At 68.6% G+C, this 111086-nt stretch carries 116 protein-coding genes and 4 pseudogenes (2 of these 120 cut by a window edge); 54 read left to right on the top strand and 66 right to left on the bottom strand.

Going from position 1 to position 111086, the window contains the following annotated elements; all coding sequences use genetic code 11:
• From F1D61_RS31500 to F1D61_RS31470, 7 genes are all read right to left on the bottom strand, one after another.
• Positions 1-4: the 5' portion of a DUF2852 domain-containing protein gene (locus F1D61_RS31500; protein WP_203155830.1), read on the bottom strand. It extends 422 nt beyond the left edge of the window; 4 of the gene's 426 nt are visible here — the first part of the coding sequence; its start codon is at positions 2-4; its stop codon lies off the left edge, out of view.
• 117 nt (positions 5-121) lie between these two features.
• Entirely contained in the window at positions 122-910 is a 789-nt protein-coding gene (locus F1D61_RS31495; RefSeq protein WP_203155829.1) for a substrate-binding domain-containing protein, read from the bottom strand.
• A gap of 63 nt (positions 911-973) precedes the next feature.
• Positions 974-1834 (bottom strand): hopanoid biosynthesis-associated protein HpnK, encoded by an 861-nt coding sequence (gene hpnK, locus F1D61_RS31490; protein WP_203155828.1) that lies wholly within the window; start codon positions 1832-1834, stop codon positions 974-976.
• An 84-nt stretch (positions 1835-1918) separates the two neighbouring features.
• Positions 1919-3355, bottom strand: coding sequence for a hopanoid biosynthesis associated radical SAM protein HpnJ (gene hpnJ, locus F1D61_RS31485; RefSeq protein ID WP_203159372.1), 1437 nt, complete (start codon positions 3353-3355; stop codon positions 1919-1921).
• Positions 3356-3435: 80 nt separating this feature from the next.
• Entirely contained in the window at positions 3436-4617 is a 1182-nt protein-coding gene (gene hpnI / locus F1D61_RS31480; RefSeq protein ID WP_203155827.1) for a bacteriohopanetetrol glucosamine biosynthesis glycosyltransferase HpnI, read from the bottom strand.
• Between the two features lie 188 nt (positions 4618-4805).
• Entirely contained in the window at positions 4806-5444 is a 639-nt protein-coding gene (locus F1D61_RS31475; RefSeq protein WP_246775635.1) for an MlaC/ttg2D family ABC transporter substrate-binding protein, read from the bottom strand.
• 4 nt (positions 5445-5448) lie between these two features.
• Entirely contained in the window at positions 5449-6537 is a 1089-nt protein-coding gene (locus F1D61_RS31470; protein WP_203155825.1) for a lysylphosphatidylglycerol synthase domain-containing protein, read from the bottom strand.
• 323 nt (positions 6538-6860) lie between these two features.
• Between F1D61_RS31470 and F1D61_RS31465 the strand changes: the two genes are divergently transcribed.
• A complete protein-coding gene (locus F1D61_RS31465) occupies positions 6861-8045 on the top strand; it encodes an amidinotransferase (RefSeq protein ID WP_203155824.1) in 1185 nt (394 codons plus the stop codon).
• 466 nt (positions 8046-8511) lie between these two features.
• Here the strand turns inward: F1D61_RS31465 and F1D61_RS31460 are convergent, their stop codons facing one another.
• From F1D61_RS31460 to acnA, 10 genes are all read right to left on the bottom strand, one after another.
• Complete coding sequence (locus tag F1D61_RS31460) at positions 8512-9399, bottom strand: DUF3313 domain-containing protein (protein WP_203155823.1); 888 nt, start codon at positions 9397-9399, stop codon at positions 8512-8514.
• Positions 9400-9637: 238 nt separating this feature from the next.
• Positions 9638-10426 carry an SDR family NAD(P)-dependent oxidoreductase gene (locus tag F1D61_RS31455; protein ID WP_203155822.1) on the bottom strand — a complete coding sequence of 263 codons (789 nt, stop codon included), beginning with the start codon at positions 10424-10426 and terminating at the stop codon, positions 9638-9640.
• 101 nt (positions 10427-10527) lie between these two features.
• On the bottom strand, positions 10528-10734 hold the full coding sequence (locus tag F1D61_RS31450; RefSeq protein ID WP_203155821.1) for a hypothetical protein: 207 nt from the start codon (positions 10732-10734) through the stop codon (positions 10528-10530).
• 138 nt (positions 10735-10872) lie between these two features.
• Positions 10873-11478 (bottom strand): glutathione S-transferase family protein, encoded by a 606-nt coding sequence (locus F1D61_RS31445; protein ID WP_203155820.1) that lies wholly within the window; start codon positions 11476-11478, stop codon positions 10873-10875.
• A gap of 154 nt (positions 11479-11632) precedes the next feature.
• Positions 11633-12844 (bottom strand): alpha/beta hydrolase, encoded by a 1212-nt coding sequence (locus tag F1D61_RS31440; protein WP_203155819.1) that lies wholly within the window; start codon positions 12842-12844, stop codon positions 11633-11635.
• A gap of 171 nt (positions 12845-13015) precedes the next feature.
• The gene (locus F1D61_RS31435) at positions 13016-13228 is read right to left on the bottom strand and encodes a NepR family anti-sigma factor (RefSeq protein ID WP_203155818.1); all 213 of its coding nucleotides are present in this window, start codon (positions 13226-13228) and stop codon (positions 13016-13018) included.
• A gap of 302 nt (positions 13229-13530) precedes the next feature.
• Positions 13531-14211, bottom strand: a complete 681-nt coding sequence (locus F1D61_RS31430; RefSeq protein ID WP_246775634.1) for a metal ABC transporter permease — start codon at positions 14209-14211, stop codon at positions 13531-13533.
• Between the two features lie 105 nt (positions 14212-14316).
• The gene (locus tag F1D61_RS31425) at positions 14317-15519 is read right to left on the bottom strand and encodes a glycosyltransferase (RefSeq protein ID WP_203155817.1); all 1203 of its coding nucleotides are present in this window, start codon (positions 15517-15519) and stop codon (positions 14317-14319) included.
• Between the two features lie 325 nt (positions 15520-15844).
• On the bottom strand, positions 15845-16150 hold the full coding sequence (locus F1D61_RS31420; RefSeq protein ID WP_048437003.1) for a hypothetical protein: 306 nt from the start codon (positions 16148-16150) through the stop codon (positions 15845-15847).
• Between the two features lie 142 nt (positions 16151-16292).
• Positions 16293-18992 carry an aconitate hydratase AcnA gene (gene acnA, locus F1D61_RS31415; RefSeq protein ID WP_203155816.1) on the bottom strand — a complete coding sequence of 900 codons (2700 nt, stop codon included), beginning with the start codon at positions 18990-18992 and terminating at the stop codon, positions 16293-16295.
• A 395-nt stretch (positions 18993-19387) separates the two neighbouring features.
• Here acnA and ccmA point away from each other — a divergent pair, with 395 nt between their 5' ends.
• The 3 genes from ccmA to ccmB are packed head-to-tail and all read left to right on the top strand — an operon-like array spanning position 19388 to position 21263.
• Positions 19388-20035, top strand: coding sequence for a heme ABC exporter ATP-binding protein CcmA (gene ccmA / locus F1D61_RS31410; protein ID WP_203155815.1), 648 nt, complete (start codon positions 19388-19390; stop codon positions 20033-20035).
• Positions 20035-20595 carry a heme exporter protein CcmB gene (locus F1D61_RS34615; protein WP_246775633.1) on the top strand — a complete coding sequence of 187 codons (561 nt, stop codon included), beginning with the start codon at positions 20035-20037 and terminating at the stop codon, positions 20593-20595. Before ccmA ends, F1D61_RS34615 begins: the two co-directional genes overlap by 1 nt.
• On the top strand, positions 20595-21263 hold the full coding sequence (gene ccmB / locus F1D61_RS31400) for a heme exporter protein CcmB (protein WP_203155814.1): 669 nt from the start codon (positions 20595-20597) through the stop codon (positions 21261-21263). The genes F1D61_RS34615 and ccmB overlap by 1 nt, the downstream gene beginning before the upstream one ends.
• A gap of 3 nt (positions 21264-21266) precedes the next feature.
• On the opposite strand, the gene F1D61_RS35510 is transcribed toward ccmB, so the two are convergent.
• The 4 genes from F1D61_RS35510 to F1D61_RS31380 are packed head-to-tail and all read right to left on the bottom strand — an operon-like array spanning position 21267 to position 22440.
• Positions 21267-21587 carry a BrnA antitoxin family protein gene (locus F1D61_RS35510; RefSeq protein ID WP_203155813.1) on the bottom strand — a complete coding sequence of 107 codons (321 nt, stop codon included), beginning with the start codon at positions 21585-21587 and terminating at the stop codon, positions 21267-21269.
• On the bottom strand, positions 21574-21840 hold the full coding sequence (locus F1D61_RS31390; protein ID WP_348649407.1) for a BrnT family toxin: 267 nt from the start codon (positions 21838-21840) through the stop codon (positions 21574-21576). Before F1D61_RS31390 ends, F1D61_RS35510 begins: the two co-directional genes overlap by 14 nt.
• Before the next feature lie 26 nt (positions 21841-21866).
• Positions 21867-22220, bottom strand: coding sequence for a GNAT family N-acetyltransferase (locus F1D61_RS31385; RefSeq protein ID WP_203155811.1), 354 nt, complete (start codon positions 22218-22220; stop codon positions 21867-21869).
• A gap of 46 nt (positions 22221-22266) precedes the next feature.
• Positions 22267-22440 carry a DUF1328 domain-containing protein gene (locus F1D61_RS31380; protein WP_093564380.1) on the bottom strand — a complete coding sequence of 58 codons (174 nt, stop codon included), beginning with the start codon at positions 22438-22440 and terminating at the stop codon, positions 22267-22269.
• Between the two features lie 149 nt (positions 22441-22589).
• Here F1D61_RS31380 and F1D61_RS31375 point away from each other — a divergent pair, with 149 nt between their 5' ends.
• From F1D61_RS31375 to F1D61_RS31365, 3 genes are read left to right on the top strand one after another with little or no spacing between them, the layout of a single operon-like run.
• On the top strand, positions 22590-23357 hold the full coding sequence (locus F1D61_RS31375; protein ID WP_203159370.1) for a heme ABC transporter permease: 768 nt from the start codon (positions 22590-22592) through the stop codon (positions 23355-23357).
• Between the two features lie 2 nt (positions 23358-23359).
• A complete protein-coding gene (ccmD, locus tag F1D61_RS31370) occupies positions 23360-23530 on the top strand; it encodes a heme exporter protein CcmD (RefSeq protein ID WP_203155810.1) in 171 nt (56 codons plus the stop codon).
• Positions 23527-24141, top strand: a complete 615-nt coding sequence (locus F1D61_RS31365; protein WP_432443189.1) for a DsbE family thiol:disulfide interchange protein — start codon at positions 23527-23529, stop codon at positions 24139-24141. The genes ccmD and F1D61_RS31365 overlap by 4 nt, the downstream gene beginning before the upstream one ends.
• 294 nt (positions 24142-24435) lie before the next feature.
• On the opposite strand, the gene F1D61_RS31360 is transcribed toward F1D61_RS31365, so the two are convergent.
• Positions 24436-25215: a GyrI-like domain-containing protein gene (locus F1D61_RS31360; RefSeq protein ID WP_203155809.1), complete on the bottom strand. Its 780-nt coding sequence runs from the start codon at positions 25213-25215 to the stop codon at positions 24436-24438.
• A gap of 193 nt (positions 25216-25408) precedes the next feature.
• Here F1D61_RS31360 and dapF point away from each other — a divergent pair, with 193 nt between their 5' ends.
• The 3 genes from dapF (at position 25409) to F1D61_RS31345 (ending at position 28661) form a co-directional block, all read left to right on the top strand.
• Positions 25409-26293, top strand: a complete 885-nt coding sequence (gene dapF / locus F1D61_RS31355; protein WP_203155808.1) for a diaminopimelate epimerase — start codon at positions 25409-25411, stop codon at positions 26291-26293.
• Positions 26293-27525, top strand: coding sequence for a tRNA (N(6)-L-threonylcarbamoyladenosine(37)-C(2))-methylthiotransferase MtaB (gene mtaB / locus F1D61_RS31350; protein WP_203155807.1), 1233 nt, complete (start codon positions 26293-26295; stop codon positions 27523-27525). The genes dapF and mtaB overlap by 1 nt, the downstream gene beginning before the upstream one ends.
• Positions 27526-27710: 185 nt before the next feature.
• On the top strand, positions 27711-28661 hold the full coding sequence (locus tag F1D61_RS31345; RefSeq protein WP_246775631.1) for a diguanylate cyclase: 951 nt from the start codon (positions 27711-27713) through the stop codon (positions 28659-28661).
• On the opposite strand, the gene F1D61_RS31340 is transcribed toward F1D61_RS31345, so the two are convergent.
• Positions 28658-29350: an RluA family pseudouridine synthase gene (locus F1D61_RS31340; protein ID WP_203155806.1), complete on the bottom strand. Its 693-nt coding sequence runs from the start codon at positions 29348-29350 to the stop codon at positions 28658-28660. The two genes, F1D61_RS31345 and F1D61_RS31340, sit on opposite strands and share 4 nt — an antisense overlap.
• An 83-nt stretch (positions 29351-29433) precedes the next feature.
• Here F1D61_RS31340 and ftsY point away from each other — a divergent pair, with 83 nt between their 5' ends.
• Complete coding sequence (gene ftsY, locus F1D61_RS31335; RefSeq protein ID WP_203155805.1) at positions 29434-30840, top strand: signal recognition particle-docking protein FtsY; 1407 nt, start codon at positions 29434-29436, stop codon at positions 30838-30840.
• A gap of 23 nt (positions 30841-30863) precedes the next feature.
• Here ftsY and F1D61_RS31330 read toward each other — a convergent pair whose 3' ends face one another.
• Together F1D61_RS31330 and F1D61_RS31325 are read right to left on the bottom strand one after the other, a co-directional pair.
• Positions 30864-31712: a collagen-like protein gene (locus F1D61_RS31330; protein WP_203155804.1), complete on the bottom strand. Its 849-nt coding sequence runs from the start codon at positions 31710-31712 to the stop codon at positions 30864-30866.
• 133 nt (positions 31713-31845) lie between these two features.
• Positions 31846-33054, bottom strand: coding sequence for a citrate/2-methylcitrate synthase (locus F1D61_RS31325; protein ID WP_432443188.1), 1209 nt, complete (start codon positions 33052-33054; stop codon positions 31846-31848).
• Between the two features lie 30 nt (positions 33055-33084).
• On the opposite strand from F1D61_RS31325, the gene F1D61_RS31320 reads away from it, so the two are divergent.
• Both F1D61_RS31320 and F1D61_RS31315 read left to right on the top strand, forming a co-directional pair.
• Positions 33085-34464, top strand: coding sequence for a CoA transferase (locus F1D61_RS31320; protein ID WP_246775629.1), 1380 nt, complete (start codon positions 33085-33087; stop codon positions 34462-34464).
• Positions 34461-34631, top strand: a complete 171-nt coding sequence (locus F1D61_RS31315) for a hypothetical protein (RefSeq protein ID WP_203155803.1) — start codon at positions 34461-34463, stop codon at positions 34629-34631. The genes F1D61_RS31320 and F1D61_RS31315 overlap by 4 nt, the downstream gene beginning before the upstream one ends.
• A 257-nt stretch (positions 34632-34888) precedes the next feature.
• Here F1D61_RS31315 and F1D61_RS31310 read toward each other — a convergent pair whose 3' ends face one another.
• Positions 34889-35872, bottom strand: coding sequence for a LacI family DNA-binding transcriptional regulator (locus tag F1D61_RS31310; RefSeq protein ID WP_203155802.1), 984 nt, complete (start codon positions 35870-35872; stop codon positions 34889-34891).
• Between the two features lie 175 nt (positions 35873-36047).
• Here F1D61_RS31310 and ptsP point away from each other — a divergent pair, with 175 nt between their 5' ends.
• The 5 genes from ptsP to F1D61_RS31285 all read left to right on the top strand — a co-directional run bounded on the left by ptsP (position 36048) and on the right by F1D61_RS31285 (position 43405).
• Positions 36048-38591 (top strand): phosphoenolpyruvate--protein phosphotransferase, encoded by a 2544-nt coding sequence (gene ptsP / locus F1D61_RS31305; RefSeq protein WP_203155801.1) that lies wholly within the window; start codon positions 36048-36050, stop codon positions 38589-38591.
• Entirely contained in the window at positions 38588-39529 is a 942-nt protein-coding gene (gene pfkB, locus F1D61_RS31300; RefSeq protein ID WP_203155800.1) for a 1-phosphofructokinase, read from the top strand. The genes ptsP and pfkB overlap by 4 nt, the downstream gene beginning before the upstream one ends.
• A 231-nt stretch (positions 39530-39760) precedes the next feature.
• Positions 39761-41482, top strand: a complete 1722-nt coding sequence (locus tag F1D61_RS31295; RefSeq protein WP_203155799.1) for a PTS fructose transporter subunit IIC — start codon at positions 39761-39763, stop codon at positions 41480-41482.
• A gap of 177 nt (positions 41483-41659) precedes the next feature.
• Positions 41660-42400: a LuxR family transcriptional regulator gene (locus F1D61_RS31290; RefSeq protein ID WP_203155798.1), complete on the top strand. Its 741-nt coding sequence runs from the start codon at positions 41660-41662 to the stop codon at positions 42398-42400.
• 345 nt (positions 42401-42745) lie between these two features.
• The gene (locus F1D61_RS31285; RefSeq protein WP_203155797.1) at positions 42746-43405 is read left to right on the top strand and encodes an acyl-homoserine-lactone synthase; all 660 of its coding nucleotides are present in this window, start codon (positions 42746-42748) and stop codon (positions 43403-43405) included.
• A 3-nt stretch (positions 43406-43408) separates the two neighbouring features.
• On the opposite strand, the gene F1D61_RS31280 is transcribed toward F1D61_RS31285, so the two are convergent.
• From F1D61_RS31280 to F1D61_RS31260, 5 genes are all read right to left on the bottom strand, one after another.
• Positions 43409-44074: a response regulator gene (locus tag F1D61_RS31280; RefSeq protein ID WP_203159365.1), complete on the bottom strand. Its 666-nt coding sequence runs from the start codon at positions 44072-44074 to the stop codon at positions 43409-43411.
• 184 nt (positions 44075-44258) lie between these two features.
• A complete protein-coding gene (locus F1D61_RS31275) occupies positions 44259-44516 on the bottom strand; it encodes a hypothetical protein (protein WP_203155796.1) in 258 nt (85 codons plus the stop codon).
• A gap of 504 nt (positions 44517-45020) precedes the next feature.
• Positions 45021-45473: a secondary thiamine-phosphate synthase enzyme YjbQ gene (locus F1D61_RS31270; protein ID WP_203155795.1), complete on the bottom strand. Its 453-nt coding sequence runs from the start codon at positions 45471-45473 to the stop codon at positions 45021-45023.
• Positions 45470-47164 carry a cisplatin damage response ATP-dependent DNA ligase gene (locus F1D61_RS31265; RefSeq protein ID WP_203155794.1) on the bottom strand — a complete coding sequence of 565 codons (1695 nt, stop codon included), beginning with the start codon at positions 47162-47164 and terminating at the stop codon, positions 45470-45472. The genes F1D61_RS31270 and F1D61_RS31265 overlap by 4 nt, the downstream gene beginning before the upstream one ends.
• A complete protein-coding gene (locus tag F1D61_RS31260; RefSeq protein ID WP_203155793.1) occupies positions 47161-48219 on the bottom strand; it encodes a ligase-associated DNA damage response exonuclease in 1059 nt (352 codons plus the stop codon). The genes F1D61_RS31265 and F1D61_RS31260 overlap by 4 nt, the downstream gene beginning before the upstream one ends.
• 101 nt (positions 48220-48320) lie before the next feature.
• Here F1D61_RS31260 and F1D61_RS31255 point away from each other — a divergent pair, with 101 nt between their 5' ends.
• The gene (locus F1D61_RS31255) at positions 48321-49238 is read left to right on the top strand and encodes a class I SAM-dependent DNA methyltransferase (RefSeq protein WP_203155792.1); all 918 of its coding nucleotides are present in this window, start codon (positions 48321-48323) and stop codon (positions 49236-49238) included.
• A gap of 247 nt (positions 49239-49485) precedes the next feature.
• On the opposite strand, the gene F1D61_RS31250 is transcribed toward F1D61_RS31255, so the two are convergent.
• Positions 49486-50142, bottom strand: a complete 657-nt coding sequence (locus tag F1D61_RS31250; RefSeq protein WP_203155791.1) for a DUF2155 domain-containing protein — start codon at positions 50140-50142, stop codon at positions 49486-49488.
• 136 nt (positions 50143-50278) lie between these two features.
• Positions 50279-50695 (bottom strand): NADH:ubiquinone oxidoreductase subunit NDUFA12, encoded by a 417-nt coding sequence (locus tag F1D61_RS31245; RefSeq protein ID WP_203155790.1) that lies wholly within the window; start codon positions 50693-50695, stop codon positions 50279-50281.
• 503 nt (positions 50696-51198) lie between these two features.
• Between F1D61_RS31245 and F1D61_RS31240 the strand changes: the two genes are divergently transcribed.
• Complete coding sequence (locus F1D61_RS31240) at positions 51199-54936, top strand: vitamin B12-dependent ribonucleotide reductase (protein ID WP_203155789.1); 3738 nt, start codon at positions 51199-51201, stop codon at positions 54934-54936.
• Positions 54937-56072: 1136 nt separating this feature from the next.
• Here the strand turns inward: F1D61_RS31240 and istB are convergent.
• The 6 genes and pseudogenes from istB to F1D61_RS31210 form a co-directional block, all read right to left on the bottom strand.
• Positions 56073-56804: an IS21-like element helper ATPase IstB gene (gene istB / locus F1D61_RS31235; protein ID WP_203158950.1), complete on the bottom strand. Its 732-nt coding sequence runs from the start codon at positions 56802-56804 to the stop codon at positions 56073-56075.
• A gap of 5 nt (positions 56805-56809) precedes the next feature.
• Positions 56810-58303 (bottom strand): annotated as a pseudogene (istA, locus tag F1D61_RS31230) (IS21 family transposase); the annotation flags it as partial.
• Positions 58304-58547: 244 nt separating this feature from the next.
• Positions 58548-59060 (bottom strand): hypothetical protein, encoded by a 513-nt coding sequence (locus F1D61_RS31225; protein ID WP_203155788.1) that lies wholly within the window; start codon positions 59058-59060, stop codon positions 58548-58550.
• A 64-nt stretch (positions 59061-59124) separates the two neighbouring features.
• On the bottom strand, positions 59125-59730 hold the full coding sequence (locus F1D61_RS31220) for a hypothetical protein (protein ID WP_203155787.1): 606 nt from the start codon (positions 59728-59730) through the stop codon (positions 59125-59127).
• Between the two features lie 103 nt (positions 59731-59833).
• Positions 59834-61918, bottom strand: coding sequence for a hypothetical protein (locus tag F1D61_RS31215; protein WP_203155786.1), 2085 nt, complete (start codon positions 61916-61918; stop codon positions 59834-59836).
• Between the two features lies 1 nt (position 61919).
• Entirely contained in the window at positions 61920-62759 is an 840-nt protein-coding gene (locus F1D61_RS31210; protein WP_203155785.1) for an outer membrane protein, read from the bottom strand.
• A 666-nt stretch (positions 62760-63425) separates the two neighbouring features.
• On the opposite strand from F1D61_RS31210, the gene F1D61_RS31205 reads away from it, so the two are divergent.
• A complete protein-coding gene (locus F1D61_RS31205) occupies positions 63426-64016 on the top strand; it encodes a tyrosine-type recombinase/integrase (RefSeq protein WP_203155784.1) in 591 nt (196 codons plus the stop codon).
• Positions 64017-64254: 238 nt separating this feature from the next.
• On the top strand, positions 64255-65241 hold the full coding sequence (locus F1D61_RS31200) for a helix-turn-helix transcriptional regulator (protein ID WP_246776021.1): 987 nt from the start codon (positions 64255-64257) through the stop codon (positions 65239-65241).
• 118 nt (positions 65242-65359) lie between these two features.
• Here F1D61_RS31200 and F1D61_RS31195 read toward each other — a convergent pair.
• Positions 65360-65549: pseudogene (locus tag F1D61_RS31195) on the bottom strand (IS3 family transposase); the annotation flags it as partial.
• A 248-nt stretch (positions 65550-65797) separates the two neighbouring features.
• Between F1D61_RS31195 and F1D61_RS31190 the strand changes: the two are divergent.
• From F1D61_RS31190 to F1D61_RS31170, 5 genes and pseudogenes are all read left to right on the top strand, one after another.
• Positions 65798-67105 carry a DUF4365 domain-containing protein gene (locus F1D61_RS31190; protein ID WP_203155782.1) on the top strand — a complete coding sequence of 436 codons (1308 nt, stop codon included), beginning with the start codon at positions 65798-65800 and terminating at the stop codon, positions 67103-67105.
• A gap of 12 nt (positions 67106-67117) precedes the next feature.
• Complete coding sequence (locus tag F1D61_RS31185; RefSeq protein WP_203155781.1) at positions 67118-68122, top strand: hypothetical protein; 1005 nt, start codon at positions 67118-67120, stop codon at positions 68120-68122.
• A 7-nt stretch (positions 68123-68129) separates the two neighbouring features.
• Positions 68130-68603 carry a hypothetical protein gene (locus F1D61_RS31180; protein WP_203155780.1) on the top strand — a complete coding sequence of 158 codons (474 nt, stop codon included), beginning with the start codon at positions 68130-68132 and terminating at the stop codon, positions 68601-68603.
• 433 nt (positions 68604-69036) lie between these two features.
• Positions 69037-69201 (top strand): annotated as a pseudogene (locus tag F1D61_RS35505) (helix-turn-helix domain-containing protein); the annotation flags it as partial.
• Positions 69198-69719, top strand: a complete 522-nt coding sequence (locus F1D61_RS31170) for a transposase (protein ID WP_203155778.1) — start codon at positions 69198-69200, stop codon at positions 69717-69719. The pseudogene F1D61_RS35505 and the gene F1D61_RS31170, both read left to right, overlap by 4 nt.
• A 43-nt stretch (positions 69720-69762) precedes the next feature.
• On the opposite strand, the gene F1D61_RS35500 is transcribed toward F1D61_RS31170, so the two are convergent.
• Positions 69763-70002, bottom strand: coding sequence for a helix-turn-helix domain-containing protein (locus tag F1D61_RS35500; RefSeq protein WP_203155777.1), 240 nt, complete (start codon positions 70000-70002; stop codon positions 69763-69765).
• Between the two features lie 112 nt (positions 70003-70114).
• On the opposite strand from F1D61_RS35500, the gene F1D61_RS31160 reads away from it, so the two are divergent.
• The 5 genes from F1D61_RS31160 (at position 70115) to F1D61_RS31140 (ending at position 76946) form a co-directional block, all read left to right on the top strand.
• Positions 70115-71005, top strand: a complete 891-nt coding sequence (locus F1D61_RS31160; protein ID WP_203155776.1) for a 3'-5' exonuclease — start codon at positions 70115-70117, stop codon at positions 71003-71005.
• 863 nt (positions 71006-71868) lie between these two features.
• The gene (locus tag F1D61_RS31155) at positions 71869-73713 is read left to right on the top strand and encodes a TniQ family protein (protein WP_203155775.1); all 1845 of its coding nucleotides are present in this window, start codon (positions 71869-71871) and stop codon (positions 73711-73713) included.
• A gap of 525 nt (positions 73714-74238) precedes the next feature.
• Positions 74239-74946 (top strand): GntR family transcriptional regulator, encoded by a 708-nt coding sequence (locus F1D61_RS31150; protein ID WP_203155774.1) that lies wholly within the window; start codon positions 74239-74241, stop codon positions 74944-74946.
• On the top strand, positions 74943-75635 hold the full coding sequence (locus F1D61_RS31145; protein ID WP_203155773.1) for an Asp/Glu/hydantoin racemase: 693 nt from the start codon (positions 74943-74945) through the stop codon (positions 75633-75635). The genes F1D61_RS31150 and F1D61_RS31145 overlap by 4 nt, the downstream gene beginning before the upstream one ends.
• 165 nt (positions 75636-75800) lie before the next feature.
• On the top strand, positions 75801-76946 hold the full coding sequence (locus tag F1D61_RS31140) for an iron-containing alcohol dehydrogenase (protein ID WP_203155772.1): 1146 nt from the start codon (positions 75801-75803) through the stop codon (positions 76944-76946).
• 709 nt (positions 76947-77655) lie between these two features.
• Here the strand turns inward: F1D61_RS31140 and F1D61_RS31135 are convergent.
• Entirely contained in the window at positions 77656-78564 is a 909-nt protein-coding gene (locus F1D61_RS31135; RefSeq protein ID WP_203155771.1) for a LysR family transcriptional regulator, read from the bottom strand.
• Positions 78565-78680: 116 nt separating this feature from the next.
• Here F1D61_RS31135 and F1D61_RS31130 point away from each other — a divergent pair, with 116 nt between their 5' ends.
• From F1D61_RS31130 to F1D61_RS31115, 4 genes are all read left to right on the top strand, one after another.
• Positions 78681-79991, top strand: coding sequence for a CitMHS family transporter (locus F1D61_RS31130; protein WP_203155770.1), 1311 nt, complete (start codon positions 78681-78683; stop codon positions 79989-79991).
• A 275-nt stretch (positions 79992-80266) separates the two neighbouring features.
• Positions 80267-81604, top strand: a complete 1338-nt coding sequence (locus F1D61_RS31125; RefSeq protein WP_203155769.1) for an acyclic terpene utilization AtuA family protein — start codon at positions 80267-80269, stop codon at positions 81602-81604.
• Between the two features lie 11 nt (positions 81605-81615).
• Positions 81616-81927 carry an AtuA-related protein gene (locus F1D61_RS31120; RefSeq protein ID WP_203155768.1) on the top strand — a complete coding sequence of 104 codons (312 nt, stop codon included), beginning with the start codon at positions 81616-81618 and terminating at the stop codon, positions 81925-81927.
• A 230-nt stretch (positions 81928-82157) separates the two neighbouring features.
• The gene (locus F1D61_RS31115) at positions 82158-82985 is read left to right on the top strand and encodes an SGNH/GDSL hydrolase family protein (protein WP_203155767.1); all 828 of its coding nucleotides are present in this window, start codon (positions 82158-82160) and stop codon (positions 82983-82985) included.
• Positions 82986-83247: 262 nt separating this feature from the next.
• Here the strand turns inward: F1D61_RS31115 and F1D61_RS31110 are convergent, their stop codons facing one another.
• The 23 genes and pseudogenes from F1D61_RS31110 to F1D61_RS31000 all read right to left on the bottom strand — a co-directional run bounded on the left by F1D61_RS31110 (position 83248) and on the right by F1D61_RS31000 (position 99659).
• Positions 83248-84633, bottom strand: a complete 1386-nt coding sequence (locus tag F1D61_RS31110; protein WP_246775628.1) for an amidase — start codon at positions 84631-84633, stop codon at positions 83248-83250.
• An 11-nt stretch (positions 84634-84644) separates the two neighbouring features.
• Entirely contained in the window at positions 84645-86258 is a 1614-nt protein-coding gene (locus F1D61_RS31105; RefSeq protein WP_203155766.1) for an ABC transporter substrate-binding protein, read from the bottom strand.
• Between the two features lie 85 nt (positions 86259-86343).
• Entirely contained in the window at positions 86344-87105 is a 762-nt protein-coding gene (locus tag F1D61_RS31100; protein ID WP_203155765.1) for an ABC transporter permease, read from the bottom strand.
• A complete protein-coding gene (locus F1D61_RS31095; RefSeq protein WP_203155764.1) occupies positions 87102-88028 on the bottom strand; it encodes an ABC transporter ATP-binding protein in 927 nt (308 codons plus the stop codon). The genes F1D61_RS31100 and F1D61_RS31095 overlap by 4 nt, the downstream gene beginning before the upstream one ends.
• Positions 88029-88275: 247 nt before the next feature.
• Positions 88276-88806, bottom strand: a complete 531-nt coding sequence (locus tag F1D61_RS31090; protein ID WP_246775627.1) for a hypothetical protein — start codon at positions 88804-88806, stop codon at positions 88276-88278.
• A 399-nt stretch (positions 88807-89205) separates the two neighbouring features.
• Positions 89206-90462, bottom strand: a complete 1257-nt coding sequence (locus tag F1D61_RS31085) for an integrase (RefSeq protein ID WP_203155762.1) — start codon at positions 90460-90462, stop codon at positions 89206-89208.
• Positions 90455-90811, bottom strand: a complete 357-nt coding sequence (locus F1D61_RS31080; protein WP_203155761.1) for a hypothetical protein — start codon at positions 90809-90811, stop codon at positions 90455-90457. The genes F1D61_RS31085 and F1D61_RS31080 overlap by 8 nt, the downstream gene beginning before the upstream one ends.
• Complete coding sequence (locus F1D61_RS31075; RefSeq protein WP_203155760.1) at positions 90812-91207, bottom strand: hypothetical protein; 396 nt, start codon at positions 91205-91207, stop codon at positions 90812-90814.
• Positions 91200-91526: a helix-turn-helix domain-containing protein gene (locus tag F1D61_RS31070; RefSeq protein WP_203155759.1), complete on the bottom strand. Its 327-nt coding sequence runs from the start codon at positions 91524-91526 to the stop codon at positions 91200-91202. The genes F1D61_RS31075 and F1D61_RS31070 overlap by 8 nt, the downstream gene beginning before the upstream one ends.
• Positions 91526-91999, bottom strand: coding sequence for a hypothetical protein (locus F1D61_RS31065; RefSeq protein ID WP_203155758.1), 474 nt, complete (start codon positions 91997-91999; stop codon positions 91526-91528). The genes F1D61_RS31070 and F1D61_RS31065 overlap by 1 nt, the downstream gene beginning before the upstream one ends.
• The gene (locus F1D61_RS31060) at positions 91996-92217 is read right to left on the bottom strand and encodes a hypothetical protein (RefSeq protein WP_203155757.1); all 222 of its coding nucleotides are present in this window, start codon (positions 92215-92217) and stop codon (positions 91996-91998) included. Before F1D61_RS31060 ends, F1D61_RS31065 begins: the two co-directional genes overlap by 4 nt.
• Positions 92218-92493: 276 nt before the next feature.
• On the bottom strand, positions 92494-92853 hold the full coding sequence (locus tag F1D61_RS31055; RefSeq protein WP_203155756.1) for a hypothetical protein: 360 nt from the start codon (positions 92851-92853) through the stop codon (positions 92494-92496).
• Complete coding sequence (locus tag F1D61_RS31050; protein WP_203155755.1) at positions 92843-93364, bottom strand: hypothetical protein; 522 nt, start codon at positions 93362-93364, stop codon at positions 92843-92845. The genes F1D61_RS31055 and F1D61_RS31050 overlap by 11 nt, the downstream gene beginning before the upstream one ends.
• Entirely contained in the window at positions 93351-93551 is a 201-nt protein-coding gene (locus F1D61_RS31045) for a hypothetical protein (protein WP_203155754.1), read from the bottom strand. The genes F1D61_RS31050 and F1D61_RS31045 overlap by 14 nt, the downstream gene beginning before the upstream one ends.
• A 508-nt stretch (positions 93552-94059) precedes the next feature.
• A complete protein-coding gene (locus tag F1D61_RS31040; RefSeq protein WP_203155753.1) occupies positions 94060-94785 on the bottom strand; it encodes a hypothetical protein in 726 nt (241 codons plus the stop codon).
• A gap of 3 nt (positions 94786-94788) precedes the next feature.
• Positions 94789-95529: a hypothetical protein gene (locus F1D61_RS31035; RefSeq protein ID WP_203155752.1), complete on the bottom strand. Its 741-nt coding sequence runs from the start codon at positions 95527-95529 to the stop codon at positions 94789-94791.
• Between the two features lie 2 nt (positions 95530-95531).
• A complete protein-coding gene (locus tag F1D61_RS31030; protein WP_203155751.1) occupies positions 95532-96428 on the bottom strand; it encodes a hypothetical protein in 897 nt (298 codons plus the stop codon).
• A 253-nt stretch (positions 96429-96681) separates the two neighbouring features.
• Positions 96682-96909 carry a hypothetical protein gene (locus F1D61_RS31025; RefSeq protein ID WP_203155750.1) on the bottom strand — a complete coding sequence of 76 codons (228 nt, stop codon included), beginning with the start codon at positions 96907-96909 and terminating at the stop codon, positions 96682-96684.
• Positions 96902-97102, bottom strand: a complete 201-nt coding sequence (locus tag F1D61_RS31020) for a hypothetical protein (protein ID WP_203155749.1) — start codon at positions 97100-97102, stop codon at positions 96902-96904. Before F1D61_RS31020 ends, F1D61_RS31025 begins: the two co-directional genes overlap by 8 nt.
• Positions 97103-97740: 638 nt before the next feature.
• Positions 97741-98162: pseudogene (locus F1D61_RS34605) on the bottom strand (AAA family ATPase); the annotation flags it as partial.
• Positions 98159-98422 (bottom strand): hypothetical protein, encoded by a 264-nt coding sequence (locus F1D61_RS31010; protein ID WP_203155748.1) that lies wholly within the window; start codon positions 98420-98422, stop codon positions 98159-98161. The gene F1D61_RS31010 and the pseudogene F1D61_RS34605, both read right to left, overlap by 4 nt.
• Positions 98423-98594: 172 nt before the next feature.
• A complete protein-coding gene (locus tag F1D61_RS31005) occupies positions 98595-99020 on the bottom strand; it encodes a hypothetical protein (protein WP_203155747.1) in 426 nt (141 codons plus the stop codon).
• Between the two features lie 3 nt (positions 99021-99023).
• Positions 99024-99659, bottom strand: coding sequence for a hypothetical protein (locus F1D61_RS31000; protein WP_203155746.1), 636 nt, complete (start codon positions 99657-99659; stop codon positions 99024-99026).
• Here F1D61_RS31000 and F1D61_RS30995 point away from each other — a divergent pair.
• The 8 genes from F1D61_RS30995 to F1D61_RS30960 all read left to right on the top strand — a co-directional run bounded on the left by F1D61_RS30995 (position 99618) and on the right by F1D61_RS30960 (position 103665).
• Positions 99618-100508: a hypothetical protein gene (locus F1D61_RS30995; protein ID WP_203155745.1), complete on the top strand. Its 891-nt coding sequence runs from the start codon at positions 99618-99620 to the stop codon at positions 100506-100508. The two genes, F1D61_RS31000 and F1D61_RS30995, sit on opposite strands and share 42 nt — an antisense overlap.
• Positions 100505-100831, top strand: a complete 327-nt coding sequence (locus tag F1D61_RS30990; RefSeq protein WP_203155744.1) for a hypothetical protein — start codon at positions 100505-100507, stop codon at positions 100829-100831. Before F1D61_RS30995 ends, F1D61_RS30990 begins: the two co-directional genes overlap by 4 nt.
• A complete protein-coding gene (locus tag F1D61_RS30985) occupies positions 100831-101523 on the top strand; it encodes a hypothetical protein (protein WP_246775626.1) in 693 nt (230 codons plus the stop codon). The genes F1D61_RS30990 and F1D61_RS30985 overlap by 1 nt, the downstream gene beginning before the upstream one ends.
• Positions 101524-101525: 2 nt before the next feature.
• A complete protein-coding gene (locus tag F1D61_RS30980; RefSeq protein ID WP_203155743.1) occupies positions 101526-101996 on the top strand; it encodes a phage tail terminator-like protein in 471 nt (156 codons plus the stop codon).
• Between the two features lie 11 nt (positions 101997-102007).
• Positions 102008-102229, top strand: a complete 222-nt coding sequence (locus tag F1D61_RS30975; protein WP_203155742.1) for a hypothetical protein — start codon at positions 102008-102010, stop codon at positions 102227-102229.
• A 63-nt stretch (positions 102230-102292) separates the two neighbouring features.
• The gene (locus tag F1D61_RS30970) at positions 102293-102772 is read left to right on the top strand and encodes a phage tail tube protein (protein ID WP_203155741.1); all 480 of its coding nucleotides are present in this window, start codon (positions 102293-102295) and stop codon (positions 102770-102772) included.
• Positions 102773-102802: 30 nt separating this feature from the next.
• A complete protein-coding gene (locus F1D61_RS30965; protein ID WP_203155740.1) occupies positions 102803-103240 on the top strand; it encodes a hypothetical protein in 438 nt (145 codons plus the stop codon).
• An 8-nt stretch (positions 103241-103248) separates the two neighbouring features.
• Positions 103249-103665, top strand: coding sequence for a phage tail assembly chaperone (locus F1D61_RS30960; protein WP_203155739.1), 417 nt, complete (start codon positions 103249-103251; stop codon positions 103663-103665).
• Here the strand turns inward: F1D61_RS30960 and F1D61_RS30955 are convergent.
• Complete coding sequence (locus F1D61_RS30955; protein WP_203155738.1) at positions 103625-103897, bottom strand: hypothetical protein; 273 nt, start codon at positions 103895-103897, stop codon at positions 103625-103627. The two genes, F1D61_RS30960 and F1D61_RS30955, sit on opposite strands and share 41 nt — an antisense overlap.
• A 38-nt stretch (positions 103898-103935) precedes the next feature.
• Between F1D61_RS30955 and F1D61_RS30950 the strand changes: the two genes are divergently transcribed.
• The 10 genes from F1D61_RS30950 to F1D61_RS30905 form a co-directional block, all read left to right on the top strand.
• A complete protein-coding gene (locus tag F1D61_RS30950) occupies positions 103936-104889 on the top strand; it encodes a phage tail length tape measure family protein (RefSeq protein ID WP_246775625.1) in 954 nt (317 codons plus the stop codon).
• A complete protein-coding gene (locus F1D61_RS30945; protein WP_203155737.1) occupies positions 104889-106304 on the top strand; it encodes an SGNH/GDSL hydrolase family protein in 1416 nt (471 codons plus the stop codon). Before F1D61_RS30950 ends, F1D61_RS30945 begins: the two co-directional genes overlap by 1 nt.
• Before the next feature lie 2 nt (positions 106305-106306).
• Positions 106307-106846, top strand: coding sequence for a hypothetical protein (locus F1D61_RS30940; RefSeq protein WP_203155736.1), 540 nt, complete (start codon positions 106307-106309; stop codon positions 106844-106846).
• An 11-nt stretch (positions 106847-106857) separates the two neighbouring features.
• Positions 106858-108345 carry a hypothetical protein gene (locus F1D61_RS30935; protein WP_203155735.1) on the top strand — a complete coding sequence of 496 codons (1488 nt, stop codon included), beginning with the start codon at positions 106858-106860 and terminating at the stop codon, positions 108343-108345.
• A 781-nt stretch (positions 108346-109126) separates the two neighbouring features.
• Positions 109127-109714 (top strand): glycoside hydrolase family 108 protein, encoded by a 588-nt coding sequence (locus tag F1D61_RS30930; RefSeq protein ID WP_203155734.1) that lies wholly within the window; start codon positions 109127-109129, stop codon positions 109712-109714.
• An 81-nt stretch (positions 109715-109795) separates the two neighbouring features.
• A complete protein-coding gene (locus F1D61_RS30925) occupies positions 109796-110062 on the top strand; it encodes a DUF7681 family protein (RefSeq protein ID WP_203155733.1) in 267 nt (88 codons plus the stop codon).
• A 56-nt stretch (positions 110063-110118) separates the two neighbouring features.
• Positions 110119-110385, top strand: a complete 267-nt coding sequence (locus F1D61_RS30920) for a hypothetical protein (protein WP_203155732.1) — start codon at positions 110119-110121, stop codon at positions 110383-110385.
• Positions 110382-110615 (top strand): peptidoglycan-binding protein, encoded by a 234-nt coding sequence (locus tag F1D61_RS30915; protein ID WP_203155731.1) that lies wholly within the window; start codon positions 110382-110384, stop codon positions 110613-110615. The genes F1D61_RS30920 and F1D61_RS30915 overlap by 4 nt, the downstream gene beginning before the upstream one ends.
• 4 nt (positions 110616-110619) lie before the next feature.
• The gene (locus F1D61_RS30910; RefSeq protein ID WP_203155730.1) at positions 110620-110814 is read left to right on the top strand and encodes a hypothetical protein; all 195 of its coding nucleotides are present in this window, start codon (positions 110620-110622) and stop codon (positions 110812-110814) included.
• A protein-coding gene (locus tag F1D61_RS30905) for a hypothetical protein (protein WP_246775624.1) crosses the window boundary here: on the top strand, positions 110814-111086 show its 5' portion. The gene runs 291 nt beyond the window's last position; only the first 273 of its 564 coding nucleotides appear in the window; it begins with the start codon at positions 110814-110816; the stop codon falls past the right edge of the window. Before F1D61_RS30910 ends, F1D61_RS30905 begins: the two co-directional genes overlap by 1 nt.

Raw genomic sequence — 111086 nt, 5'->3', positions numbered from 1 at the left:
ACACGTCACGATCTCCCGCAGGATGTAAATGTGAACGACATTTACATGCGGGGTCGGCGGGGCGGTTTCAAGGAGGGCCGCGGGGAAATCGGCAGCGGCCCTGACGATCGGTGCGGCCTCCTCAGGGGCTCGGGCTCGCCATGCCCTTCTGTCCTAGGACCTCAGTGGATCCAGGGCCGGCGAGGTCCCGCAGGAGCAGGGAGGCCGCCTCGGGCTCGCTGGCGCCCGCCGGGACCATTCCGGCATAGACCGTGAAGCTCTGGATCTCCGCCGGGATCGGACCGACGAGGTGCGCGCCCGCCACCGCCAGCAGCTCGCTCGTCTGCTGGAGGGCGATGTCCGCCTCGCCGGAGACGAGGCGCGCCGCCGCCAGGCCGCCGCGCACCAGGACGAGCTTGTCCCTCATCCGATCGGCGATGCCGAGGCGTTCGAAGAGCTGCGCAAGGTAGATCCCGCTCGACCCGCCGGAAGCCGGATCGACCATCGCGACGGCCCGCGCCCGCAGCAGCGCCTCGCGAAAGCCCGCCAGGGTGGTGATGTCGGGGATCGGCGCCCCGTCGCGGATCGCCACGCCGATCCCGACCCTCGCGAGCGGCACCGGCGGCGCACCGGCCAAGCGGCCGTCGCGGATCAGGGCGTCGAACCCGCCGGGGGTGAGCACCACGAGGTCGGCCCGGCCTCCGTCGCGGATCGCCTGCGCCACCGCCCCGGCCGTCTCGTTGCGGATGGTGACATGGTGGCCGGTGCGCCGCTCGAAAGCCGGCACCAGGGCCGCCGCCACGGGTTTGTAGGCGCCGGTGGTCAGGAGCGCGATCTCGGCCGCCTGCACCGGCACGGCCAGGGCGAGGGCGAGGCAGGCGGCTCCGCCGGCACGCGTCAGGGCGTAGAGCAGCGGCTTGGTGCGGCGCATGGATGGAGGCTCCCACGGACCGTTGTCCGGCCCTGCCTCATCGGTAGCCGAGCCGGAGGCGCCTCAGCGAGCAAAATCCGAGAAGCCGCCGCTCACCGCCCCCGAGGCTGCCAGCGCCGCCCGGCTCCCGGGGGAGAGCAACGCCGCGAGTTCCGCCGCATAGGCGTAGCCCGGCGCCTCGCCCGGAAAGCCGCCCGCGGTCGCGGGATGCAGGTAGAGTTCGGTCAGCCCGTCCGGCAGGTGGCGCAGCAGACCCTCCACGCGGGCGGGCGTCATCGCCCCCGACCAGGCGAGGCCGAGCACGCCGTCGGGCGTGAGGAGGCCGGCGCGCCGGGCGCGGGCCCGCAGCAGGGCCGCCCAGGGCGCGGTGTCGAGGGCACGCCCGGGCCTCGCCCCCGGCTCGGCGCGGCGCAACGCTTCGCGCGATTCCCGCGGCACCCGGATCGCCCGCATCCCGAACTCACGCCCGATGCGGAGCACCATCCCGGCGATGATCGGGTGGACGTGGAAGTGCTTGTGCGCGTTGACGTGGTCGAGGGGCAGCCCGGTGGCGCGGAACGCCTCGAACTGTGCCCGGATCTCGGCGGCGAGCTGGCGGCGGGCGCTCCGTTTCAGCGCCAGGTCGAGCCCGAGCCGCCCCTGGTCGGACCGGATCAGCCCGGCCTCGTCCACGAGGTCCGGCAGGTCGGCGGCCGGCAAGGTCGGCCAGGCCTCGACCATCACGAGATGCAGGCCCACCCGCAGGGACGGCATCGCGCGGGCGCGCGCCACCGCGTCGGCGGCGCCGGGCGCCGACACCATCAGGCTCGCCGCGGTGAGGATGCCGTCGCGGTGCGCCCGCTCCACCGCCTCGTTGACCTGGAGCGAGAGGCCGAAATCGTCGGAGGTGACGACGAGGCGCTTGCGCGGCGCAGGGTGGGTCATGGGCGTCGTGTCTCGTAATGCAAGAAAGCCTCCCCGTCCGGCCGGACGGGGAGGCTCGCACCCGCTTCGGGTGGGACTAAGGGCTTACGCCGCCTTCTTGGACACGCCCTGGCGCTCGCGCAGGAAGTGCCAGAACTCGACGCCCTCGCGCAGGCGGCGCTTCATCATGTCGGGCGAGCGCACCATCTCGCTGACGATCGAGGCGATCTTCGGGGCGCGGAAGTAGAACTTCTTGTAGAATGCTTCGACCGAGTTGAAGATCTCGGTGTGCGACAGGTGCGGGTAGTGCAGCGGCGCGATCTGCACGCCGTTCTCGTCGACGAGCTCGGCATTGTCCTTGTCGAGCCAGCCGTTCTCCACCGCCTGCTTGTACAGGAAGGTGCCCGGATAGGGCGCCGCGAGCGAGACCTGGATGGTGTGCGGGTTGATCCGCTTGGCGAAGGCGATCGTCTCCTGGATCGTCTCGCGGGTCTCCCCCGGCAGGCCGAGGATGAAGGTGCCGTGGATGGCGATGCCGAGCTCGTGGCAATCCTGGGTGAACCGCTCGGCGACCTCGACCCGCATGCCCTTCTTGATGTTGTTGAGGATCTGCTGGTTGCCCGACTCGTAGCCGACGAGCAGCAGGCGCAGGCCGTTGGCCTTGAGCACCTCGAGGGTCTTGCGCGGGACGTTCGCCTTGGCGTTGCACGACCAGGTCACGCCGAGCTTGCCGAGCTCGCGGGCGATTTCCTCGGCGCGCGGCAGGTTGTCGGTGAAGGTGTCGTCGTCGAAGAAGAACTCCTTGGTCTGCGGGAACTCCTTCAGGCAGTACTTGATCTCCTCGATCACGTGCGCGACCGAGCGGGTGCGGTAGGTGTGGCCGCCGACCGTCTGCGGCCACAGGCAGAACGTGCAGCGCGACTTGCAGCCCCGGCCCGAATAGAACGAGATGTAGGGGTGCTTGAGGTAGCCGATGAAGTACTTCTCCATCTCCAGGTCGCGCTTGTAGACCGAGGTCACGAACGGCAGCTGGTCCATGTCGGTCATGATCTCGCGGTCCTCGTTATGGACCACGACGCCGTCGGCGTTGCGGTACGAGAGACCCTTGATCTCCGCCATCGGCACGCCCTCAGCGACCTCCTTGACGGTGAAGTCGAACTCGTTGCGGGCGCAGAAATCGACCGCCGGAGCCTGGGCCATCGAGCCGGCGGCGTCGACCGCGACCTTGGCGCCGATCAGGCCGGCGATCAGCTTCGGGTTGGCGGCCTTCAGCGCCTCGATCGTCTTCACGTCCGACTTGAACGACGGCACCGAGGTGTGCAGCACCACGAGGTCGAAGTCCTTGGCCTGGGCCACGATCTCCGGCAGCTTGATGTCGTGCGGCGGCGCGTCGATCAGCTTGGAGTTCGGCACGAGCGCGGCCGGCTGGGCGAGCCAGGTCGGGTACCAGAACGACTTGATCTCGCGCTTGGCCTGGTAGCGCGAGCCGGCGCCGCCGTCGAAGCCGTCGAAGGTGGGGGCCTGGAGGAAGAGGGTCCGCATCATCGGGAGGATCGTCTCTTGAGAAGAAGAGGCCGCATCCGCGGCCGGTGAGGCCGCCGGGCGGCCCGATGAGATGTCGTTCAAGTCGAGGGAGCGCCGGACTCGCGGGCGAGGCCGGAATCCGGGATCAGCGTACCGTCCGCAACGACCCGATAATCATGACCTTTCCAAGTCACGGCGCCGGACATGAAGCACCAGGCGAAGCCGGCGAAGGACAGGAGGTCGCGGATCGGCAGCAGCCAGTAGGGATGCGGCTCGAGGCCGAAGGCCCGCTCGATCCGCGTGCACAGGACGATCCGGCAGGCGAGCGCGAGCGCGGCGGCGGCCAGCGTCCAGGCGCCCGAATCGGGCAGGAGCGCGGCGATCAGCGCCAGCGGGAAGGCGTGGGTGACGAGGGTGCCGGCATACCCGACCGGATCGACGTTGCGGATCGTGCGGTTCCAGCGGGTCTCGTGCCGCCACAGGCCGGCGAGCGAGGTATCGACGCAGGTATGCCCGATGGTGAAGTTCGGGATCGCCACGATGCCGCCTTGAGCGCGGAGCGCCGCCCCGAGGGTGTAATCGTCGGCGAGATCGTTGCGGATCGCCTCGAAGCCGCCGATGCGGGCGAGGATCTCGGTCCGGAACGCGATGGTGGAGCCGAAGCAGGGATCGGCCAGGCCCAAGCCCGTCCCCATGAGGACGTTGGGCAGGAACTGGGTGTCGATGGCGAGCGCCGAGAGATGCGCCCACACGCCCCGGTTCGCCGGCACGCCGTGATAGAGGCAGGTGACGCCCGACACGCCCGGCCGGGCCAGCTCGGCGACGATGCGCTCGAGGTAGTCGGGCGCCACCACCATGTCGCTGTCGGCCAGCACCACGATCTCGTTGGCGATGAGCCCTGCCATGTTGATGAGGTTCGAGACCTTGCGGTTCGAGCCGTGCTGGCGGGCATCGATGACGAGGTCGATGCGAAGATCGGGATGCTCGGCCTTGAGCCGGTGCACCACGGCGATGGCCGGGTCGGCGGCGTTCTGGACCCCGAAGATCACCTGCACGGCACCCGCATAGGCCTGGGCGCAGAAGGTGGTGAGGTTGGCGTGAAGGTTCGGCTCGTCGCCGCAGAGCGGCTTGAGCAGGGTCACGGAGGGGCGATCGCCGGCGGGCAGCCGCGGCACCGGGCGGCGGGCGAGGCGCCCGGCGAGCCACGCGGTGGTCAGGCCGTACACGCATCCGGCGAGCGCCAGGACGAGCAGGGGGGCGGAGATCCAGGTCCATTCCATGGCGCGGGGCGATCCCTGGGAGGAGTTGGCCGCGTGGGGCGCGGCAGGCCGTGTTGTTGAAGGTGCGGTCGTGAGGGTTGACGGCCGGTGTTCGTCGGTCGTCAACCACAGGCCGATGCAATCTGGCCGACGCAGCTTGGGCGAAGCTGTTTGGCCGAGGCTACTCGCCCGCGGCTACTCGCCCGAGGCTACTTGGCCTTGGGCGCCGGAGCCGCGAGCATCGTCTCGGTCGACTTCTTCAGGTGGGCGAGCAGGGCATCGGCCCCGCCCTCCTGCAACGGCTCCGAGAAGCCGGTGCGCAGGGTGCCGGCCTCGCTCACCGTGCCCTGCAGGAAGACGTCGGTGATCCTGTTGTCGGCGTTCAGCACGTAATCGACCGGGGAGGTGTCGCCGCTGCCGTCGGTCACCGTGACGTGGACGATGCGGCCCTTGCCGCGCGCCTCGCTCTTCGGGTCGATGGCGAATGTGCTGCCGGTCGCGGCCCCCAGCCGGGTGGCGTAGGTGGTGGCGAGGTAGGGCTCGAAGGCGGCGACCAGCGCCTGCTGCTTGTCGGCCGGGATCTCTTTCCAGCGGGTGCCGACGCCGAGGCGCAGCATCTCCGGCAGGTCGAAGGTCTCCTTCATCGGGCCGGCCAGGATCTCGGCGCGGGCGCGCACGTCGCCGGCCTTCAGCGCCGCTTCCAGGGCATCGGTCATGCGCCGCACGGCGGCGACCGCGGGATCGCCCTCTCCGGCCGGGGCGGGGGCGGTCTGCGCCAGGGCCGGCGATGCGGCCACCAGGAGGCCGGCGATCGCCAGGTTGCGCAGGGTCTCGCGTCGGGTCTGCACCAGGTTACTCTCCTTTGCCGTCGGCGGGGGCCGCGGCGTAGCCGTAGGCAGGCACATGGGATTGGCGCAAGTGTGCGCGGCCCGGACGCAGCCATGTCCGCAGGGCCGCGCCGATCCCGGCCGCAGGCGTGCGGCCCTGATCGGCTTCCCGCTCCATCGCGTGCCAGAGCATCAGGCTCGGCAGACCGACCGCGAGGTCGGCGAGCCGCTTGATCAGCGACAGGGCCAGCGCCGCCTCGGCCGGGATGCCGAACACCGCGCAGAGCGCGATCAGGCCGCCCTCCTGGGCGCCCAGCGCCCCCGGCACCGCGAAGGCGGCGCCGCGCACGGCCTGGGCCAGGCTCTCGATCACGATCGCCTCGAGGAAGCCGACCTCGTAGCCCATGAAGCGCAGGGCGATCCAGACCTCGAGGGTGCCGATGATCCAGCCGAAGAGATGCGTGCCGATGGCGGCGACGATGCGGCCGCGGGCGGCGTAGAGGGCGCGCAGGCGCTCGAACAGCACGTCGACGGCGCCGAAGATCCGCCATTCGCGCCCGCCGGCGAACCGGTCGATCGCCGCCTGGAGCAGGCTCTGGCCGAAGCGGCGCTGCACCAGGTAGAAGGCGACGAGGGCCGGCGCCGCCACCACGAGGCCGAGGCCCACGTAATGCACGATCGGCCCGTCGCCCCCGAGCGCCACCAGGATGCCGAGGCCGGCCACGGTGAACAGGAACTGGGTGAGCGCCTGGACCATCAGGTCGACGAGGGTGCTGGCACCCGCCAGCGCCCCGGGCACCCGGTGCAGGGTCAGCAGCCGGGCGCCGATCAGGTCGCCGCCGACCTGCGCCACGGGAAGCAGGGTGTTCACCCCCTCGCGCACGAAGCGCACGCCGATGCAGGCGCGCAGCAGCGGCGTCTCGCCGCGGGGAAACACGATCCACCAGCCGAAGCCGGCCCAGGCGACGGCGACGAAGCGCGCGACCACGACCAGCACGGCGCCCCAGCCGGACGCCCACAGGGCCGCGGCGACCGCCTCCGGTCCCGAGGAGACGAACAGGCCGATCACGGTGCAGAGGCCGGCGATCAGGCCCAGTGTCGTCAGTCGCTTCATGACCCTCTTTCTGTCGCAGCGGCTGTGGCCTCAAGCGGCGCGCCATTCCGGCAACGGGGTCGAAACAAAGGGGCGCCGTTGCACCTCGGCACGTTGCAGCTTTGATGGGCGCTGTCTATCACCGCCCGGACACAGTGCCGGCGAAACCGGCACATCTCACCGGCGCGGCTTTTCGGCACAAGCAGGGCCGCGCAAGCCGAGCCTGCCCAAGCATCGCCGCAAGCTCACTTTACGGCGCATCGTCCTCCCCGCCCCGATTCGGCCGGCGGGGGCCGGATACGCGAAAGAAGGCCGCTCGTGACGGCCACCAGGGGACGAACATCATGGATCGGGAGACGACCTTCGAGGCCGAGCGCGGCGCGCTCGACGACACGACCGCGCACGACCTGACGTCGTTCGGGGGCGACGCCCCCGGCCGCGCGCCGGCGCCGCAATCGCCCGTGATGGCCTGGAACGAGTGGGACCCGCTGGAAGAGGTGATCGTCGGCTCGCTCGACGGCGCCACGATCCCGACCCACCACCTGACGGTGATCTTCAACCTGCCGCGGGCCGCCCAGCCGTTCTACCGGTTCGCCTCGGGCTGGAAGTACCCGAAATTCATGAAGAAGCTCGCCCAGCAGGAGCTGGACGGCTTCATCAAGATCCTGGCCGGCGAGGGCGTGAAGATCCGCCGTCCCGATTCCGTGGACTTCTCGAAGAAGTTCCGGGCGCCGCGCTGGTCGTCGCGCGGCTTCTGCGTCGCCTGCCCGCGCGATCCGTATCTGGTGATCGGCGACGAGATCATCGAGAGCCCGATGTGCTGGCGCTCGCGCTACTTCGAGGGCGACGCCTACCGCTCGCTGTTCAAGGAGTATTTCCGGGCCGGCGCGCGCTGGACCTCGGCGCCGCGGCCCCAGCTCACCGACGACCTCTACAACTACGATTACCGGGTGCCGAACCTGAAGGCCGGCGAGCCGATGCAGTTCACGGTGAACGAGTTCGAGCCGGTCTTCGACGCGGCCGACTTCGTGCGCTGCGGCCGCGACCTGTTCGTCACCCGCTCCAACGTGACCAACCTGATGGGCATCGAGTGGCTGCGCCGCCACCTCGGCCCGGGCTTCCGCATCCACGAGATCGAGAGCCGCTGCCCGCAGCCGATGCACATCGATTCGTCGTTCATGCCGCTCGCCCCCGGCAAGGTGCTGGTCAACCCCGACTACATCGACGTCGAGAAGCTGCCGGCGGTGCTCAAGAAGTGGGACGTGCTGATCGCCCCGCGCCCCGACCCCGTCGAGGGCTTCATGAGCAAGATCTCGATGTGCTCGCCCTGGACCTCGATCAACGTTCTTGCCATCGACGAGAAGAAGATCGTCGTCGATGCGAGCCAGCCGACGCTGATCAAGGCGCTCAAGGACTGGGGCTTCGACCCGATCCCGACGCCGTTCCTGTCCTACGGCCCGTTCGGCGGATCGTTCCACTGCGCCACGCTGGACGTGCGCCGCCGTGGGCCGCTTAAGTCGTATTTCTAGGCCGCTTGACGGCTCTTTCCCAGCTCCGGCCCGAGGCGGGGCCGCCTGAGGAAAAATGGTGCGCCTCCCCCTCCCGTTCGGGAGCGGGGAGGCCTCGTCTCATTCTCGAGCCGAGCCATTCCTCGGATACTCTATATATTTTTGGCGATAGTTTTCGCGGCGACGGTGTTTCCGCCGTAACGGGGGTCCGAGCGCCCTCGACGCTCCCCGCCCCGTTCGCATTGTCCCCGCCATCCGTCGGCCATGGCGCGCTCCAGCGCGTGACGCGGCGCAGGGCCGTCCGCCGTCGCCCGACGAGGATCCCGGCGCGCGGCGGCCACGGCCTGATCGACTCCGCGGTTCTCGCGCACCTGCTCGACGCCGGCGACGGGATGGTCGCTCTCGCGCGACGTCGCGGCCGCGTTTCCCCGTCCGGGCTCGCCCGTCGCCCGGTCGAGCCTTCACGCCGCCGAGGCGCCCTCCCCCGTCACCGCCCGGCGGTCGGTCCCTTGTCGGTCCAGTCCGGCGGCAGGCCGAAGGAGTCGCCGATCATGGCGTCGATGCCGGGCGCCCGGCCGAAAGCCTGGCAATCCGGATCACGGGGCATCTCGCCCAGCACGGTCACGCGGATGCGGTCGTAGGTCGGGATGGTAAGCTCGGATTCGAACGGGTCCTCGCCGGTGGCGAGGTAGGAGCCGAAATCCTGGCCGAAATCGCCGGCGAGGTCGTAGATGTCGGCGACGGGCGAGAAGCGGGCCTGGTTGGTGAAGGAGTTGGCGCCCCCGGCCCACACCATCGCGGCGCGCTGCTGGCGGCGGGCATCCAGCGCCTCGGCCTCGACCGTGAGGTCGCCGAGCCCGATCGGCAGGCGAGGCACCGGCACCTTGCCGATCGTATCGGCGAAGCCGACGCCGACCTGCGCGGCGATGGTGATCGCCGCCGAGGCGCCGACCGCGACGCCGGAGGCCGGCACGTTGGTGAGGCTCGCCCGGGTGACGTTCGACCGGATGGTCAGGTCGGCGGGGCCGGAGGACACCACGTCGTAGCGCAGGGACAGCTCGTAGCAGAGCGCCCGGTCGGCCGCGTTGGCGACGACCCGGCGCTCCTGCTCGGTCACGCCGGGGCCCGAGACCGCCGCCGAGAAGGTGGTGGGAATGATGCGGACGGTGCGCACCCGGGCCATCGCGGCCTTGTCGATGAAGATCCGCGACTTCGTCGCGGTGGCCTCGCTCGAGGTCAGGTGGTCGTAGCGCGTCAGCAGGCCGGTCTGGGTCAGAACCGGCGTGGCGCAGCCCGCGAGAAGGGCCAAGGTCGCCGCAGCCGCAACGCGGCGGGCGGCCCGCGTGGTCGAGGCAGCCTTGATGGTCGTCCGCATTCGGTCGCTTTCCCGGATCACGCGAAGCCGAACCTCCGGAACCCCTGATCGGATTCCCGGAGGCCGGCTCCAGGCGGCGCATGGGCGGGCCCGTCCGGGCTCGCCGCGCCGTTATGCCGGAAAGCCTAGCCGTCGCGGCGATCCCGGGAAAGGAGAGCTTGGCCGCCGTCGTCGCTTCGCCGCGCGCTGTAACGCCCGGGCCACATTGTTTCCGAAGGTCGGCCCCCTCCCGGGTCCATCAGGCGAGGGCCGCCATGCTGCAGCTCTGGCCGCCATCCACCGGCAGGCACACGCCGGTGATGAAGCGGGCCTCGTCGGAGGCGAGGAAGACCGCCGCGTGGGCGATGTCCCAGGCCTCGCCGAGGCGGCCGAGCGGGACCCGGCGGTCGCGGCCCGATTCGGGCGTGCCGGCGCCGCGGCATTCGTCGGCCAGCGTGGTGTCGAGGAGGCCCGGCAGGATCGCGTTCGCCCGGATGCCGTCGCGGGCATATTGCATCGCCACCGACACGGTGGCCTGGTTCACCGCCGCCTTGGCGGCGGCGTAGGCGAAGGCCGGCGTGCCGGTCCAGCGCCGGGAGGCGACCGACGAGATGTTGACCACCGCCCCCGAACGCCTGGCCCGCATGCCCGGCAGCACCGCCTTGCAGGTCCGCCAGACCCCGCCGACATTGACCTCGATCGCCCGCCGCCAGGTCTCCTCGTCAAGATCCTCGGGGCCTCCGGCTTCGGGCAGGCCGACATTGTTGTGCAGGATGTCGAGGCGGCCGAACCGCGCCTCGCCGGCGGCGACCGCACGCGCCACGGCGTCGTAATCGGTGACGTCGGCGCACAAGGCCTCGGCCTCGTTGCCCTCCTCGACGACGATCTGCGCCGTCTCCTCGGCGGCGGCGAGGCCGCGGTCGACGCAGATCACCCGGGCGCCCTCCCGGGCGAAGGCGACCGCCACCGCCTTGCCGTTGCCCCAGCCGGTGCCGGCGGAGCCCGCCCCGAACACGATCGCGACCTTCCGCAGCAGACGTGTCGACATGGCCCGACCTCCATCCCTCGACGGAGAGTCGCGAAAAAGGCGCGCATCGCGCAACGGGCGGCAAAGCAGGGCGGCCAGACGCCGCCCGCATGGATGGCGGATCAGGCCCGGGCGGGTGCAGGCCCCCTGGCGAGGCGCCAGGCCGCGACCGCGGCCGCCAGCGCGAGGCAGAGCTGGGCCATGCTCCCCTCCCCCAGATGGGCGTGGCCGAGATCGAACCGCACGGCGAGGCGCACGGCCCATCCCGCCGCCCAGTAGCCGAGGCAGAAGGTCAGGGCGGCGAGGAGGAGAGCGACGAAGTCGTTCATGAGCGAGGCCCCCTTGCGGGCGAGGATGCGACCGCCGCCGGCCCGCCGGCCGGTGGCACGACCATCAGACCCGGGCAATCTTGCCCGGAGCCTGTCTGCCCGGACGAGCAGCAAGAGCCGCGCCAGCAGCTCGGATCCTCACTCCGGCCGGGTCGCCTGCATCGACGGGCGCTCGCCGAACCGCGCGTACCACTCCGCCGCCGCAGGCGCGCGCTCGCGCCAGCCGAGATCGGGCAGGCGCAGGTCGAGATAGCCGAGGCCGCAGCCATAGGTGATGGTGGCGATGTCGACCCGCTCGCCGAATTCCGGCGCCGCCGCCTCGATCCGCGCCAGGGCATCGACGATCTTTTCGCGTTGGCCGGCGACCCAGGCCGGCGACCGCTCGGTCTCCTGGCGCACCCGGGTCTCGTAGACGCAGAGCAGCGCCGCATCGAGGAGGCCGTCGCCGGTCGATTGCGCGGCGAGCGCCGTCCAGCGCGCCGGGCCGGGTGCCGGGAAGAAACCACCGGCGCCGAGATGGTCGAGGTATTCGCAGATCACCCGGCTGTCGGCCAGCGCGGTGCCGTCGTCGAGGAGCAGGGTCGGCACCTGCCCGAGCGGGTTCTGCGCACGAATGTTGGCGTCGCGGTTGATCGGGTGCGCGGCCGCCGGGAGCAGCTCCAGCTTGTCGAACAGGCCGAGCTCGTGGGCGACGACCAGGACCTTGCGGACGAACGGGGATGCCTTGGCGTAGAAGAGCTTCATGGGGTTCCTCCTGTTGTTCTGGTTATCGATCGTCCACTCCGCGACCTCACCGTGACGTGTCAGTCGATCTCCGATCGCCGACACCTCAGGATGAGGCCGGGGGTGGGGAGAGGTTACGGCTGGGCGGCCTTCATCACCGATCCGCTCCGTCCGCTCACTGCCCCCGACCGGACGCCGTCGGCTTGGCGGCGGGCTTCGCCGGGGCCGGCGCGGCACCCGGCGCCGCGGGCTTGGGCGGGGCCGGCGGGCGCGGGGTCTCGAGGCTGAGGCGGCGCACCGGCCAGCCGTCGCTCCAGCGCTCCATGTCGATGAAGCGCGGGTTGCTCTTCAGGCTCGTGGCAGTCTGGCCCGAGAACGCGGCGGCCGCCGCCATGTCGAAAGTCTTCCAGAAGGCGAGGTAATCGAGGCTGTCGGTGCCGGCGGCGTTGATCTGGCCGACGAGCACGGTCTGCTCGCCGGTGAGCGTCATGTCGGCCGACCACTTGAACGGGGCCGGCTTCTGCTTCGGGTCGGGGGCCGGCAGCTTGATCTGGCCCAGGTCATAGGCCGCGTTGCCGCCGGCGGGCGCGGCCAGGGTGGCGGAGAGCGCCGGGAAGCCGTGATCGTCGGACAGCGCGCGGACCATCAGCTTGTGGTCGGTCGGCACGCCGGTGGTCTCCCGCATCACCCGGCGGGCGGCGATGTCGGCGGCGCGGGCGTCGCGGTCGCCGATCACCGTGACGATCAGCGTCGCGGGGTCGACGTCGTTGAGGTCGTGGAGCGCGATGCCGCGAGCCTTGTCGTCCCGGGCGATGCCGCCCGGCATCGCGCCGAAGATCAGCCGCGGCGCCGGCAGGCCGGTCGTCCTGGCATGGGCCGCGATGTTGGCCGCCAGCGGCACGCCGGCGAGGTGGCCGATCAGCGCGAGGCGGGTCGTGTCGGGCTTCGCCTCCTGGTCGCCGGTCAGTTCCGCGAGCGCGTCCTTCACCAGGGTCGCGGCGATGCCGCTCGCATCCACCGGGCGGGTCCGGCCCACCTCCTGGAAGCGGGGAAACAGCACCAGGTAGCCGGAGCGGGCCAGGTGCTCGATCCAGGACCCATAGGCCTGCGGGTTCACCGCGCCCCAGGCATGGAGCAGCACCGCCACCGGACGCCCCCCGGCCGGGGCGGCCCCGTTGCCGTAATAGGCGAGCGTGACCGCGCCGGCCCGGCCGAGCGCCCGCTTCACCACGCTCGCGGCGGCATAGGCCTGGCCGCCCGGCCCCTCCTTCGGCTGTGCGGGCGGCGTGGCGGCGCCGACGCCGGACGCGCTCCCGACGAGAGCGAGGGCCAGAACGAGCGGGAGGGCGAGCGGAAGGGCGAGGCGGAGGTGGGAGAGGGAAGGCATGAGGCTGGGGGGCTGACGGCTCGGGAGGCGCACCCCACACTGTTTCGCGCCCGCACTCAAGGCGTGATCGCGAATCGAACCGACCCTTCCCGGGTTTGTCACTTCCGCGGTACAGTCACGCCCCGTCCCGGAGAGCCCTCGTCGAAGTCCCGGCCCGGCCCGGAACCGGTTCTAGTCGCTCTTCCCCAGCTCGTTCCCCAGCACCGAGTGCAGCCGGCCGATCAGGGTATCGAGTTCCCGCGGCACCGGTTCGTCGGTGACGTCGGTGTACAGCGATCGCAAGTCCTGCCCGAGCTTGGCGAGCAGCAACGCATCGGCCAGGGACGACGCGGTCGCGTGCGTCTGTCCGTAGCTCGCGGCGTGATTGCTCGGGATCAGCTTCATGGCGCGATTACGGGAACAGGGGTCCCGGCTCCATCGAGGACAGGGGTGAGGTGGGCGGCGCCGATCGGCCCCCGACGGCGACGAGACTTGGTCGATGACTTGGGGTCGATCTCCGTCGCCGGAAGACCGGCTCGGGATGAACAACGCACGTCCGGGACGGCAGTTGCGCCTTATTTTCGGGCATTCCTCTCGGCCGGGCACGACTCGGTCTGTGATAGCGAGCGGTCGCGGCCGATTTGGTCGCGCGCCGCAGGAATTAAGCTTCGTTAACCGTGGCGGTGCCCGGTGGTTCGGGGTCCGGTCTACATCGGCGGCGTCAGCCCGTCCTTGCCGACCGAGATGCTGCGCGCGTCGAGCGTGTCCCCGTCCCGGACGGCCGCGGCGAAGACCTTGGCACCCGGCACCAGCACCGCCCGGTCGGCCGGTTCCAGCATCACGACCGGCGTGCCCGGCGGCACCGCGACCGCGAGGCTCTGGCCCTTGTACGACACCGTGAGGGTGCGGCCGCCGCTGGCGCCCGTGCCGCCGCCTCCGACGGTGCCGTTGGTCATGCTGGTCTCGACCTCCGGCGCCTTGACCGTGCCGTTCGTCATGCTGGTCTCGACCGGCCCGGCGCCGTCGGGCAGCCGGTCCCACGGATAATGCCCCTCCCCGGCGCCGCGCATCGCCTCGGGAAAGATCAGCACTTCGAGAGCGACCGGCGGGTCGCCGGGCTTGGCGCCGGCCTTGGCGGCGGTGCCGATGAAGCTGCCGTCCTTGACCTGATCGAGGCTCGCCGGCACCAGTTGCCCCACCCGCGTCCCGGAGCCGAGCCGGACGGTCTCGACCGTGCCGGCGCGGGTGCGGATGGTGACCGCGTCCGCCTCGACGCGCTCGATCGTGCCGCGCAGGCGCTCGACCTGCGGCGCGGCGAGCGCTGCGCCGAGGGAACCGCCAGCGGCCAGCATCAGGCCGGCGGCTGCGATCGTCCTGAGAAAGGGCATGAGGACACTCCGGGAACCAGGGCCCGGGGTTCGGGCCCCGCCCGTTATGGTTCGCCCGGCAGCGCCGGACATTCCTCTCGCGCAGACGTGAACGGACGCCGGGCTTCACCCCACGATCAGGCTGCAATGCGGCTCGACGACCGGGTTGGCCCGCGACCAGTCGGTGGCGTTGCGGCCGGCATCCCAGGTGAAATCGTCCACGCCGAGATCGACGAAGCGCTGGTGGATTCGCGCGTCGTACTTCTCGCTGACGGCGCGGGTGAGACGCTGGATATCCTTGTTGCGCAGCCTCTGCGTGTTCCCGATTTCATTGTAGTATTGAATATAGCAGAATTTCCGCAGCAGGATCATGCGGGTATGGAGGAACGTCCTCACGCACAACTCGTAATCGTCGGCCGCGGCCAGATCCGGGTTGTGCCCGCCGATGCTGTGATAGAAATCTTTGCGCCACGCCCTGATGTGATTCGGGGCCGAGACGATGTGCCGGATCGTCTTGGCGTTGATCTTCGGCGCCTCGTGGACGATGTAGTCCCGGCCGTTGTAGGTTTCGACCCGATCCCGGCCGTAGAAGAAGGCCCAGTCCTGGCCGTAGGTCGCGTTGCGCCCGTCCTCGAAGACCTCGGCCCAGTCGGTGTAGAGAAAACCCGCGTCGGGATGCCGGTCGAACGCCGCCACGACAGCATCCAGGCTGAACGACGTCAGTTCGTCGTCGTGATCGAGTTCGAGGAGGATGTCGCCGCCGGCCAGGCGGCAGGCCGTCTGCTTCACGTCGCCGATGCGGCCCGAGGGTCGGTGCGGGCGATAGACGCGGATGCGATGGTCCTGCGCGGCCAGGGCGTTCAATTCGGAGAAGGTCGCCCCGTCATCGTCCGAATCGTCGACGATGATCCACTCCCAATCGACGTAGGTCTGGGAGCGCAGAGACTGGAAGGGACGCAGGATCCGGTGGCCCGACCGATAGGCCGGCGTGAAGACGCTCACCAGGGGGCGCGAGCGACGGAACGCCGTCGCATTGTCGAGGAAACAATAGAAGATCTGCCGGCCGATCTCGTCGGCATCGGCATCGCTCGCGAAATTGATCCAGCGCTTGCGCACCTCGTAGGGCGCGCGCATCAGGTTCCGGAATGCCGCCTCCTCGCCGAAGGTCGCGATCACGTGCGGCCGTTTCGCGATGAGAATCTGTTCGAGATCGCGATCGTCCGGGTAAAACGAGCAGTTCAGTTGCCGCGTTTCGACGTCGATATCCGGCCCGGGACTTCTGATCTCGAATTCGCTGCGGCCGAAGACGACGATTTCGGGAAGACTCACGACAGGCCTCGCGAAGGATACATGACACGAACCGACATCTGCGACCGCAGGTGGCCAACCCGGCCGGGGCGCGGGCCTGCTCTCTCCGAGTGTGAGGCACGGATCGCCGGATTTCCATGCTGATCTTGCGCGAGCAGCGGCAGGCGGACCGGCGTGGACGTGTAGTCCGTCACCGGACCGGAGTGAAGGCTATCGCAAACGCTTCCCCCTCTGCGTCAGGGCTGTCCGGGGAAAGTAGGGCGCGCCTCCCCTCTCCCGTGTGGGAGAGGGGATCCCGCGCTGGATTTCGAAGGGGTTTTTCCTCGACCGCGATCGAGGCGCGGCTCTACTCCTCCTCCGCCTCTTCCGGCTCCAGCGTCGCCTTGACGGTGTCGAGCACCCGCCGGGCGAGGTCGGAATCCGGGTCTTCGCGGGTGAGCGCGTCCTCCAGCATGGCGAGGAAGCCGCCGAGCTGGTGGCGGTAATGGTCGGAATCGACGCCGCGCAGGATGCCGGCGACGAAGCGCACCGCCATCTGCAGCGCCACCTGCTTGGCGGCGACGTCGGACTGCGCCTCGGAGAGCCGGGCGATCATCTCGCCGTGGCGGGCCGAGAGCGTGGTCAGGCCGTTGATCTTGTCGTCCGGGCTCATCGCGGCTTTCCCCAGAACAGGACGGGGGCCTTCCCGCCGGAAAGGCCCCCGTTTTGATGGCGGTCCCGGAGAGCCTGTCACGGGCTCCCCGGTTTCCGAAAGCTCTCCCTTCCGGTGTCATCCGAGGGGAGAGGCCCGATCCTTACGCCGCGAGCTGGCGCAGGACGTAAGGCAGGATGCCGCCGTTGCGGAAGTACTCGAGCTCGTCGAGCGTATCGATGCGGCAGGTCAGCGGGACTTCCTTCACCGAGCCGTCGGCCGAGGTGATCTTGGCGGTGAGCGTCTGGCGCGGCTTCAGCTCGCCGGCCAGGCCCTCGATCGTCACGGTCTCGTCGCCCTTCAGGCCGAGCGAGGCCCAGGAGGTGTCGCCCTGGAACACCAGCGGCACCACGCCCATGCCGACGAGGTTCGAGCGGTGGATGCGCTCGAAGCTCTCGGCGATCACCGCACGGACGCCGAGCAGCTTGGTGCCCTTCGCCGCCCAGTCGCGCGACGAGCCGGTGCCGTATTCCTTGCCGGCGAACACCACCAGCGGGGTGCCCTCCTGCTCGTAGCGCATCGCGGCGTCGTAGATGAACATCCGCTCGCCCGACGGCTGGTAGAGGGTGTAGCCGCCCTCGACCACGCTGCCGGACTCGTCGCGCACCATCTGGTTCTTGATGCGGATGTTGGCGAAGGTGCCCCGCATCATGACTTCGTGGTTGCCGCGGCGGGTGCCGTACTGGTTGAAGTCCTGCACCCGGACCTGGTGCTCCTGCAGGTAATGGCCCGCCGGAGACGCCGCCCGGATGTTGCCGGCCGGGGAGATGTGGTCGGTGGTGATCGAGTCGAGGAACAGGCCGAGGATGCGGGCATTGACCACGTCCTCCACCGGCTTGGGGGCCTTCTCCATCCCGACGAAGTAGGGCGGGTTCTGGACGTAGGTCGAGCCGCCGTTCCACGCGAAGGTCTCGGCCTCGGTGACCTCGACGTCCTTCCAGTTCTGGTCACCGCCGAACACGTCGGCGTAGCGCGACTTGAACAGGGTCGAGGTGATGTTGGCCTCGATGAACTCCTGCACCTCGGCGGTCGAGGGCCAGATGTCCTTCAGGTAGACCGGCTTGCCGTCCGAGCCGGTGCCGAGGGGCTCGGTGGTGATGTCGACCTGCATCGAGCCGGCGAGCGCGTAGGCGACGACGAGCGGCGGCGAGGCGAGGTAGTTCGCCCGCACGTCGGGGTTCACCCGGCCCTCGAAGTTGCGGTTGCCCGAGAGCACCGCGGCGGCCACCACGTCGTTGTCGTTAATCGACTTCGAGATCGCCGCCGGCAGCGGGCCGGAATTGCCGATGCAGGTGGTGCAGCCGAAGCCGACGAGGTTGAAGCCGAGGGCGTCGAGGCTCGATTGCAGGCCGGCCTTCTCCAGGTACTCGGCGACCACCTGCGAACCGGGGGCGAGCGAGGTCTTCACCCAGGGCTTCGAGCGCAGGCCCTTAGCCACCGCATTGCGGGCGAGCAGGCCGGCACCGATCATCACGCTCGGGTTCGAGGTGTTGGTGCAGGAGGTGATCGCCGCGATCACCACGTCGCCGTGGCCGATGTCGAAGTTGGCGCCTTCCACCGGATAGCGCTTGGCGATGTCGGCGGCCTTCTTGAACTCGGTCTCCATCGACTGGGCGAAACCGGGCTTCGCGCCGTCGAGCAGCACCCGGTCCTGGGGACGCTTCGGGCCGGCGAGCGAGGGCTTCACGTCGCCCATGTCGAGGGCGAGCGTGTCGGTGAAGACCGGGTCCGGGGTGGTCGCGTCGCGCCACATGCCTTGCGCCTTGGCATAGGCCTCGACGAGGGCGATGCGGTCGTCGGCGCGGCCGGTGACCTTCAGGAAGTCGATGGTCTTCTGGTCGACGGGGAAGAAGCCGCAGGTCGCGCCGTATTCGGGCGCCATGTTGGAGATCGTGGCGCGGTCGGCGACCGACATGTCATCGAGGCCGGGACCGTAGAACTCCACGAACTTGCCGACCACGCCCTTCTTGCGCAGCATCTGGGTGACGGTGAGCACGAGGTCGGTGGCGGTGGTGCCCTCGGGCAGCTTGCCCGACAGCTTGAAGCCGACGACCTCGGGGATCAGCATCGACAGCGGCTGGCCGAGCATCGCGGCCTCGGCCTCGATGCCGCCGACGCCCCAGCCGAGGACGGCGAGGCCGTTGACCATCGTGGTGTGCGAATCGGTGCCGACGAGCGAATCCGGATAGGCGACCTCGTGGCCCTCGAAGGGCTTGGTCCACACGGTCTGCGACAGGTACTCGAGGTTGACCTGGTGGCAGATGCCGGTGCCCGGGGGCACGACCGAGAAGTTGTCGAAGGCCGACTGGCCCCACTTCAGGAAGGTGTAGCGCTCGCCGTTGCGCTCGTATTCGAGCGCGACGTTGTCGGCCAGGGCCTTCGGGGTGCCGAACTCGTCGACGATGACCGAGTGGTCGATGACGAGATCGACCGGCACCAGCGGGTTGATCTTCTGCGGGTCGCCGCCGAGCGCCACCATGGCGTCGCGCATCGCCGCGAGATCGACCACCGCCGGCACGCCGGTGAAGTCCTGCATCAGCACGCGGGAGGGACGGAAGGCGATCTCGACCTCGGTCTTGCCGCGGTTCTCGAGCCAGCCGACCACGGCCTCGATGTCGGCCTTCTTGACCGAGCGGTCGTCCTCGTAGCGCAGCAGGTTCTCGAGCAGCACCTTCATCGAGAAGGGCAGACGGCTCGCATCCGGCAGGCCGTTCTTCTCGGCCTGGGGGATCGCGTAGATCGTATAGGTCTTGGCGCCGGCCTCGATGGTCTGGCGGGCCTTGAAGCTGTCGATGGATGCCACGGCGTGGTCCTCGCGAGGGGTTGTCGAACACGGCACAGGCAGGGCCTGCGCCACTCAGAAGTGTTCGGCCGGATGCGCTGCGGGGTCGGTCCTGCTTGACGCAAGGAACGCGCCCGTCTGCCGCCCGCCCTCGCCTTGTCGGCCGAGAATCGAACGGTGCGCGCGCCGCCCCGGGGGTGCCCGGACTGGGATGCGCGAAGGACGGTTTGGACGCCTCTGAAGGTCGCGCGGCGCAGCCGGGGATGCGTATAGAACACTTCGAAACTGGCCGCTACGGGTCTGTCGGCCGCGCAATCGGTCATTCTCGCCGGGGCAGGCCATTCTCGCGGAGGCAGCCTTGGCGTAAACGCGGACCGCCCTCCCCGCTTCACCCCCCTCGCTGGAGCCCCCCGCCCTTGCGCCTGATCGCCGAGGATCTCGCCTGCCGTCGCTCCGGCCGCCGCATCTTTTCCGGGCTCTCCTTCACCCTGGGGGCCGGCGAGGCGCTGACCGTCACCGGCCGCAACGGCGCCGGCAAATCGTCGCTGCTCGCCATCCTCGCCGGGCGGCTGCGGCCCGAGGCCGGACGGCTCGTCGCCGAGGAGGCCGGGGAGCGCACGATTCCCGAATGCCTCCACGTCGTCGGCCACCGCGACGGGCTGAAGGGCGCGCTCACCGCCGAGGAGAACCTCGCCTTCGCCCGCGACCTTCTGGGCGATGCCGACCTCGAGCCCCGCGCGGCGCTCGCCCGGCTGGGCCTCGCCCACGCCGCGGGGCTGCCGGTGGCCTATCTCTCGGCCGGCCAGCGCCGGCGGGTGGCGCTCGCCCGGCTCCTCGTCTGCCGCCGGCCGCTCTGGCTCCTCGACGAGCCCACCGCCGCCCTCGACGTGGCCTCGCAAGCCGCGCTCGCCGGGCTGATGCGCGAGCACCTGGCGCGAGGCGGCCTCGTCATCGCCGCAACCCACCAGGCCCTCGGCCTGGACAAGGCCCGGGAGCTGTCCGTGGAAACCTTCCGCACCGGGCGCGCCGACCTCGCCGCCGATCCCTTCGCCGAGGTGATGTGATGGGTCGCGCCTTCCTGGCGGTGGTCGCCCGCGACCTGCGGCTCGCCGGCCGCATCGGCGGCTCGGGGGCCCTGTCCCTGGTGTTCTTCCTGATGATCGTCGCCCTGGTGCCGTTCGGCCTCGGGCCCGACCTCAACCTGCTCGCCCGGATCGGCCCCGGCATCCTGTGGATCGCCGCGGTGCTCGCCACGCTCATCGGGCTCGACCGGTTGTTCCAGGCCGACGAGGAGGACGGCTCGCTCGATCTCCTCACCGGCGCCCCCGCCCCGCTGGAAGTGCTGGTGCTTGCCAAGGTCACGGCGCACTGGCTCACCACCGGCCTGCCGCTGGCGCTGGCGACCCCGCTCTTCGGGCTCCTCGACGAGCCCACCGCCGCCCTCGACGTGGCCTCGCAAGCCGCGCTCGCCGGGCTGATGCGCGAGCACCTGGCGCGAGGCGGCCTCGTCATCGCCGCAACCCACCAGGCCCTCGGCCTGGACAAGGCCCGGGAGCTGTCCGTGGAAACCTTCCGCACCGGGCGCGCCGACCTCGCCGCCGATCCCTTCGCCGAGGTGATGTGATGGGTCGCGCCTTCCTGGCGGTGGTCGCCCGCGACCTGCGGCTCGCCGGCCGCATCGGCGGCTCGGGGGCCCTGTCCCTGGTGTTCTTCCTGATGATCGTCGCCCTGGTGCCGTTCGGCCTCGGGCCCGACCTCAACCTGCTCGCCCGGATCGGCCCCGGCATCCTGTGGATCGCCGCGGTGCTCGCCACGCTCATCGGGCTCGACCGGTTGTTCCAGGCCGACGAGGAGGACGGCTCGCTCGATCTCCTCACCGGCGCCCCCGCCCCGCTGGAAGTGCTGGTGCTTGCCAAGGTCACGGCGCACTGGCTCACCACCGGCCTGCCGCTGGCGCTGGCGACCCCGCTCTTCGGGCTCCTCGTCGCGCTCAGCCCCACCGGCATGGCGGCGACCAGCCTGACGCTGCTGGTCGGCACCCCGGCACTCACCTTCATCGGTGCGGTGGGGGCGGCGCTCACCGCCTCGATCCGCCGCGGCGGCCTGATCCTCGCCGTGGTGGTGCTGCCCCTGATGGTCCCGACCCTGATCTTCGGCGTCTCGGCGGCGGATGCGGCGCTGGCCGGAACCGTGCCGTTCGCGACGCCGCTGGCGATCCTGGGGGCGTTGAGCCTCGTCGCCGGGGTGGTCGGGACGCTGGCGGCGGCGGCGGCGCTGCGGTGGGGGGAGTAGGGCTCAGGCGGCCTTCAGCTTCCGCGCGGCCTCGGCCAGAGCATCGTGCATGCGCGTCTGCCAGCCGGGACCCGTCGCCTTGAAGGTTTCCAGAACGTCAGGGTCGATCCGCAGCGAGATCGGTATACGCTTGGCGTCCGCCTTCGGCCGTCCGGCGCGGCTCGTGAACGCGGCGGCCATCTCGGGGGGCATGTTCCCGGTTCCCGGACGCGCGCGAGCCAACTCCTCATCCGTCAGTGATGGGTTGTCGGATACCTCATCCCAATCCTCCTGAGAGTACAAAGGGTTCGGGACGTATCCGGGCGCATGTTTAGTGGATGTCATAGAGGGCCCTCTCGCTCTTGTTGGCGGGACGGACGCTGACGATGTCGATCGCCTCCGATCCAAGTGGGGACACGATCGCGACGACAACGACGTCATCGTACCAAGAGCCGATCAGCTTGAACCGGACTCGACCGGTCTTGCTCGGTTCGGCATCGAGGGTGAGGAACCGCTCGAAGCTGAATGCCTCCTCGAAAGCCGCCAAGTCGAAGCCATGCTTCTTCAGGTTCGCCTGCCGTTTCGGCTCACCCCACATGAACCTCATGCCTCAAGGCCCAATATTTATGTATATACGAAAATAGCAGAATTGCAATGAGCTGCAAACTCGCCTGGCAGACGAGCCTCGGCCGTAAGGGACGATTGCAGGGTCAGGACCGCGATGCCCGCGACCTCGGCCGCCCGCTCGATCTCCCCCATCAACGCCCGGCCGATGCCGCGCCCCTGCGCGTCGGGCGCGACGAAGACCTGCCGCGTCGCGATCTGCGCTGCGATCCCCTCCGGTACGAAGCTCCGTGCGACCCGCGCGACGGTCTCCTGACCGTGATCGCGCGCATTGCTCTCGTCCAATGCCGAGAGGACGACGCGGCTGATCTCCGTCGCATCGTCCCTCACGCCCAAGCGTATCGTGCAGGCCATCGCCGCCCTCCCCCGGCGCCGCGCACCGGGGGAGGGCCACTCGCCGTTAGAACACCGCCTGCCCCATCAGCACGGCTGCGATCACGATCACCACCGCGATCACCAGGAACAGGCCGAACAGCAGCCGCGCGATGCCGCGGGCGCCCGACGCCACGTTGGTGAAGCCGAGCGCACCGGCCACCAGCGAGATCACGAAGAAGATGATCGCCCATTTCAACATGGCGGGAACACTCCGATCGCCGCAAAAAAATCGCAGGGGTAACCGTCACCGCCACGCTTCGTTCCGCGGTCTCCACATCCCTCCGCCACGGCCCTCTGCGCCGTTCGTCCGCATTGCTCAACGAGGCGCCCGCGCGCTACACCCGCGCCATGGCGATGGGTCTCCTCACCCGGCTGGCGCAGCCCGGCCACTTCATGCGCTGGTCCGGGGCTCTCCTGCCCTGGGTTGCCGGCCTCGCGATCGTGCTGCTGGCCGTCGGCCAGTACCTGACCTGGTTCGTGGCCCCGCCCGACTACCAGCAGGGCGAGACGGTGCGGATCATGTACATCCACGTGCCGGCGGCCTGGATGGCGGTGTTCTTCTACGGCGCCATGGCGGTCTCGGCGCTCGGCACCCTGATCTGGCGCCATCCCTTGGCCGACGTGGCGCAGCGCGCCGCCGCCCCCATCGGCGCCGCCTTCACGCTGATCTGCCTCGTCACCGGCTCGCTCTGGGGCAAGCCGATGTGGGGCACCTACTGGGTCTGGGACGCGCGCCTGACCTCGATGCTGGTGCTGTTCCTGATCTATTGCGGGCTGCTCGCCCTGTGGCGCACCATCGAGGACCCGAACCGGGCCGCCCGGGCGGTGGCGATCCTGACGCTGGTCGGCGCCATCAACCTGCCGATCATCAAGTTCTCGGTGAACTGGTGGTCGACCCTGCACCAGCCGGCCTCGATCCTGCGGATGGGCGGGCCGACCATCTACGCGAGCATGCTCTATCCCCTCCTGGTGATGATCGCCGCCGCCTCGGTGCTGGGCATCGCGCTCCATCTCCAGGCGATGCGCACCGAGATCCTGCGCCGTCGCGTGCGCACCCTGACCATCCTCGAGGCCGAGCGGCTCGACGCCGCCCTCCTCGCCCCGCAGGCCGCCTGAGCATGGACCTCGGACCGCACGCCGCCTTCATCCTCGGCGCCTACGGCTTCACCGCCCTGGTGGTCGTCGGCCTCGTCGCCCACGCGATCCTCGACCGGCGGGCGCAGGAACGGGCGCTCGCCCGTCTGGCGCAGGAACCGCAGGGGCACGACGCACGGCGGAGCCGCCGGTGAGCGACGCCCCCGTGCAGCCGATCCCGGAACCCGTCGGAGACGAGGCCGAGGAGACGCCGCGGCGCTCCCGGCTGCTGTTCCTGCTGCCGCTGCTGGCCTTCGCCGCGCTCGCCGGCATCTTCCTCGGCAAGCTGCTGACCACCGGCTACGACCCCTCTGCCGTACCCTCGGCGCTGATCGGCCGGCCGGTGCCCGACTTCACCCTGCCGCCGGTTCCCGGCCTGACCCGGGACGGCGCCGCCGTGCCGGGCCTGACCGCCGCCGACCTCAAGGGCAAGGTGACGGTGCTGAACGTCTGGTCGTCGTGGTGCGCGCCCTGCCAGATCGAGCACCCGATGCTCGTGCGCCTCGCCCGCGACGGGGTGAACCTCGTCGGTATCGATTACAAGGACCAGCCCGAGAACGGCCGCCGCTACCTCGGGCGCCACGGCAACCCGTTCCGGGCCGTCGGCGCCGACGAGACCGGCCGGGTCGGCATCGATCTCGGGGTCTACGGCGTGCCGGAGACCTTCGTGATCGGGCCCGACGGGCGGATCCGCGAGAAGCTGGTCGGGATTCTCACGCCGGAGAACTACGACGCGTTCCTGGCGCGGGTCAGGGCGATGAAGTAGGGGGCGCTCGCGCCCCCCTGCCGGACCAGGCCTGGCCGAAGCCGGGACGCTGCGGCTCCTTCAGATTTTTTACCCGATCCGGCTCACATCCGCCGAAACCCTCCGCGCCATTCCGGGGCCCCGACGGCGGAGCCCGAAATCCGGACACTCAGGTCGTTCAGGAACGAGCGGTCGGCGTTCCATCCTCGTCTCCTCCATCCGCGGCTCTGAAGTCCGGGCTCCGCTACGCGGCCCCGGATTGACGCGGAGGGTGTGAAGACCGTCGGGATGATCACGCGGCCCCTCGCAAGCTCCTCACTTCGGCAATGCGTAGATGTTGACCTCGAGCGCCTCGTCGGACGGGCTGTTGAGGGCGGTCAGGTATTCTTCCACGAACGCGTCCTGGACCAGGATGCCCTTGGCATCGAGATAGGCCGTCACCGTCTCGTAGGTCTGGTCGATGCCCTCGTAGGGGCCCTTGTGGGTGAAGCGCAGGGCCTTGCCGCTCGGGGTCGAGCCGAAGCGCAGGTCGTCGGGCAGGCCGGCGGGGCGCGGGTTCGGGGCGGCCTCGACCGGCACCATCACCTCGTACTGGAAGCCGTCGTCGTCGGTGCGGGTGAAGACCGAGATCGGCTTGCCGGTCGCCTTGACGCCGGCTCCTGCCAGCGCCGCCTCGATCTTGGCGATCGCGTCCTTGAGGTTCGGGACCGCCTGGTCCCATTTCGCGGTGCCGGACAGGATCGCCGCGGGCTTGGCCGGCAGCGTCACCTCGTCCACGTCTGACGGGTCGCCCGGATTGGCGACGAGGGGCACCCGCCCCGCCGTCGGCGGCACCGGGGTCGAGGGCGGCAGGGCCTTGTCGGGGGCGGGCGGGGTCGGCGCCTGGTTGGTCCCCGGGCCGGGGCCCGGCGCCGTGGTAGTCGGCAGCGGCGTCGATTGCGCCGGCGACGGCGTCGAGGCCGGCGGCGCCGCGGGCGAGGGAGCCGGAGCCGGGCTCTGGGACGGAACTTGGGCCGGTTGCTGGGCCAGCACCGAAGCCCCGCAGGCCAGGGTGGCCACGAGGCCGATCGCGATCGTCGGGAGACGGGTCTTCATCACGGGCGCAGCTTTCCGCTTCGGGCGTGGGCCGGCATCGCCGGACCAATCGAACGCGTCAAGCGCAAAGCCGTTGCGGGTCGATCGCGGATGCGTGAGGAGGCCTCCTCCCGTCGGCTCGCCTGCGCGCCGGTTCTGGTCCATACACCCTCAGCCCCCCATCTGAGCGCTGCCGTTTCGGAGAGTCCCGCCCGTGTCCCCCCTCGCCCATCGCCGTTTCCTGAAGATGAACGGGCTCGGCAACGAGATCGTGGTGCTGGACCTGCGCGGGACCGACCTGCGGGTCCAGCCGGCGGAGGCCCGCGCCATCGCGGCCGATCCGGCCTCGCGCTTCGACCAGATGATGGTGCTGCACGATCCCGTGACCCCGGGCACCGACGCCCATGTCCGGATCTACAACACCGACGGCTCGGAGGCCGGCGCCTGCGGCAACGGCACCCGCTGCGTCGCCTGGGCGATGCTGGACGATCCGGTGATGGCCCGTCCGACGCTGGGCCAGAACCTCGTTCTCGAGACCCGGCCCGGGCTCCTCGAGGTCGTTCGCGTCTCGCCCGTCGATTTCACCGTCGACATGGGCGCGCCGCGCCTGGGATGGGACGAGATCCCGCTGGCCGAGCCGTTCCCGGATACCCGGCGCATCGAGTTGCAGATCGGGCCGATCGACGATCCGGTGCTGCATTCGCCGGGTGCCGTCAGCATGGGCAACCCGCACGCCGTGTTCTTCGTCGAGCGCGACCCGGACACCTACGATCTCGCCCGGATCGGCCCGCTGCTCGAATGCCACCCGATCTTTCCGGACCGGGCCAATATCTCGCTGGCGCAGGTGCTCGACCGCGGCCACATCCGCCTGCGGGTCTGGGAGCGCGGCGCCGGGCTGACCCGGGCCTGCGGCACCGCCGCCTGCGCGTCGCTGGTGGCGGCGGCGCGCCTGCGCCTGACCGATCGCGAGGCGACCGTGACCCTGCCGGGCGGCGATCTTCGCATCGCCTGGGGCGAGGACGACCACGTCCGCATGACCGGACCGACCGAACTGGAGCACGAGGGCACCTTCGCCCCGGCCTTGTTCGGGGCGGCCTGATGTCCGTCGAGGTCCTGAGCTTCGGCTGCCGCCTCAACGCCGCCGAATCGGAGACGATGCGCCGGCAGGCGGAGGCTGCGGGCCGCACCGACCTCCTCCTCGTCAATACCTGCGCGGTGACCGCGGAGGCCGGGCGCCAGGCCCGCAAGGCGATCCGTGCCGCGGCCCGGGCGAATCCGGCGGCGCGGGTGGTGGTGACCGGCTGCGGCGCCCAGGTCGAGACCGAGGCCTATGCCGCGATGCCGGAGGTGGCCGAGATCCTCGGCAACCGCCGCAAGCTGGATGCAGGGATCTGGGCCGATCCCGCGCCCGAGCGGGTGCGGATCGACGACGTGATGGCGCCGGGAGCCGATCCCCTCCCCGACGCGGTGCCGATGCGGGCCCGCACCCGCGCCTTCCTGCCGGTGCAGAACGGCTGCGACCACCGCTGCACCTTCTGCGTCATCCCGTTCGGCCGCGGCAATTCGCGCTCGGTGCCGGTGGCGAGCGCCGTGGCGCAGGTCCGCACCCTGGTGGCGGCCGGCACCCGCGAGGTGGTGCTCACCGGCGTCGACCTCACGGCCTATGGCCGCGATCTCGGCGGCGCCACCCTCGGCACCCTGGTGCGGGCGATCCTGCGCGGCGTGCCGGACCTCGACCGCCTGCGCCTGTCCTCGATCGATTCCGTCGAGGCCGATCCGGAACTGGTGGCGGCCTTCGCCGAGGAGGCGCGGCTGATGCCGCATCTCCACCTCTCGCTCCAGGCCGGCGACGACCTGATCCTCAAGCGCATGAAGCGCCGCCACGGCCGGGACGACGCGATCCGGTTCTGCGCCGAGATCCGGCGGTTGCGCCCCGACGCGGTGTTCGGCGCCGACCTGATCGCCGGCTTCCCGACCGAGACCGAGGCGCAGTTCACCCGCTCCCTCGACCTCGTCGAGGAATGCGGGCTTACCCAGCTCCACGTCTTCCCCTACTCGCCGCGTCCCGGCACGCCGGCCGCGCGGATGCCGCAGGTCGCGCCCTCCGAGATCCGCGAGCGCGCCGCCCGCCTGCGCGAGGCCGGGGCCGCCGCCTTCACGCGCCGCCTCGACCGCGAGGTCGGCGAGACCCGTCGGGTGCTCGCCGAGCGCGGCGGCATCGGGCGGACGGAAGGGTTTTTGCCGGTGCGGCTGCCGGTGGGGGTGGAGGCGGGCGCGCTGGTCGACCTGCTCGTCGCCGGGCATGACGGGCGGGTGCTCCACGCGGCCTGATCCCGGACCAGGGAACGGTGAGCCCTGCCCGAGACTTGTCCCTAGGGAAACTTATCCCAAGGGAAAACCGCATCCTCGCCGATCGCCTCCCGCCCGTCCCTTGGCGCCGTCACGCCGCGGCCATACGGAAGGATATCGACGACGTTCCGACTTCCCTGCCCCGGCCCATCGACGACTTGCCTGGCATGATTCCGCTCCGGACCACGCGCGACGACCGCCTCCTCGACGACGAGGACTGGTCCATGCTGATGCGGTATTCCCTCGACACGATCGCCGACATGATCATCTGGCTCGATCGCGACGCCCGGTACGTCTACGTCAACCGGGCGGCGACCAACCTGCTCGGCTATTCGGCGGACGAGTTCCGGCGCAAGCGGGTCTGGGACGTCGATCCGCATTTCGACGAAGCGCGCTGGCGCGCGCATTGGCGCGATCTGGAGGCGATGGGTTCGGTCAAGCTGGAGACCGTCAACACGTCGCGATCGGGGGAGCCGATTCCGATCGAGGTGACGGCGAACCTGGTCAGGTTCAAGGGCAAGGCCTTCAACTGCTCGATCGTGCGCGACATCTCTGCGCAGAAGCGGGCCGAGGCCGATCTGCGGTCCCTGAACGAGCGGATCTACGCGCTCAGCATCACCGATGCGCTGACCGGGCTCGCCAACCGGCGGCACCTCGATGCCGCGCTGGCGGAGGCGATCCGGCACCATGCCGGTACGGGCGAGCCGCTGTCGCTGATCCTGCTCGACGTCGATGCCTTCAAGGCCTTCAACGACCGTTACGGCCATATCGAGGGCGATGCCTGCCTGGCGCGGGTCGCATCGGCGCTGAGCGGGGCGTTGCACCGGAACGGCGACCTCGCGGCGCGCTACGGCGGCGAGGAATTCGCCTGCCTGCTCCCGAACACCCCGGAAAGCGAGGCCCTGGCGCTCGCCGAGAGGCTCCTTGCCACGATCGCGGATCTGGCGATCCCGCATGCCGCCTCGCCGGTGGCCGGGATGGTGACGGCGAGCTTCGGCGTCCTCACCGCCGCCTGCACGGCGGAGACCACGCCTCAGGCGCTGATCCGGGCGGTGGATCGATGCCTCTACCGGGCAAAGCGCGAGGGACGTAACCGCGTCGTCGGCACCGGCCGCTAAAGCGGGGCGAGGCCGCAGGCCGCGAGCCCCTCCCGCATGTGCCCCGGCGCCGGCGCCTCGACGGTGATCGTCGGCTTCTTCGGGTAGAGCGGCAGGCCGAGCGTCCGGGCATGGAGATGCAGGCCCGGCCCGCCGTGGCGCGGGGCGGTGCCGTAGATCGGATCGCCCAGGATCGGCCAGCCCATCGCGGCGCAATGCACCCGGAGCTGGTGGGTGCGCCCGGTCACCGGGTTCAGCGCCAGCCAGGTCCGGCCGGAGGCGGGATCGCGCCCCATCACCCGCCAGCGGGTGAGCGAGGGATCGCCCGCGGGGTCGGTCTTCATCCACCAGCTGCGCGGATCGTCGGAGCGGCGCATCAGCGGGAGATCGATCTCGCCGGTCTCCTCGGCGGGCCCGCCCTCGACGAGCGCCCAGTAGGTCTTCTCGGCGCGGCCCTGCGCGAACAGGGCGTTCAGCCGGGCCAGCGCCTTGGCGTGGCGGCCCAGCGCCAGGCAGCCGGAGGTGTCGCGGTCGAGGCGGTGGGCGGCCTCCGGCCGGCGCGGCAGGCCGAAGCGCAGGGCGTCGAGGTGCCGGGTCAGCGTCTCGCCGCCCTTCGGCCCCGGATGCACCGGCAATCCCGCCGGCTTGTCGATGACGAGCACGAGGGCATCGCGGTAGAGGAGCCGCGAGAGTATGTCGTCAACGATCATGAGCCTGTCGCAGTGGCGGCGGATGCGGGCGAAGTCCGGGGCAGACCGCCCTAGATCGTCGGCAGGGTCTGGAGCAAGTGCGGATGAGTGAGACGAAGCAGCCGGGCTGGCTCGGCCGACTGTTCGGCCGGAAGGCCGAGACGCCGACCGAGAAGCCGAGCGAGGCCCCCGCCGAAGCTCCCGTCGAGAGCGCCGCGCCCGATCCCGCCGAGGCGATGCCGACGGAGCCGACCGGCACCCTGTCGGAGGGCGTGCCCGACTTCGCCACCGCCGCCGACGACGTCCTGCCGGCCCCGCCCACGGTGACGGAAGCCTCGCCGGAGACCGAGCCGGAGCACGACCTGCCCGACGAGCTCGCCGGCGCCGACCTGGAGCCGGTCGAGGGGGTGACCCCAGAGGGCGAGGTGCCGGCGGCGCCCGGGCCCGAGCCTGTGGCCCCGGAGCCCGTCGTCTCCGAGCCGGTCCCTGCGGCCTCCGTCCCGGAGGAGCCCGTCGCGGAGGCCCCGGCGGAGGAAGCCCCGCTCGTCATCTACCAGCCCCCGCCCCAGGCCCCGGCGGGCGAGGAGAAGCGCGGCTGGTGGAGCCGGCTGACCGGCGGCCTCAAGCGCACCTCCTCGGCCCTGTCCGACCGGGTGACCGGGCTGTTCACCAAGCGCAAGCTCGACGCCGACACCCTGGAGGAGCTGGAGGACGCGCTGATCCAGGCCGATTTCGGCCTCGACACCGCGGCCCGCATCGCCGAGGCCGTCGGCAAGGGCCGCTACGAGAAGGGCATCGCCCCCGACGAGGTCCGGGCGATCCTGGCCTCCGAGGTCGAGCGCGCTCTCGATCCGGTGGCCCAGCCCCTCGTCATCGACACCACCAAGAAGCCGTTCGTGATCCTGATGATCGGCGTCAACGGCGCCGGCAAGACCACGACGATCGGCAAGCTGACGCAAAAATTCCGGGCGCAGGGCCACAGCGTGATGCTGGCCGCCGGCGACACCTTCCGGGCCGCGGCGATCGAGCAGCTGCGGGTCTGGGGCGAGCGCACCGGCGCCCCGGTGGTGGCCCGCCCGCAAGGATCGGACGCCGCCGGCCTCGCCTTCGACGCGCTCCAGGCCGCCCGCGACGCCGGCACCGACATCCTGATGATCGACACCGCCGGCCGGCTCCAGAACAAGGCCGGGCTGATGGCCGAGCTGGAGAAGGTGATCCGGGTGATCCGCAAGCTCGACGCGGAGGCGCCCCACGCCGTGCTCCTCGTCCTCGACGCGACGGTCGGCCAGAACGCGCTCAGCCAGGTCGAGATCTTCCAGAAGGCGGCCGGCGTCACCGGGCTGGTGATGACCAAGCTCGACGGGACGGCGCGGGGCGGCATCCTGGTGGCGCTCGCCGCCAAGTTCGGCCTGCCGGTCCACTTCATCGGCGTCGGCGAGGGCGTGGACGATCTCGAACCCTTCGCCGCCCGGGACTTCGCCCGGGCGATCGCCGGGCTCGACAAGAACTGAGGAGCACCGGGGAGCGGGCGGCGTCAGTACACGTCGCCCTCCGCCGGAGCGGCGGGCGCCGGCCGGCTCGCCGCCGGCGCCTGGGGCGCAGGGGATCTCGCGGCGGCGGCCGGGGTACGGGCGGCCGGCCCGGCCGGGCCCCGTGGACCGGGTGGCCCCGCCGGGCCCACGGGCCCGCGCGGACCGGTCTTGCCCGGCGCGCCGGCCTCCCCCCGCGCGCCGGACGGTCCGGGCGCCCCCGGCAGGCCGGCTTCGCCGCGAGGCCCCGCCTCGCCCTGGGGACCGGCCTCGCCGCGCGGACCGGGTTCGCCCGGCGCGCCGGCGTCTCCTCGCGCGCCCGATGCTCCGGGCGCACCCGCAAGCCCGGCTTCCCCTCGCAATCCTGCTTCGCCGCGCGCCCCGGCAGGACCGGGTGGACCGGCTTCGCCGCGAGGGCCGGTTTCACCTCGCGGTCCCGTCTCCCCGCGAGGGCCCGGGGGACCGGGCGGCCCGGTCACGGTCCTGATCTCGGCATGACCCGCCGGGCCTGCGGCGCCCGCCGGGCCCTCGCGGCCCGCGGGACCCTGCTGGCCGCACTCGCCCACCACCGCGCCGCGCTCCTGGGCGCCGGCGCGCAGGGTCACGATGCAGGTCGCCGGATGGTAGACGAGGCGGAACTCGAACTTGCCGCGGGAATCGGCCCGGGCGGTGAAGCGGCCGTCGAGGCCGATCTCGGTCTCCGGCGCGTCGACGGTGCCGAGCACCCAGAGTTCGCCCGCGGTGATCCGCGCCGCCAGGATCTGGATCTCGGCCCGGGCCGGCGCCGCGACCAGCCAGGCGGCGAGGGCCGCGCCCGATCGCCAGACGAGACGTCCGGTTCCGCCGCGTCCCATCGCCCGCCCCCGCCTGCTCGATCCCGCCGCACAAGTGTTTTTCCGGGCGACCGAAAGTCAAGCACCGCCGAATCGTCAGCACAGGCACGATGGTCGATGTTGTTCGCCGATGGTGGAGCTTGACCGTGCCTCGTCACGGTTCGGGCCCGACATAGACCGCCCGCGGCCGGATCAGCCCGCCGGCCTGGCGCTGCTCCAGGGCTTGCGCGATCCAGCCGACCGAGCGGCCGAGGGCGAAGAGCCCGAACGCGCTGCCCCGCGGCAGGCCGTGGTGACGGCGCAGGGCCACGAGGGCGAGGTCGAGGGAGGGCCTCGCCCCGGTCAGCTCCTCGCCCGCCGCCACGATCGCCCGCAGGCGCGGATCCTCGGCGAGCAGCGGCGCCAGCAGGGCGGCGGCCCGCGGATCACCGGCGGGATAGAGCGGGTGGCCGAAGCCCGGCAGGGGCTCGCGCCCGGCGAGCTGGCGGCGCAAGGCCGCGGCCGGATCGACCCCGTCGAGACCGTCCCACAGGGTCTCCACCCGGGCGGTCATGCCGCCGTGGCGGCTGCCGCTCAGCGCCGCGAGCCCGCCGATCACCGCCGCCCGCAGGCTCGCCCCCGCCGAGGCGATGCAGCGGGCGGTGAAGCCCGAGGCGTTCAGCTCGTGATCGGCGCACAGGACCAGGGCGCGGCGGATCGCCTCCGCGCCCGCCGGATCGAGCCCCCAGGCCTCGGCGCAGTGCCGGTGGAGCGGCGCAGTGCTTGCCGCGCGGCCGGTGACGCAGGCGCCGAGCGCGCGCACGAGGGCGCCGCTCCCCGCGGCCAACCGGGCCGGGTCCTGCTGCCAGGACGCCGTCGGCTCGTCCCCTATTGCCGTCGGCTCGTCCTCCGTCGCCGCCGCGAAGGCCCCGATGAGATCGCCGCCGCGCGGTTCCACGGCCGCCGCCGCCAGTCCGAAGGCGGCGGCGAGCGGCATGGCCCAGAGCGTCGCCGCCACCTCCTCCAGGGTCGCGGTCTCGGCGAGGGCGACGGCATCGCTGCCGCGGTAATACAGGGTCCCGTCGCGGATCAGCGTGACGGCGGTGTCCAGGACCGGCAGTCCCCAATCGAGGGCGGCCCGGGCGACCTCCCGCGGGCGCCTTCCGCGATGCCGGGCCTCGGCGAGCCGGGCGACCGCCTCGGCCGCGTAGGCCCGCACCCGCGGATCGGCGGTCGGATACGCCTCGATCAGCCCGCGGCTGACATAGGCGTAGAGGGTCTGGCGGCTCACCCCGAGACGGGCAGCGGCCTCGGCGGCGGTGATCCGAGGTTGATTCGGGTAATCAAGATTGACGATTGGGCCCGCTCGGCGCGCTCCTGTCACCGGGAGCCTTCGTGAACACGGAAGCAGGCGATGACATCCGAGACGGGCAATCCGGTCTTCGTGGCCATGCTGGACGCGATCCGGCGCACCCTCGGCGCCGGACCCACGCCGCCGGTGAGCGTGACCGGGGCCGGCGCCCTCCCGTCGATCTTCCCGGTCAGCGACCTCGCGGCGGCCTCGGTCGCGGCGGCTGGGTTGGCGCTGGCCGACCTCGTCGAGACCCGCTTCGGTCGGCGCCCGGACGTGAGCGTCGACCGGCGCCTCGCGGCGTTCTGGTTCGCCCGCTCCCTCCATCCGCAAGGGTGGGAGGTGCCGCCGCTCTGGGATCCGGTGGCCGGCGATTATCGGGCGGCCGACGGCTGGATCCGGCTCCACACCAACGCGCCGCATCACCGCGACGCCGCCCTGGCGGTGCTCGGCACCCCACCGGAGCGGGAGGCGGTGGCGGCGGCAGTCCGGCAATGGAGCGCGGACGATCTCGAAGGCGCGGTGGTCGCGGCCGGCGGCTGCGCCGCCGCGATGCGCTCGGCCGAGGCCTGGGGCATCCACCCGCAAGGAGCGGCGGTGGCTCACGAGCCCCTGGTCGCGTGGGAGGCGGGCGAGACAGGGCCGGACGGTCTCGCGGCGGCGCGAGCGGACAGGCCCCTGGCGGGATTGCGGGTCCTCGACCTCACGCGCGTGCTGGCCGGCCCCGTCGCGACCCGCTTCCTCGCCGGGTTCGGCGCGACGGTGTTGCGCCTCGACCCGCCGGCCTGGGACGAGCCCGGCGTGCTGCCGGACACGACGCTGGGCAAGGCCTGCGCCCGGCTCGACCTGAAGACGCCGGGCGGGCGGGCGCGGTTCGAGGAACTGCTGGCGTCGGCCGATGTGCTGGTCCACGGTTACCGGCCGGACGCGCTCACCCGGCTCGGGCTCGACGCGGCCACCCGCGCCCGCCTGCGGCCGGGCCTGGTCGATGTCGCTCTCGACGCCTATGGCTGGACCGGCCCGTGGCGGGAACGGCGCGGCTTCGACAGCCTGGTCCAGATGAGTTGCGGCATCGCCGCGGCCGGGATGGTCCGCGCCGGCGCCGACAAGCCGGTGCCGCTGCCGGTCCAGGCCCTCGACCACGCCACCGGCCATCTGATGGCCGCCGCCGTGCTGCACGGCCTGAGCCGGCGCCTGACGACCGGGCGGGGCGCGACGGCGCGTCTGTCCCTCGCCCGCACGGCCCTGCTCCTCACGGCCGCGCCGTCTCCCCTCCCCGAGGACGCGCCCGCCGCCCCGAGCCGGGGGGACTTTTCCGAGGCGCCGGAGCGCACCGGCTGGGGCCCCGCCTTGCGCCTGCACCCTCCCCTCACTCTCGCCGGCGTGCCGATGCGGTGGGACCGGCCTGCCGGCCCGCTCGGTGCCGATGCACCTGTCTGGTGAGGAACGGGGCCAGCCGGCGTAAGCTGGCCGGGCTCATCCGCACCAGCCCCGCTCCGACCCGGCCGCCTTCCACCCATCAGGAGAGCCGCGACCACCACACGCACAACCACCCGGGGCAGGACGGTCACGAGCCGCAGCGCCACAGCCCGGCGGAGGAGAAGTCGTGAAAGCTTGTTCGGGTTGACGGACTGAATTCAAACCCTCGGTGTCATCCCGGGGCCGCGCAGCGGAACCCGGGATCCATGACCGCTGGCGATGCAGGATGAAGCGGACTGACTTCCGCTTTTTCCATCGACCTCAGCGGTTATGGATCCCGGGTTCCCGGCTGCGCCGGGCCCCAGGATGACGTGGAGGGGTCTCGGCGTCTGTTGCAGATCGATCGGTGTACCTGCTCGGACAGGCTCCGAGTGGCTTCAGCCTACGGTCACCGCCGCCCCGTCGACCCCCGAGCGATGAGCCGCCCGCTCAGCACCACCTTGCGCACCGGCTGCCCCGGATTCTTCAACCGGTCGAACAGCAGCCCCATCGCCTGGGCGCCGATCTCGGCGACCGGCTGCTCGATCACCGTCAGGCCGGGCTCGACCAGCTCGGTCCAGGGCTCGTTGTCGAAGCCCGCCAGCGCGAGCCCGTCGGGCCAGGCCACGCCCGCCGCGCGAGCCGCCCGCACCGCCCCCATCAGGATCAGGCCGTTCGAGACGACCAGCGCCTCGGGCCGCGACGGCTCGGCGAGCCAGCGCGCCACCTCCCCTTGCGCCGGCTCGGCGTCGGGCGGCACATTGCGCATCTGCGGCTCCAGCCCGTGCCGGCGCATCGCCGCGAGATAGCCGTCGCGGCGCTCCTCGGCGGTCGAGCTCGTCGAGCCGAACAGCCCGGCGATGCGGGAATAGCCCTGTTCCACCAGGTGATCGACCAGGGCGGCGCCGGCCGCGACGTTGTCGAGCACCACGCCGTCATGGCCGCCGGGCGGCCCGGTACGGTCGATCAGCACCAGGGGGAACGGAAAATCCTCCGGCCGCAGCCGCTCGGCCGTGCGGCGGGTCGGCGCGAAGACGACGCCGGTGACCCGCTCCTCCTGCATCAGCCGCAGGTACAGGGCCTCGCGCTCGGCGTCCTCGCCGGTGTTGCACAGGATCAGCCGCATCCCAGCCTGGTAGGCCGCATCCTCGACCGCCCGGCTGACCGCGGTGAAGAACGGGTTCCGGATGTCGGCGACGATGAGCCCGATGGTCTGGGCCGATTGCGAGCGCAGGCGGCGGGCGGACAGGTTCGGCCGGTAGCCGGTCGCCCGGACCGCCGCCTCGACCTGCTCGCGCAGGGCGTCGCTGACCGGGCCTTTTCCCAAGGCCCGCGACACGGTCGCGGTGGATACGCCCGCGGCGCGGGCGACGTCACGGATGCCGACGGTCATCGCCTCGAAAACGTTTTCAGGATCGGTACCACCGTTGTGGCAGGCGTGGCCGCTCCGTGCAAGTCCTGACACTCATCCCCCCACTCTCCCTCGACGAAGAAGATTGACAGAGGTTGTGAAAACGTTTTCATAAGCGTCAAGGAAAACTCGATCGCCTCCTGGGAGGAAGCCCGCCATGCTCGCGCCGACACCGCCGCTGACGCCGCGCGTCCTGATCCGCACCGCCGCCGCGCCCGCGACCAAGGAGGCCGCGATCCGCGAGGCGGCCCAGCTCCTCGTCGCCGCCGGCTGCATCGATCCGGCCTACGAGGCCAGCATGCTGCGCCGCGAGGGGGTCGCGAACACCTATCTCGGCCACGGCGTGGTGATCCCGCACGGCATGGTCGACGATCGCGCCCTGGTGCGCGAGAGCGGGCTCGCCGTCCTCCAGGTGCCCGGCGGCGTCGCCTGGCACGACGGGCAGGACGCCCACCTCGTGGTGGCGATCGCCGCGCAATCCGACACCCACATCACGGTCCTGCGCCGCCTCACCCGCCTGATCCAGGACGAGGCCCGGCTGGAGCGCCTGCGCACCACGACCGACGCCGCCGAGATCGCCGCGGCTCTCGCCGAGGACGCTGCCGCGCCCGGCAGCGCCGGCCCCGCCGCCGACCTGCGCCAGAGCTTCACCTGGACCGTCGACTACCCGACCGGCCTGCATGCCCGCCCGGCCTCGGCCTGGGTCGAGGCGGCCCGGGCCAGCCCGGCCCGGATCCAGGTCCGCCACGGCGCCGAGGTGGCGGATGCCAAGAACCTGATCTCGCTGCTCCAGCTCGGCCTGCGCGCCGGCGACGAGGCGGTGATCTCCACGGACGGCGACGACGCCCCCGCCGTTCTGGCCCGGCTCAAGGCCGTGATCACCGGCCTGTCGGCCGGCGAGAAGGCGGCGGCGGCCCGCGCCGCGGAGGCCGCCGCGAAGGCCGCCGCCCCGGTGGCGGGCTGGAACCCGGCCGATCCCTGCCAGGTGATCCCCGGCATCGGCGCCAGCCCCGGCCTCGCCATCGGGCCGATTCACGTTCTCGGCCCGACCGAGGTCGCGGTGCCGGACGAGCCCGAGCCTCTGACCAGCGGCGGCGACCGGCTGCACGCGGCGCTCGAGAGCACGGCGGCGCAGCTGAAGGCGCTCGCCGACGATACCGGCCGACGCCTCGGCCAGGCCGATGCCGGGATCTTCAAGGCGCAGGCCGACCTCATCGCCGACACCGACCTGATCACGCTGGCCTGCCAGCTGATGGTCGAGGGTCACGGCGTCGCCTTCGCCTGGCACCGGGCGGTGGAGCGGATGGCCGGCCAGCTCTCGGCTTTGGGCAATCCGGTGCTCGCCGCCCGCGCGGCGGACCTGCGCGATGTCGGCCGCCGGGTGCTGGCGCAGATCGATCCCGCGCTCCAGGCCGGCCACGCCCTGCCGGACGCGCCCTGCATCCTGCTCAGCCCCGACCTCGCGCCTTCCGACACCGCCGGGCTCGACCCCGCCCGGGTGCTCGGGCTTGCCACCGCGCAAGGCGGGCCGACCTCCCACACGGCGATCCTGGCGCGGACGCTCGGCATCCCCTCGGTGGTGGCGGCCGGGCCCGGCCTTCTCGCTCTGCCTGCCGGCCGGACCGCGATCCTCGACGGCACGACAGGGCGGCTCTACCTCGATCCGAGCCAGCGCGACCTCGCCTCGGCGCACGCCTGGCGCGAATCCTTGCGGGCGACGCAAGAGGCGGAGGCACGCGAGCGCGGCCTGCCGGCCCGCACCCGCGACGGGCACGACCTCGCCATCGGCGCCAACGTCAACACGCCCGACCAGGTCCCCTTCGCCCTGTCGCAGGGCGCCGAGGGCGTCGGCCTGATGCGCACCGAGTTCCTGTTCCTGGAACGCGGCGACACCCCGGACGAGGACGACCAATACGCCACCTACCGGGCGATGCTGGAGGCGCTCCAGGGCCGTCCGCTGATCGTGCGCGCCCTCGACATCGGCGGCGACAAGCAGGTGCCCCATCTCGCCCTGCCGAAGGAGGAGAACCCCTTCCTCGGCGTGCGCGGCGCCCGCCTGCTGCTGCGCCGGCCCGACCTGATGGAGCCGCAGCTGCGCGCCCTCTACCGCGCCGCGAAGGATTGCGTGCCCGCCGGCGCCCCGACGGGGAAGGACGCGCCGCTCTCGATCATGTTCCCGATGATCACCTCGGTGCCCGAGGTGCTGGCCCTGCGCGCGGCCTGCGAGCGGATCCGGGCCGAGATCGGCGCGCCGGCCGTGCCCCTCGGCATCATGATCGAGGTGCCGGCCGCCGCGATCCAGGCCGATGCCCTGGCGGCGCATTGCGACTTCTTCTCGATCGGCACCAACGACCTGACGCAATACGCGCTCGCCATCGACCGCCAGAACACCGAGCTGGCGCCGGAGGCCGATTCGCTCCATCCGGCGGTCCTGCGCCTGGTGCGGATGACCTGCGAGGGAGCCGCCCGGCACGGGCGCTATGTCGGGGTCTGCGGCGGCATTGCCGGCGATCCGTTCGGGGCGGGGCTGCTCGCGGGACTCGGCGTCCACGAACTCTCGATGACGCCCCGCGACCTGCCGGCCGTGAAGGCCCGCCTGCGCGCCGCCTCGCTCGCCGAGCTGAAGGCGCTCGCCGACGACGCCTGCGCCCAGCCCGATGCCGCGTCGGTGCGGGCCCTCGACCGGGAGGCGCGGTCGTGACCCGAATCCTCACCCTCACCCTCAACCCGGCGATCGACCGGACCGTGACCCTCGACCGGCTGGCGCCGGGCGAGGTCCACCGCGCCCGCGCGGTGCGCGACGATGCCGGCGGCAAGGGCATCAACGTGGCGAGCTGCCTCGCCGATTGGGGCCTGCCCGTCACGGCGGCGGGCGTGCTCGGCGCCGGCAACGCCGCCGTCTTCGAGGCCCTGTTCTTAGCCAAGGGCATCGCGGATCGCTGCGTCTGCGTCGCCGGCGAGACCCGCATCAACCTGAAGCTCGTCGATCCCGCCGGCACCACCGACGTGAACCTGCCGGGCCTGACGCTCGACCCCGCGACCCTGCGGGCGGTGCGCGCCGTGCTGGCCGAGGCGGCCGGCCCGGATACCCTGGTGGTCCTCGCCGGCAGCCTGCCGGCAGGCGCCGGGACCGGCCTCTACGCCGAGCTGACGGCGGAGCTGAAGAGCCGCGGCGCCCGGGTTCTGCTCGACGCCTCCGGGCCGCCGCTCGCCGCAGGCCTCGCCGCCGCGACCCTGCCCGACGTGGTCAAGCCGAACCGGCACGAGCTGGAGGAATGGGCCGGCCATCCGTTGCCCACCCTCGTCGACGTGGTCGAGGCGGCCCGCGGCCTCGTGCGGCGCGGCATCCCCCTGGTGGCGGTCTCGCTCGGGGCCGAGGGCGCGGTGTTCGTGCGTGAGCGGGAGGCCCTGCACGCGCTCGCCCCGGCGATCGAGGTCGCCAGCACCGTCGGAGCCGGCGATGCCCTGGTGGCGGGGCTGGTCGCCGGGCTCGTGGCCGATCTCAGCCTCGCCGACACCGCCCGCCTGGCGCTGGCCTTCGCGGCCGGCAAGCTGACCCGGGCCGGCGCCAACCTGCCGGGGCGCGAGGAAGTCGAAGCGATCGCAGGGGCGATCGAGGTTCGCACCCTGACGGCGTGAAACAAACAAGGTCCATCCCACCCACGACCTCATCCTGAGGTGTCAGTCGATCGCAGATCGACTGACCTCGAAGGAGGGTTCCAGAAACTACTGCGATCCCTGGAGCCCTCCTTCGAGGCTCACTCCGTTCGCACCTCAGGATGAGGTCGCGGATAGGATTGTGGAATGACTTGCCATTGACTTGAGCGCCGCCGCAACCGGCACCCACGAACAACCCAGGAGGAACACCCCATGACCCACTTGGTGGCCGTCGTCGGAGGCGGCGACCTCAGCACCCATGCGGTGCTGGCGGCCGAGGCCCTGCGCCGGGCGGCGGGGCGGCGCAACCAGCGCCTCGATCTCGAACTGCGCGGCCGCGGCGCGACCGGCGCGCCCCTGAGCGACGGCGCGATCCGGGAGGCCGACGCGGTGCTCCTCGTCGGCACCGGCGATCTCGGCGAGGGCCGCTTCGGCGCCCTGCACCGGGCCAAGGCGGCGATCGAGGACGTGCTCGCCGATGTCGACGGCGTCATCGACCGGGCGCTCGCCGGCAAGGGTCGCGGCGAGAAGGCTCAGGGTGCCGCCCCCGAAGCCGGCCCGAGGCGCATCGTCGCCATCACCTCCTGCCCGACCGGCATCGCCCACACCTTCATGGCGGCGGAAGGCATCCAGGCCGCCGCCCAGGCGCTCGGCCACGCGGTGCGGGTGGAGACGCAAGGCTCGGTCGGCGCCCGCGACGCGCTGACGCCGGACGAGATCGCGGCGGCCGACATCGTGCTCATCGCCGCCGATACCGGGGTCGACCGGGCGCGGTTCTCGGGCAAAAGGGTCTACGCCACCACCACCAAGGCGGCGATCCGCGACGGCAAGGGCCTGATCGCCACCGCCCTGAAGGATGCCGAGCTGCAGGGCGCGGCAATCGCCGAATCCGGCCCCGCCCGTCCGGCCGCCGCCGAGACGAAGGCCGGCGCCTACAAGCACCTGATGACCGGCGTGTCGTTCATGCTGCCCTTCGTGGTGGCGGGCGGCCTCCTGATCGCGCTCGCCTTCGCGTTCGGCGGCATCGACGCGATGTCGGCGGCCAACAAGGGCACGCTCGGCTTCGCGCTCGGCGAGATCGGCGCCAAGGCGGCCTTCGCGCTGATCGTGCCGGCGCTCGCCGGCTACATCGCCTTCTCGATCGCCGACCGGCCCGGCATCGCGCCGGGCATGATCGGCGGCATGCTGGCGGCCAACCTCAATGCGGGCTTCCTCGGCGGCATCGTGGCGGGCTTCATCGCCGGCTACACGGTGTCGTTCCTCAGCCGCTCCATCCGGCTGCCGAAGAACCTCGAGGGCCTGAAGCCCGTCCTGATCCTGCCGCTGATCGGCACGCTCGTGACCGGTCTCCTGATGGTCTACGTCGTCGGCGTGCCGGTGGCGGCGTTGCTCGCGGTCCTCACCGGCTGGCTCAAGGGCATGCAGGGCGCGAGCGCGCTGCTGCTGGGTCTCATCCTCGGCGGCATGATGGCGGTCGACATGGGCGGGCCGATCAACAAGGCGGCCTATGCTTCCTCCGCGGCGCTGATCTCCTCGGGCATCTACACCCCGATGGCCGCCGTGATGCTCGCCGGCATGACCCCGCCCCTCGGCATCGCGCTCGCCACCCGGCTCTTCCCCGGCCGGTTCAGCGAGCCGGAGCGCGAGGCCGGCACCGCCGCGGCGGTCCTGGGCGCCGCCTTCATCACCGAGGGCGCCATCCCCTTCGCGGCCGCCGACCCTCTGCGGGTGATCCCGGCCCTGGTGGCGGGCTCGGCGGTGGCGGGCGCGATCTCGATGACCGTCGGGGTCGAGCTGCGCGTCCCCCATGGCGGCCTGTTCGTGCTGCCGATCCCGAACGCCATCACCCCGGTACTCGGCGCCGTGGTGGCGCTCATCGCCGGCACGGCGATCACCGCCATCCTGGTCGGCGTCCTCAAGAAGCGGGCGGCCTGAACGGCCGTCTTTCCATGACGGCGGGACGGCCCGGACGGCCGTCCCGCGGCGGTGGTGATCCGGGCGATGTTACCCCCGGATCGTCGCCGGCAACGGTTTTTTCCTGTAGAGCCGGAGACCGGCCGGCGACGATGCGGGTTGGTGCTGGACGTCTGTCGGGATGGGCATCGCGATAAGATGGCGGTGATCGGGCGGGTCACCCTGGACCTGGTCCAGGACTTGAAGGCGGCGCGGAACACGGCCGAGATTGTCGCCGTGCTGACACGGGCCGGGACGGTGTTCGGCTACGAGCGCTTCGCCATCGCGGGCGCGCCGCAGAGCGCCGGCGAGAACCTGCCCGAGCGGCTGCTGCTGATGCACTGGCCGGAGGAATGGGCGACCCGGTACGTCGAGCAGGCCTACGTCCAGCACGACCCGGTGATGGCGCATGTCCGGCGCACCACCATGCCGTTCCTGTGGTCGGAAGTCCGGGTCGACCGCGACGCGGCGCTCGCCCGGCGCATCATGGGCGAGGCTCCGGCCTTCGGCCTCGGCGACGGGCTCTGCGTGCCGATCCACGACGTCGACGGCACCGAGACCGCGGCCTCGTTCGGCGCTCCGCGGATGGACCTCTCGGACGAGGCCCGGGCGGGCTTGCACCTCCTGGCGATCTACGCCCACCTCGCCTCGCGCAGCTTCGGCCCCGCCGCGCCGGCACGGCCCACCCGCCGCCCGGGTGGGCTCGCCCGCTGCACCAGGCGCGAGATCGAGTGCATCAAATGGGCCGCCGCCGGCAAGACCGGCTGGGAGACCTCCGAGATCCTGTCGCTGTCGCAGCGCACGGTGGAGGATTACCTGCGCAATGCCGCCCGCAAGCTCGGCGCCGTCAACCGGGTGCAGCTCGTCGCCCAGGCGATGCGCGAGGGATTGATCGATTAGACCGGCGCCCGCCACGATGCGGCCCCGCGGAAAGACGATCCTCGTCGACGGCCCGCAGTGACGTGGGGGATGAGGCGCGACGCGGCCGTCCCGGGCCGGAAACCCCGCTCGTCCTAGGCGCGTCTGATCTTCCCGCGGCGCCGCGTGATCGCATCTCGAGTTGCCGAACGACGCATCGCGTCGCCCTCATGACAATCTCGAAATTATCGAAAAATCGAAAAAACCTTCTACGCCCACTATGATTTCATGATTTTAAATCGGCTATCCAACCATACCGTAAATTTACGGTCTATCTCATTCTAGGTTCACAGATCATGACTGGCTCCAGAGCAAGGAGCCCTGATCTTGATCACGATCATCGATCGCGAAAACTACCACGCCAGCGCGGATCTGCTCGACAGGATATATTGCTTCCGCCACCGCCTGTTCGTCGAGACGATGCGCTGGGAGGCCTGCCGCAAGCCCGATGGGCGCGAGCGCGACCAGTTCGACGGGCCGGACTGCATCCACGTCGCCGGCATCGACGACGGCGAGGTCGTGTCGTATTCGCGCCTGCTGCCGACCACCCGGCCGCATCTCCAGAGCCACGTCTACCCGCAGCTCCTCCAGGGCGCGACGGTGCCGACCGGCCCGCGGCTGTTCGAGTGGACCCGCTGCGGCGCTGCGCCCTGGCGGCGGGCCTCGGCCACCGCGAAGGACCCGGTCGCCGGGCGCCAGTTCGTGGCGGTGGCCGAGCTGACCGGGCTCCTGGGCCTCGACGGGTACCTGATCCAGGCCCACCCGATCATGATCACCCATCTGGCGACCCTCGGCTGGGACACCGAGCCCCTGGCGCTGCCGATGATCTATGACGGCAATCCCCTGGTGCCGTTCCTCTGCCGCTGGACGCCCGCCACCGCCGACACCACCCGGGCGGTGTTCGGATTGGAGGGCACGCCCTACGACGTGACGCGCGGCCTCGGGCGGGACCGCGAGACCGGGGAGCGCATCCTGCGGGCCTCGTGAGCCCTACTCCACCCCGGCCGGGGGCTTCAGCGTCGCGCCGATGCGCGAGGACACGATCACCGCCTGGGTGCGGCTCTCGACGCCGAGCTTCTGCAGGATCGCTGAGACATGGGCCTTCACGGTCGCCTCCGAGACGCCGAGCTCGTAGGCGATCTGCTTGTTGAGCAATCCCTCCGAGAGCATCATCAGCACCCGCACCTGCTGCGGCGTCAGGGTGGCGAGGCGGCGCATCAGGTCGGCCGTCTCCTTGTCTTCGGAGGCCGACAACTCGATGTCAGGCGGCGACCAGTGGCCGCCGGCGAGCACCTGGCCGATCGCCTCGCCGATGCGGTCGACCTCGAGGGATTTCGGGATGAAGCCGGCGGCGCCGAAATCGAGGGCGCGGCGGATCACCACCGGATCCTCGTTGGCGGAGACGATCACCACGGGGATCGCCGGGTGCTGCGCCCGCAGGTAGATCAGGCCGGAAAACCCCTGCACCCCCGGCATGGTGAGGTCGAGGAGCACGAGGTCGACCTCGTGCTCGTCATCGAGGATCTTGGTCAGCGGTTCGAGCCCGCTCGCCTCGAGGATCCGGGCGCCGGGCAGAATGGCCGTCACGGCCCCGCGCAGGGCACCGCGAAAGAGCGGGTGGTCGTCCGCGACGACGATGGTGGTCTCGGAACCCAACGCACTCCCCGCCACGGCACCCGCGCTCCTTGGCGCCTCTCGGCCTACTTCTTTTGTCTCTATAGCTTTTTTTGGCGGGCTTGAAACCGGAGCGTGTGCGTTCTCCACGCCGGCAATGGGGCCGGCGGAATGCTGAGACGGGCCTTGCGGCGGGGCGAACCCCGCCGAAGGAGAAGTGCCGGGATCAGTCGAGCGTGCCGGTCAGGGCGGCGGCGGCCGGCTCGACATAGCCGCGCGCGACCAGCTCGGGCTGCGGCGCACGCCGGCGGGCGGCCGGGACCGGCTGGGGCGTCGTGGTCAGCTCGGCCTGGGCCCGCACGGCCGCGGTGTCGCGGGCCGCCTCGCGCATGATCGGCGGGAAGACGGTGACGGAAGCGGAACGATCCTGCGCATTCGCCGGCCAGGCGCTGAGGGCGAGGAGAGAGATGGCGAAATACTTCATGACTGATCTCACTGATTCATTGTTGGGAATGTCGCTTTCCATCAAATGATCATAAAATTTGCTGCATCGCAACATGAAATATAAGACATGAGAATGAACCATTCTTGATTACGGATATTTTTGCAATTGACAGGACATGCGCGATCACAAGCACCAAACACGCCGAGAAAACGATTTAAAACCTCAGAACATGAATCGATCAGCGCGCATCGTCGGACAGATTACGCTTGCCCAAGCACGGAATTCCGTCTGTCGCGGAGCAGGCCGACGACATCCGGCACAGGGGCCGTCGGTGTCCCTGCACGATGAAAAGCGTGGCGACGGCGAGAATCGGCCGGGTGGACCGGCAGAGGCGGTCGGCCCGCTACGGGCGACGACCTGCCGGCCGCGCTCGGCGAGGATGCGATATTTCCCGGTCGGGGGCCCCGGACCGGCGTCGTGCCCTACCGGCGAGCCGGTTGCCACCTCCGGCCCGCCATCATCCACGCAACCGGTGCAAGGCGCTCATGCGCCGACGAGGTGCAGCACGATCTCGCGCCGATGCGGCCGGTCGCGGTGCTCGATCAGGTAGATGCCCTGCCAGGTGCCGAGCGCCAGCCGGCCCTCCACGAGCGGGATCGTCAGGGCCGAGTCGGTGAGCAGGGTGCGGAGATGCGCCGGCATGTCGTCCGGTCCCTCGCTATCATGGACATAACCCGCATGGCGCGGCGCCAGCCCGTCGAGGGCGGTCATCAGGTCGGTGCGCACGTCCGGGTCGGCATTCTCCTGGATCGTCAGCGACGCCGAGGTGTGGCGGCAGAACACCGTGAGCAGGCCGTGGCGCAGGCCCGTCTCGCGCACGAAGCCGGCCGCCGCCTCGGTGATCTCGGTGAAGCCCTGGCCCCTGGTGTCGACCACGAGGCGTCCGGTGGCCTGGCGGGTGACCGGACCCTCGGCGATGGTCTCGACGCGTCTCATCCGGCGATCTCCCGTCCGGGGTGAACCTCTTTCTCGCCACGGGCCAGGATGCGCTCCAGCGCCTCGATCCGGTCGGCCTCGGCCGGCGGCTTGTCCCAGCGGATCCGGCTGACCCGGGGAAACCGCATCGCCACGCCCGATTTGTGCCGGGTCGAGCGCTGCACGCCCTCGAAGGCGATCTCCAGGACCAGCCCCTTGCCCACCCCGTATTCCACCTCCCGCACCGGGCCGAAGCGCTTGGTGGTGTGGTTGCGGACGTAGCGGTCGAGCTTGGCCAGCTCCTCGTCGGTGAAGCCGTGATAGGCCTTGCCTACCGGCACCAGCTCTTCCGCCCCGTCCGGTGCCTCGCGCCAGACCCCGAACGTGTAGTCGGAATAGAACGACGAGCGTTTGCCGTGGCCGCGCTGGGCGTACATCATCACCGCGTCGACCAGATAAGGCTCGCGCTTCCACTTCCACCATGGCCCCTTGGGACGGCCGGGCTGGTAGGGGCTGGTCAGCCGCTTGAGCATCACCCCCTCGATCGCGTCCGCATCCGGCCCGGCGCCGACCGAGGCCGGATCGGCCCGCGCGGCGGCGAGCGCCTCCCAGTCGGCGAAGGGCACGAGCGGCGAGAGGTCGATGCGGGCGTGGTCGAGCCCGGCGACGAAGGCCTCCAGCCGGGCCCGGCGCTCGGCGAAGGCCAACGGTCGCAGGTCCTCCCCGTCCTCGGCCAGGAGGTCGTAGGCGCGGACATGGGCCGGGAACTCCTGGAGGAGCTTGCCGGTCACCGCCTTCCGGTTGAGGCGCTGCTGGAGCACGTTGAAGCTCTGCACCCGTTCCTCGCGAAGAATCAGCAATTCGCCGTCGAGGGCGCCCGAGAAGGTGATCGCCTCGGCGAGATCCGGGAAGGCACCGGAAATGTCCTCGCCGGTGCGCGAGTAGATCTTCTGGACCTGTCTGCCGTCGCGGTCGCGGCCGCCGGCGAGCTGGACCCGGATGCCGTCCCATTTCCACTCGGCCGAGAACGCCTCCGGCTCCAGCTTGTCGAAGTCGCTCTCCTCCTCGATCGGATGCGACAGCATCGGCGGACGGAACGGCGCCGGGTTGACCGATTCCGGCGGGCCGGCCCGGCCCTCGACCCAGGCGAACAGCTCGGGGTACGGCGCCTCCAAACCGTGCCAGACCTCCTCGACCGCGTCGGCCTCGTGGCCGCCGAGGCTCGCCACCGCGGTCTTGGCCAGCCTTGCCGAGACGCCGACCCGCAATTCCCCGGTGATGAGCTTGAGGAGCGCCCAGCGCCCGGTCTCGTCGAGGGCGTCGAGCCAGGCGGCGAGCCGCGCCGGCAGCTCGCCCTTGCCGATGGTGCCCAGTGCCTCCACCACCTCGGACAGGGTCGGCACCGGCGGATTGTTGTGGCCGGGGCCCGGCGCATCGCCACGCCCGGGCCAGATCAGCGCCGTCGATTCCGCGAGGTCGCCGACATAGTTGTGCGAGAGCCGGAACAGCACCGGATCGACCCGTTCCTCGACGAGGCCGCGGATCAGGCCGGGCTTGGCCTCGCGGAAGCTCAACGAGCCGGTCATGGCGGCGAGCGCATAGCCGCGGTCCGGGTCGGGGGTATGGCGGAAGAAATCCTGGAGCAGGCGCAGCTTGGCGTTGCGCCGCGGCTCGTAGGCGAGGCGGTCGAGGAGATGGGCGAAGTCGTTCACGCGGCCGTCTCCGCAGTCTCCGGCTTGGTGTGAGGCTCGGGCTCCGCCTCGCCCTCGTCGCCGTAGCCCAGCATGTGCAGGGGCTTGGCGCGGATGCCTTGCGTGCCGCACCAATGCACCAGGGCATCCTCCTGGCCGTGGGTGACCCAGACCTCGCCGGCCCCCGTCTCCTTGATGGTGCGGCAGAGGTCGTCCCAGTCCGAATGGTCGGAGATGACCAGCGGCAGCTCGACGCCCTTCTGGCGGGCGCGCGCCCGCACCCGCATCCAGCCGGAGGCGAAGCCCGTGACCGGATCGGGGAATTTGCGCGACCACAGGTCCTGGATCGACGAGGGCGGGCAGATCACGATCTTGCCGCCGAGCTTCGGCCGCTCCGCCGCCACGACCTTGACCGTCTCGCCGAGCGGGATGCCCTCGCGCCGGTAGAGCTCGGTCAGCTTCTCCATCGCGCCGTGCAGGTAGATCGGGTCGGAGAACCCTTCCTCGCGCAGGAGCGCCATCACCCGTTGCGCCTTGCCGAGCGCGTAGGCGCCGACGATGTGGGTGCGCTCGGGAAACAGCCGCACCGAATCGAGCAGCTTGCGCACCTCGTCGCGGGCGACCGGGTGGCGGAAGACCGGCAGGCCGAAGGTGGCCTCGGTGATGAACACGTCGCAGGGCACCACCTCGAAGGGCAGGCAGGTCGGGTCGCGCGCCCGCTTGTAGTCGCCCGAATTGACGATCCGGCAGCCGCCCTGCTCGATCGCCACCTGCGCCGAGCCCAGCACGTGGCCGGCGGGGTGGAAGCGCAGAGTGACCTCGCCCATCCGGATCGCCTCGCCGAGGCGCGCCTCCTGGCGGGTCCGGCAGAAGTCCTCGCCGTAGCGCACCGCCATGATGCGCAGGGTCTCGGGCGTCGCCAGCACCGCGCCGTGGCCGGCACGGGCATGGTCGGAATGGCCGTGGGTGATGACCGCGCGCGGCACCGGGCGGACCGGATCGACGTGGAAGTCGCCCGGCGGGCAGTACAATCCCTCCCGGGTCAGGGTGAGGAGATCAGTGGGGCGCGGCGCCATGGATCCTCGTTGCGCGGGGAGGCCTCTTCCCGGGACCGGGGCCGGGTATATAGGCGGCCCGGACCGTTCGTCCCTCCCCTCCCTTGAGAAGCCTCTCAGCGATGCCCGCCCCCGCCCGCTCCTCCGGCGACCTCCTCGCCGACCGCCGCTATGCCTGGGCCGAAGCGGCCCTGGCCGAGGGCGACGCGGAGGCCGCCGCCGACCTCGCCGCCCAGGTGCTGGAACGGGTGCCCGGCTACGGCCCGGCCTGGCTGCTCGTCGGCCGCGCCCGCGCCGCCGACCCGGCGCGACGGGGAGAGGCCGCGGAGGCGTTCCGGGCGGTGCTCGCCCTCGATCCAGAGGATTCCCTGGGCGCCCGCCTGCATCTGGCGGAACTCGGCGAACTGAAGGAGGAGGCGATCTCGCCGGCCTATGTGCGGGCCCTGTTCGACGGCTATGCCGGCCGCTTCGAGCGTCATCTGGTCGAGGGGTTGGGCTATCGCGGCCCGGCGCTGATCCGGGCGGCGCTGGAGCGCCTGCGGGGGCCGGAGGCCCGCTTCCCCCGCATCCTCGATCTCGGCTGCGGCACCGGCCTGATGGCCCGGGCGCTCGACGGGATGGCGGGCTCGCTCGCCGGCATCGACCTCTCGCCCCGGATGCTGGCCGAGGCCCGGCGCACCGGCCTCTATGCCCGCCTGCACGAAGGCGACCTGCGGGACTTTTTAACGGCCGAGCCGCCTGCGAGCGCCGACCTTCTGGTGGCGGCCGACGTGTTCATCTACCTGCGCGAGATCGGCCCGGTCCTCGCCGCCGCGGCCCGGGTGCTGGCGCCCGGCGGTCTGTTCGCCTTCACGATCCAGGGGCATCCGGGTGAAACCGGCGCGGTGCTCGGGGCCGACGGGCGCTACGCCCACGGCGTCGCGACCCTGCGCGAGGCGGCGGAGGCCGCGGGGTTGGCGATCGCATTGCTGGAGCCGGCGGAGATCCGGCGCCAGAACGGGGCGGGCGTGCCGGGGTGGCTGGCGGTGTTGGGGCGCTGAGCGGACGAAGCGTTGGAAACCATACGGAACAGAACACGAGCGTTCAGGCTAGGCTCCAGCCCTTCCCACTCACGACCTCATCCTGAGGTGCGACTGAAAGGAGCCTCGAAGGAGGGCTCCAGAACTCTCCGCGATCCCTGGAGCCCTCCTTCGAGGTCAGCCCATCTTCGATGGGCTAACACCTCAGGATGAGGTCGCGAATGAGATTGCAGAGTTGAATCGAACAAACGGGCTCTGCCACCGCCGCTCAGCGCGGATTCGGATCCATCGGATCGGCGCCGCCCGGCCTCGGTCCGTCATTGGTCGGGAAGAAGCGCCGCGACGGCGACTGGCGCGGCTGCACCGGGGTGCCGCGCAGGGGCTCGACGTCGACCTGGCCCTGGCGGTTGACCTGGCGGCTGCGCGGCGCGTCGTCGCCGCCGCGCGCCTGCTCGCGGCGCTTGCGGCCCTCGGGCTTGGCGGCGGCCACCGGCGCGTCCTCCTGCTCCTTGGGCTCGGCGATGAGGTCGGTGCCGCCTTTGCAGTCGACCAGCCACACGTCGTAGATCGGGTGCTCGATCGCGTGCAGGCCCGGGCTCGAGGCGAACATCCAGCCGGTGAAGATCCGGCGGTACTTGTTCTCCAGCGTGACCTCGTCGACCTCCAGGAAGGCCGTGGTCTTGGCGCTCTCGGTCGGGGGCCGCGTGTAGCAGACCCGCGGGGTGAGCTGGAGCGCGCCGAACTGCACCGTCTCGTCCACCGCCACCTCGAAGGAGACGGTGCGGCCGGTGATCTTGTCGAGGCCGGCGAAGACCGCGGTCGGGTTGCGGATCTTGTCGGCACGGGCCGGCACGGAGGTGAGCGCCCCCCCGAGGGCAGCGACGCCGAGGAGCAGGAAGGCGCCCGCGGCGCGGCGTGCGGTCATGCGGCTCAAACCCAATCGCTCCCGGCTCGGTAGTCGGCGGCCATCACGAGGCCTCTGGCGCCCGGATCGACGGGGCGCGCGGGCAAGGAATCGCCCGCCCGCGATAGACACAAGGAGGATGGTGGAAAAAGGGCGGTTACTCGCCCGGGACCCACGGCACGTAGTCGCCGGTCGCGGCCGGGCGCTGGCCGTAGGAGAGCTGCGAGCCCCGCGGCCGGTAGGCCGCCACGGTGCCGGTCAGGTTCTCCTCGTGCGGCTTCTGCCACTCGCGCGGGACATAAGATTCCTCGGAGGGCGCCACGTCGGTGGCGTGGCAGAGCCAGCCGCGCCAGCCCGGCGGCACCTTCGAGGCGTCGGCATAGCCGTTATAGATTACCCAGCGCCGCTCGGAGCCGACGGAGCGGTCGATCAGCGGGCCCTGCGCGCGGTAGTAGCGGTTGCCGAGTTCGTCCTCGCCGACGAACTGACCGTTGCGCTTGGTGTAGAATTCCAGGCTGACGGTCGAGCCGCTCCACCAGGTGAAGATCCGAAGCAGGGTGTCTTTCAGCGCCATCGCGACCGTCTCTGGGGCTCGGGCCCTTAAGGAATGGGGGAGGCCCCCTTCGTCGCGCGGGACTATGGTGAGATGACTCCCGGATGTCCAGCGCGTCCCGCGCCGCAGCATGATTCCGGTGCGCGGGTGCCGCGGACGGCCTGGTCCGGCCCCCGATTCGCTCACGATCTGTGAACAACTCGGGGGCCTGAGCTTGCGCCGGCTGTGGGCGGCGCGAAAGGCCGCCGCGATTCTCGCAACCCGATCCTGGGCTTAGGCCCGGGCGCGCCGCTATCCACAGGAATCCGGCCCTTAACACTATATGTAGGGAGGAACGGAGTCCGTCGACACTAGTTGTTGACGTGTGGCCGTCAGCGTCGGTAGTTTCCGGGGCATAGGACGGGGGATCCCGGATCGGGCTCGCCCGCATCCGCCGAACCTCCAGCGCCCCGCCCATCCCCTGTAACCGGTGGACCCCGCGTGCCTGCGGGCGGCCCCGGCTGTTCGTGACCGGAGAGTATCCCATGCGGTTCGAGCGTCGCATCACCACCGCGGGGCAATCGCCCTATGCCAGCATCCCGTTCCGCAAGGCGGTGAGCGAGATCCGCAACCCGGACGGCTCGGTGGTCTTCCGCCTCGAGGGCATCGACGTGCCGGAGGCCTGGAGCCAGGTCGCCTGCGACGTGCTGGCCCAGAAGTACTTCCGCAAGGCCGGCGTGCCGAAGGCGCTGAAGAAGGTCGAGGAGAACGGCGTCCCCTCCTTCCTGTGGCGCTCGGTGCCGGACGAGGCGGCGCTGGCCCACCTCCCCGAGGGTGAGCGGACCGGCTCCGAGACTTCCGCGACGCAGGTCTTCGACCGGCTCGCCGGCTGCTGGACCTATTGGGGCTGGAAGGGCGGCTACTTCTCGAGCGAGGAGGACGCCTCCGCGTTCCACGACGAGCTGCGCGCCATGCTCGCCCGCCAGATGGTGGCGCCGAACTCGCCGCAATGGTTCAATACCGGCCTGCACTGGGCCTACGGCATCGACGGTCCCGCGCAGGGCCACTTCTACGTCGACTACAAGACCGGTGAGCTGACCCAGTCGGCCACCGCCTACGAGCACCCGCAGCCCCACGCCTGCTTCATCCAGTCCGTCGCCGACGACCTCGTCAACGAGGGCGGCATCATGGACCTGTGGGTGCGCGAGGCCCGCCTGTTCAAGTACGGCTCGGGCACCGGCTCGAACTTCTCGCGGCTGCGCGGCGAGAACGAGAAGCTTGCCGGCGGCGGCAAGTCCTCGGGCCTGATGAGCTTCCTCAAGATCGGCGACCGGGCCGCCGGCGCGATCAAGTCGGGCGGCACGACGCGCCGCGCCGCCAAGATGGTGATCGTCGACATCGACCACCCGGACGTCGAGGCCTTCATCGACTGGAAGGTCAAGGAGGAGCAGAAGGTCGCGGCGCTGGTCACCGGCTCCAAGGTGGTGTCCAAGCACCTCAAGGCGGTGATGAAGGCCTGCGTCAACTGCGAGGCCGCGGGCGACGCCTGCTTCGATCCCGAGCGCAACCCCGCTCTCAAGCGCGAGGTCAAGGCCGCCCGCAAGGCGATGGTGCCGGATGCCGCGATCAAGCGGGTGATCCAGTATGCCCGCCAGGGCTACACCGACATCTCCTTCCCGATCTACGATACCGACTGGGATTCGGAGGCCTACCTCACCGTCGCCGGCCAGAACTCGAACAACTCGGTCTCGCTCACCGACGACTTCCTGCGCGCGGTCGACGCCGACGCCGACTGGACCCTGAGCCAGCGCACCACCGGCAAGCCGGCCAAGACCGTCAAGGCGGCGGAGCTGTGGGACAAGATCGCGGAGGCCGCCTGGGCCTCGGCCGATCCGGGCCTGCACTTCAACACCACGATGAACGACTGGCATACCTGCCCGGTCGGCGGGCGGATCCGGGCCTCGAACCCGTGCTCCGAGTACATGTTCCTCGACGACACCGCCTGCAACCTCGCCTCGGCGAACCTGCTGGCTCTCTACGACCGCGGCGCCAAGCGCTTCGACGTCGAGGGCTACGAGCATCTGTGCCGGCTCTGGACCGTGGTCCTCGAGATCTCGGTGCTGATGGCGCAGTTCCCGAGCCGCGAGATCGCCGACCTCTCCTACAAGTACCGCACGCTCGGCCTCGGCTACGCCAATATCGGCGGCCTCTTGATGACCATGGGCCTGTCCTACGATTCCCGTGAGGGCCGGGCGCTCGCCGGTGCGCTCACCGCCATCATGACCGGCGTGTCCTACGCCACCTCGGCCGAGATGGCGCGCGAGCTCGGGCCGTTCCCGGCCTACGAGGAGAATGCCGACGCGATGCTGCGGGTGATCCGCAACCATCGCCGCGCCGCCCACGGCGAGGCCACCGGCTACGAGTTCCTCAACACCAACCCGGTGCCGCTCGACCATGCCGGCTGCCCGCAAGGCGAGCTGGTGGAACACGCCAAGGCGGCCTGGGACCGGGCCCTGCGGCTCGGCGAGGAGCACGGCTACCGCAACGCGCAATCCACCGTCATCGCGCCGACCGGCACGATCGGCCTCGTCATGGATTGCGACACCACCGGCATCGAGCCCGACTTCGCGCTGGTGAAGTTCAAGAAGCTGGCCGGCGGTGGCTACTTCAAGATCATCAACCGGGCGGTGCCGGATGCCCTGCGCAGCCTCGGCTACCGCGAGGCCGAGATCGCCGAGATCGAGGCCTATGCCGTCGGCCACGGCTCGCTCGGCCAGGCCCCGGCGATCAACCCGGGCTCTCTGCGCGCCAAGGGCTTCACCGACGACAAGATCGCCGCGGTGGAAGCGGGCCTGAAGTCGGCCTTCGACATCAAGTTCGTGTTCAACCGCTGGACGCTCGGCGAGGACTTCCTCACCCAGACCCTGAAGGTGCCGGCCGACAAGCTCGCCGACCCGTCCTTCGACCTGCTCTCGTTCCTCGGCTTCAGCCGCAAGGACATCGAGGCCGCCAACGTCCACGTCTGCGGGGCGATGACGCTCGAGGGCGCGCCGCATCTGAAGGTGGAGCACTACCCGGTCTTCGACTGCGCCAATCCGTGCGGCCGGATCGGCAAGCGCTACCTCTCGGTCGAGAGCCACATCCGCATGATGGCGGCGGCGCAGCCCTTCATCTCGGGGGCGATCTCCAAGACCATCAACATGCCGAACGACGCCACGGTCGAGGATTGCAAGAACGCCTACCGGCTGTCCTGGACCCTGGCGCTGAAGGCCAACGCCCTCTACCGCGACGGCTCGAAGCTGTCGCAGCCCCTCAACGCCGCCCTCATCAGCGACGAGTCGGAGGACGAGGACGAGACCGTCGAGGCCATCCTGGCCCAGCCGGCGGTCGCCAAGACCGTCGCGGTGACGGAGAAGATCGTCGAGCGGATCGTCGAGCGCGTCGAGCGCCTGCGCTCCCAGGAGAAGCTGCCGAGCCGCCGCAAGGGCTACACCCAGAAGGCCAAGATCGGCGGCCACACCATCTTCCTGCGCACCGGCGAGTACGACGACGGGCGGCTCGGCGAGATCTTCCTCGACATGAACAAGGAGGGCTCGGCTCTCCGGGCCTTCATCAACAACTTTGCGATCTCGGTCTCGCTCGGCCTGCAATACGGCGTGCCGCTGGAGGAGTACGTCGACGCCTTCACCTTCACCCGGTTCGAGCCGGCCGGCTTCGTCCAGGGCAACGACGCGATCAAGAACGCCACCTCGGTGCTCGACTACGTGTTCCGCGAGCTGGCGATCTCGTATCTCGGCCGCAACGACCTCGCCCATGTCGACCTCTCGGAGATCGGCAACGCGGCGACCGGCGTCTCCCCGGCCAAGCCCACGGCCTCGGACTCGGTGCCGGCCCACAACGTCGTGTCGCGCGGCCTGCTGCGCGGCTCCGGCGACCGGCTGACCCTGATCCAGGGCGGCCCGGGCGGTGCGACGGCGGGTGTCACGGCGCCCGCCACGGGCCAGTCGGCCCCAGCGGGCGGCACGGTGCTGGCGGTGCGGGGCGCGGTGGCGCTCAAGACCGAGCCGAGCCTGGCCGGCAAGGTCGAGGCTCTCGTCGAGGCCCTCCCCTTTGCCAAGCCGGACCCGGCACCGGCCGGCCGCAGCGTGTCCGACCGGCGCGCCGAGGCGAAGATGAAGGGCTATGTCGGCGAGGCCTGTCCGGAATGCGCCAACTTCACTCTGGTGCGGAACGGGACCTGCCTGAAGTGCGACACTTGCGGTGGTACGACGGGGTGCAGCTGAGGATTGGATCGCGCCGGTAGGCAGTGTGTGGAGCTGTGGAGCGAACCATAGAATCGACCTACGGAACCAAAGCGTAGGCCAATTCGAACCATAGTGCGGTTATTCAACGCACAGTTGAAAACCAACGCATCGCGAACGTGAGAGTAATGAGGGCGCGTCGGGGTACCCGACGTGCCCTCTCAAGATTCAATCTACTGACAGCGCTCACGGAGTTTTCAATGTAACGCAAGGCATGCTGGCCTCGGGCGCGAGTTTGAGGCCGATCGTTCGGGAGAGCATCTCGCCCTAGACTAAAAAGATGGCCTCCATACGCCGCCTGTAGCCTTGTTGATCCGGAAACGCCTTGCGGCTCTGCCTAGATTTTTTTCGAAAGCCGCCTCGCGGCTCTTTCTAGAGTATGCGTGACGGTGTTCGCGACCGGGGACTGCCATTATCGGGCAGACAAACCCCGCGACCACCAATCAGTACTGGCCAGCGTTTCGGGCCGCTCGCTCCGCACCGTTCGTGCGGGGCCTTGCCGCAGCGGTGTAAGATTTTCGCACCGCGCTACCGATTCGTAGCCTGCACCTTCGCTAGAGAGGCAGGCTCTCGCATGACGGGGGCACGTGTGAACGTTCAAGACGGTGTCTCGATCGAGCGCCTTCGCGCGTTCTGGCAGGAGGCCACGGATGGCGGATCGCTCGACAAGCATGATCCCAGGACGATCGTCGCCGCTTGCCGCCGTCTCGATCCGACAGCGGACGGCCGCCTTCGCGAACAGCTGCTCAAGCATCTCTGCGCGACGGCTCAGCGGGTCCTCCGGCCACAGGTCAGCGCACGGCACGAGAACGGTGGTGAGGACGCTGTGCTCGAGGTGGTCGGAGCGATGGTTGTGTCTATCCTCGACCCCGACTCTGCGGACGGGATCGGCTTCGAGACGTCATTCCGTGGACGGCTTGCAAAGCGCCTCATCGATCGCCTCCGTAAGGAGCAGGCGCGACGGGTGTCAAACGGCATCGGAACGGGACCCCTGATCGGCGTCCAATCGGGCCCCCTTGTTGAGCATGCGCGACGCCCCTGCTCAGCCCGGCGAAGCGGGTCGGGGTGGCGCAGCCGGGCTGAGCAGGGGGCCAGGATGAGCCGCGCACAGGCCGCCCTCACGCCCGGTTCTTGAAGCGCCAGCTCTCGTTGCCGGTCTCGACGATCTCGCAGTGGTGGGTCAGCCGATCGAGCAGTGCCGTCGTCATCTTGGCGTCGCCGGCAAACACGCTCGGCCACTCCCCGAACGCCAGGTTGGTCGTCACCACGATCGAGGTGGTCTCGTAGAGCCGGCTGATCAGGTGGAACAGCAGCTGACCGCCCGACTGCGCGAACGGCAGGTAGCCGAGTTCGTCCAGCACCACCAGGTCGGGCCGGGCGAGGTGGTCGGCGATGCGGCCCTGCCGGCCGGCTCGCGCCTCGGCCTCGAGCCGGTTGACGAGGTCGACCACGTTGTAGAACCGGGCCCGCGCCCCGTCCCGGATGCACGACCGGGCGACCGCGATGGCCAGGTGCGTCTTGCCCGTGCCGGTGCCGCCCACCAGCACGACGTTGCGCTGGTGGGCCAGGAACTCGCCGCCGCAGAGGTCGCGCACCAGACCTTCGTTGATCGGCGTCCCGGCAAAGGCGAACTCGGCGAGGTCCTTGGCCAGGGGCAGCTTGGCAATCGTCATCTGGTAGCGGATCGAGCGCGCCTGCTTCTCGCTGATCTCGGCCTGCAACAGGTCGCCGACGATCTGCTGCGGTTCGTGGCTGCGCTTGAGGGCGACCTTGATGATCTCGTCGTAGGCCGCCTTCATCCCGAACAGCTTCAGCTCGCCCATGGTGGCGAGGATCTGCTGACGTTCCATCATGGGGCTCTCCTCAGGCTGTCGTAGCGGGCACAGTCGGCGACCGGCTCGTGGCGCAGCCGCAGGCTCTCGGGCGTCAGCAGCGAGACGGGCGCGGGCGGCTCCCGCTGGCGGGCCAGGATGTTGAGCACCACGTCGGCCGAGTGCACGCCCTCGCGCAGTGCCTCGGCGCTGGCCGCTTCGACCGCGGAGAGGCCGTCGCCGAGCACGGCGGTGAGGATCTCGACCATCTGGCGGTCGCCGTCGGCGCTGCCGGCGAGCTTGCGGCGGATCCGTTCGAGGGCGGCGGGCAGGACCCAGTCCTTGAACGGTGCGCCGTTGCGCAGCGCGCCGGGCTTGCGGGCGAGCACGGGGACGTAGTGCCAGGGGTCGAACACCGTCTGGCCGCGTCCGAAGGCCCGCGGGTGCTCGGCGACGACGCGTCCGTCCTGGCGGATCTCGATGCGCTCGGCATAGGCGCGCACCTCGACCGGGCGACCGATGGCCGAGGCCATGACCGAGTACTTGTTGTTGTCGAAGCGCACCAGGCAGGTCGAGGACACGGCCGCCGGGACGGCGTGGAAGCCGTCGAAGCGTCCGGCGTAGGGGACCAGGGCTCCCCGTTCGGCTTCGAAGGCCTGCCAGATCGTCAGTTCGCGCTGCTCGGGATGCGGGTGGGCCTTGGCGTAGGCGACGACCCCGTCGAGCAGCAGGGCGTTGAGCTCGTCGTAGCTTCTCACCCGGACGCGCGGGGTGAACAGGCGCTCGCGCACCAGCCCGACCTGGTTCTCGACCTGCCCCTTCTCCCAGCCTGACGCGGGCGTGCAGGCCACGGGCTCGACGAGGTAGTGCGAGCACATCTGCAGGAAGCGGCGGTTGTAGGCGCGCTCGCGCCCGACGAAGATCGTCTCGACCGCGGTCTTCATGTTGTCGTAGATGCCCCGCTGGCAGGTGCCGCGGAAGAAGGCGAACGCCCGGTCGTGGGCGTCGAAGACCATCTCCTGGCTCTCGCGCGGATAGGCCCGCACGAACAGCATGCGCGAGTGGCAGAGCCGGACGTGGGCGACCTTGACCGTCGTGGTGACGCCGGCGATCAGCACGATCTCGTGGCTCCAGTCGAACTGGTAGGCCTCACCCGGGGCGAAGGCGAGTGGCACGAAGGCGGGAGCCGTCACGCTGGCCTGCTGGCGCTTCCACGTCTTGGCGTAGCGGCGGACGGCATCATAGCCGCCCTCGTAGCCGAGCCCCCGCAGCGCCTCGAAGATACGGGTCAGCGTCAGCCGCTCCCGCGCCGGCTTCCCCGTATTGGCCGCCAGCATCCGGTCGAGCTCGTCGCGCCAGGGCCCGAGCTTGGGTGCAGGCTGGACGCTGCGGGTGTAGCGGAAGGCAGTTGCCTCCGAGCGGATCACCTTCCTGACGACCTTGCGGGAGAGCTTCAGCTCCCGGCAGATCTGCTTGATCGGCTTATGCTGCACGAAGTACGCGCGGCGGATCTTCGCGACCGTCTCCACGACCAACATCCTCCGCGAGCCTCCCGTTCCGAATGCGGGAGGCAGTCTGGATGAAGTATCCTGGGGGTCCCGTTTGGACGCCGATCACCCCGGAAACGGGGTCCTTATTCCACGCCTAATCACAGTAATCACGGCCACGAATAAGATCCCGTCGTACCCCATGTTCGAACGATCGTTGGATCCATCAGTCCATGGATCACAAGAGTCACTTTCTTGCCGGCCCTCCTGTGTTCGTGGTGATCCGAATCCCGTCTTATCGTAGCGCTATCCGCCGCTGACAGGCTCGCACTGACTTGCCGTTCATGATCGAGCGGAAGCTGATTGTACGAGTCGCCGGATCGACCCGAACCTCTGTCCGGTCGGACTGGTTGGCCGTCGTATCCTCCGGGAGAGGTGCGACCGAGCAGACCCGCCCGCGGGTCGTGCTCACGACCTTGCCATCGCGTATCAGGTCGATGCGTGCCGGACAGATCGCCGGCTCAGCGACCGCGTTGCGCCCGTTCGCACCCATCTCGCATAGGCCGCCAGCGAACGCGACGCTGACCAGGTACGTCGCACCGTCCTGATCGATGCGCGTCGCGTGGATCTGGTGAAACGGTGTACCGGCGAGCTCGCGCTGCCACAGGGGTGCGACGAGCGGTGTGAAGGCAGAGGGGTGGCGTGGATCCGAGTAAGTCAGCTTCTGCCACGCCGTCTCCGCGTGGGCCGGGCTGAGAATGGCGCACGCAGCAAGCGCCGCCGACATCGCGAGGCGGTTCAGGGTCATTATCGTCTCACTGGGGGGTGGAAGTGGTAGGTTCGTCGAACGGCATCGCCCGACGTGCGCGCGGTCAGCCGAAGATCGGCATGAGCTGGCGTTCGAGCAGGGTCTCGATGGCGCACCCGGTCCGGCGGCAGCGGGCGTGGCGCTCCAGGGCGATCAGGCCGCACAGCCCGAGCCAGGCCACGATGCCGCCGAGCAGGTACGGTAGGGCCTGCAGCGCGGTCATGATCACGGCGTAGCCGATAAGGCCGTAGACCAGCAGCCCGACGAGACCGAGCAGCATGGCAGGGAAGACGGCGAACCGGAAAATGTCGAGCACCACCGAGCCGAGTGCCGCGACCGTCATCAGCGCGAAGCCGCCGAGACCGCCGACGAGGCCGAGCAGCCAGCCGCCGCCTGCGTACGTGCCGACGAACGCCGCCCATCGATCCGGAGCGACGACGGCGAGGCAGCGCCGGTTGGCATCGTAGAACAGCGTGTCGTCCCAGTAGGCGCGCCGCGCATCGACGAGGCCGATCGGCAGGCGGCCGGTGCGGGTGTCGAGCATGCCCAGAACGACGCCGACGCCGTGCGTGCCATCGTCGAGTCGATACTGGGTGCCGGTGAGATCCAGGAGGCGCTCATAATGCGCGAGCCCTGGCGAGGTAACGGGTTGCAGGTAGACAGCTGACATCAGGGTGCCTTGCTCGTCGGCGTCATGGATGGGCGAGAGGGTCCGCGCCGGCAACTCGGCGGCCCTATCGGGCCGGACGGATCGCTGGCGCGACGCGGCGGCGCTACGGCGTTATCCCGGTGAACGCGTTCGCTGCGGTCCGGCAGGCGGAACTCAAGGCGGCTTCGGTGAAGGCGGCACCGAGGAACAGGCCTGCGGTCCACGGAGCATCGGCAGCGGCCGCAGCGAGACCGGCGGCTGCGAGGACAACGGTGTCACCCCCGTCCTTCTTGCTTCGGGCGACACAGGAGAGCGTCGCCAACGGGCCGTCGATGCCGGGCAGACCGTCGAGTTGGGTAATTCGCCAAAGCGCAACCCCATCGGCACGGGTCTCAGGCTCGAGAGCACCATCGAGCGCGGGCGCGTTCTGTCCAAACGGTGTGATGCGGATCGCATAGCGCTTCGCGAAGAACAGCGTCCGGGACTGCTGGAAGGTCACCTGAAAGCCGTTTGCCGCCGCTGCCGTGACAACCATGCGCGGATCCACGGTCACCGTCTCGCCCCTCGGAGAGAGGACGGTCAGGTTGCCCTTGTCGAGCACGGTGTCGATGTTCGACTTCGCCTGGGCGGAAATCCCCCTTGCGACCGCAACCTTCGCTTCCTGACTGCGGCACGCGGTCTCGATCGCCTTCCGAACGGTTCCGCCACCAGCCGGCAGCGTCCGCGTCGCGCTGCCAAGATAGGGACCACAGAGATTCCGGGCCGGACGCAGTCCGGCATCGGTGAGGCCGCCGTCGGCATAGGCCTTTTCGAGACCTGTGATCGCGTTGACCTGAGCCTCCTCCCGGAACGGGCGGGTCATGGCGATCGTGCGATCGGTCATCAGGGTGACGACCCCATCCCGACCCGGATCCCTGGGATCGGCGACCGCCGAAAGATCGCTCGACGACGGCTCGAACCAGTTCCGCTGCTCCAGACCATCAAGCGTCCGCGGCGCACCCTCGAGCCGCGCCGCGACCGACTTGGCACGAACGTCGATGTCCCGGTCGACGAGTTGTCCGGCTTCGGTCGCGCACGTCTGCCGGAGGGGCCCGATGAACGCGAGTTCGAACCTATCGAAGGATCGAAACCAACGACCGAGCGCGGTCTCGCATCGGGCCCGCACCGACAAAACCGGGCCATCTGCCGCGTCGGCGGTGTTGAGGCTGGCTTTGATCGCCGTCCCGATCGCCGGCTGCTGCCGCATCAGCCAGGCATTCGCCTCGCGCTTGCAGGCTGTACTGACGGCCTGGGCGAAGCCGCCGGCAGCCTCCTCGCCGCTGGTTCCGCCACGCAGCGGATCGTTCATGGCGAGATCCCGGATGGGATCGGATTTCGGGTACCAACGGCCAAGAAGCGCCTGGCACTGCGCGCCACCGGTCTGCAGCGGATCCTCGCTGAGGGGCTTCTCACGGTAGGTCTGAGCGAGTTCGCCGATGACGGCCGGCTGTGCTGCGCCCAACCGGGCTTCGACGGCCTTCGCATAGGTGCTGCCGATGTCAGTATTTTGAATGAAGCGGTCGGTCCCAATGAAACGACCGGGAAAGGAGACGTCGACGTTGCGAAGCTGGGCCAAGCGCAGATCCAACCGCTCAGCGTGTTCGCGAACGAGGCGCTGGTAGGCAACCGGCACCGCCTTCGTCCGACAATAGGTGTCAAGGTCGATCTGCACCTGGGTGACGTCGTTCCCACCCTCACGCGCCATGATCCAGGAACATTGCCCGTGATACGGGCCAGCCTCCTCCACCGTTTGGATCGTGGCCAGTTTCTCGTCGAGCAGGCGCTTAAGGGTTTCGCGCTGGCCATTGCCGTAATTTCGGAACTGCTTGAGGAGGGGAGCGATATCAACGTCGTAGATGAACGGATGATCGGACCGCAGACTCCGCGGCAGCTGATAGAAATGGTATTTTCTTGCGTTCTCGAGCGTGACCGGCGCGCTCATCGCCTCGCGCGCATAGGATTCGACCCATTCGGGAATGGGCGGCGGGCCGCCGGCGAGGGCTGGCCCTCCCGCCGCCACGAAGATGAGGGCGGCAAGCATCGACGGTGCGCGCACGGCACGGTTCAACATCGAGGAAACTCGTTCGAAGGACAAATTGGGGCGCGGCATCGCCGATCCGGGGGGATCCACGATGCCGGGCGTCATCAGGTCGGGGCTGTTCGCGGACACGTCAGAGCTCGGTGAAGCGGTAGTTCAAGCCGGCACGGACGAGACCGAAGCGGTTGGGTTCGCGCACCGTGTAGGTGTCGGTCGGGCCGGTGCCGCCGGTGCCAGTATAACGGGCCGTCACGCTCGAGCTGCCGAGGTCGGCATAGATGCCTTCGATCTTGGCGCTGAGGCGATCGGTGAAGGCATACTCGATGCCGCCGCCGGCGACGTAGCCGACCTGGGTCGCGGAGCGGGATCCGGCATACGGGATCACGTTGATGCCGCCGGGGAAGAAGGCCCCCGTGCCGATGTCGGTGTAGGCTGTGCGGGTCGTGACGCCGCCGTAAGCGAGACCGCCGGTGGCATAGACCATCAGGCGCTCGGTCGGCAGGAAGCCTATCCGTCCGCGAACGGTGCCGAGGTAATCCAAGCGTGAGCGTGCGGTCAGGGTGTCATTGTCGGTGAAGCCAGCGGGCACGTTCGGCAAGGTGCCCGCGCCCGAACGCCGCCGCGAGAGATCGGCATGCTGGATATCGGCCTCGACGCCGAGCACGACGCTACCTATCTGGCGATTGAATCCGAGCTGGCCGCCACCGACGAACCCGGTTTGCCCGCGTGAACGCTGGAAGCCCGAGAGCGTGCCGGGATTGAGTCCGACGAACCCTGCGCCTTCGCTGTAGCGCGGTCGCTCCGAACCGGAGAAGGCCGCGCCCGCATTCAACCCGGCGTAGACGCCGGTCCAGGTGAATACGGGCAAGGACACGACAGGCGGCGCGAAGCGCGTTGCCGGCAGATCTGCCGCCTGGGCCGCAACCACCGAGACGAGAGAAAAAGCTAGTCCAGCAACAGTTCGTTTGCTCATAGGAAAACTCTTTGTCTTTGAGGTTGAATTAAGATCAGGTCGGGGCAGGTGGGCCTGCACCGCGATCAACTCGGAACTTTGGCGGCTCTCGAAAATAATCTCAAATACAACTAAAAGATAATGCTGATTTTTCTTCTAATGAATTAGATTTAATTTCATGCGTTCGTTTTTGCTTGCGTATTTGCTGTTGAAGCAGGCAATAAATGCCGGAATGCAGCTTTCCGAGTTCCTAAAATCGCTCACGGCATCCGAGTGAATGTCGGACGCTCCGTCCTTCCGAGCGCACGCGCCGTCCCGAACCGTAACGCAGCCCCCCTCCGGCCCATCGGCGCAGGTTTGCCCAATCCGAAGTTTGGCCGCGTCTCACGGGTCTTGCGGCAACCGCGCGCAAGCTCAAATCGCGGATTTCTCGCCATGACGTCTTGCGATACGAATCGCCGAACTGCTGGATATTCGTGGAACAGAATTGCCAATTCTGTTTACGTCCCTGAAATATCTATTGTTATACGGTTGATAACTTCCACAAGCGGAGCTATTAGCTTGCTCGTTCACACTTCCCCTGAAGGCAAATTTCGCCTCGCTCGCGGCGTGGAACAGAATTGGCAAATCCGTTCCACACCACCGCGGGCAGCTCTGCCCCAGCGGTCAACTTGGAGAAGCTCAGCTATGGCCAAACCGGGGCCAGCTCCATCCCTGTCGCTTTACACCGACAGCGGACGGCGCAAGTACCTGACGGCGCAGGAGCGCGAGCGCTTCGTCGCCGCGGTTGCCTCGTGCTCGCCCGAGGTCGGGCCTCTGTGCTTGATGCTGGCCTGGACCGGCTGTCGGATCTCAGAAGCGCTCAATCTGACCCATGCCGATCTCGACGTCGACGACGGTATAGTCTCCGTGCGCTGCCTCAAGAAGCGCCGCCCCGGGATCGTTCGGCAAGTTCCTGTCCCGCACAAGATCCTCCGCGCCGTTCGGCAGATTCACGGAGCCGGGCAACCCGGAGACCGTCTCTGGCCGATCGGACGCACGACGGCATGGCGTCATGTGAAGGGCGTGATGGCTCTGGCGCAGGTTGGGGAGACGGCGGCATCTCCCAAAGGGCTACGCCACGGTTTCGGTGTACACGCGCTTCGATCCGGTATCCCTCTCAATCTCCTGCAGCGATGGCTTGGCCACGCCGACATCGCTACGACCGCGATCTACGGCGACGTCATTGGCCCCGAGGAACGAGAGATCGCCACCCGGATGTGGCCGCGCCAGGCATAGGCGCGCGCCACCAGCTGCTGTCAGGGACAGTCGTCCATCGCCCACCGGCCGGACATCCGAGACACGGAACGCTCGGCACCTCGTCCATCACGGACTTTGCGTCCCGATGGGAGGATGCACCGTCCCCAGGGGACCGCCAGAATCCGGGTCGAAGGATAAACGCAATCAATGCGTGTGATGACGGCGCGGGCCTTCACGGCACCGTGTGTTGCTTTTTCGCGTTCGGCTTTCCGTGTCCATGATCATAGACCACCGCTTCGATCACATTCTCGATGCCGAGACGCGCCGCCGCGCTTGGATCGACACGCTGTCGTCGTTCTTCGTTACGCAGATCGATCCCGAAGCCATCGTTCCGACGACGGCGTTCCACCGCTATCACCACATGAACCAGCTGGTTTTCGGGGAAATCGACGCTTCGCCCCAGACGATCGAGCGGACGCCGGCTCTGGTCGCGGCTCAAAACATCGATCATGTCGTCTTGCGACTCTACACCTCCGGCCGGACAAACATCTCGATCGCCGGGCAGGCCCACGAGATTACGCAGGAATCCTTCGTCACCTTCGACCTGTCACAGCCGATCCTGTCCGAGACCAAGGGCATGACCGGGCTCAATCTCGCAATCCCGCGCCGCCTCCTCGAGGGGCGGGTCGGAGACGTTTCAGCTTGGCACGGCCAGATCCTGCCGTCCGCGAGCAGCCCGATCACCAAACTGCTCGCCGACCACTTTCGCAATGTCAGCGCCTGTCTAAGAACGGCGACGCCGGCGCAGATGAGCCACATCGTTCCAGCGACGACCGCACTTTGCAACGCACTGTTTTTGTCGGAAGCCGACAGCGCCTACAATCATGCGGCGGTCACGAACATCGCCATCCGCCAATTCATCGACGAGAACCTGGCGACCATCGACGTCGAGATACTGATGGCTAGGTTCGCCCTTTCGCGGACCCCACTCTACAAGCTGTTCGAAGCCGATGGTGGCGTCTACGCTTACATTCGTGATCGGCGTCTCTCCCGGGCCATGCAGGTGCTATCCCGCTCGTCGGCGGGTCGCCGACCGATGATTGCCCGCCTTGCCTACGAGTGCGGTTTCGAGAACGAGCGCGTCTTCAGCCGCGCGTTCCGGCGGAAGTACGGGCTGAACCCGAGCGAGATCAACGCCAGCAGCCTGCCGCTGACCGACCGCGAGCACGCATCGCTGCTCCTCTCTTGGATGAAAGACCTCTGACCACCACCGCCAGTTTTTTGCCCTACGGGCGTGACACATCAAAGCCAACGGCTCACCGCCCTGCACCGTGATCGGTCGGTGAACCGCTCCGGTTTTTTTGGAGGCAGATTGTCTTGAGTCAGGCGGCCAAGGCTTGGTCGCCGACGTGAGCATGATAGCGCGCTTCGGCCTCGGCGGGAGGGAAGTTGCCGATCGGTGCGAGCAAGCGACGATGGTTGTTTGTACCAGTCGACCCACTCCAGTGTGGCGTACTCGACGGCCTCGAAGGAGCGCCAGGGTCCGCGTCGGTGGATAACCTCCGCCTTAAACGAGAACGCGTACCACGCGCTCGCGATCGACGAGCACCGCAAGGCGCTCGCGCCGACGTTGTGAACGAAGAAGATCCGGGCTGGGGTGTCGTACCCGTTCTCCCCAGGCCCTTATGATGTGCGCCATCCGCGCATGCTAAGGTTTGGTTGCGAAAAAGATTCGCATTTCGCAGCGGGCACCCTGGTCGGGCGCGTTGCCACGCATTAGCTTGAGAACAGAGATCGAACGTCCCAGGAGAGGACGCCGCGTGAACGCTCCGCACAAGATCGTACCGAAATCGAAGATCTCGGAATGGCGCGGCTTAGACCGCATCTCCGCGATCGTCCACGGCATGCGCTGCATCTGGCGCGAGCAGGAGAAGGACGACATCGGCATCGATGGCGAGATCGAGCTGTGCCGCCCCCGAGTAGATGGCGACGGGCTCATCGGTACTGGCAAAATCGTCAAGGTGCAATCGAAGTCGGGGGCCAGCTATATCGCTCGCGACGATGCCGAAACTTTTGCCGCTCCGGTATCGGAAAAAGATCTTCGATACTGGCGCGATCTTAACGTTCCAATGATCTTCGTTGTCTTCCACCCTGAGGACGATTTCCTCTACTGGAAGGACATCAAGGCCTACCTCAAGGATCATCCCGACGCGTTCAAGCCGCCGCTACGGATCCTGTTCGACAAGGCGACGGATCGGTTCGACGAGAGCGCCTACGCGGCGCTCTGCGAGATCTGCGAGCAGGCTCCCGAGCGGATCGCCTTCGATCAGGGCGAGACGCTCTATACCAATCTGCTCCCGGTTCTACGATTGCCGGAGCGGATCTGGATATCGCCGGTCTTGCCGGAGAAGCAGCGCAATTTCCACGACCGACTGACAGGTGCGGGGTTCGTGCCGCCCTACGTCTACCAAGCTGGCATGCTGATCACGCTGTCAGATCCGACCTCGCCGACGACGGCCCTTGCGAACGTCGTCGATTCCGGCGCGCTCGAGGATTTAGACCTGGCAGACTGGCTCGGTCAGAGCGCGGAGAACGAAGATCACCTTCGCACGCTGCTTAACCGGCTTCTGCACAAGCATCTCCACCGGATCGGCTGTACCTTTCAGCGTTCACCGAGGCGGTACTTCATCAGCCGGGGTGTCGATGAGGAGACGCCGCTTCACCGGAAGTGGTTCAACGTTTTCAGCCAGCGGGCCCCGACGCGGCTCGTCGCGAAGTTCTATACCTATGGGAAGCACAGGTTCTACAAGCACCTGGCTTTGAACGCGCGGTTTGAGCGTTTCGGCAATCAGTGGGCGGTCGGCATCTATCCCGGCCTTCACTACTCGACGAACGGCACGACACAGTGGGAAGGCAAGGCTGCGGCCTCCTTCGCGATCCGGGCGCGTGCCCAGGAGTTCAACAACGCCTATTACAGCAACGTGTTGTTCTGGGCGAGCCAGATGTCGGGCAGCAAATCGTCGTTTGATCTATGCATCGACGATCAGGTGATCGTCACAGTTAGCGGCGTCCCGCTCACGGCGGATGCCGATTTTAGTGTACGCATCATGTCGACTGCGAAGGCGTAACGAGTGCTATCCATGGACATCACGGTTGAGTACATCGCCGAGCCGCATCTTGAGTTCGCCGGGCATTTCTTGCACGTCGACAAGAAGACGGGCTTGGCCGAGCACGGCCCCTACGGGCGCACGGATCCGGCGCTTCACCCGCAGCAGATCAAGATCGGCATCGTCGGCACCCGCGCGACCGTCGAGTTGTGCGAACGATGGATCGATGAGTGCCGCGGCTCGATCGAAACCGACAAAACCGAGCAGCGGCCTCCCGCCATCGCGACGTCAGACGAGCCCTTCAACGAGGAGGATTATGTCGAGGCGCTGGTGAAGGGGCTCACGCCGGACTTCGTCGGGATGAATGCGGACACGAGTTTCGCCACGGCGCTCGTGTCTTCGGAGCGATGGCACTCGACCTTCACGGACCGCGAGGCTCGGCTGATTTCTGACCTGCAGAGCGAGGTGCAGCGCGTTGAACGCGCGACCGATCTCATGACCGACCACATTGAGCGCATCGCAACGGCGGCTCCAGCCCCGGACGTGATCCTCGTCGCGATGCCTCAGGTTCTTCTGGAGGGATCGACTACCGCGACCCTGCGTGACGGCACGTTCCTCAACCTGCGCCGGGCGCTCAAGGCGCGCAGCATGAAATGGGGCGTGCCCATTCAGCTGATTCGGGAGGACACGCTGATCGGGAAAAACGCCGGCCTGCAGGACAAGGCGACACGTGCGTGGAACTTCGCGACAGGCCTGTACTTCAAGGCGGGCGGCGTCCCGTGGCGCGGTCACGGACTCGGAGCCGACACCTGCTACATCGGCATCACCTTCTACCAGACCGAGAACACCCAAGGCCGCCCGGTCATGCGTTCTGGCGTGGCGCAAGCGTTCGACTACCTCGGACAGGGCGTGGTCCTGCGCGGTGAGCCGTTCGAGTGGGACGTCGACGAGATGGGACGCACGCCCCATCTCATGGAAAAGGATGCCAACGCCCTGATCCAAAAGACGCTGAACGCGGATCAGCCGTCTGCCGCCTAAGCGCGTGGTGGTTCACAAGAGTTCGCGGTTCTGGGGCTCCGAGCACGGGGCGTACAACGAGCTTGAGGGCTTCTACGCTGGCATCGAGGCGGTGAACCGCGACGCCAGCATCGACCTCGTCGCCCTGGATCAGACGAAGATCCGCTTGAGCCGCAAAGGCCAGTACCCGCCGGTCCGAGGGACCTTCGCGATGATCGAGGGGACCTATCCGCTGATCTACACGCACGGGTTTACCCCGTATTTTGATACCTACCTCGGGGTGCATGTCCCAGAGCCGTGGACGATCCTGGAGAAGCACGGCGACAGCGGCTTTCGCGAACTAGCGACGGAGGTTCTCGCCCTGACGAAAATGAACGTGAACAACGCGTCATTCTCCGACGGGGTGCCGATCACACTCGCGTTTTCGCGGATGGTCAGCGACGTACTGAAACACGTCGGGCCGGAGATGCCGGTTCGGGCCGAATACAAGTTCTATATGTGATTCCGCCGCGCTTGTGTTTAGACTCGTCGGAGTTTTCACCGGTTCGTGGAGGTGATTCACTGCTTCCCTGAACCGGTGAGGAGCCTGTGACGCGTGCCGTCGAGATCCGGTGCGACGTGGCCATAGCCCCAAAGCTCTGGCAGCAAGCCAAGCGGGAGCCGCGTCGGCGGACAGCTCTGCGCCTATTGGCTGTTGCCAACGCCCTCGATAGCATGAGCCGGGCGGAAGCGGCGCGGGCCGCTGGCATCGAGCGATAGGCGCTGTGCGATGCCGTCAAGCGCTTTAACGCCGAGGGCCTCGCCGGCTTGATCGACCGCCCGGCCGCCGGCCAGAGCGCCTGAGCGAGGGCAAGCAGGCGGTGCTGGTCCACCGTATCCTGCGGGGGCCCGATGCCGACCGGGGCGAGCCCGCCAGCTAGACCCCGACGGACCTCTGCCGCTTCATCGAGGTCCGCTTCGGCAAGACCATGCTGCCCCAGTCGATGTCGCGCCTGGTACACCGGCTGGGCTTGTCGAAGCAGAAGACCCGCCCGGTTCACCCGCAGCGCGACGCCAAGGCTGCGCAGGCCTTCGCAAAAAGGGGCTCCGCGCGGCCTTGACGAGCGCCGCCGAAGTCCACCCCGGCCAGCGGATCCGCCTCTTCTTCATGGACGAGGCCCGGGTCGGGCAGAAGGGGCGCAGCGGCCATCGCTGGTGGATGCGGGGCCAGCGTCCGGCGGGACGCTGCGACGGCCGCTTCCAGTCCGCTTACATCTTCGCCGCCGTCGAGCCGCGGACCGGCTCGGCGTTCGGTCTGGTGTTGCCGCGCGTCTCGACCGAGGTGATGAGCCTGTTGCTGGCGCAGTTTGCGGCCACGCTCGAGCCGGATACGCACGCCGTGGTGGTGCTGGACGGGGCAGGCTGGCACATCGCCAAGGATCCGTGGGTGCCCGACGCCGTGACGCTGGTGCGGCCGTCCGCCTACAGCCTCGAACTCTATCCGGTCAAGCGGATCTGGCCGAATGTGCGCGAGTGCTTCATCTGCGCACGCCTATTTCCGGACTACAGGCAATCCTCTACGCCCGCTGCACCGCCTGGATCGCCATTCCGCCGGAACAAGAATGCGTCCGCTCAATAGATATACTTGCATACATCTAATATATCAATGCGTAAGCGTGACGTTATCCCACATTTATATATTTAGTCAATACAATACCTGAAGCGCCATCTTCACGATAAATTTCTTCAACGCCGCCGACACGCAATGCCTCAATAATATTATTCATTGTCCGGGCGTGAGGCACTTGCGAGCCATTTTCGTACCGAACCACGACTAGTCGCTGCACGCCCGCGCGCTCAGCCAGCTCGGACTGCGACCAGCCCAGCGCCGCGCGTGCGGCCTTGAGCAGCCGCCTATCCACACTGCACCGCCTGATCACGAAAAAGTGATCGATCGTAAACGATACTCTGTGTATCGTTTTCCCCAACGGTATCTATCTTACGATTGTCCTTCCCCAAGGGAGAGCGAGACAGATGCTTGACATCGATCCCGAAATCGTAGCGTCCGCACTCGAGCGGCATGGTGATTATCGTATCCTCCGACGCCACAAGCCTCGTCACATCTTCGGTATCGCCGCTCCCGGCGAGGAGATCCGAAACGGCCTCATCATCGACCTCGAGACCACGGGCCTCGATCCTGACTACCACGAAATCATCGAAGTCGGACTACTCCCCTTTACATATACTGTTGATGGCCGCCTGATTGAAGCCGGCGTACCGTATGGCTCATTCCAGCAGCCCTTCGGCCCGATCTTGCCAGAAATCACAAGACTAACTGGCATAGACTTGCCGATGGTGGAGGGGCATATCATCGATCGATCCAGGGTTACAGCGATGGTCGACGAGGCCGATTTCGTCATCGCGCACAATGCAGGGTTCGACAGAAGATTTGCGGAAGACCTTTGCCCTAGTTTAGCGCAGAAACCTTGGGGCTGTTCATTGACCCAGATTCCATGGGCCGTCGAAGGTATGGGTAGCAAGCTCAGCTACATAGCTTGCGATTTCGGAATGATCTACAGCGCTCACCGCGCGGTTGACGACTGCCAAGCAACACTAGAAATATTATCGCGACCCTTACCCCAATCAGGGCGCACTGGCTTTGAGTATTTGCTAGAGAACGCATTTGATCCAATATACCGGATCAAAGCCATTCGCACGCCGTACGAGAGCAAAAATATCCTTAAAGCACGGCGCTATCGTTGGGACGACGGAAATAAAAGCCAGCTGAAATGCTGGTACAAAGATGTACCGGAAGCCGATGCTGCAAGCGAACTTGCTTGGCTGCGGCTCGAAATCTATCGCTACGAAGCTGACGTACCGATTGTGCCGATCTCGCCGTATGATCGATTTTCAGCGAGAGTCTGAGCACCAGTGTAGCAGTTAAAATATCCCACTGACTGCGATATATGCATCAGGGGCATTTGTCAGCATGAGTCAATGTCGGGACTGCTGAGGCATGTGTCATAAACTTGAATGCCATTCAATGTTACATCGGAACAAAGGAGGCCATTCTCGAGTCCAATAAATCAATTATGCACGATTAACCATGAGGATAGACTCATGGTTCAGTGCCAGCGACTCGACTCGACTCGGAGATGCCGCACACTTACAAAATGTGCTGCGACCACAAGCGAGCGTCATCATACGCCCAGGTTGGATCGAAACGCCGTCCACAAGCGAGCGCCACCATACGCCCAGGCTGGACCGCGTTTTAGCCTCATCCACGAGTGAGCGTCACCATGCGCCCGGGTTGGATGAGTTAAGCTATCTCCATGCGCATTGCGAAGACGGCATGACTTAGCTGCAAGTGAGTCAGTACGTAGTCGAAGACTTTCTCCAACCGCTCGGCGCAATGCCGACTGGTCTCACCAATCGAAAGGAAAAGGATGACGTGTCGCCCAAAATCTGGCTGCGATCCGGGCCGTATCGTCGCTAGGTTCATCCGATAGCCCTCGGGTGAACCTCGCGACGAATAGTGAACCGCCGACGCCTCGCCTGAACCAGCTGCGTCAACCACCCGCCTGAACGGATGCCGTGACAACCCGGCACGAGCAATCGTGCCGACTCGGAACGGTGATAAGCGTCGCACGCCTCGTGTATGCCAGCGACGAGAACCCGTTCATCAGCCGCGACTGGACGAGCACGATGGCTCCAGGACCTGCGCCAACGGACAATTCGCAGCGCCCTCGCCGGCGGCGCTCGCGCAAGGCCTCGAAAGGGGACGTTCGATGACCGGTCTCCTCGCGTTGAGCTGCCGACTTGCCCCTGGCGAGTCAGTACCGAGCTTCACGGCACGGCTGGCCCAGCGCAACGGCGTTGGGTCCGCACGCGACTTCTGCCTCGACATGGGCATGACCTTCCAGGCCTGCATCGACGGTGAACCTGTAGCGCTCGCGAAGCTCGCGCGCCTGACGGCCCTTCCGCTTGAGGTTCTCGAGCAAGCCTCACTACGGAGAGAGGGTATAGACTTCCGCCTGCGTGGCGAGAGCCTGACCAGATTTTCGGTCCGGCGCGCTCGGATCCACGCTTGCCCCGCGTGCCTTCGCGCCGACATCGAAGCGGGCGTAGGTGGTAACGAGCCTGCGCCGTATGGCCGCACGGAATGGTTGCTGCGTGTCTTCAGGGCGTGCCCTGTGCACGCGTGCGCGCTCACCGACGTCGGCAACAAAGAAATCGACGGGCCTCACGCGCTGCACGACTTTGCGCTCCACATGCGCGGACGCGAGACCGAGATCGCACGTCTCGCCGAGGAGGCCGCTCCAAGGACGCCGTCCGCCCTCGAAGGCTATGTTCGCGACCGTCTTAAAGCCATCGCGCGAGGAGGTACGTTACTCGACGGGTTGGAGCTTCACGCCGCGATCACGACCTGTGAAATGTTGGGAGTGCTCGCGACACGGGGACCTGCGACGAAGCTTAGGTCGCTGACGGAAGAGGAGTGGCACGACGCTGGTGACGCCGGCTACTGCCTCGCACGCGGAGGGGAGCGGGGCATCCGTGCTCTCCTTGATAAGATATGGCGAGCCCACCCCTTCGGTCGACGTGGGGCCGCGGGGCCTCATGCCGTCTTCGGATTCTTGTACGAGTGGCTGGCCCACGACCAAGACGGGGCAGCCTTCGATGCCGTCCGCGATATTTTTCGCCAGTTCATCGTCCAGACTATACCTGTTGGACTTGGTGACGATGTCCTCGGGCAATTTGTCGAGAAGCGGGTGCTCCACTCGATCTACACCGCATCGCGGGAATACGGCCGTCATCCTAAGCGTCTTCGAAAGGTTCTCGCGGCGGCTGCCCTGATCGGTAAAGATCACCAGCTCTTTTCCGATCACCTCGTGACGTTCGATGCAGAGCGGGCACGCAGCGTTCTGGTGGATGAACAAACATGTATGCCGCTCAAGGACGCCGCGGTATACCTCAACGCCGGCCGTGTTCCGGCACGTATCTTGGCTGCTGAAGGCTTCATTACCCCGCGCACTGGCCGTGCAGGCGAACGCGGTTCGCTCAGGGCAATCTACGCCACCGCCGATCTGGACACCTTCCTTGCGCACCTCTTCGACGGAGCCGAATCGGTCACGGGCACACGCGACCAAGCCTACCCCATCCCAGCCGCAGCGAAACGCGCTTGCTGCACCATCGCCGAAGTCACACGATTGATCTTCGATCGGAGACTCGCTTGGGTTGGCCGGCAGGCGGGTGTCGAGGGGTATCTCTCGGTCCTCGTCGATCTGCCGGAGGTCAAACGACATGTACACGGTCCCGCGTACGAGGGTCTGACCGCGCGCGCTGTTGAGAAAATCCTGCGGACGAGTACGAGGGTCGTGACGGGCCTGATTCGCGAGGGGTTTCTGCCTCGGAAGACAGTTATTAATCCGATCAATCGCTGTCCCGTCGACCTCGTCAGCGTCGCCGATCTAGATGCTTTTTGTGCGAAATATGTCTCATTTTCCGAGTTGGCGAAATCTAGAAGAGTGAGTCCGTTAACGTTGAAATACATTCTCGCAAGCGTCCCACCCGCTATCGAGAGAGATCGCGTAGGAGCGGCGTTCTATCTGCGCGAAATTGTCGAGAAAATTTGATATATATTCTATTGTAAGTTTCTATACCCCGGCATAGTCCGGGGTTTTTTATTTCGCGTATTTGTTGATATTTAATCATGGAGGATATATTTTGCTTCGGATCAGACAATACAATGGTTCGGAGATGCCGTACATATCGTTCGGTTTTCTGATACAAACTGAATAAATACAGTTACTTACATCCGCCGTCGTGAAAAACTATGCGTCGCCTGACAGCAGGATCGAAATGGGGTGACGCCTGGCGTTGCCCCACGGACCCGGATTATAGGCCGATCCACATCGTCGTGTGGAAGGTAGAGGGGGCGCGCAGCGGTCGTTGCGCGCCCCTTCGCTTACGAATCAACCTCGGACAGGTCCCGGGCGCCCGAACCCGCGTCTCGCATCGCAGCTCTGGTTCTGAAGCCCTGGAAAGCACGACGCCGATCGGCGAAGATCGTTTCGCTGGCTCGGCCGCCCCGCCCCGGGCGGCCTCCCTGAGAGAGGCGGCGCGAAACCTGCGATGTGGTGGCGTTCCAGAGCGTGTCGATGATCGAAGCCCCCACCGAAGCCTCTTCGGCAGGCTCCCTCCCCGCCTTTCCCGATGCCCCGCCCCGCCCCTCCCTCACCGAGCAGGCCGCCGCGGCCCTGCGCCGGCTGATCCTGCTCAACCTGCTTCCCCCCGGCGATGTTTTGAACGAGCCCGACCTGGTGGCCCGCCTCGGCGTCTCCCGGACGCCGGTGCGCGAGGCCCTGAAGCTGCTTGCCGGCGAGGGGCTGGTCACGCTCCGGCGCAACCGGGCGGCCCTGGTGGCGCGGCTCGATCCCGCCGACCTCGTGCCGCTGTTCGAGCTGGAAATGGCGCTGGAGAGCTTCTGTGCCGGGCTCGCCGCCGAACGGATGACCGCCGCCGAGATCGACCGGCTCGACCGGCTCCAGGCCGCCCTGGAGGCGGCGCGGGACGACCGCGACGCCTATACCCGCCTCAACCGCCAGGCCCACCGGCTGATCGTGACCGCCGCCCGCAGCCCGGCCATCGCCGAGGCCCATGGCCGGGCCTTCGCCCGGCTGGAGCGGGCCCGCAACTTCGCCCTCGCGGCGGACGGGCGGGTGACGGAGTCGCTCTCCGAGCACCGGGCGATCCTGGACGCCCTGCGGGCCCGCGAGCCGGAGCGCGCCCGCACCCTGATGCAGGCCCATGTCGCCCGCACCCAGTCCCTGCTGGTGGTGCGCCTGACCGAAGGACCGCGCCGATGACCGACACGACGGGAGATGGTCCCACCGAAGAAGCGACCTTGGCCCTCGGGGTGATCCTGCCTTCCTCGAACCGGGTGGTGGAGCGGGCGACGGAAGCGCGGCTCGCCGGCCTGCCCGCCGCCGCCTGCTACGCCCGGGTGCCCTACGGGGCGATGCTGAAGGGCGAGGCCTACGACGAATCGGTCTTCCTCACCGCCGCCGATCTCCTGGCGGATGCCGGCGTGGCGGCCCTGTGCTGGAACGCCACCCGCGGCGCCGCCCTGGGCTTCACGCCCGACGAGGACCTGTGCGCGACCGTGACCCGCCGCACCGGCCTGCCGATGGTGACGACGGCGCTGGCCGCCCGCGCGCGGATTCGCGAAAGCGGCTATCGCCGCGTCGGCCTCGTGGTGCAGGGCGGGCCGGAGGAAGCCGAATCGGTCGGCACTCGTTTCGCGCAAGCCGGCATCGCGATCGGCGCCACCTGCACCCTCGGCATCACCGAGAACCGCTTGGCGGCCGCGGTGAGCCCGGCGCGCCTCGAAGAGGCGGCGCGAATGACGGCCCAAGGATCGGATGCGGTGCTGATCTGGAGCACCAACCTCCCCGGCTGGCGGCTGCCGGCCCTGCTCGACGGCGTGCCGCTCCTCGATGCGACGGGCCTCGGCACAGAGGCGCTGCTGGCGCAAGCGGGGCTGCCGCGCACCTGATGCAAATCCCTCATGGCCCCCTGACGGTGCGCCGCGCGGATCGCCTGTGTTAGGCTCGTCGCCACGCCCGGAAAGAGGCGTGCGGGAGGAAACGGGACGGGCGCCGCGGCACCGGCCCGCCTCCGCGCGTCGATCTTCGGGCTCCGGTCACAGCAGGCAGCCCCCATGAGCCTCATCACCTATCTCACCCGGATCCAGTTCGAGCGCGGCGCCGTCCGGCTGATCGGCGAGGAACTGGCGCTTCTCGGCGCGCGCCGGCCGCTCGTCGTCACCGATCGCGGCGTCGTGGCGGCCGGCCTGATCGCCCGCGTCCTCGACGCCGCCGGTCTGCCGGCCACCACCCCGGTTTTCGACGGCACGCCCGAGAACCCGACCGAGGAGGCGACGCTGGAGGCCCGCGACCGCTTCAAGGCGGAAGGCTGCGATTCGGTGATCGCGGTCGGCGGCGGCTCGCCGCTGGATCTCGCCAAAGGGGTGGCGCTGCTCGCCACCCACGACGAGCCGCTGGCGACTTACGCCGCCATCCTCGGCGGCATCCCGCGCATCCGCGCCGACCAGCCCCCGGTGATCGCCGTGCCGACCACCGCCGGCACCGGCAGCGAGGTCGGCCGGGCGGCGCTGATCACCCTGGCGGACGGGCGCAAGCTCGGCTTCATCTCGCCCCACCTGATCCCGAACGTGGCGATCTGCGACCCCGAGCTGACGCTGGGCCTGCCGCCGGGCCTCACCGCCGCCACCGGCATGGACGCGCTGACCCACTGCATCGAGACTTACCTCAGCCCCCGCCACAACCCGCCGGCCGAGGCGATCGCCCTCGACGGTCTCGCCCGCGCCACCCGCTCGCTCCTCCGTGCGGTCCGCGACGGCGCCGACATCGAGGCGCGCGAGGACATGATGATGGCCGCGCTCGAGGGCGGCATGACCTTCCAGAAGGGCCTGGGCGCCGTCCACTCGATGTCGCACGCGCTCGGCGGCCTGAAGGCCAAGCGCCTGCATCACGGCACCCTCAACGCGGTGATCCTGCCCCACCTGCTGCGCTTCAACGCGCCCGCCTGCGACGCGAAATACGCCGCCCTGCGTCAGGCGATGGGCCTGGCCGAGGGCGCCGACCTCGCCGCCGCGATCGAGTCCCTGAACCGCGACCTCGGCCTGCCGACGGACCTCGCCGCCATGGGGCTGACGGAGGCCGATTGCGAGGCGCTGATCACGCGCGCGGTCGAGGACCATTCGACGGCGACCAACGGCCGGCCGGTCGGGGCGGAGGAGTTTCGGGAGTTGTTCCGGGCGTCGCTGCACGGGCGGGCGGCGTGAGCGGGCTGTATCGGTAGAAGTCCGATCGTGAGAACAGCATCGTGATACACGTGGCGCGAGAAATTTTTCAATCCCACGCGCGACCTCATCCTGAGGTGCGAACGAAGTGAGCCTCGAAGGAGGGCTCCAGGGATCGCAAAGATTTCCGGAGCCTTCCTTCGAGGTCAGCCGATCTCTGATCGACTACCACCTCAGAGCCATGCCTTTTAAGGCGTCAAATACTTGGACGATCTGCAAAAATTCACTATCGCGCAGCCAAGCTTGATGGTGCGCTCCGGGACCGAAAGTGCTCCCGATACCAGAGCGCCGATCGAGAGAAGATGGCGCGTCGACATCTGATAAAATAAAGATTATTCACAATAAAAACAATCTTAAACGGCCTGCACCTCAGAGCCTGTTTGAGCAGAGTGATTTGACAAAAACCGAGAAAAATTTAGCAGATATCCTACCATTCCACCTCATCCTGAGGTGTTGGCGATCAGAGATCGCACGCGATCGCAGATCGACTGACCTCGAAGGAGGGCTCCAGAAGCCTCGGCGATCGCTGGAGCCCTCCTTCGAGGCTCAGCGATCTTCGATCGCCCGCACCTCAGGATGAGGTTGGTGGGTAGGATGATCCCGTCTGCCTCAAATATTGGGTAGAAATCCTGCTCAAACAGGCTCTCAGGATGAGGTGGAGGGTGGGACCGAGAGGCGAGCCGACCCATTTTCACGCCGACATCGAGAACTCCGCCTCCAAGGCCGGCACCAATTCCCCCAGAAAATCCTCGGCCGCCGCCGGCAGCGTGCGGCCCGCCTTGGCGATCAGGCAGACGGGCCGCGAAAAGCTCGCCTCGGCGATCGGGCGCGAGCGCAAGGACGGCTCGGCGCGGATCTCCCGGGCGGAGCCCGGCAGGATGGTGAGGCCGAGCCCGGCCCGCACCATGCCGACCGCCGTCATCATGTAGGTCGCCTCGCAGGCGGTCAGCGGCAGCCGGCCGGCGGCCACGAAGGCGGCATCGACCACCGCGCGCACGCTGGTCTCGGCATCCATCAGCACCAGCGGGTACTCGGCCAGGGCTTCCAGCGTCACGGTCTCGCAGTCGCCGATCGGGTGACCTGCGGGATGGACCACGTGCAGGGCGTCCGCCGCGCGGGCCAGCACCGTCACGTCGGGGTCGCGCACCTCGCCGCCGGTGACGCCGAGATCGACCTCCTCGCGCCGCACCAGGGCCAGCACCCGCTCGGCGATGGCGTCCTTGACCACGAAGCCCATCCGCGGATGCGCCGCCCGGAAGGCCGCGATCGCGTCCGGCAATAAGCCCGCCGCCACCGAGGGCAGGGCCGCGATCCGCACCGTGCCGTGGCGGCGCGCGGCGAGGTCGCGGGTGTCGACGACGACGCTGTCGAGCTCGCGCAGCACCCGCTGGAACACCGGCAGCAATTCGCGCCCGACCCGGGTCGGCGCGACGCTGCGGCTGTTGCGGTCGAGGAGCCGCACCGCCAGCGCCTCCTCCAGCCGGCGGATCTGCACCGTGAGGGCCGGCTGCGACAGGTTCAGGAGGGCGGCGGCCCGGGTGAAGCTGCGCAGGTGCGCCACCGACACGAAGGCGCGGACCTGGCGAAGGTTGAGATCCATAACCAACCGTTATCGGGACGATCCGATCTTTTCAATTGCCGGATCGACGGCCCTCGATTGTGATGAGACCCATCGAACGGCGCCACATCCGAGCGCCGGAACCCTGGGAGGAAGCGATGCTGGCCCTGCTCGGCCTGTGCACCATCGCGCTGCTGCTCGCCTGTATTCTGACGAAGCGCCTGTCGCCCCTCGTGGCGCTGATCGTGATCCCGGTCGCCGCCGCGCTCATCGGCGGGTTCGGGCTCGGGACCGGCAAGTTCGTGCTCGCCGGCCTCCAGAGCCTGGCGCCGGTCGTCGGCATGTTCGTGTTCGCGATCCTGTTCTTCGGCATCGTCAGCGATGCCGGGCTGCTCGACCCGATCATCGACAGAATTCTCGCCACCGTCGGCACGAGGCCGAGCCGGATCGTGCCCGGCACGACCCTGCTGGCGCTGCTGATCCATCTCGACGGCTCGGGGGCGGTGACCTTCCTCATCACCATTCCGGCGATGCTGCCGCTCTACGACCGGGTCGGAATCGACCGGCGCATCCTCGCCTGCGCGGCCTCGCTGGCGGCCGGCGTCAACTTCCTGCCCTGGACCGGGCCGATGATCCGGGCCTCCGCGGCGCTGAAGCTGCCGATCCCCGAGATCTTCTCGCCGCTGGTGCCGGTGCAGGCGGTCGGCCTCGTCTTCATCTTCGCCGTCTCGTACTGGCTGGGCCTGCGCGAGGAACGGCGCCTGACGCGCGCCGGGGCCGGCACGACGGAGGCCGTCACGGCCGGCGGGCGCTCTCTCAGCGATGCGGAGCGGGCCTTGCGCCGGCCGGACCGGTTCTGGGCGAACCTCGTCCTGACCGTCGCGGTGCTCGGCACGATGGTGCTGATGGCGGAGAAGATCCCGCCGGCGCTGATGTTCATGCTCGGCACGGCGCTCGCGCTCATCATCAACTACCCGAGCGTCGACGCGCAGCGCCAGCGCATCGATGCGCACGCCAAGGCGGCGGTGCTGATGGCGTCGATCCTGCTGGCGGCGGGCGTCTTCACCGGCATCATGCAGGGCACCGGCATGCTGAAGGCGATGGCGCAGGGCGCCGTGGCCTTCGTCCCTCCCGGCCTCGCCCCGCACATCCCCTTCGCGCTCGGCCTCGTCTCGATGCCGCTGAGCATGCTGTTCGACCCCGACTCGTTCTATTTCGGGGTACTGCCGGTGGTGGCCGAGGTCGCCCACCAGCTCGGCGTGCCGCCGTTGCAGGTGGCGCAAGGCGCGCTGCTCGGCCAGATGACCACCGGCTTTCCGGTGAGCCCGCTCACGCCGGCGACCTTCCTGGTCTGCGGCCTGTGCGGCATCGACCTCGCCGACCACCAGAAATTCACCTTCCCGTTCCTGCTCGCGGCCTCCGTGGTGATGACCTTCGCGGCCGTCGCCTTCGGGGTGTTCCCTCTTTAGGCAGCGGTCCGACTTGCCCGAACAGTCTTGACGCCCTCCTCGTCATTCCGGGGCCGCGAAAGCGGAGCCCGGAATCCAGACGCGCAGGTGGGACAGAACGAAGCGGCACGCCGTCGATAGTCCTGAAGAACCATCCGCGGTTCTGGATTCCGGGCTCCGCTCCGCGGCCCCGGAATGACGAAGCGGGAATGAGATCTGTAGAGGCCACTCGAACAGGCTCCGGGTCCCCGGCACCCGCAAGGCGTCGGCGCCGAAGGCAACCAAGGGAGAAACCCATGAAACCCATCCGCCTGGGCGCCGGGGCCGGCTATGCCGGCGACCGGATCGAGCCCGCTATCGAGCTCGCCGAGCACGGCGCCCTCGACTACCTCGTCTTCGAGTGCCTGGCCGAGCGCACCATCGCGCTGGCCCAGCAGGCCCGCCTGCGCGATCCCGCCGCCGGCTACGATCCGCTGCTGGAGGCCCGGATGCGGGCGGTGCTGGAGCCCTGCCGCAAGCACGGCACCCGCATCGTCACCAACATGGGCGCCGCCAATCCTCTCGCCGCCGCGGAGAAGACCCGCGCCATCGCCCGCGACCTCGGGCTCTCCGGCCTCACGATCGCAGCGGTGACCGGCGACGACGTGCTGGAGGCGGTCGCGGCCGGCGATCACGAGATCCTTGAGACCGGCGGCCGGGTGCGCGATCTCGGCAACCGGGTGATCTCGGCCAATGCCTATCTCGGCGCCGGGCCGATCGCCGAGGCGCTGGCTCGGGGCGCCGACGTCGTCATCACCGGCCGGGTCGGCGATCCGGCGCTCTTCCTCGCTCCACTCATCCACGCCTTCGGCTGGGCCATGGACGACTGGGACCGGCTCGGGCGCGGCACGCTCGCCGGCCACCTGCTCGAATGCGCCGGCCAGGTTACCGGCGGCTACTTCGCCGATCCGGGGGTGAAGGACGTGGCGGGCCTCGCCCGACTCGGATTTCCCATCGGCATCGTGACCGAGGACGGCGACATCGAGATCACCAAGGTGCCGGGCTCGGGCGGACAGGTGACGCTCGCCACCTGCAAGGAGCAGTTGCTCTACGAGGTTCACGACCCGGCCCGCTACCTCCAGCCCGACGTGGTGGCGGACTTTTCTCAAGTGTCCATGGAGGCGGTCGGCCCCGACCGGGTGCGGGTGACCGGCGGGCGCGGCGCGCCGGCCACCGGACTCCTCAAGGTCTCGGTCGGGCTGATCGATTCGTATGTCGGCGAGGGCCAGATCTCCTATGCCGGCCCGGGGGCGACGGCCCGCAGCCGCCTCGCCCTCGACATCGTGCGCGAGCGCTTAGAAGTCACCGGGGTCCGGGCGAGCGAATTGCGCTTCGACCTGATCGGCGTCGATTCCCTGCACGGTCCGCGGCTCGCCGGAGACACCGAACCCTACGAGGTCCGCATCCGCGTCGCCGGGCGCTGCGACAGCCTGGGTGAGGCGGCGCGGATCGGCAACGAGGTCGAGACGCTCTACACCAACGGCCCGGCCGGCGGCGGGGGCGCCTGGAAATCGGCCCGCGAGGTGGTCGGCGTGGTCTCGGTGCTGGTGCCCGCGAGCCTCGCCCGGCCGAGCGTACGGATGTTCGAGGCGTGAGGGAGACGACCATGAAGCTGCGCACGCTCGCCCATTCCCGCACCGGCGACAAGGGCAACACCGCCAACATCTCGCTGATCGCCCACGACCCGGCCGATTACCCGCGCCTGGAGCGCCACGTGACCGCCGAGGTGGTGCGGGCCCATTTCGCCGGCGTCGTTCGGGGCGAGGTGACCCGCTACGCCCTGCCCCGCCTCGGTGCCCTGAACTTCGTGATGACGGAGGCCCTGGGGGGAGGCGTCACCCGCTCGCTGGCGCTCGATGCGCACGGCAAGGGGTTGAGCGCGGCGTTGCTGGATCTCGAGATCCCGGACGAGGCGTGAGACGGCGTCGGTTCTGCGCGACCGCACGGCAACTAACGCTCAAGCTTAAGCCCGGGTGAGTCGGATCGGCGCAGTTTTCGACGAACCTCGCCGCTTTCGCTGACCAGCTGAGCAGAGCCCTGGGGCTCGACTTGGCTCAGCTTCGTTTTCGGCTGGATCGGCGGTCACGCGCATGTTACCCGAAAATACGGAACCGATCCGGTTCGTCTCCCTCCTTGCCCGGAACTGCCATGCTTCGCCGGTCTCACCTGGGCCGGATGGCCTGCCTGTCGGCGGCCCTCCTCACCGGTCATCTCGCTGCGGCGCGTCCCGCGGCGGCCTGCCCGGCCTCGCTGCCGCCGGCGGTGGAGCGGATGAGCCTCGCGGTGACCGAGGCGCATGTGGCGCGGCGCGAAGCGGTGCGGGTGCTCGCCATCGGCTCGTCCTCCACGGAGGGCATCGGCGCCTCGGCGCCGGACCGGACCTACCCCCATCTCCTCGAACAATCCCTGCGGGCGGCCTGGCGCGGCACCCCGGTCGCGGTCACCAATGCGGGCATCGGCGGCGAGACCGCGGACCAGACGCTGGCGCGCCTCGCCGCGGCCCTGGCGCAGCCGGTCAAGCCCGACCTGGTGATCTGGCAGGTCGGCACCAACGACGCGATCACCGGCGGCAGCGAGGCGGCATTCCGCGGCCGGCTGGAGCAGGGTATCGCGCTGGTGCGCGCCGCCGGCAGCGACCTCATCATCCTCGACCAGCAATATTACCCGGCGATCCCCGACCACGCCCGCTACGAGCGCTTCGTCGGCCTCGTGGCCGCGGTGGCGTCGGGCGCCGAGGTGCCGGTCTTCTCGCGCTACGCCCTGATGAAGGACTGGAACCGCCAGGATCCGGGTCTGCTCGCCGGCATGCTGTCCTCCGACCGGTTCCACATGGGCGACCAGGGCTATGCCTGCCTCGCCCAGGCGCTGGGCCGCGACATCCTCGACGCCGTGACCACCCGGCCCGACCCTCTCCAGGCGGTGGCCCGCGCCAAGCGCCAGAAGCTGCCGGATCAGGTGACCCTGAAGCGGGGTTGACCGGAGGCGCGTGGAGCACTTTTCGGGCTTGTGACGTGCATTCGAACCGGCAATCCGATTGATCCGACGCAAGTCAAACCCTCCGCGTCATTCCGGGGCCGCGTAGCGGAGCCCGGAATCCAGATACGCAGGTGGAACAGAATGAAGCGGAATGCTGCCCGCTTCATCCTGAACGCTCAGCGGTTCTGGATTCCGGGTTCCGCTGCGCGGCCCCGGAATGACGCGGAGGGCTTCAATTCTGTCGGGACAACCGAATGAACTGTTACAACCCCGGCGCCCGCAGGTGCCACTCCGTCGCCGCCTGATAAGCCTGCCCGACCCGCAACGCCGTCGCCTCGTCGTAGCCGCGACAGACGATCTGGAGCGAGAGCGGCAGGCCCGTCGGCGAAAAACCGTTCGGCAGCGCCAGGGCGCAGAGCTCCAGCAGGTTGCCGAAGCGGGTGAAGCGCGAGGGCAGCACCGCCTGGTCGACGGCGTCGAGGGGGATGGCGGCGGTCTCGGTGGTGGGCGTCAGGAGCGCGTCGACCCCCTCCATCGCCCGGGCGAAGGCGGCCTTCATCTCCTGCTGCATCCGGCGGGTGCGCAAGTAATCCTGCGCGCTCACCCCGGCCCCGGCGAGGATGCGCAGGCGGACATCCTCGTCGAGGGGCAGGGCGCGGTCCTCCGCGAGGGCGCCGTTGAAGAAGGAGCACTCGGCCATCACGATCGCCGAGGTCGCCAGCAGGTCGGCGAAGCGGAACGGCAGGTCGATCTCGACGATTGCGGCGCCGAGCCCCGCCAGAACCTCCAGGGAGGCGTCGTAGGCGTCGAGCATCTCGGGCGAGACGCCCGCCCGTTCGACGGCCGGCATCCGGGCGAGGCGCAGGCCGCGCACGCCGCGATGCAGCGCCGGCATCGGATCCTCCGGCGTGATGCCCCGGGTGTTCGGATCGCGGGGATCGGGGCCGGACAGGATCGTGTAGAGCAACGCCACGTCCTCGACGCTGCGCGCCATCGGTCCCGGCGTGTCGAGGCTGGTGCTCAGGGGCACGATGCCGGCGGTGCTGACCCGGCCGACCGTGACCTTGAGGCCGGTGAGCCCGCAGAACGAGGCCGGCAGCCGGACCGAGCCGCCGGTATCGGTGCCGATCGCCCAGGGCGCCATCCGGGCCGCCACCGCGACGCCCGAGCCGCTCGACGAGCCGCCGGGCGTGCGCGGCGTCTCCCGGTCCCAGGGGTTCCAGGGCGTGCCCATGTGCTGGTTGGTGCCCCAGCCGCCATAGGCGAACTCGACCGTGTGGGTCTTGCCGAGCACGATCATGCCCTGCGCCAGCATCCGCCGGGCGATGGTGGCGGTCTCGGCGGCGCGGCGCTCGCGGAAATGCGCCGAGCCGCCGGTGGTGATCCGGCCCTCGAGATCGATCAGGTCCTTGAGCGCCACCGGCACGCCGTGCAGCGGCCCGACCGCGTGGCCGGCCCGGATCATCCGGTCGGCGCCCTCGGCGGCGAGCCGCGCATCGTCGCCATAGACCTCGACGAAGGCGTGCAGCGTCGGGTCGAGCCGCGCGATGCGGGCGAGATGCGCCTCCACGACCTCGACCGGCGAGATCTCGCGCGCCGCGATGGCACGGGCGAGGAGGTGGGCGGGACGCTCGGTCGGGTCGGTCACGATGGTGGTCCTCACTTCACGCTGATCCGGGTCATGTCGAGGAACCACGACTGGGGCGAGACGAAGCCCTTCACCCGCGGCGACATCGCCCTGGGGTTGAGATCATGCACGATGTACAGCCAGGGCGGATCATCGACCAGGCGCTCATGTGCGGCCCGCGTCGCCGCGGCGACGGTGGCGGGGTCGGTCGCGCCGGCGAGTTCGCCCATCGCCGCGTCGAACCGGGCATCCTGCCATTGCGGGAAGTTGAAGCCCTTCGGGGAGACGTTGGCGGAGGAGAAGTAGCGCGCCATCACGGCCACGTCGGACGAGGGCGAGGAGACGTTGAGCGCGTTCGCCCCCTGCAGGGCCGGAGAATCCGGCGCCGCCCGTCCGGCATTGAGCAGCACCTGCCACTCGACCACGTTGAAGGTGACGTCGACGTTGCAGGTCTGCTTGAGGTTCTCCTGCAGGAACTCGTTCATCGGCAAAGGCTGCATCTGGCCCGAGCCGGAGGTCGAGATCATCACCTTGAGGGCGAGCGGCTTGCCCTCGGTGAAGCCGGCCTCGGCGAGCAGCGCCCTGCCCTTCCCGGGGTCGAGACGGTAGCGGTTCCGCGGCGCGCCGAAATGCGGATCGGAGGCCTTGAGCCAGCCCACGGCCGGCTCGGCGGTGCCGTTCAGGAAGGTCACCAGCCCGTCCCGGTCGATGCAGTAGTTCAGCGCCTGGCGCACCCGCACGTCCCTCACGGGGCTGTTGGCGGCACCGCTGTTGTAGAACCACGGCCAGACATGCGGGTAGGAGCCGGTGGTGATGGTGAATCCCGCCTGGCGTAAGGAGGCGAGACCGTCGGGTGCCGGCGCCTCGATCCAGTCGACTTGGCCCGCGCGGAGCGCCGCGATGCGGGCATTGGCCTCCGGGATCGGCATCAGCCGCACCCGATCGACCTTGGCGCGGTTGTCGCCGTCCCAGTAATCCGGGTTGCGGGCGAGTTCGACCGCCTCGCGCGGCCGCACCTGCGTGATGCGGAACGGGCCCGTGCCGGCGGCCGGCAGCATCGCGACCCGGGCCCAGTCCCGTCCCGCCCGCTCGAACGACGCCGGCGAGGTGAACAGCAGGTAGACCACCATGTACGGAAAGTACGAGGCCGGCGCCGCGCTGGTGATGGCGACCGTCCGGTCGTCGATCTTGCGGTAGCCCGCCAGCAGCGGCGCCCGCGCCCGGGTGATGCCGGCGGCCGGCAGCTCGTAGTGCGGGCTGTCCGGCTTGAAGTAGCGGTCGAGGTTCCAGATCACCGCGTCGGCATCGAAGGCGGTGCCGTCGTGGAAGCGCACGCCCTGGCGCAGGTGGAAGACCCAGGTCTTCGGGTCGTCCGGCGCCTGCTCCCAGCGCTCAGAAAGGCCCGGCCGCAACCCGGCCGGCCGGTCGGTGCGCGAGAGGTCCCACAGCACCAGCCCCTCGAAGACCGGATAGCCGAGGAAGCGCATCCCCTCGAAGCCGTTATTCGGCATGCCGGTGGTGGTCGGCACGTCGGCGGCGGTCATGCCGATGCGCAGGACCGAATCGGCGGGTGAGGTTTGCGCGAGGACCGGCGCGGCGGCGAGGAGCGCCGCGAGCAGGATGGAGGGGCAGAGCGGGCGGGGCATCGGCGGCGGGCTCCGTGGAGGCTCGTCCGCCGCCGCAAGAGCCGGGCCATTCCGGCTCTCGGCGCGTATTCGTATCGTAGAAAAGTTAGCTCTTGAGCCGGTACCCCGTGCGGAAGATCCACGCCACCGCTCCCAGGCAGGCGACCAGGAACACCAGGGCCATGCCGAGGCTCACCGCCGGGTTGACGTCGGAATGGCCGTAGAAGCTCCAGCGGAAGCCGCTGATCAGGTAGACCACCGGGTTGATGAGGCTCACGTTGCGCCACACAGGCGGCAGCATGTCGATCGAGTAGAAGCTGCCGCCGAGGAAGGTCAGCGGCGTGACGATGAGGAGCGGCACCAGCTGCAGCTTCTCGAACCCGTCCGCCCACAGGCCGATCACGAAGCCGAACAGGCTGAAGGTGACGGCGGTCAGCACCAGGAACAGCACCATCACGAACGGGTGCTCGATCCGCAACGGCACGAACAACGCCGAGGTCGCCAGGATGATCAGCCCGAGCATGATCGACTTGGTCGCCGCCGCCCCGACATAGCCGGCGACGATCTCGACCGCCGAGATCGGCGCCGACAGGATCTCGTAGATCGTGCCGGAGAAGCGCGGGAAGTAGATGCCGAAGGAGGCGTTGGCGATGCTCTGGGTGAGCAGCGTCAGCATGATCAGCCCCGGCACGATGAAGGCGCCGTAGGGCACGCCGTCGACCGAGGTGATCCGCCCGCCGATCGCGGCGCCGAACACCACGAAGTAGAGCGAGGTCGAGATCACCGGGGCGACGATGCTCTGGAGCAGCGTGCGGAACGCACGGTGCATCTCGAAGCCGTAGATGGCGCGGATGGCGGGCCAGTTCATGCGCGGTCCCTCACGAGGTCGACGAAGATGTCCTCGAGCGAGCTCTGCCGGGTCTGGAGATCGCGGAAGCGGATGCCGGCGGCGGACAGGTCGGTGAGGAGCGTGGTGATGCCGGTGCGCTCCGCCTTCGCATCGTAGGTGTAGGTCAGTGCCGAACCGTCCTCCGACAAGGCGAGAGGATGGCCGGCGAGCGCCGGCGGCAGGGTGTTCAAGGGATCGTGGAGCTGGAGCGTCAGCTCCTTGCGGCCGAGCTTGCGCATCAGCTCGGCCTTCTCCTCGACCAGCACGATCTCGCCCTTGGCGATCACCCCCACCCGGTCGGCCATCTCCTCGGCCTCCTCGATGTAGTGGGTGGTGAGGATCACGGTGACGCCCTGGTCGCGCAGGCGGCGCACCAGGCGCCACATGTCCTGGCGGAGCGCCACGTCGACGCCGGCGGTGGGCTCGTCGAGGAACAGGATGCGCGGCTCGTGCGAGAGCGCCTTGGCGATCAGCACCCGCCTTTTCATGCCCCCCGACAGGGTCATGATCTTCGCGTCGCGCTTCTCCCACAGGGAGAGGTCGCGCAAGGTCCGCTCGATATGGGCCGGATCGGGCTTGAGCCCGAACAGGCCGCGGCTGAAGCTCACCGTCGCCCACACGGTCTCGAAGGCATCCGCCGTGAGTTCCTGCGGCACCAGGCCGATGAGGCGCCGGGCGGCGCGGGGCTCGGCCAGGATGTCGTGCCCGCCGACCGTCACCGTGCCGGTGCTCGGCGTGACGATGCCGCAGACGATGCTGATGAGGGTGGTCTTGCCGGCGCCGTTCGGCCCGAGCAGGGCGAAGATCTCGCCCTGGCGGACGTTCAGGTCGACACGCCTGAGCGCGGCGTGACCGGAGGCGTAGGTCTTCGACAGGTTGTCGATCGCGATGATGGGGGTCATCCGGTCCCGGGGCGTGTCAGGGCTGGCGGATCACCTAGGCCGCCAGGGGCCGGACCGCCAGCACCCCGTACCGGCTCGGCGCCGCGCCGAGGAGGGCGGCACGCGAAACCGGCCGGGTGTGGCCCGGATGTGCGCTCCTTCGTCCGTCCGGCCGGTGCGGTACCGCACATGGCTGCACTTGGCGGGCCATGGCCGGCACTTGGCGGGGCACATGGCGGGCCCATGGCCGGCACTTGGCCGCACGGGCTCAGGCGATCTTCTGGGTGCCGGCGCCGTCCCGATCGTCCTCGTCGGCGATGGCGTCGCCGTCATAGACGTCGTCCTCGGCGTCGCCCTGGTCGTCCTCGTCGTCCTCCGCCCGCTCGGCCTCGTCGTCCCGGGGCCGGGGCTTGGTGTAGAAGTTGCCGACGAGCAGCGCCTCGCCGGCCGTCACCATGGAGCTGAGATAGGCGTTGATGGTCGTCGGGGCGGCATCGGGCAGCGCGCGCAGGATCTGCGGCTGCGACAGGCCCTGCGGCCCGGCCCCGTCGATCAGCGCCTTGAGGCGGCCCTTGGTCGAGTTCGCCCGCGGCCCGCGCGGCCCGCGCCGGCCGCTCGCGCGGAGCTCGCCCCGGTCGAGGCCGGCGGCCGGCCCGCCGGAGGGCCGCGACAGGCCGAGATCCTCGATCGGCGTATCCTCGATGATGGCGCGCAGCGCGTTCTCGGCGAGCCGGAGCTTGGCCAGCTCCGTCCCGATCCGCTCGTACTCCGCTTCGAGCGCCGCTCGGCGTTCGCTCACATCAGCCAAGGCCTTCATGAGCGCTTCATTCCCCGACATCGCCCCTCCGGTGAAACTGGGCACCGGGTCCTTGCATAGGCGCGGTGCAGCGTCAACGAGAACGGGCGCCGGTTCAGGATCGTCGGGGTTCGACACCGTCACGCGCCGGCTGTCGTCAGCACAGTGACAGCGGCGCATGGGGAAAACCCCCGATGTCGCAGCAAGGTGACGGTCTCGACGGACGAGATGGTGAGCGCGCTGGGACTCGAACCCAGGACCTACAGATTAAAAGTAATTTTGCTCTGAAAATTTATCCATATTTTTCAGCGTCTTAGGTGCTCAACTTGTGTCCAAATCCAGGGTCGCAAAGTGCAAAATCGCGCACTTTGAAAGGGGTAATTGGACACGGTGCGTAGGCGGTCAGTGCCGCGCCGAACCGTCCCCAAACAGGTTCTTCCGAGTCTCAATCCAGGCCTCCTCAAGCTTCCTCATTCCGTTGACGGCGAGCCGGCGCTTGTTCACGTCGCGGCTGTAGTGGCGCACCATCTGCTCGGACATCTCGACGATCGCCGACACCTCGGCCTCGGTGTTGCCGGCCTCGAGCAGCATGTTGACGGCGTTCTTGCGCAAGCCGTGGAACACGAACCCGCCCTCGCGCAGGCGAGCCATAGCCGCCTTCTTCGCCGGCGATGCCGATGTCGGTTGGCCCTTGGCGTTGACGCTCGTGAAATCGCGTTGCCAGGCGGTCCGGTAGGCCGCCAGCGTCCATGGCTCGCCATCCTCGCGCAGGTGCAGCGCGGTGTGGTCGATGTGGGTGCGTTCCAGGATCTCGCGATACTCGCTGTGGATCGGGACGTAGACCGCCGCGCCCGTCTTCCGGGCGATGAGCTCGACGGCGTTGGCTCCCTTCGCTGGCCGCACCATCGGGATCACGTCGATCGAGCGCTGGCCGGTGTAGAGGGCCGAGTAGACCGGGAGGTGCAGCCCGGGCCGGGCGTGCTCGAAGAAGGCTTCGAAGGCCCAATCCGTCCAGGGGACGTGCGGCTCGACCTCGTGCTCGACCTTCTCCGTGGTCCGCGCCACGTTTGTCGCGCAGAAGCCGCGCGGCACACCGAACGCGAGCAGTTTCGAGAGAACCGACCGGAAGTAGCGGGCCACCGCTGGCGTGTCGGCGCGGAGATCGATTGCAGCCTGCGCGCTGACCGCTGTTAAGTCGGACACGGGGACGTCGCCCCAATCTCGCCGAATCGCGCGCAGATGCCGGTCGTAGTCGCGCTTCGTGAGGTCGGCGAGGTTCGTGTAGGCAGGATGTGCCATGTAGAGTGTGATCAACGCGTCGAAGGTGCGCCGCGCCTCGCCGTCGGCGGTCCGGTCGCGCTCCTCAGCCTGGTCGACGGCAGCCCAGAACGCGGTCGGACCACCCTCCCCTCGCGGCTGCGGGAGTGCATGCAGACGCCCGCCTGCGCCGAGCCAGAACCACGCCCAGACCTCGCCATCGCGCTCGGCGTGCAGCGCCTGGGACTGCCGGCATCGGCGCCAGAACTCATCGCTCTGTGAGTCGAACGGCAGCGGCACGGGCGGCCACGCGGCAGGCGTCCCACGCCCCTTCTCGAACGAGAAGTACATCCGGCCGCTCGGGTTGGGCCGGCCGCGGATGTGGCGCGGCAGGTCAACCATGCCGCCGCCCTTTCGCGGCCTCCCGGCGCAGCCTTTCTCCTTCACGGGCCCGTTCCACCAGATCGACTTTCGGAGTCGCAGGTGTCGGCGCTTCGCCGCCGGCCGTCAAATCTGAGAACAGCGACGGGTGTCGCCGCCGTCGCCACTGGTCGATCGCATCAAGATCGTACATCCCGGTGTCCGGGTCGGGCCGCGGGAAGCCTCGCATGAAGAGACGGACCTTGCAGGCTTCGAACGCCGCCGGCGTGAGGTGCAGCCGGCGCGCCGCTTTCTCGGCCGGAACGTCGCCGGGCTCGACCCGAAAGCGGATGTCGGGCGCTCTCGGCATGCTGGCGCTCGCACGCGTCATCTACCCCTCCTCTTGTTCTGTGGCCGGGGCGGTGGGGCGGGCGACTTCGAGACTTGCTCGGATCTCTTCGGCCTGAAACGAGTGCTGCGTGCGCCGCCAGTCACGATCCGCGTTCGGCGGCTGCTTGCCGAGCGACTTCCGCTTGCTGTCGTGCCAGTGCGCAGCGGCTTCCAGCGCTTCGCGTAGCCGGGTGTTCTCGACCTCAAGCTCGGCGACACGAGCGGCGAGGTTCGGTCCCACTGCCCCATCAGCAAGCCGCTCAGCCTCCTCACGGGTCATATCCGGGCGCGAGCACATCATCTGCCCGATCACCCAGGACCGGCGCTGTGCGTGCTGCTCGGCCGGGGTCATCTTGTGCTGGGCGGCGCGCTTCAGCATGGCGTCGAGGTCAGACATCCTCACCTCCCTGGACCGGTTGTGCGGGGCGAGCCCGGAGCAGCGCGTCCACCTCGCAGGCGATCCGCAGGGCCTCGGGATGGAGCGTCGGCTGAGCCGTCGTCAGCCCAGCGAGATTGTCGAGAGAGACGCCGAGAGCAGTCGCGATGGCGACCGCCGTGGCAATCGTCGGGTTGCGCGATCCACCGCGCTCCAGGTCCCAGACATGGGATTTGGTGAGCCCTGCGCGCTCAGCGAGTCCGTGCAGCGACAGACCCCGCTCTTCGCGCAGTTCACGCATCCGGCGGGCGATGGTGGCCGCGATCGTCTCGGCATCCATCAGAAATCCCCCGGCGCGACCTGGCAGCAGACGATCCCGCGGTCACGATACATCTGGACCATCTGGGTTCGGTCTTCGAAGACCAAGGCTGGCGTGCGGCCCTCATCCAGCCATTCGGCCTTGAGAACGGTGTCCGGGCGGTGGTCACCCTGCTTCCGGGTGCGGACCGGGATGTGGCCGAGCCCGTGCGCGCCGAGCCATTCGGTGGTCTTGTCACGAACCTCGTCGGAACGGCCGGACCAGATCTCCACTTCGGCGCCGGTCGCGGCGAGCGCCAGCAGCGTGCGGATGATCGGGTGGCATGGCTGGTCCTTGTCGCAGGCGGCATAGAAACCGCGCCAGTCCTTGTCCTTGCCGGGCCGGCTCAGGAAGTGCGACCGATGCTCGGTCAGGGCCAGGGTGCCGTCCAAGTCAAACACGACGAACATTTTGCGTCTCCACTGCTGCATGATTTCGGCGTCGGTGGCGCTCACGGCTCCTCACCTCCCTGGACCGGGATACCGGAGGCGCGGGCGCGGGAGAGCAAAACCCGGTTTGCTGCCTGGATCGCCTCGACGAATGCCGGGCCCGGTCCCATTTTGCCGCCGTGCCGCGAGCGCCATGCGTCCCACGCTGCGGCGATCATCTCGGGATCTGGCCGCTCCAGCCCTGCTATGAGGATGTGCAGCCCTGCCTTGGCGCTATCGCTCATGGGAGGGCTCCGGGATTTTGCGCCAAGGTGGCGTCTCACGGAAAAGACTGTAGACTAATTCGGCCGCGTCCCTTTTCTCCCGCATTTCCTCTAAACTGTAGTCTCCAGCGATATATCCGCCCTCGGCGAACGAGTATCCGATATACGCAAGCTGGAGAGCGGATTTGCGAGAAAGTTTACCAGAGCCACAGCACCACATGCATCGAGAGCTAGGCGCGTCCATAAACAACCCGCTGCCCATGCAAGATGAGCATCGGATCTTCGTGATGGTGTAGCTCACGACTGCCCCTCCCTCTTCAGGGTCGGGGTGGGGCATAGTGATGCCTCAATGCGCGCCACATCCTTATAGAACTGGTTGACCACGACCTTGTCGACGATGCGGTTCGCGAAGGCATTCTTGCCGTGCCACACGTCGGCGTCCACATTCGTGGCGATCGTGATGACCCGCCCCAACCGGCTCTCCAAAGACCAGTGGAAGCCGCAGCCCATGTAGAGCTCGCCGCGAAGGGCGAAGACGCGGGCGGCCAACTCTGGCAGCCCCTTGCTCAAGCGGTCCATCCACTCGGAATGGGCCTTCCGAGCCTCCTCCTCGGCCGCATAGGCGCGCATGTGCTCGGCGGTGATCTCACCGGCCATTCTCGACCTCCTGGGTGATGAGGGCGGATCGGGTCGGCGCAGCCTTCATGGCGGCCAGGGCAGCGCAGCGGTCGGCCAGCACCTCCGGCGATGGCGGGGTCAGCCCCTCACGGGCGATCAGCGCCTTCAGCGTCGCGGCGATCAGCGCGAGGCATTCCGCGTGGATCGGGCCGCCGGGCGCGACGACCGCCGAGAAGGTCACGGCGTCGTGCTCCTCAAGGCTCCAGCCGGCGGCCAGCAGGTCGTCGCCGTGCTGGCCTGTGAAGTCTGGCGCCGCGTCGGCATCGGCCGTCCGCCAACAGGTCGTTGTGGAGTGCCAGAAGCCCGGTAGGACAGTCGCGACGACCCATTTTGCTGCGTCCAGCGATGTCGTGTAGTGGCCCGCCGTCCAGCCCGTGGCGCCGCCAGCAAGCCCAAGCGCACCGTGGATCGCGTTGTCGAGATCGCGGTCGCCTCGCTCCGCAAGAGAGATGCGCCCGAGCAGGGTTAGCAGATCGTCAGCTCTCGACATAGGGTGTCTCCTGGGTGGGGGTGGCTCGGGGCTGGAAAAGAGCGACGCACCGAAGGGCGTTCACGACATCGTGGCCGTTTGCTTCGAGCCAATCGCCCAAGTCGAGATGGTCGATGATGCCGACCGCAAGCTCTTCGAGCTTGCCCTGCACGGCGGAGGCGACGGCGAGGATTTCTTCTTTACCCACGTCCCTCCTCCTCTTTCTGGAGAGCGGCGCGGCGACAACGACCTTGCCAACCACGGAGGATCATCAGACCGACCGACCCGACAAAAAGCTGTGCGAGGCCGAGCCAGAACCCAAACGAGTTGTCGGGAGATGCGCAGACAAGGACGAACCCCGCGATACCCATAACAAACAAGAAATCGTCTAGATCTCGCATCGGCCTACCCCTCCCTCTGGGAAGGACGGGGAGCGGACGGACGATAGTCGTTGTCAGCTAACAGATGGGCGGATCGCCGCTCCACCCACTCAAGCCAAGCACGCTCTTCGTCCGGCCAATCCTCTACCGTGACCGGATACCAAGCAAACCACGGGCGCCATTCGTCGACGGGCCCGATCGCCCGACGTTTCAGCCAAAGAGCCCCTAGGATAATTGCGACGAAAGCCGCTGAAAGCGCAACGACCGGCACGGTTACAGGAGCGAGCACCCAAAACCACGGTGGCAAATCAGCAGAGGGCGGTTTCGGATGCCATCTCATAGGCTGCCCTCCTCAATAAGGCTCAGGGCGTTTTCGTAGGCGATAGCCTGCCCGCGGTAGAACGAGCGGTTGCCGGAGCCTTTAGGGTGATTGTCGGCGTCGCGGTGCGAGGTTTCGATCTGGCGCTCAAGCCATGCGGTGACCTTCGACCCCTCGGTCTCCCCTACCCCGCTCTCCTGAGACGAGGGGGGTTGGACTATACTTGCGGGCGCCTCGGCTATTGCTTCACGAACGGCCCTGAGATTGGCCCGCACTTCCGAGAACGCCGCGGAATGAGCGTTCACCCACTCGTAAAGATTGTCACCCTTGTCCTTGTCGCCGAGTTCGTACCCCGCCTTCATGCGCAGGAACTGGCTCACGCGCCGATCCAGCCACGTCGCGAGGGCATCGAGATCGGTCATGCCGGCCTGGACGATCCACCGCGTCAGTGGCGTCACGCCCATCATTTCGGGGATGGAGTACATGCCGGCGGCTTTGAGGCGGGCGTTCAGGTCGGCGTCGTCCTCCCCCCTCTCCTTGATCACCCCATCCGGGGTGGGGGACGAAGACCGGGCGGCATTCACAGCGATAGTGATCTGATTGGCCAGCCACACCCGAAGCTCTGGGCTCGGATATGGATGGCCCAACACGTCGGCCCGGCGGCACATCGCGATCGCGATGTCGAAGCCAATTGATAGTGGTGGCGTGCTTTCGCCGACCGCCTTGATGCGCTCGCTCGTCATCTCTCACTCCTGGTCCTGGGGATTGGTGGCGTCGGCGGCGGAGAGGGCGATGCGTGCCGTGTCTCCGCAGTCGCACGGAGTGCCGCCGTGCCCCTCGTCGCGGATAGGGATCGCCAAGGGCGTGATGCAGCCCGGATCGCCATCCCATGATGGGGTATCGATCCAATTCTTTGGGTCGGCGTAGAATTCCAGGGCCTTCCGCATGACAGCCGAGGCCCCAGCCCCCTCACCCCGGCCAGCCGTGCTGATGTGGGAGAGGAGAGCGGTGCGGGCGGCAACAATCTTCGCATAGACAGTATCGTACTCGTCTCGTCCCCAACTTGCGGCACCGTCATGGTTCGTCCACGCGCCATCTTGGGCCACCGCGATCAGCGCATCCACCAGCCTCTCCACCTCTTCCGGAGTGGAGGATGGGAGCTGGGGCGCCTCGGCGGGCTCGAACCGGCCGTCGTCCATCTCGGACGCTCGCCGAACCCAGACCGGGCCACCGCCGACAGCGCGGTAGACGACCACCTCGGCGCCGTCGTGGATCAGCGCGTCGGTCTGCAACCGACTGTGGTGCAGCACATCGAAGCTACCCCGCGGCGTCGGGCCGAACCGGGCAACGATCTGGCCGTCAGGGATCCGCCGGCAGACGGTGACCGGCGCATCGTCGCTCAACGGCACGTCGGAGTGGACCACGCCGCGCCCAAGCAGCACCTCGTACAGGCCGCCGGTCTTCTTGTGGCGAAGGATCTCACCCATGATCACGCCTCCCCGCTCTTGAGGTTTTCGAGGATGGCGGAGACATCATCGCGACGCATTTCTTCGTATAGTGATTTTACTTTGTCGGCGTCGTAGAACATCTGACAAAGCGCCGCCCGTGTGGAGTTCCACCCAGCCTCCCACGCCTTCGTCAGGACACTCCGCAGATCCACCTCAGGCCCCACCGGACCTGACGAGACTGCCTTCCCGGCTACAGCCCCGAGTGAGGCGTAGACGTTGCGGCGGGCCTGGAGGGCGGCGCGAACCTCGATATCATCACAGTTGCCCATCCTCTGGCGGGTCGCCCAATGCGGGTTGCCGTCAGCTTCGTTCGCCAGCGCCGCATCCTCCCGCGCACCCCGAAGCATCTCCTCCTCACTCGGCATGACCGGAGCGGCAGAACGAACGGCGCGAATAATTGACCGCACATGATCGCCGGTCGCCCCGCAGTAACCGCCGTACTTGGCGCGATCACCGATGTCCCAACCCTTGATGACATCCCAGATTGGGTTGAACAGCGGGTCGTCCTCTGAAACGAAGTCTTCGCTCGGCATGACCGGAGCGAGCACCACATGACCGCGGGAGAGTGCGAGGCGGAGAGCCTTAATGCAGGATAGATAGGCCGTAGATCGATCATATTCTCCTTTCCGATAATAAGCGGCGTTGCTGGTTTCATCGCCGATCTCTTCAAGATATTGCGCGCACCCTTCCCTCACCACCTCCACCATCCAGGCCGGATCTACGGGCTGGAGGTTGATATGTTCTAGAAACTCAGGCCAGTCGGTAAGGTCGCCCTCATTCCACGAGCCAAGGAAATCCCGCATGTCATAATGGTCATCGATTTTGAGAGCGAATTCTATTGCTTGAACCGGCGTTCCGATATTCTCGTGAGTGGTCATAATCGCCTCTGGTCAGGGGGTGGGGACGCAGGAGCGGGGCTGCTCTGGCAGGCTGTCGATGTTGGCGGTGGTGGAGCGGGCTGCCCCAAGAGCGGCATTCGCTCGGTCCAAGATCTCGCTGACGGCGGCCGAACCGAGATGCGCCCACGAGCCGGTCAGCGTGAGTTTGGCGCTCGGATGCACCTGCCCGGATGCGACGGCGGCCTGTAGCGCGGCGGTAGTCAGCGCGAGTGCCTGGCGGAGGTGGTCTTGCTCACCCACGGCGCGAGCCCTCCGCTTCGCCGGCAGCCCGCCGAAGATCGTCGGCCAACTCGCGTGCCTCGGCCGGGCTGAGAGCCGCCCAGGCGTGCGTGGCGATCGACCCGAAGTTGCGCATCACGCCGAGCTCGAGGGCAACTTCACCGCGGCGCGCCCGGACCTGGATGGCGCTGCCCTGCTCCGGATCCTCGCCGGTGCGGTCGTGATAGCTGTGCTCAGCCACGCGCCTTCTCCATGCTGTCCGGGGTGGTGGCGGTCTGCCGCTTCCCGTCCTTGATGAGGAATCCGCCCTGGAAGGCGTAGGAGACGCCTCCGACCGGCGGTAAGGGTATGACGACCTCGGCGGGGCGGATGCCGCTGGTGGGCGAGCCACGGGGCTTGGTGGGGCATTCCGGCTGGGTGGCGGGCTGGGTCATCGGGCGGCACCCCGCACCATGGACGCCTGGTACTCGACCACCTTGCGGTCGTTCAGGACGGTCTTCGGCGCGTCCCATTCGCGCTTGGCGACCTCCAGGCGATCAAGCCAGCCGAGGCGGGAAACCCGGGCGACGCGGCACTCCGGCAGGAACGCCGCCACGACGCGCAGGAACAGGTCGTCGATGATGCCGAGACCGGCGAGCCCGATCTGCTCCTGGTAGCTCTGAGCACCCGCCACGATCGCCGGCGTGCGGACGACGTAGTGGGCATCGACGTAGCCGGCCGGCTGCCCGATTCCCCACGGCCCCCTGATCCTGACGAGACGCCCGGCGTATGGACCTTCCGCCATCAGGCAGTCGACGGGCCAGCCGCCGCACCCCTCGCTGGGCGGCGTGGCCGGGATCGTGAACTTCTCGGCCTTGCCGTCGGCGTAGCGGGTCTGCTCGGTCTCGCTGAACTCGCCCTGGAAGCCCCAGAGATGCACGCGGCCGTCGGCGTGGCGGGCGACAAGCGACTGCCCCTCGCGAACGAACGACTGGCCCTCCCACGAGCGCAGATCGCGATCGGCTTGCAGCCACAGGTCAGGCGAGTTCACGAAGCCGTCGTTCCACCGGACGTAGGCGCCGAGCAGCCATTCCGGCAGCGGCCTCGGGTCACCGAGCACGAGCACCTTGGCGCCGAAGGAGAGCAGGTCGCGCCCGAGCTCCTCGCCGACCATGGAGCACTCGTCGATCACGACGAGCTTCGCGTCCTTGACCACGCTGAGCGGGTTGAGCCGGAACTTCGGCTCCCACTGCTGGGGCCCTCCTCGACCTGATAGATCATCGAGTGGATGGTCGAGGCGCCCTGGCAGCCCTTGCGGCGGAGCACGAGCGCCGCCTTGCCGGTGAAGGCGCCGAACAGCACCTTGCCCTTCACGCCCCGGGCCATCTCCTGCGCCAGGGTGGTTTTGCCGGTGCCGGCGTAGCCGAACAGGCGGAACACCTGCGGACCGTCCTTGGCCTTGAGCCAGGACTTGACCGCCTTGATCGCGGTCTCCTGCTGCGGGCTCCAGGTCACGACACCCTCCGGGTGCCAGCGCCGGCGCCGCACAGCGCCGAGACCGCCACCACCCAGGCCACCGCCACCAGGAACGGGTTCTGGTCGCCGTAGGTGACGGTGGCGTAGAAGGCGATGATGAAGCGCGGGGCGATCAGCCAGCCGATCCAGCCAAGGATGCCGAACAGCGGCGTCAGCATCGTGCCGAACAGGATGGTCAAACGCGGAAAGCAAACAGCGCTGAGCAGGAACAGCGCGCCATGGTGATCCCAGAAATTCATCACACCCTCCGCTTCTTGATGTCGCCGCACCCCTTGCAGCGAAGGACGTAATCAGTATCGGTCCACCTTCCTCTGTGATCGTGGACCTTGGAAGTCTCTATCGTTTCCCACGTATGCCCATGCGGAATGCCAAACAGTGCGACCCGCAAAGCGCGAACAAATTTGATGAAGTTCATGCCGCGCCTTTCAGCCTCTTGTGGTTGCGGATCAATTCGTCGGGATCGCCACCGATCTCCTGGGCGAGCAGCAGTTTCGCCATCTCGGTGAGCCGGCGGAGTTGGGTCTCGTCGAAGTCCCGCAGGCTCATGGGGTCGTCGGTGAATCCGCCGATCCGGACGTGCCGCTCGACCATGCCCATCTCGAGTAGGAGGCGGTTCGAGAGGGCCCGGGGCGGCTGTTCGAGTGCCTTGCCGGCGACCCCCATCAGCTCCCACCAGCCCACCAAGGCGAGCGAGCGGGGCTTGGTGATCTTCACCACCTCGACCTGAGTGCCGAGGGGCAGTTGCGACAGCGCCTCAAGGTCGACGGGGTGGGCCGGGTGAAGCCCGCCGCGGCCGACGGTGAGGACGATGGTCAGGTCGTCCTTCCGCCGGGCCATGGATCAGGCAGCCTCTTCGGGCAGCGCCTTGCGGATCGCCTGGTATTCCTTGGTCCAGGCGGCCAGCACCTCGGCGGAGGCGCCGCAATCGTCCCGGTCGCGCTGACTGCGAGACCAGATGAGGAAGGCCTTCTCCTTGGTCGGGGCCGCCGAGAGCGCCGCGAAGACCCGCTCCCCACAGGCGCGCACCGCTTCCGGGTCCTGATCGGTCACTCCTGGAACCGTCACCGCGGCTGGTGCGACCTCTGCCGGCGGCGCCTCGGCGCGCTTGATCGCCTCCTGCACCACCGCAGTCAGGGCGACGCGCTGCTCGCGGGTGGCGATCTTCCGCTCCTCCATGATCGCCCGGTAGTCCTTGCCGGCCTTCCAGACCTTGCGCAGTCCACCAGCCTGATCCGCGGTGCTGATGTTCTGCGCCAGCTTCCGGATGCGCCCCTCGTAGTCGGACCAGGGCTCGAATGCGCTCTCCTGGGGCGCTTCCGCAGCCGCTAGCGCCTTGGCCGGCTCCGGCGCCTCGACAGGCTCCACGGGCTTTCTGACGCGGTTCTCGGCCTGCTCGAACAGGTGTTCGAAGGTCTCGCGCTCGGATCGGGTCAGGTGCTCCTCGTCACCGGCGTAGAGGGCGCGGATCTCGGACACGTCCTGCGCCGTCCGTGCGCTATCGAGGTGGCCCTTCAGTTCGGCCAGGATGTCGGCGCCGGACCGCTGCGCGAGATCGTTCTCGTCGGCCTCAGCGTCCAGGTGGGGAATGGAGGCCGCCGCTGCTGGGTCAGCGACGACGGCCTGGGCCTGCCCACGCGGGACATGAGAGGCAGGCTGTTCGGGAGCCGGTGCGACACCCAGAGGCGCCTCACGACGGTCGAGCGAGCCCGGGCGATGCTCGGGTTTGCAGCCGCCGACGACATCGCGGTCGACATGATGATCGACCAGGCGTCCAGCCTGATCGTCCAGTTCTGCCGCCGGCCGTTCGGCGTGGAGACGCTGCGCGAGCGCCCCGCGCTTTTGCGCGACTGTGGCGGGCTGGTGCTGTCTCGAGACCCGGTGGTCGAGGTCATCAGCGTGACGCGCGGCACGGGCGACGTGCTGGCGCCCGCCGACTACGAGATCGATGCCGGCGGGAAGGTGCTCTACCTGCTGCAGGGCGGCGTGCGGTGCCCTTGGTCGAACTGGTGCTTCGACCACAACTGCTACCCGGACGGGCGTCGCGGCTTCGGCCTGACGGTCGAGTACCGGGCCGGTTACACCCTGCCGAAGGACGATCAGGGCGCCGAGTGGACCCTGCCGGCCGACGTCGAGCGCGCGGCGATCATGGCGATCGGAACCATGCTGTCCTCTCGCGGTCGCGACCCGCTCCTGAAGAGCGAGAACGTCATGGGGGTGGGGTCATTCACCTATGCCACGCCGGCCGCCTCTACGCCCGCGGGCGGGCTCGTGAACGCCGAAGCCCAGGCCCTGCTCTGGCCCTACGTGCGGGCGGTGCTCGGATGAGCCCGGAGCAGGCCATCGCGGCGCTCGACCGGCAGATCGCCCTCCACGGCGACGACGCTCAGATCCAGCGCGGCACGGGCGCGGCGGCGCCTCTCCGCCTCTGGGTCCGTGAATACCAGCCCCAGGAGCTTCAGGGCGGCGTCACGCAGGGCGACCGGAAAGTGGTGGTGTCGCCCACTGACGTGGCGAAGGCCGGGCTCCCCGACCTCAAGAAGCTCGACAAGCTGACCATCGCCGGCCGGCGCACGAACGTCGAATACGCCAACCCGACCCGGATCCGCGGTGTCGTGGTGCGGTGGGACCTGAACGTCCGGGGCTCCTGATGGCCGGCCGCGTCACCCCGATCGCGCAGGAGTTCGAGCTCCTGGTGCGCGATGCCTGGTCACCCGAGGCGCAGTCCGGCTACGTGCGCGAGTTCGCCCGGGAGCAGATCGCCAGCGCCGAGGCGCAGAACGAGAAGGCCCTCGGCTACAAGCCGGAGCACCAGATCTACATCGACGGGACCCAGCGGCCCGACCTCTCGGCGGTGACCGGCAGCAGCCGGATCCTGGTCGAGTTCGAGATCCTGTTCGACGTGATCGCGCGCGTCGACGAGATGCTGAAGGCGGCCTCACCGCGCGGCACCCGCACAAAGCTGCCAGGCCAGCGCTACGTCGAGAGCCATCACTGGTTCGCCGACGACCGCGAGTTCACCGACATCGCCAACCCGCCCAAGGCCGAGCAGTACGTCGTCCTGAACTCGCAGCCCTACACCCGACGCCTTGAGCGCGGGTGGAGCAAGCAGTCGCCGCAGGGTGTCTATCAGGTCGTCGCCGCCATGGCGAAGCGGCAGTTCGGGAACATCGCCTACGTCGGCTTCACCTACCGCTCCTTCCCGCACGGCGCGATCGGCGCTTGGTCGGGCTCGGCCTCGGCCCGGAAGATGGCGCGCGAGGTCCGCGGCGGGCGAGCGTCGCTGCACGAGGAATGGCTGACCCGGCAGCCGGCCATCATCATCGACCCAGGCAGAGGCTGACCTTGGCCCACAAGACCGTGATCGATGCCGTAGAGGGGCGCCTCGCGGAGCGCTGGAGCTCGCCTGATGCCGTGGCGGCGCGCCAGGCCGCCGGCCTGCCGGCCCTGCCCTTCTTCGGCGCCAACACGCCCGAGAACGCCGAGGTGCCCCAGGACGGCAGCGCCTACCTGGAGATCCAGTACCCCTATTCCGAGACGGTGCAGGCCACCCTCGGGCGGGTCTACCGCGAGAGCGGAGGCTTCGCGATCTTCGTCAATTTCGAGCGCGGCGGCGGCGCTGAGAAGGCGAGCATCCTCGCCGACCAGTTGGCGACCCTGTTCCGCGATCGGCGCTTCGGCGGGATCCAGACGTTCTCGCCATCCTCGCCGGTCATTGATGATCGAAATGAAGAGGGGCTTTACTATTCCCTCTCCATCGCCGTTCCTTACGAATACGTCTTTCGCGACGACAATTCGGGCGGCTTCTACGACTGAGGAGGGCGAAAATGCCACGACTGACGAACACCACCCGCGAGAACATCGAAGTCCCGACCGGCGTCAAGGACGGGATGGTCCAGATGGAGGCTATCGGCCCAGGCGAGACCAAGACCGTGAATTGCGCCCCGGACGACCCGACCCTCGTGGCGCATTTGCGCTCCGGTGGGCTGACCACCGAGGACAAGCGCGTCGCCAAGGCGGTCGAGGCCGCGGCCGCGCCGAGCGCCTGACGCTCCACCACCCATCCTGCAACCCACACCACCAGCAACCGGCAGCCGCCGGAGGAGACCCCTATGGCCGAAATCGTCACCGCCTCCGGCGCCAAGATCTTCATCGGCTCGGCCGTGACCACCGCCACCGATACCACGGCCGAATTCGCCGCGCTGACCTATGTCGAGATCGGCTTGGTCGAGACGCTCGGCGAGTTCGGCGACGAGAGCAACGGCGTCAACTTCACCGCCCTCAACGACGCCCGTGTCCGTAAGGCGAAGGGTGCCCGCGATGCCGGCACGCTGGCGCTCACGGTGGCGCACGATCCGATGGACGCGGGGCAAGCCGCGCTCGAGGCCGCCGAAGCGACCAGCAGCAAGTTCGCCTTCAAGGTGGTCTACCCGGACCGGCCGACCCCCTCCGGCACCGACAGCATCGACTATTTCCGGGCTCTCGTGATGTCGAAGCGCAAGAACGTCGGCAGCGCGGACAACGTGATCCGCCGGACCTATTCGCTCGGCATCGACAGCCAGATCTTCAACGTCCCGGCGGCCAGCGCCTGATCGGTATCACAAGGCAGGAGCGCGTAGCGTATGAAGCTCAAGGCCATCAAGGTGAACTCCGCCCGCTCGGAACAGGGTGGGTGGGTCAAGGACATCGCCGGGTTCCCCGGTATGCGCCTGCTGGTGCGCGGGTTCGAGAGCGAGGCGTTCAAGCTCGCCCTCTCCCGCCGGCAGTTGGCGGTCACGAACGACGACCGCGAGGACGGCAAGCCGGGCGGCGCGGTCAAGCCCAAGGTCACGGAGCGGCTGTTCGGGCTGGCGATGGCCGACGCCATCCTGCTCGACTGGGACGGCATCGAGCGCGACGACGACCAGCCGATCCCCTACTCGCGCGATCTCGCCGAGCGGTACCTGACCGACCCCGACTTCCGCCTCTTCCGCGAGGCGGTGGCGCTGGCCGGCACGCTGGTCGAGAGCGAGACGGACGCCCGGGTCGAGGCCGCCTTGGGAAACTCACCCGCTGCCTGAGGTGGCAGATGCACTTCGGCCCGATGCACGCGCACATCGCGCGGCTGAAGGCCGAGGGGCGGAAGCTTCCCGACGGCTACGATGAGCGGCCGGGCATCTCGGCCTTCAACCTGTTCTTCTGGGATGCGTTCTGGGAGCTGAGCACCGAGCGCCCGCTCGGGTTTGGCGCCGAGGGGCGGATTCCCGGGACAGCGATCGAGGCATTCGCCGGCCGGGTCGGGATGGTCGACGCCGACGAACTCGCGTTCTTCCGCGCGGTGATGCGCGGGATGGATGCCGAGTACCTGGCTCGCAAGCCCTGGGTCGCCACCGTCGCGGCCGGCGGCGTCGCGATGAACGACCACAAGGGACTGCGCGGCCTGCTGCGGCGGAACGCGAAGGCGCCTACCGGCCAGCCCCACGCTGGCCCTCCTGCCAGCGCCTGAGGTCTGCTTCGGCCTCGGTGCGGGACTTGATGGCGGACCGCTTCTCTCCGGTCTCGGTGTTCACGCAGGTGCTTTCCCGCGGGTTGGCGCGCCCGCCGCGCTCCGCCTCGAACCACAGCCCGCCCATGGCCTGCTGAGCCGCGAAGCACGCCTTGTCGGTCTCGAACGGGGCCGAGCCGCTGGTGAGCCCGCCCGCCGGCGAGATCGCCACCCAGAGCAGCATCCACTTCATCGCCGCACCTCCCGGTAGCGCCGTAGCACGGACCCGTGATGGCAACCAACATCGAGACCATTCGCCGGATAAAAATCGAGGCCCAGGTTTCTGGCGTTGAGCAGGCCACGGCGCGTCTCAACGACACGACCCGGGCGATCGGGACGATGGAGGGTGCCGTCGCTCGGGCTCGCCGAGCCTACGACCCCCTCTTCACGGCCACCGAGCGGCTGGCCGCTGTCCAACGTACGGCGACCCTGGCCGTGGCAGCCGGCAACCTCACGCAGGAAGAGGCGAACCGGCTCTACGAGCAGGCCGCGAACAAGATCACGGGTTATGGGCGTGAACTGGAGAAGGTCACTCGCCTGGAAATCCAGGCCCGAGCCGCACGGGAGGCGTCGGCGCGTGCCGTGGCGCAGGCTAATCAGCAGACCTTGAACAGCCGGTTCGGGATCGGCGCGGCGCCGGGTCGAGATGCGGCGGGCGACTTCGCGGCCGCTGCGAACGCGGCCGACAACCTGCGCGCCCGCTACAGCCCGTTGTTCGCGGCGCAGCGCCAGTATCTCGCCACCCTGGCGGAGATCAAGGAAGCGTCCAAGGCCGGCATCCTGACCGAAAACGAGCGGGCTGCGGCGCTAGAGCGTACCAAGGCGGCGTTCGCCGCGCAGGTGACCGGCATCAGGGGGAGTGAAGGGGGCGGCAACGGGCGTCTCAACGCCTATCAGGCCCAGAACCTGTTCTACCAGGGCACCGACGTTGTAGCCTCGCTGGCGAGCGGAATGCCGCTGTCGACGATCGCCCTTCAGCAGGGCGGCCAGATCGCACCGACCTTCATGGGGCCGGGCGGCGCCAGTGTTAGAGGCATCGCCTCGCAGGCTGGAGACCCGCCTATCTCGGCATCGCCCGCGGCCAAGTACCGCCGGCCAATGCCACGGCCCGATACCGTGGGTGGGCCCGCCAGCCTGGAGGCGCCTGGTTCCCGCTGGGCGATCCCAATGCTTGGCCCTTCGTGATGCACGAGGCGGTCGGCGTAGAGCCGGACGAGGCCGTTCGCCCGCTGGCGCTCACGGCGACGCCCGCCGAGCAATTGCAGCGCTTCTGGCCCTATACCGGCACCCCCGTAGCCCAGGTCGTAATCCCGGAAAGCGTGATCGAGCACGCTGGGCAGACGGCCCACGTCTCTCGGCAGCTCGTCGTATTTGCCCGGCCGGCGGAGGGGCCTGTTACCGACACCATTGGCGTGCAGCCGTTCGAGATCCCTCTCAGCCACCAGTACGTCTCCGGGGTGCAGGTGCGCCGACAGGATAACAACGCCCTCCTAGTCGATGGCGTAGATTACACCATCAACTATCGTCGCGCGTCGATCCTCGGCCTCAAAAGCGGCGTTGTCTTCTGCAACGTGTCCTACACTGGACGCGCCACGCGTTACGACATCGTCTGCGTCGATCCAAAATCAGGCGCCGTTTCAGTGGCGGCAGGCACGCAAAGACCCGCCGATGCTGGAGAATTCGTACCAGATGTCCCGCTTGGTCTGGTCCCGCTCTACGGCGCTTTCGTGACCCGGAGCGACGGCGTCGATCTTGTCCCGCTCCAGGGCGAGGTTGATGTCCGGCTCAAAGGCCTGCCGTGGCGCGAGTACAGCCGGCAGCGCCTTCCCGGGCTGATCCAAGCCATGCGGACCGGTCGCACAATCCGTCTGGCCGTCTACGGCGACAGCATCCCGGAGCAGGGCGGCGGCGGGTCGGGACCGAGCTATTACACCGTGCCCAACGGCACCTACCGGGACACGGCACTCCAGAGCCAGGGCGGCTATTACTGGACCGGCCGCATCGGCGCCGACGTGGTCAATGCCTTGCCGGGCTATAACCAGGGCGACGGCAATTCCCGGCACATCCGGGTTGGGTGGGGGTGGCGCCTCAAGGAGGCGATCGAGGCGGCATCTGCCTGTACCGTCATCCACGATAATTGGGGTGTCGGCGGGACGGACGCCAGTCAGACCGAGCCGAACGGCAACTACCCGCCGCGTATCAACGCCCTGATCGCCAGCAATCCGGATGTCGTGGTCATCTGCTTCGGCATGAATGAGCTGGGCGGTGTTTTCACCTACTTGCGCATCCGGGCCATGATCCAGACCCTCCGAGCAGGAGGCGCCGAGGTGATCGTGATGGGCGTCCCGCTGATCGCGACCTCGAACAGCGTCAACTCCATTGACGAGTGGCGCGAGACCAATCGCCAGGTCGAGCAGGCGGCCCTTGATGAGGATGCCGCCTACGTCCCGGTCGCCGCCTACGTTGACCCCGACAGCCCGGTCCCGCTCGGCGGGATGTCGCGGCGCGCGGTCAGCACCACCAACGGCATCAACCACGACGGCCCGTACATGCTGCGGCAGTACGGCAATCTGCTCGCCAGTGTCGTGCGGGGGCTCTGACGATGCTCGAAATCACGTATGTCTCCCTAGCGCCGTCTGGGGTCGCCACCCCCCTGGGCGGCACCGTCCTAGCAGTCACTTCGGTCCCCACCCCAACCGGATCTCAGCCGGTCGCGCCGTCGCCTGCCGGGCTCCTGGTCACATCGATCCGCTCGGATGTCTGGGCCCGGGTCGATATGGCGGCATCACCGGCCCCGGATGCATCGCCTGATGCGATGATCGTGGGACCTGGACAGCCCGTCGAGTACCGCGGTCGCGCAGGCCAGCGGATCGCCGCTATCCTCGGACGGTTCCCCGATACGGACGATCCGACCGATATACCATTGTCGTCAACTGGCGGCCTTAAACAGGCAACGGACGGGCTGGCAGTAGACCGCGCCGTAGTTGTGACCGTGGGCGACATCGCGGCGTTTACATCGACTTATCTTGCTTGGATGAACAGCCTGCCTGTCGCGTCCAGCAACCCCGACGATCCTGCTCCGGTCGCAACCGGCCAGCCCTACAAACTCGGCCCTGGCGGGCCGGTCGTCATCGCGCAGTGATGAGGTCTCTCTTGCGTACCCCCCGTCTGCTCATCGCGGCGCTGCTGGCGCTCGCGCCGTCCCTGGCGCTCGCTCAAGGCGCCCCTGCTCCGATCCGGCTCCCTAAGGGGAGCACTGGACCGGCGGACGATCTGACCCTGGCGCCGACCGACAGCGGCGCCCTGCGGCGCTCGCTCGCGGCGGTGTTTCGTGATCTCCCGGTCTACCCGCAATCGTTCGGCGCGGTCTGCAACGGGGGCGCGGGCGGCTCGAACGACACGGCCGCATACCAGGCCGCGGCCAACGTCGCGGTGCTGTTCGGCCGCGCCCTGCATCTCGGTGGGGCGGGTCTGTGCATCACCACCGCACCGGTCACGCTCTCGAAGCCGATCCCGCTGCGCGGCGACGGCGAGGCGGTCTGCACGCTGGTCGGTCTCCACAACGGCCCGATCCTCCAGATCGCCGCGAATGCCGCGGCGCCCTCGCAGGTCGAGGTCTCGGGCTGCACGTTCCGGCACCAGAGCGCGGCTCCGGCCGCCTACAACGCTACACGCGCAATCAAGATCACCGGTGGCAACTACGTCTCTTACGCCAGGTTCTCCAATCTCACGACGCAAGGCTTCTACGCCGCGTTCGAGGTAGCCACGGGAACGCAGACGACGGATTACGGCCAGGAAAATCTCACCGCCTGGACATCATGGGATCGTATCACCATCCTGTCCGGCGCGCGGGGCGCGCATTACGGCTGGTACTACCCGGCCGGCTCGGGCACGGGCAACACCTACACCAATATCAAGACCGGGCTGTCGGACGCCGACTCGGCCATCTTCCGCTACGAAGGGACAGGTGCCGTCGTCGGCGACATCCTGATCAATCAGTGCCACTGCGCCGGCAACACCAACGCCGTCGGCGCCTCGCTGATCTCGATCGGCCCGGGGACCGTCTATCGCAGCTCCATCAGCGTCGTGAATTCGCAGATGGATAGCGGTATGGGGGCGGTGTTCGACTTCTCCCCCGATGGGGTGCCGTATTTCGGGGTCCGGCTGATCGGCACGAATATCGCGAACGGCATCGTCGTCAACAAGAACAACGCCCAGATGATTGCCTCGACTGTCACGGGCGTGCTCGCCAACGACTTGCGTGACGGCATTTTCAAACAGGTTTCGGCCGCGCCCAACCTCGCTGTTCCGGTGTTCCGGATCAGCGTCGGCAAGGCGATGGACGGGCTCAACTTCGCGAGCCTGTACTGCGAGGTGGTGGCAACCGGCGTAATCCCCAACGTGGGCCCGAGTGTCACCCGGGCCACGCTCGCCCTGTTCAACTCAAACGGCACAGTCTCGGCCACGGTCGGCACGCCCGAGCGGCTACCGTCGACCGGATTTGATGTCTCTGCAAGCGCGAGCGGCAGCGTCGTGACGGTCAACACGGTGTTCCCGTCGGGATCGGGCAGCTCCGGCACGAGTTTCGACGCGCAGGCGCGCTGCACCGGCGGCGCGGCGGCCTCGCTATCACCGCTTTAGCGCCTCGCGCGCATCTTTTCGCAGCAATCTGGAGATCCTGATGACCGCGAGCACATTCGAGCGGGGGCTTTCGCTTGTCCTGACACACGAGGGTGGATGGTCGGACGATCCGCAGGATCCCGGGGGCTAGCCTATTAGGGCTTTCGCCGCCTCATGAGGGTCTTGGCCCCTATAGCGCACCCTGGCGTGAAGCGGACCATAATTCACCCCCATGAGGCGCGCGAAGTCTTTCAGTACGAGATCGCGCCCATTGTGTTTGACAATGATGTTGTCTGTCCTAGAGCGAGCCTGCTGCATGGTTGTTGCCCATCGGCAGTTTCTCGGTTCATAATCCTTATTGACATCTACCCGGTCCAAGGACCGATGTGGCGGGCACTCTCCCATGTCGGCAAGGAAACTCTCAAAGCCCTGCCGCCATTCTTCGCACACCTGGATGCCTCGCCCTCCATACTGCGAGTACTTTTCGTCTGCTGGATTATAGCACCGCCCAAGTGCGCCGTAATATGCGCGGAGGGTTCGCGAGGATTTCCTTCCCGTCCGGTGCCCATGTGTGATTGAGCGCGCTCTCGTCACCTCAATCCTGAGACACCCACAACTCCGGGTGTCTCCTCTCCTGACGGGCTCCAATCCGCGCACAACCTCTGCGCCGCAATCGCAACGGAAAAGCCATGTCGTGCGCTTGCCAGCACTCGCTGCACGACTAATGGCCACCAATGAACCATAGCGTTCACCTGTAATGTCTAGTGGCGCCGCCATCTGCCATCCCCAGAAAGGTTAGTCCATGTCAGTCTACGGCGCAGATGAGCGCTTCGCAAGATCTTTGCAGCTCGTTCTGAAGAGCGAAGGAGGCTATGTTGACGACCCGCACGACAACGGGGGCGCCACCAATCTCGGCGTCACGATCGGTACGCTGAGCCTGTGGCTCGGCCGGCCGGCGACGAAGGCGGAGGTGCGGGCGCTGACACCCGCGACCGTCGCCCCGATCTACCGGCGCCGGTTCTGGGACGCGATCCAGGGCGACGCGCTGCCGGCCGGCCTCGACTATGCGCTGTTCGATTTCGCGGTGAACAGCGGGCCGAAGCGGGCGGTGATCGGGCTCCAGCGGGCGCTCAAGGTGGCCGACGACGGCAAGCTTGGGCCGATCTCCCTGGCGGCCGTGGCGAAGCATAAGCCGGCTGACCTGATCGACGCCCTGTGCGACGGGCGGCTGGCGTTCCTGCGGGAGCTTTCGACCTGGCCGCGGTTCGGCAAGGGCTGGGGCCGGCGGGTCGAAGAGGTTCGCAAGGCGGCGCTCGCCATGGCGGCCGAACCCGCACCGGCGGTCGATCCGGCGAAGTGCCCGACCTGCGGCAAGCTGATCGCCGCCTAACCAACCCCCGTAGATTTTGCGGCAGTTCGACCCGCGCCGGCCGGGCCAGCCGAGCACATCCCCCACAATCAGGACACCATCATGACCAGCAAGCAGCATCACGGCCTCCCCGTGGCCGGCTACCAGCCCCAGACCGACGACAAGGTGGCTCTCGTCAACGAGAACAAGGCCCTCGAAGAGCGCGTGCTGCGCCAGTTCGACAAGCTGGCGCAGATGGAGCCCGGCGCCGTCGATGGGCGGTGGTTCGCTATCGGCCGCACGGCGATCGAGCAGGGCTTCATGGCCCTCAACCGCAGCGTCTTCCAGCCGAGCCGCGTCGCTCTGCCTGAGGACGACAAGACCGCCTGAGGTCCCCTCATTCAGCCCGAGCTTACCTCCTAAGCTCCCCTCGCAAGGACACGACCATGAACCAGGAACAGCTTGCCGCGCTCCTGCGCACCCTCCTCCAGTTCGGCGGCGGCATCGCCGTGGGCCGCGGCTGGATCGACGCCGACACCGCCACCGCGGTCATCGGCGCCATCGTCACGATCACCGTCACCGCCTGGGGCCTCTACGCCCGCCGCAATACCGCCCTCGTGCAGAGCGCCGCGGCGGTGCCGCAAGTGGCCCAGATCGTCACCACGTCGCCGCACATCGCCGAGGCAGCCGGCCCCAAGGTGGTCGCGCAGTGATCTCCCTGCCCTGGTGGCTGTCGGCCATCCTGGCATTCCTGTCCCGGGCCGCGAACGATTATGCGGCCCGGAGGCGGGCGGAGGGCGCCCTGCGCGACCTCGGCGCCAAGACGCAGGCCGAGGACAGCCGGCGCGAGGCGGAGCGCCAGGAGGCAGTCGCCAAGGCAGCGGGCGATGCTGCGGCTGCAGCGCCGGAAGATCCGGCCGATCCGTTCCTGCGAAAGGGCTGAAGCCATGACGTTCACCTGCGCGGCCGCGGGCTTCTTCGTCTTCGCGTGCTCGGCCCCTGAAATCCAGGCGGACGCGGCCCGGTTCTGCCAGACCGCGGCGCCCATCACGTACAGCGCCAAGGACACGCCGGAGACGCGCCGGCAGATCCGGGTGCACAACGCCAAGGGCGTCGCCGCCTGCGGCTGGGGGAAGCGCTGATGCCCCTGTTCGAGGCCGACCCCAGCCACCCGGCCGGGCCCTATAGCTCGGAACGCCTGTTCGAGTGGGCGATGGCGGTCATGATGATCATGATCGCGCTCACCCTCGCGATGCCTGGCGATACCTTCGAGCGGTCCGCTCTCCGGCCGATCGCCGCCCTCGGCGCCACCGAGGAGAACATGGCGACCTTCTACGCCGTGGTCGGCATCGCCCGGGCCTTCGCCCTCTACATGAACGGCCACATCAACAACGGCCGCGTCTTCCCATCGGGA

The sequence above is a fragment of the Methylobacterium aquaticum genome (assembly GCF_016804325.1).
GTDB classification, from domain to species: domain Bacteria; phylum Pseudomonadota; class Alphaproteobacteria; order Rhizobiales; family Beijerinckiaceae; genus Methylobacterium; species Methylobacterium aquaticum_C.
The sequence above is the reverse complement of the archived record's forward strand: the minus strand, read 5'-3'. Positions and strand labels throughout refer to the sequence as shown.

Coding starts and splice junctions, on each gene's coding strand:
- F1D61_RS31495 (WP_203155829.1), bottom strand. CDS start 910: ATGCGCCGCACCAAGCCGCTGCTCTACGCCCTGACGCGTGCCGGCGGA.
- hpnK (WP_203155828.1), bottom strand. CDS start 1,834: ATGACCCACCCTGCGCCGCGCAAGCGCCTCGTCGTCACCTCCGACGAT.
- hpnJ (WP_203159372.1), bottom strand. CDS start 3,355: ATGCGGACCCTCTTCCTCCAGGCCCCCACCTTCGACGGCTTCGACGGC.
- hpnI (WP_203155827.1), bottom strand. CDS start 4,617: ATGGAATGGACCTGGATCTCCGCCCCCCTGCTCGTCCTGGCGCTCGCC.
- F1D61_RS31470 (WP_203155825.1), bottom strand. CDS start 6,537: ATGAAGCGACTGACGACACTGGGCCTGATCGCCGGCCTCTGCACCGTG.
- F1D61_RS31465 (WP_203155824.1), top strand. CDS start 6,861: ATGGATCGGGAGACGACCTTCGAGGCCGAGCGCGGCGCGCTCGACGAC.
- F1D61_RS31460 (WP_203155823.1), bottom strand. CDS start 9,399: ATGCGGACGACCATCAAGGCTGCCTCGACCACGCGGGCCGCCCGCCGC.
- F1D61_RS31455 (WP_203155822.1), bottom strand. CDS start 10,426: ATGTCGACACGTCTGCTGCGGAAGGTCGCGATCGTGTTCGGGGCGGGC.
- F1D61_RS31450 (WP_203155821.1), bottom strand. CDS start 10,734: ATGAACGACTTCGTCGCTCTCCTCCTCGCCGCCCTGACCTTCTGCCTC.
- F1D61_RS31445 (WP_203155820.1), bottom strand. CDS start 11,478: ATGAAGCTCTTCTACGCCAAGGCATCCCCGTTCGTCCGCAAGGTCCTG.
- F1D61_RS31440 (WP_203155819.1), bottom strand. CDS start 12,844: ATGCCTTCCCTCTCCCACCTCCGCCTCGCCCTTCCGCTCGCCCTCCCG.
- F1D61_RS31435 (WP_203155818.1), bottom strand. CDS start 13,228: ATGAAGCTGATCCCGAGCAATCACGCCGCGAGCTACGGACAGACGCAC.
- F1D61_RS31430 (WP_246775634.1), bottom strand. CDS start 14,211: ATGCCCTTTCTCAGGACGATCGCAGCCGCCGGCCTGATGCTGGCCGCT.
- F1D61_RS31420 (WP_048437003.1), bottom strand. CDS start 16,150: ATGAGCCCGGACGACAAGATCAACGGCCTGACCACGCTCTCGGCCCGC.
- F1D61_RS34615 (WP_246775633.1), top strand. CDS start 20,035: ATGGGTCGCGCCTTCCTGGCGGTGGTCGCCCGCGACCTGCGGCTCGCC.
- ccmB (WP_203155814.1), top strand. CDS start 20,595: ATGGGTCGCGCCTTCCTGGCGGTGGTCGCCCGCGACCTGCGGCTCGCC.
- F1D61_RS35510 (WP_203155813.1), bottom strand. CDS start 21,587: ATGACATCCACTAAACATGCGCCCGGATACGTCCCGAACCCTTTGTAC.
- F1D61_RS31390 (WP_348649407.1), bottom strand. CDS start 21,840: ATGTGGGGTGAGCCGAAACGGCAGGCGAACCTGAAGAAGCATGGCTTC.
- F1D61_RS31385 (WP_203155811.1), bottom strand. CDS start 22,220: ATGGCCTGCACGATACGCTTGGGCGTGAGGGACGATGCGACGGAGATC.
- F1D61_RS31380 (WP_093564380.1), bottom strand. CDS start 22,440: ATGTTGAAATGGGCGATCATCTTCTTCGTGATCTCGCTGGTGGCCGGT.
- F1D61_RS31375 (WP_203159370.1), top strand. CDS start 22,590: ATGGCGATGGGTCTCCTCACCCGGCTGGCGCAGCCCGGCCACTTCATG.
- ccmD (WP_203155810.1), top strand. CDS start 23,360: ATGGACCTCGGACCGCACGCCGCCTTCATCCTCGGCGCCTACGGCTTC.
- F1D61_RS31360 (WP_203155809.1), bottom strand. CDS start 25,215: ATGAAGACCCGTCTCCCGACGATCGCGATCGGCCTCGTGGCCACCCTG.
- mtaB (WP_203155807.1), top strand. CDS start 26,293: ATGTCCGTCGAGGTCCTGAGCTTCGGCTGCCGCCTCAACGCCGCCGAA.
- F1D61_RS31345 (WP_246775631.1), top strand. CDS start 27,711: ATGATTCCGCTCCGGACCACGCGCGACGACCGCCTCCTCGACGACGAG.
- F1D61_RS31340 (WP_203155806.1), bottom strand. CDS start 29,350: ATGATCGTTGACGACATACTCTCGCGGCTCCTCTACCGCGATGCCCTC.
- ftsY (WP_203155805.1), top strand. CDS start 29,434: ATGAGTGAGACGAAGCAGCCGGGCTGGCTCGGCCGACTGTTCGGCCGG.
- F1D61_RS31330 (WP_203155804.1), bottom strand. CDS start 31,712: ATGGGACGCGGCGGAACCGGACGTCTCGTCTGGCGATCGGGCGCGGCC.
- F1D61_RS31320 (WP_246775629.1), top strand. CDS start 33,085: ATGACATCCGAGACGGGCAATCCGGTCTTCGTGGCCATGCTGGACGCG.
- F1D61_RS31310 (WP_203155802.1), bottom strand. CDS start 35,872: ATGACCGTCGGCATCCGTGACGTCGCCCGCGCCGCGGGCGTATCCACC.
- ptsP (WP_203155801.1), top strand. CDS start 36,048: ATGCTCGCGCCGACACCGCCGCTGACGCCGCGCGTCCTGATCCGCACC.
- F1D61_RS31295 (WP_203155799.1), top strand. CDS start 39,761: ATGACCCACTTGGTGGCCGTCGTCGGAGGCGGCGACCTCAGCACCCAT.
- F1D61_RS31290 (WP_203155798.1), top strand. CDS start 41,660: ATGGCGGTGATCGGGCGGGTCACCCTGGACCTGGTCCAGGACTTGAAG.
- F1D61_RS31275 (WP_203155796.1), bottom strand. CDS start 44,516: ATGAAGTATTTCGCCATCTCTCTCCTCGCCCTCAGCGCCTGGCCGGCG.
- F1D61_RS31270 (WP_203155795.1), bottom strand. CDS start 45,473: ATGAGACGCGTCGAGACCATCGCCGAGGGTCCGGTCACCCGCCAGGCC.
- F1D61_RS31260 (WP_203155793.1), bottom strand. CDS start 48,219: ATGGCGCCGCGCCCCACTGATCTCCTCACCCTGACCCGGGAGGGATTG.
- F1D61_RS31255 (WP_203155792.1), top strand. CDS start 48,321: ATGCCCGCCCCCGCCCGCTCCTCCGGCGACCTCCTCGCCGACCGCCGC.
- F1D61_RS31250 (WP_203155791.1), bottom strand. CDS start 50,142: ATGACCGCACGCCGCGCCGCGGGCGCCTTCCTGCTCCTCGGCGTCGCT.
- F1D61_RS31245 (WP_203155790.1), bottom strand. CDS start 50,695: ATGGCGCTGAAAGACACCCTGCTTCGGATCTTCACCTGGTGGAGCGGC.
- F1D61_RS31240 (WP_203155789.1), top strand. CDS start 51,199: ATGCGGTTCGAGCGTCGCATCACCACCGCGGGGCAATCGCCCTATGCC.
- istB (WP_203158950.1), bottom strand. CDS start 56,804: ATGGAACGTCAGCAGATCCTCGCCACCATGGGCGAGCTGAAGCTGTTC.
- F1D61_RS31225 (WP_203155788.1), bottom strand. CDS start 59,060: ATGACCCTGAACCGCCTCGCGATGTCGGCGGCGCTTGCTGCGTGCGCC.
- F1D61_RS31220 (WP_203155787.1), bottom strand. CDS start 59,730: ATGTCAGCTGTCTACCTGCAACCCGTTACCTCGCCAGGGCTCGCGCAT.
- F1D61_RS31210 (WP_203155785.1), bottom strand. CDS start 62,759: ATGAGCAAACGAACTGTTGCTGGACTAGCTTTTTCTCTCGTCTCGGTG.
- F1D61_RS31205 (WP_203155784.1), top strand. CDS start 63,426: ATGGCCAAACCGGGGCCAGCTCCATCCCTGTCGCTTTACACCGACAGC.
- F1D61_RS31200 (WP_246776021.1), top strand. CDS start 64,255: ATGATCATAGACCACCGCTTCGATCACATTCTCGATGCCGAGACGCGC.
- F1D61_RS31185 (WP_203155781.1), top strand. CDS start 67,118: ATGGACATCACGGTTGAGTACATCGCCGAGCCGCATCTTGAGTTCGCC.
- F1D61_RS31160 (WP_203155776.1), top strand. CDS start 70,115: ATGCTTGACATCGATCCCGAAATCGTAGCGTCCGCACTCGAGCGGCAT.
- F1D61_RS31155 (WP_203155775.1), top strand. CDS start 71,869: ATGACCGGTCTCCTCGCGTTGAGCTGCCGACTTGCCCCTGGCGAGTCA.
- F1D61_RS31150 (WP_203155774.1), top strand. CDS start 74,239: ATGATCGAAGCCCCCACCGAAGCCTCTTCGGCAGGCTCCCTCCCCGCC.
- F1D61_RS31145 (WP_203155773.1), top strand. CDS start 74,943: ATGACCGACACGACGGGAGATGGTCCCACCGAAGAAGCGACCTTGGCC.
- F1D61_RS31140 (WP_203155772.1), top strand. CDS start 75,801: ATGAGCCTCATCACCTATCTCACCCGGATCCAGTTCGAGCGCGGCGCC.
- F1D61_RS31135 (WP_203155771.1), bottom strand. CDS start 78,564: ATGGATCTCAACCTTCGCCAGGTCCGCGCCTTCGTGTCGGTGGCGCAC.
- F1D61_RS31130 (WP_203155770.1), top strand. CDS start 78,681: ATGCTGGCCCTGCTCGGCCTGTGCACCATCGCGCTGCTGCTCGCCTGT.
- F1D61_RS31125 (WP_203155769.1), top strand. CDS start 80,267: ATGAAACCCATCCGCCTGGGCGCCGGGGCCGGCTATGCCGGCGACCGG.
- F1D61_RS31120 (WP_203155768.1), top strand. CDS start 81,616: ATGAAGCTGCGCACGCTCGCCCATTCCCGCACCGGCGACAAGGGCAAC.
- F1D61_RS31115 (WP_203155767.1), top strand. CDS start 82,158: ATGCTTCGCCGGTCTCACCTGGGCCGGATGGCCTGCCTGTCGGCGGCC.
- F1D61_RS31105 (WP_203155766.1), bottom strand. CDS start 86,258: ATGCCCCGCCCGCTCTGCCCCTCCATCCTGCTCGCGGCGCTCCTCGCC.
- F1D61_RS31100 (WP_203155765.1), bottom strand. CDS start 87,105: ATGAACTGGCCCGCCATCCGCGCCATCTACGGCTTCGAGATGCACCGT.
- F1D61_RS31095 (WP_203155764.1), bottom strand. CDS start 88,028: ATGACCCCCATCATCGCGATCGACAACCTGTCGAAGACCTACGCCTCC.
- F1D61_RS31085 (WP_203155762.1), bottom strand. CDS start 90,462: ATGGTTGACCTGCCGCGCCACATCCGCGGCCGGCCCAACCCGAGCGGC.
- F1D61_RS31080 (WP_203155761.1), bottom strand. CDS start 90,811: ATGACGCGTGCGAGCGCCAGCATGCCGAGAGCGCCCGACATCCGCTTT.
- F1D61_RS31075 (WP_203155760.1), bottom strand. CDS start 91,207: ATGTCTGACCTCGACGCCATGCTGAAGCGCGCCGCCCAGCACAAGATG.
- F1D61_RS31070 (WP_203155759.1), bottom strand. CDS start 91,526: ATGGATGCCGAGACGATCGCGGCCACCATCGCCCGCCGGATGCGTGAA.
- F1D61_RS31060 (WP_203155757.1), bottom strand. CDS start 92,217: ATGAGCGATAGCGCCAAGGCAGGGCTGCACATCCTCATAGCAGGGCTG.
- F1D61_RS31055 (WP_203155756.1), bottom strand. CDS start 92,853: ATGGCCGGTGAGATCACCGCCGAGCACATGCGCGCCTATGCGGCCGAG.
- F1D61_RS31050 (WP_203155755.1), bottom strand. CDS start 93,364: ATGTCGAGAGCTGACGATCTGCTAACCCTGCTCGGGCGCATCTCTCTT.
- F1D61_RS31040 (WP_203155753.1), bottom strand. CDS start 94,785: ATGACGAGCGAGCGCATCAAGGCGGTCGGCGAAAGCACGCCACCACTA.
- F1D61_RS31035 (WP_203155752.1), bottom strand. CDS start 95,529: ATGGGTGAGATCCTTCGCCACAAGAAGACCGGCGGCCTGTACGAGGTG.
- F1D61_RS31030 (WP_203155751.1), bottom strand. CDS start 96,428: ATGACCACTCACGAGAATATCGGAACGCCGGTTCAAGCAATAGAATTC.
- F1D61_RS31020 (WP_203155749.1), bottom strand. CDS start 97,102: ATGACCCAGCCCGCCACCCAGCCGGAATGCCCCACCAAGCCCCGTGGC.
- F1D61_RS31010 (WP_203155748.1), bottom strand. CDS start 98,422: ATGAATTTCTGGGATCACCATGGCGCGCTGTTCCTGCTCAGCGCTGTT.
- F1D61_RS31005 (WP_203155747.1), bottom strand. CDS start 99,020: ATGGCCCGGCGGAAGGACGACCTGACCATCGTCCTCACCGTCGGCCGC.
- F1D61_RS30990 (WP_203155744.1), top strand. CDS start 100,505: ATGAGCCCGGAGCAGGCCATCGCGGCGCTCGACCGGCAGATCGCCCTC.
- F1D61_RS30985 (WP_246775626.1), top strand. CDS start 100,831: ATGGCCGGCCGCGTCACCCCGATCGCGCAGGAGTTCGAGCTCCTGGTG.
- F1D61_RS30975 (WP_203155742.1), top strand. CDS start 102,008: ATGCCACGACTGACGAACACCACCCGCGAGAACATCGAAGTCCCGACC.
- F1D61_RS30970 (WP_203155741.1), top strand. CDS start 102,293: ATGGCCGAAATCGTCACCGCCTCCGGCGCCAAGATCTTCATCGGCTCG.
- F1D61_RS30965 (WP_203155740.1), top strand. CDS start 102,803: ATGAAGCTCAAGGCCATCAAGGTGAACTCCGCCCGCTCGGAACAGGGT.
- F1D61_RS30960 (WP_203155739.1), top strand. CDS start 103,249: ATGCACTTCGGCCCGATGCACGCGCACATCGCGCGGCTGAAGGCCGAG.
- F1D61_RS30955 (WP_203155738.1), bottom strand. CDS start 103,897: ATGAAGTGGATGCTGCTCTGGGTGGCGATCTCGCCGGCGGGCGGGCTC.
- F1D61_RS30950 (WP_246775625.1), top strand. CDS start 103,936: ATGGCAACCAACATCGAGACCATTCGCCGGATAAAAATCGAGGCCCAG.
- F1D61_RS30945 (WP_203155737.1), top strand. CDS start 104,889: ATGCACGAGGCGGTCGGCGTAGAGCCGGACGAGGCCGTTCGCCCGCTG.
- F1D61_RS30940 (WP_203155736.1), top strand. CDS start 106,307: ATGCTCGAAATCACGTATGTCTCCCTAGCGCCGTCTGGGGTCGCCACC.
- F1D61_RS30930 (WP_203155734.1), top strand. CDS start 109,127: ATGTCAGTCTACGGCGCAGATGAGCGCTTCGCAAGATCTTTGCAGCTC.
- F1D61_RS30925 (WP_203155733.1), top strand. CDS start 109,796: ATGACCAGCAAGCAGCATCACGGCCTCCCCGTGGCCGGCTACCAGCCC.
- F1D61_RS30920 (WP_203155732.1), top strand. CDS start 110,119: ATGAACCAGGAACAGCTTGCCGCGCTCCTGCGCACCCTCCTCCAGTTC.
- F1D61_RS30910 (WP_203155730.1), top strand. CDS start 110,620: ATGACGTTCACCTGCGCGGCCGCGGGCTTCTTCGTCTTCGCGTGCTCG.